At 60.7% G+C, this 115343-nt stretch carries 91 protein-coding genes, 1 other RNA gene and 1 pseudogene (2 of these 93 cut by a window edge); 51 read left to right on the forward strand and 42 right to left on the reverse strand.

Annotated features, from left to right (window positions below; translation table 11 throughout):
• The 3 genes in view from IFT98_RS03550 to IFT98_RS03560 are tightly spaced (at most 28 nt apart) and all read left to right on the forward strand, a layout consistent with a single transcriptional unit that may run on beyond the window.
• Positions 1-332, forward strand: partial view of a lipopolysaccharide biosynthesis protein gene (locus tag IFT98_RS03550; protein WP_192047286.1) — the end only. It extends 1027 nt beyond the left edge of the window; 332 of the gene's 1359 nt are visible here — the last part of the coding sequence; its start codon lies off the left edge, out of view; its stop codon occupies positions 330-332.
• Positions 329-1276, forward strand: a complete 948-nt coding sequence (locus IFT98_RS03555) for a glycosyltransferase family 2 protein (RefSeq protein ID WP_192047285.1) — start codon at positions 329-331, stop codon at positions 1274-1276. The genes IFT98_RS03550 and IFT98_RS03555 overlap by 4 nt, the downstream gene beginning before the upstream one ends.
• 28 nt (positions 1277-1304) lie before the next feature.
• Positions 1305-2588: a hypothetical protein gene (locus IFT98_RS03560; protein WP_192047284.1), complete on the forward strand. Its 1284-nt coding sequence runs from the start codon at positions 1305-1307 to the stop codon at positions 2586-2588.
• On the opposite strand, the gene IFT98_RS03565 is transcribed toward IFT98_RS03560, so the two are convergent.
• Entirely contained in the window at positions 2572-3615 is a 1044-nt protein-coding gene (locus tag IFT98_RS03565; protein WP_342214119.1) for a glycoside hydrolase family 5 protein, read from the reverse strand. The two genes, IFT98_RS03560 and IFT98_RS03565, sit on opposite strands and share 17 nt — an antisense overlap.
• Before the next feature lie 226 nt (positions 3616-3841).
• Here IFT98_RS03565 and IFT98_RS03570 point away from each other — a divergent pair, with 226 nt between their 5' ends.
• Complete coding sequence (locus IFT98_RS03570) at positions 3842-4531, forward strand: WecB/TagA/CpsF family glycosyltransferase (protein WP_244650804.1); 690 nt, start codon at positions 3842-3844, stop codon at positions 4529-4531.
• A gap of 68 nt (positions 4532-4599) precedes the next feature.
• Here IFT98_RS03570 and IFT98_RS03575 read toward each other — a convergent pair whose 3' ends face one another.
• The 3 genes from IFT98_RS03575 to IFT98_RS03585 form a co-directional block, all read right to left on the reverse strand.
• A complete protein-coding gene (locus IFT98_RS03575; RefSeq protein WP_122478501.1) occupies positions 4600-4812 on the reverse strand; it encodes a hypothetical protein in 213 nt (70 codons plus the stop codon).
• Between the two features lie 93 nt (positions 4813-4905).
• On the reverse strand, positions 4906-5580 hold the full coding sequence (locus tag IFT98_RS03580) for a histidine phosphatase family protein (RefSeq protein WP_122795600.1): 675 nt from the start codon (positions 5578-5580) through the stop codon (positions 4906-4908).
• A gap of 184 nt (positions 5581-5764) precedes the next feature.
• Positions 5765-6541 carry an IclR family transcriptional regulator gene (locus IFT98_RS03585; RefSeq protein ID WP_192047281.1) on the reverse strand — a complete coding sequence of 259 codons (777 nt, stop codon included), beginning with the start codon at positions 6539-6541 and terminating at the stop codon, positions 5765-5767.
• 130 nt (positions 6542-6671) lie between these two features.
• Between IFT98_RS03585 and IFT98_RS03590 the strand changes: the two genes are divergently transcribed.
• From IFT98_RS03590 to dld, 5 genes are all read left to right on the forward strand, one after another.
• On the forward strand, positions 6672-8195 hold the full coding sequence (locus IFT98_RS03590) for an MFS transporter (protein WP_342214120.1): 1524 nt from the start codon (positions 6672-6674) through the stop codon (positions 8193-8195).
• 8 nt (positions 8196-8203) lie between these two features.
• Complete coding sequence (locus IFT98_RS03595; RefSeq protein WP_192047280.1) at positions 8204-9232, forward strand: HlyD family secretion protein; 1029 nt, start codon at positions 8204-8206, stop codon at positions 9230-9232.
• A 1-nt stretch (position 9233) separates the two neighbouring features.
• A complete protein-coding gene (locus IFT98_RS03600) occupies positions 9234-10640 on the forward strand; it encodes an efflux transporter outer membrane subunit (RefSeq protein WP_192047279.1) in 1407 nt (468 codons plus the stop codon).
• A 65-nt stretch (positions 10641-10705) separates the two neighbouring features.
• Positions 10706-11122, forward strand: coding sequence for a RidA family protein (locus tag IFT98_RS03605; RefSeq protein WP_122795604.1), 417 nt, complete (start codon positions 10706-10708; stop codon positions 11120-11122).
• Positions 11119-12801 carry a D-lactate dehydrogenase gene (dld, locus tag IFT98_RS03610; protein WP_192047278.1) on the forward strand — a complete coding sequence of 561 codons (1683 nt, stop codon included), beginning with the start codon at positions 11119-11121 and terminating at the stop codon, positions 12799-12801. Before IFT98_RS03605 ends, dld begins: the two co-directional genes overlap by 4 nt.
• A gap of 574 nt (positions 12802-13375) precedes the next feature.
• Here the strand turns inward: dld and IFT98_RS03615 are convergent.
• From IFT98_RS03615 to IFT98_RS03635, 5 genes are all read right to left on the reverse strand, one after another.
• Positions 13376-13786, reverse strand: coding sequence for a PPC domain-containing DNA-binding protein (locus tag IFT98_RS03615; RefSeq protein ID WP_192047277.1), 411 nt, complete (start codon positions 13784-13786; stop codon positions 13376-13378).
• Positions 13783-14334, reverse strand: a complete 552-nt coding sequence (locus tag IFT98_RS03620) for a hypothetical protein (RefSeq protein ID WP_122714217.1) — start codon at positions 14332-14334, stop codon at positions 13783-13785. The genes IFT98_RS03615 and IFT98_RS03620 overlap by 4 nt, the downstream gene beginning before the upstream one ends.
• Entirely contained in the window at positions 14334-15911 is a 1578-nt protein-coding gene (locus IFT98_RS03625) for an acyl-CoA synthetase (protein ID WP_197976538.1), read from the reverse strand. The genes IFT98_RS03620 and IFT98_RS03625 overlap by 1 nt, the downstream gene beginning before the upstream one ends.
• Positions 15908-17077 (reverse strand): acetyl-CoA acetyltransferase, encoded by a 1170-nt coding sequence (locus IFT98_RS03630; protein ID WP_122795607.1) that lies wholly within the window; start codon positions 17075-17077, stop codon positions 15908-15910. The genes IFT98_RS03625 and IFT98_RS03630 overlap by 4 nt, the downstream gene beginning before the upstream one ends.
• Before the next feature lie 181 nt (positions 17078-17258).
• Positions 17259-17450, reverse strand: coding sequence for a hypothetical protein (locus IFT98_RS03635; RefSeq protein ID WP_192047276.1), 192 nt, complete (start codon positions 17448-17450; stop codon positions 17259-17261).
• Positions 17451-17489: 39 nt separating this feature from the next.
• Here IFT98_RS03635 and IFT98_RS03640 point away from each other — a divergent pair, with 39 nt between their 5' ends.
• Genes IFT98_RS03640 through IFT98_RS03650 form a run of 3 tightly spaced genes read left to right on the forward strand, consistent with a single transcriptional unit; the run spans position 17490 to position 21209 of the window.
• Positions 17490-18521, forward strand: coding sequence for a TRAP transporter substrate-binding protein (locus IFT98_RS03640; RefSeq protein WP_192047275.1), 1032 nt, complete (start codon positions 17490-17492; stop codon positions 18519-18521).
• On the forward strand, positions 18518-20401 hold the full coding sequence (locus IFT98_RS03645) for a TRAP transporter large permease (RefSeq protein ID WP_197976537.1): 1884 nt from the start codon (positions 18518-18520) through the stop codon (positions 20399-20401). The genes IFT98_RS03640 and IFT98_RS03645 overlap by 4 nt, the downstream gene beginning before the upstream one ends.
• Before the next feature lie 13 nt (positions 20402-20414).
• Positions 20415-21209 carry an SDR family NAD(P)-dependent oxidoreductase gene (locus IFT98_RS03650; RefSeq protein WP_244650802.1) on the forward strand — a complete coding sequence of 265 codons (795 nt, stop codon included), beginning with the start codon at positions 20415-20417 and terminating at the stop codon, positions 21207-21209.
• A 151-nt stretch (positions 21210-21360) separates the two neighbouring features.
• On the opposite strand, the gene IFT98_RS03655 is transcribed toward IFT98_RS03650, so the two are convergent.
• On the reverse strand, positions 21361-22263 hold the full coding sequence (locus IFT98_RS03655; protein ID WP_122714213.1) for a LysR family transcriptional regulator: 903 nt from the start codon (positions 22261-22263) through the stop codon (positions 21361-21363).
• A 155-nt stretch (positions 22264-22418) separates the two neighbouring features.
• Here IFT98_RS03655 and IFT98_RS03660 point away from each other — a divergent pair, with 155 nt between their 5' ends.
• Complete coding sequence (locus IFT98_RS03660) at positions 22419-23486, forward strand: sigma-54-dependent Fis family transcriptional regulator (RefSeq protein WP_192047274.1); 1068 nt, start codon at positions 22419-22421, stop codon at positions 23484-23486.
• A gap of 45 nt (positions 23487-23531) precedes the next feature.
• Positions 23532-24299 carry an SDR family NAD(P)-dependent oxidoreductase gene (locus IFT98_RS03665; RefSeq protein WP_122714211.1) on the forward strand — a complete coding sequence of 256 codons (768 nt, stop codon included), beginning with the start codon at positions 23532-23534 and terminating at the stop codon, positions 24297-24299.
• Here the strand turns inward: IFT98_RS03665 and IFT98_RS03670 are convergent.
• Positions 24296-25243: an AEC family transporter gene (locus IFT98_RS03670; RefSeq protein ID WP_192047273.1), complete on the reverse strand. Its 948-nt coding sequence runs from the start codon at positions 25241-25243 to the stop codon at positions 24296-24298. The two genes, IFT98_RS03665 and IFT98_RS03670, sit on opposite strands and share 4 nt — an antisense overlap.
• A gap of 212 nt (positions 25244-25455) precedes the next feature.
• Between IFT98_RS03670 and IFT98_RS03675 the strand changes: the two genes are divergently transcribed.
• Positions 25456-26649, forward strand: coding sequence for a sensor domain-containing phosphodiesterase (locus tag IFT98_RS03675; RefSeq protein ID WP_192047272.1), 1194 nt, complete (start codon positions 25456-25458; stop codon positions 26647-26649).
• Positions 26650-27191: 542 nt separating this feature from the next.
• Here IFT98_RS03675 and IFT98_RS03680 read toward each other — a convergent pair.
• From IFT98_RS03680 to potE, 3 genes are all read right to left on the reverse strand, one after another.
• Positions 27192-28778, reverse strand: coding sequence for an ABC-F family ATPase (locus IFT98_RS03680; RefSeq protein WP_192047271.1), 1587 nt, complete (start codon positions 28776-28778; stop codon positions 27192-27194).
• Positions 28779-28932: 154 nt separating this feature from the next.
• Positions 28933-31218 carry an Orn/Lys/Arg family decarboxylase gene (locus IFT98_RS03685; protein WP_192047270.1) on the reverse strand — a complete coding sequence of 762 codons (2286 nt, stop codon included), beginning with the start codon at positions 31216-31218 and terminating at the stop codon, positions 28933-28935.
• Between the two features lie 2 nt (positions 31219-31220).
• Positions 31221-32639, reverse strand: coding sequence for a putrescine-ornithine antiporter (gene potE / locus IFT98_RS03690; RefSeq protein WP_192047269.1), 1419 nt, complete (start codon positions 32637-32639; stop codon positions 31221-31223).
• A 176-nt stretch (positions 32640-32815) separates the two neighbouring features.
• On the opposite strand from potE, the gene IFT98_RS03695 reads away from it, so the two are divergent.
• Entirely contained in the window at positions 32816-33034 is a 219-nt protein-coding gene (locus tag IFT98_RS03695; RefSeq protein WP_192047268.1) for a hypothetical protein, read from the forward strand.
• Between the two features lie 70 nt (positions 33035-33104).
• Here IFT98_RS03695 and IFT98_RS03700 read toward each other — a convergent pair whose 3' ends face one another.
• A complete protein-coding gene (locus IFT98_RS03700; protein ID WP_192047267.1) occupies positions 33105-33437 on the reverse strand; it encodes a DUF6388 family protein in 333 nt (110 codons plus the stop codon).
• Here IFT98_RS03700 and IFT98_RS03705 point away from each other — a divergent pair.
• The 3 genes from IFT98_RS03705 (at position 33436) to IFT98_RS03715 (ending at position 34510) form a co-directional block, all read left to right on the forward strand.
• A complete protein-coding gene (locus tag IFT98_RS03705) occupies positions 33436-33786 on the forward strand; it encodes a hypothetical protein (protein ID WP_192047266.1) in 351 nt (116 codons plus the stop codon). The two genes, IFT98_RS03700 and IFT98_RS03705, sit on opposite strands and share 2 nt — an antisense overlap.
• 60 nt (positions 33787-33846) lie before the next feature.
• A complete protein-coding gene (locus IFT98_RS03710) occupies positions 33847-34200 on the forward strand; it encodes a hypothetical protein (protein ID WP_244650800.1) in 354 nt (117 codons plus the stop codon).
• Positions 34201-34291: 91 nt separating this feature from the next.
• Positions 34292-34510, forward strand: a complete 219-nt coding sequence (locus tag IFT98_RS03715; RefSeq protein ID WP_192047265.1) for a hypothetical protein — start codon at positions 34292-34294, stop codon at positions 34508-34510.
• A gap of 2 nt (positions 34511-34512) precedes the next feature.
• On the opposite strand, the gene IFT98_RS03720 is transcribed toward IFT98_RS03715, so the two are convergent.
• Positions 34513-37308 carry an autotransporter outer membrane beta-barrel domain-containing protein gene (locus IFT98_RS03720; protein ID WP_192047264.1) on the reverse strand — a complete coding sequence of 932 codons (2796 nt, stop codon included), beginning with the start codon at positions 37306-37308 and terminating at the stop codon, positions 34513-34515.
• Between the two features lie 213 nt (positions 37309-37521).
• Entirely contained in the window at positions 37522-38400 is an 879-nt protein-coding gene (ku, locus tag IFT98_RS03725; protein WP_192047263.1) for a non-homologous end joining protein Ku, read from the reverse strand.
• Between the two features lie 253 nt (positions 38401-38653).
• Between ku and IFT98_RS03730 the strand changes: the two genes are divergently transcribed.
• Positions 38654-38911 (forward strand): DUF1652 domain-containing protein, encoded by a 258-nt coding sequence (locus IFT98_RS03730; RefSeq protein ID WP_122714198.1) that lies wholly within the window; start codon positions 38654-38656, stop codon positions 38909-38911.
• A 186-nt stretch (positions 38912-39097) separates the two neighbouring features.
• Here IFT98_RS03730 and IFT98_RS03735 read toward each other — a convergent pair whose 3' ends face one another.
• Positions 39098-39373, reverse strand: coding sequence for a peptidylprolyl isomerase (locus tag IFT98_RS03735; protein WP_043189034.1), 276 nt, complete (start codon positions 39371-39373; stop codon positions 39098-39100).
• A gap of 42 nt (positions 39374-39415) precedes the next feature.
• Positions 39416-41557, reverse strand: coding sequence for a PAS domain-containing hybrid sensor histidine kinase/response regulator (locus IFT98_RS03740; RefSeq protein WP_192047262.1), 2142 nt, complete (start codon positions 41555-41557; stop codon positions 39416-39418).
• 88 nt (positions 41558-41645) lie between these two features.
• On the opposite strand from IFT98_RS03740, the gene IFT98_RS03745 reads away from it, so the two are divergent.
• Positions 41646-42809: a PilT/PilU family type 4a pilus ATPase gene (locus tag IFT98_RS03745; protein ID WP_192047261.1), complete on the forward strand. Its 1164-nt coding sequence runs from the start codon at positions 41646-41648 to the stop codon at positions 42807-42809.
• Between the two features lie 91 nt (positions 42810-42900).
• On the opposite strand, the gene IFT98_RS03750 is transcribed toward IFT98_RS03745, so the two are convergent.
• The 11 genes from IFT98_RS03750 to xdhA form a co-directional block, all read right to left on the reverse strand.
• A complete protein-coding gene (locus IFT98_RS03750) occupies positions 42901-43695 on the reverse strand; it encodes an endonuclease/exonuclease/phosphatase family protein (protein WP_122714227.1) in 795 nt (264 codons plus the stop codon).
• 70 nt (positions 43696-43765) lie between these two features.
• On the reverse strand, positions 43766-44536 hold the full coding sequence (gene hbdH, locus IFT98_RS03755; protein WP_192047556.1) for a 3-hydroxybutyrate dehydrogenase: 771 nt from the start codon (positions 44534-44536) through the stop codon (positions 43766-43768).
• 39 nt (positions 44537-44575) lie between these two features.
• A complete protein-coding gene (locus IFT98_RS03760) occupies positions 44576-46153 on the reverse strand; it encodes an ABC transporter ATP-binding protein (RefSeq protein WP_192047260.1) in 1578 nt (525 codons plus the stop codon).
• Positions 46154-46305: 152 nt separating this feature from the next.
• Entirely contained in the window at positions 46306-47328 is a 1023-nt protein-coding gene (locus tag IFT98_RS03765; RefSeq protein WP_122479667.1) for an ABC transporter permease, read from the reverse strand.
• Complete coding sequence (locus IFT98_RS03770; RefSeq protein WP_192047259.1) at positions 47325-48386, reverse strand: microcin C ABC transporter permease YejB; 1062 nt, start codon at positions 48384-48386, stop codon at positions 47325-47327. The genes IFT98_RS03765 and IFT98_RS03770 overlap by 4 nt, the downstream gene beginning before the upstream one ends.
• Positions 48386-50233 carry an extracellular solute-binding protein gene (locus IFT98_RS03775; RefSeq protein WP_192047258.1) on the reverse strand — a complete coding sequence of 616 codons (1848 nt, stop codon included), beginning with the start codon at positions 50231-50233 and terminating at the stop codon, positions 48386-48388. Before IFT98_RS03775 ends, IFT98_RS03770 begins: the two co-directional genes overlap by 1 nt.
• 118 nt (positions 50234-50351) lie before the next feature.
• Positions 50352-50633 (reverse strand): peptidylprolyl isomerase, encoded by a 282-nt coding sequence (locus tag IFT98_RS03780; RefSeq protein WP_122795683.1) that lies wholly within the window; start codon positions 50631-50633, stop codon positions 50352-50354.
• An 88-nt stretch (positions 50634-50721) separates the two neighbouring features.
• Positions 50722-52029, reverse strand: coding sequence for a guanine deaminase (gene guaD, locus IFT98_RS03785; RefSeq protein ID WP_192047257.1), 1308 nt, complete (start codon positions 52027-52029; stop codon positions 50722-50724).
• On the reverse strand, positions 52026-52892 hold the full coding sequence (xdhC, locus tag IFT98_RS03790) for a xanthine dehydrogenase accessory protein XdhC (protein WP_192047256.1): 867 nt from the start codon (positions 52890-52892) through the stop codon (positions 52026-52028). Before xdhC ends, guaD begins: the two co-directional genes overlap by 4 nt.
• A complete protein-coding gene (gene xdhB / locus IFT98_RS03795) occupies positions 52885-55260 on the reverse strand; it encodes a xanthine dehydrogenase molybdopterin binding subunit (RefSeq protein ID WP_192047255.1) in 2376 nt (791 codons plus the stop codon). The genes xdhC and xdhB overlap by 8 nt, the downstream gene beginning before the upstream one ends.
• Positions 55253-56707 carry a xanthine dehydrogenase small subunit gene (xdhA, locus tag IFT98_RS03800; protein WP_192047254.1) on the reverse strand — a complete coding sequence of 485 codons (1455 nt, stop codon included), beginning with the start codon at positions 56705-56707 and terminating at the stop codon, positions 55253-55255. The genes xdhB and xdhA overlap by 8 nt, the downstream gene beginning before the upstream one ends.
• Positions 56708-56953: 246 nt before the next feature.
• Here xdhA and IFT98_RS03805 point away from each other — a divergent pair, with 246 nt between their 5' ends.
• The 6 genes and pseudogenes from IFT98_RS03805 to IFT98_RS03825 all read left to right on the forward strand — a co-directional run bounded on the left by IFT98_RS03805 (position 56954) and on the right by IFT98_RS03825 (position 66421).
• Positions 56954-57613, forward strand: coding sequence for a GntR family transcriptional regulator (locus IFT98_RS03805; protein ID WP_192047253.1), 660 nt, complete (start codon positions 56954-56956; stop codon positions 57611-57613).
• A gap of 2 nt (positions 57614-57615) precedes the next feature.
• Positions 57616-58708, forward strand: a 1093-nt coding sequence (locus tag IFT98_RS20975; protein WP_244652821.1) for a chromosome segregation SMC family protein, incomplete at its 3' end; no start/stop codon positions are given.
• Position 58709: 1 nt separating this feature from the next.
• Positions 58710-61047 (forward strand): annotated as a pseudogene (smc, locus tag IFT98_RS03810) (chromosome segregation protein SMC); the annotation flags it as partial.
• Positions 61048-61239: 192 nt separating this feature from the next.
• Complete coding sequence (zipA, locus tag IFT98_RS03815) at positions 61240-62163, forward strand: cell division protein ZipA (RefSeq protein ID WP_192047252.1); 924 nt, start codon at positions 61240-61242, stop codon at positions 62161-62163.
• A 127-nt stretch (positions 62164-62290) separates the two neighbouring features.
• Complete coding sequence (gene ligA, locus IFT98_RS03820) at positions 62291-64633, forward strand: NAD-dependent DNA ligase LigA (protein ID WP_192047251.1); 2343 nt, start codon at positions 62291-62293, stop codon at positions 64631-64633.
• A gap of 621 nt (positions 64634-65254) precedes the next feature.
• Positions 65255-66421, forward strand: a complete 1167-nt coding sequence (locus IFT98_RS03825; RefSeq protein ID WP_192047250.1) for a zinc-binding metallopeptidase family protein — start codon at positions 65255-65257, stop codon at positions 66419-66421.
• Between the two features lie 353 nt (positions 66422-66774).
• Here the strand turns inward: IFT98_RS03825 and IFT98_RS03830 are convergent, their stop codons facing one another.
• Positions 66775-67281, reverse strand: coding sequence for an N-acetyltransferase family protein (locus IFT98_RS03830; protein WP_446730804.1), 507 nt, complete (start codon positions 67279-67281; stop codon positions 66775-66777).
• A 202-nt stretch (positions 67282-67483) separates the two neighbouring features.
• On the opposite strand from IFT98_RS03830, the gene ffs reads away from it, so the two are divergent.
• The 7 genes from ffs (at position 67484) to IFT98_RS03865 (ending at position 75414) form a co-directional block, all read left to right on the forward strand.
• Positions 67484-67580, forward strand: an RNA gene (gene ffs / locus IFT98_RS03835) — signal recognition particle sRNA small type.
• 324 nt (positions 67581-67904) lie between these two features.
• A complete protein-coding gene (locus tag IFT98_RS03840) occupies positions 67905-68882 on the forward strand; it encodes a trypsin-like serine peptidase (protein WP_192047249.1) in 978 nt (325 codons plus the stop codon).
• 184 nt (positions 68883-69066) lie between these two features.
• Entirely contained in the window at positions 69067-71409 is a 2343-nt protein-coding gene (dnaX, locus tag IFT98_RS03845) for a DNA polymerase III subunit gamma/tau (protein ID WP_192047248.1), read from the forward strand.
• Between the two features lie 75 nt (positions 71410-71484).
• Positions 71485-71811 carry a YbaB/EbfC family nucleoid-associated protein gene (locus IFT98_RS03850; RefSeq protein WP_192047247.1) on the forward strand — a complete coding sequence of 109 codons (327 nt, stop codon included), beginning with the start codon at positions 71485-71487 and terminating at the stop codon, positions 71809-71811.
• A gap of 387 nt (positions 71812-72198) precedes the next feature.
• Positions 72199-73233, forward strand: coding sequence for an NADP-dependent oxidoreductase (locus IFT98_RS03855; RefSeq protein WP_192047246.1), 1035 nt, complete (start codon positions 72199-72201; stop codon positions 73231-73233).
• A gap of 65 nt (positions 73234-73298) precedes the next feature.
• Positions 73299-73901 (forward strand): recombination mediator RecR, encoded by a 603-nt coding sequence (gene recR, locus IFT98_RS03860; protein WP_192047245.1) that lies wholly within the window; start codon positions 73299-73301, stop codon positions 73899-73901.
• 634 nt (positions 73902-74535) lie between these two features.
• Positions 74536-75414: a PhzF family phenazine biosynthesis protein gene (locus IFT98_RS03865; protein WP_192047244.1), complete on the forward strand. Its 879-nt coding sequence runs from the start codon at positions 74536-74538 to the stop codon at positions 75412-75414.
• A gap of 16 nt (positions 75415-75430) precedes the next feature.
• Here the strand turns inward: IFT98_RS03865 and IFT98_RS03870 are convergent, their stop codons facing one another.
• A complete protein-coding gene (locus IFT98_RS03870; protein WP_192047243.1) occupies positions 75431-75760 on the reverse strand; it encodes a YceK/YidQ family lipoprotein in 330 nt (109 codons plus the stop codon).
• Between the two features lie 372 nt (positions 75761-76132).
• On the opposite strand from IFT98_RS03870, the gene rfbB reads away from it, so the two are divergent.
• The 11 genes from rfbB to IFT98_RS03925 all read left to right on the forward strand — a co-directional run bounded on the left by rfbB (position 76133) and on the right by IFT98_RS03925 (position 90322).
• The gene (gene rfbB / locus IFT98_RS03875) at positions 76133-77203 is read left to right on the forward strand and encodes a dTDP-glucose 4,6-dehydratase (protein ID WP_122714224.1); all 1071 of its coding nucleotides are present in this window, start codon (positions 76133-76135) and stop codon (positions 77201-77203) included.
• Positions 77200-78099: a dTDP-4-dehydrorhamnose reductase gene (gene rfbD, locus IFT98_RS03880; protein WP_192047242.1), complete on the forward strand. Its 900-nt coding sequence runs from the start codon at positions 77200-77202 to the stop codon at positions 78097-78099. Before rfbB ends, rfbD begins: the two co-directional genes overlap by 4 nt.
• Before the next feature lie 257 nt (positions 78100-78356).
• On the forward strand, positions 78357-79802 hold the full coding sequence (locus tag IFT98_RS03885) for a mannose-1-phosphate guanylyltransferase/mannose-6-phosphate isomerase (protein WP_122478398.1): 1446 nt from the start codon (positions 78357-78359) through the stop codon (positions 79800-79802).
• Between the two features lie 141 nt (positions 79803-79943).
• Positions 79944-81305 carry a phosphomannomutase gene (locus IFT98_RS03890; protein ID WP_192047241.1) on the forward strand — a complete coding sequence of 454 codons (1362 nt, stop codon included), beginning with the start codon at positions 79944-79946 and terminating at the stop codon, positions 81303-81305.
• A 2-nt stretch (positions 81306-81307) separates the two neighbouring features.
• On the forward strand, positions 81308-82102 hold the full coding sequence (locus tag IFT98_RS03895; protein WP_122795700.1) for an ABC transporter permease: 795 nt from the start codon (positions 81308-81310) through the stop codon (positions 82100-82102).
• Entirely contained in the window at positions 82099-83313 is a 1215-nt protein-coding gene (locus IFT98_RS03900; RefSeq protein ID WP_192047240.1) for an ABC transporter ATP-binding protein, read from the forward strand. The genes IFT98_RS03895 and IFT98_RS03900 overlap by 4 nt, the downstream gene beginning before the upstream one ends.
• Positions 83313-84779 carry a class I SAM-dependent methyltransferase gene (locus tag IFT98_RS03905; protein WP_192047239.1) on the forward strand — a complete coding sequence of 489 codons (1467 nt, stop codon included), beginning with the start codon at positions 83313-83315 and terminating at the stop codon, positions 84777-84779. The genes IFT98_RS03900 and IFT98_RS03905 overlap by 1 nt, the downstream gene beginning before the upstream one ends.
• Positions 84779-87304 carry a glycosyltransferase family 4 protein gene (locus IFT98_RS03910; protein ID WP_192047238.1) on the forward strand — a complete coding sequence of 842 codons (2526 nt, stop codon included), beginning with the start codon at positions 84779-84781 and terminating at the stop codon, positions 87302-87304. Before IFT98_RS03905 ends, IFT98_RS03910 begins: the two co-directional genes overlap by 1 nt.
• 85 nt (positions 87305-87389) lie before the next feature.
• Positions 87390-88988, forward strand: coding sequence for a DUF6311 domain-containing protein (locus IFT98_RS03915; RefSeq protein ID WP_342214122.1), 1599 nt, complete (start codon positions 87390-87392; stop codon positions 88986-88988).
• Complete coding sequence (locus IFT98_RS03920; RefSeq protein ID WP_192047237.1) at positions 88985-89929, forward strand: glycosyltransferase family 2 protein; 945 nt, start codon at positions 88985-88987, stop codon at positions 89927-89929. The genes IFT98_RS03915 and IFT98_RS03920 overlap by 4 nt, the downstream gene beginning before the upstream one ends.
• Positions 89930-90322: a GtrA family protein gene (locus IFT98_RS03925; protein WP_192047236.1), complete on the forward strand. Its 393-nt coding sequence runs from the start codon at positions 89930-89932 to the stop codon at positions 90320-90322.
• A 12-nt stretch (positions 90323-90334) separates the two neighbouring features.
• Here IFT98_RS03925 and IFT98_RS03930 read toward each other — a convergent pair whose 3' ends face one another.
• The 10 genes from IFT98_RS03930 to IFT98_RS03975 form a co-directional block, all read right to left on the reverse strand.
• Entirely contained in the window at positions 90335-91138 is an 804-nt protein-coding gene (locus tag IFT98_RS03930) for an acyltransferase (RefSeq protein ID WP_192047235.1), read from the reverse strand.
• A 310-nt stretch (positions 91139-91448) separates the two neighbouring features.
• A complete protein-coding gene (locus IFT98_RS03935) occupies positions 91449-92546 on the reverse strand; it encodes an FkbM family methyltransferase (RefSeq protein ID WP_192047234.1) in 1098 nt (365 codons plus the stop codon).
• Between the two features lie 307 nt (positions 92547-92853).
• Positions 92854-94635 (reverse strand): hypothetical protein, encoded by a 1782-nt coding sequence (locus tag IFT98_RS03940; RefSeq protein WP_192047233.1) that lies wholly within the window; start codon positions 94633-94635, stop codon positions 92854-92856.
• Positions 94636-94700: 65 nt separating this feature from the next.
• Positions 94701-96476, reverse strand: a complete 1776-nt coding sequence (locus IFT98_RS03945; protein WP_192047232.1) for a LicD family protein — start codon at positions 96474-96476, stop codon at positions 94701-94703.
• A gap of 86 nt (positions 96477-96562) precedes the next feature.
• Positions 96563-96970 carry a pantoate--beta-alanine ligase gene (locus IFT98_RS03950; RefSeq protein ID WP_192047231.1) on the reverse strand — a complete coding sequence of 136 codons (408 nt, stop codon included), beginning with the start codon at positions 96968-96970 and terminating at the stop codon, positions 96563-96565.
• Entirely contained in the window at positions 96967-99876 is a 2910-nt protein-coding gene (locus IFT98_RS03955) for a hypothetical protein (protein WP_192047230.1), read from the reverse strand. Before IFT98_RS03955 ends, IFT98_RS03950 begins: the two co-directional genes overlap by 4 nt.
• Positions 99877-100026: 150 nt before the next feature.
• On the reverse strand, positions 100027-102405 hold the full coding sequence (locus IFT98_RS03960; RefSeq protein ID WP_192047229.1) for a glycosyltransferase family 2 protein: 2379 nt from the start codon (positions 102403-102405) through the stop codon (positions 100027-100029).
• On the reverse strand, positions 102402-104759 hold the full coding sequence (locus IFT98_RS03965) for a glycosyltransferase family 2 protein (protein WP_192047553.1): 2358 nt from the start codon (positions 104757-104759) through the stop codon (positions 102402-102404). Before IFT98_RS03965 ends, IFT98_RS03960 begins: the two co-directional genes overlap by 4 nt.
• A 151-nt stretch (positions 104760-104910) precedes the next feature.
• Positions 104911-106395, reverse strand: coding sequence for a DUF4214 domain-containing protein (locus tag IFT98_RS03970; RefSeq protein ID WP_192047228.1), 1485 nt, complete (start codon positions 106393-106395; stop codon positions 104911-104913).
• A 17-nt stretch (positions 106396-106412) separates the two neighbouring features.
• The gene (locus IFT98_RS03975) at positions 106413-107231 is read right to left on the reverse strand and encodes a hypothetical protein (protein ID WP_163007613.1); all 819 of its coding nucleotides are present in this window, start codon (positions 107229-107231) and stop codon (positions 106413-106415) included.
• 727 nt (positions 107232-107958) lie between these two features.
• Between IFT98_RS03975 and IFT98_RS03980 the strand changes: the two genes are divergently transcribed.
• From IFT98_RS03980 to IFT98_RS04005, 6 genes are all read left to right on the forward strand, one after another.
• Positions 107959-109722: a type I secretion system permease/ATPase gene (locus tag IFT98_RS03980; RefSeq protein WP_192047227.1), complete on the forward strand. Its 1764-nt coding sequence runs from the start codon at positions 107959-107961 to the stop codon at positions 109720-109722.
• A 58-nt stretch (positions 109723-109780) separates the two neighbouring features.
• Complete coding sequence (locus tag IFT98_RS03985) at positions 109781-111061, forward strand: HlyD family type I secretion periplasmic adaptor subunit (protein ID WP_197976557.1); 1281 nt, start codon at positions 109781-109783, stop codon at positions 111059-111061.
• Positions 111058-112476, forward strand: a complete 1419-nt coding sequence (locus tag IFT98_RS03990) for a TolC family outer membrane protein (RefSeq protein ID WP_192047226.1) — start codon at positions 111058-111060, stop codon at positions 112474-112476. Before IFT98_RS03985 ends, IFT98_RS03990 begins: the two co-directional genes overlap by 4 nt.
• Before the next feature lie 327 nt (positions 112477-112803).
• Complete coding sequence (gene gmd, locus IFT98_RS03995) at positions 112804-113835, forward strand: GDP-mannose 4,6-dehydratase (RefSeq protein ID WP_122714154.1); 1032 nt, start codon at positions 112804-112806, stop codon at positions 113833-113835.
• Positions 113835-114731, forward strand: coding sequence for a GDP-mannose 4,6-dehydratase (locus tag IFT98_RS04000; protein ID WP_192047225.1), 897 nt, complete (start codon positions 113835-113837; stop codon positions 114729-114731). The genes gmd and IFT98_RS04000 overlap by 1 nt, the downstream gene beginning before the upstream one ends.
• Positions 114732-115343 carry the 5' portion of a glycosyltransferase family 4 protein gene (locus IFT98_RS04005; RefSeq protein WP_192047224.1) on the forward strand. Its footprint extends 534 nt past the window's final position, so the window shows 612 of its 1146 coding nt (coding positions 1-612); the start codon lies at positions 114732-114734; its stop codon lies beyond the right edge, outside the window.

Here is a 115343-nt window from a genome sequence, read left to right on the forward strand (position 1 = left end):
TGGCCTTCGGTGCCCAGTGGCACGAAGCGGGCGAATACGCGCGCTGGCTGGCCCTGGCGGAATTGGCACGGTTCGCGGCGATGCCATGCGAAGTCGCCATCCCGGCCTTGCGCCTGCAGGCCTACTTCCTCGGCTTCGAAGTCTTCGCGACTTCGCTGCGCTTCGGCGCGGTGGCCCTGGGCGCCCTCTGGGGCGGCTCGGCCCTGGCAGTGGTGATGGCTATCGCTGCGGCAAACATTTTCATCTATCTGGCGATGCTGTCGATCGTCGTATTCAAGGCGCGTGCCTGGCAGAACCGCCAGCGTGGCACTCTACAGGAGGCTGAAGCATGACCAGATCCAATAATGACGTATGCGCGATCATCCTCAACTGGAATGGCGCCGATACCACAATCGACTGCATCCGTGCTCTGGACGCGCACTGCCGCGTTCCAGTCGTGGTGATCGACAACGATTCCAAGGACGACAGCGTGTCGCGCCTGAAGCAGTTCCTCAATGACTCGACCGGCCCGGACGTACGGGTGATCGACGAGCGCGCCGCCGGCAGCTATGACACACCGCACGAGCGCGTACTGATCGTCAACGAAGGCAACCACGGCTACGCCGGCGGCAACAACGTGGGCATCGACTACGCGATACGCGCAGGCTATCGCTACATCTGGCTGCTCAACAACGACGTGACCGTCGAGGCCGGTGCGCTGGAAGCGCTGCGCGATACCCTGGAACAGTCGCCCAAGTGCGGTTTCTCGGCGTCCGTGCTGGTGTATTCGGACCGGCCACAGGTGGTCCAGTGCGTGGGTGGCGGAATGCTCTTCCCCTGGCTGGGCAAGACCAAGCTGATGGGCAAGAACCTCGACCGCGGGCAGTTGCCGACGGCCGGGCTGCCCGAGCCCGACTACCTGATGGGCGCCAGCCTGATGGTGCGCCGCGAGGTGATCGAAGAGGTTGGCATGATGGACCACCGCTACTTCATGTACTCCGAAGAAGTGGATTGGGAGCGTCGCGCTGCCGCCGTGGGCTGGCATGGTCGTGTCGCTCTGAACAGCTTCGCTCGTCATGGCGACAGCGGCAGCACCCGTGGGCGCAGCCACATGTTCCACTTCTATCGCAACCGCGCGGCCATCATGTACAACAAGCGCTTTCATTCGACCGCGTGCACCTTCGTCTCGGCGATTGCGCTGGGCGCGATCACCGTGCTGCAGAACCGCGGCAGTGCCAAGAACATCAAGTTCGGCATCAAGGGCATCACCGAGGGCTTGGCGTTCAAATGGCGCTGAGTGATCTATCGTCCACGAGGTAACGGACATGCTCCAGGCTTTGTTCAATCCGCGCACGTTGCTGTGCCTGCTGGTGGTGGTCAACTCCGGCTTCGTTTTTCTGACCGACAACAAGCTGGCGGGGCTGCCGTACCTGCGTGAGCTGTACCTGGCCGGTGTGGTGGGCGCAGCGGTGTTGTTGCTGGCCATGTGGCAACGCCCGTGGCAGTCGCGGGCCAGTATGTGGATCCTGTTCATGGGCGTGGCCCTGCCGGTGATGTCCGCACTGTTCTCCTGGTATCACTTCGAGCAGCCGCTGTTCTACGGCCTGCTCGAAGAGCGCCGCAACTTCCTCTACCTGCTGTTCTTCCCGGCCTTGTACCTGATGTTGAAGGCGCAACCGACCCAGGAGCAGCTCGAGCGCTATTTCCTGATCGGTGGCCTGGCGTGCGTAGCAGTGGGCTTTCTCTACTACTTCAAGATCGTTCCGGAAAACGCCGCTGTGGCGTTCAACGTCGACGAGAAGGACTACGGCCTGAATCCGCTGCGTCCAGACCGCTTCAGCATTGGCGGGTCGTATGTGTCGCTGTGCGCGATGATGCTGATGTACCGCCTGCGCCGTCGTATCGAACTGGTCCCGGTGCTGTTGCTCGGCCTGTTCGCCGCCTACCTGTGGCTGGTCCTGCAGACACGTAACACGATGCTGGTGTGGACCCTGGCGGCGTTGTGGATCTTCCGTGCGCACCTGCATGTGCTGGTCAAGCTGGGCCTGGCAATGATCGTGGTGGGCGGAATCGCCTACATGGTGATGCCGGCGCCGTTCGAAGCGCAGTACGAGCGACTGATGGCCCTGGTGCAGGAAGCGACCGAGCCGGGCGGGGTGCGTGCCGATACCACGGCGATCATTCTGCGTGATACCGCGGCTAACTGGTATGTCGGGATGGGGGCGTTGTCGCTGCAGTGGCAGGGGGGCTTTTCGCGCCTGTACAGCTCGTACTTCTACCTGTCTGACGTGGGCTTGCTGGGCGTGCTGTACCGCTACGGCTTCATCATGCCGCTGATCATTCTGGTGTACTTCGTCGGATTCTGGAGAATCAGCCGTCAGTGCCGGAACAAAGGTGACCTGCTCGCTGCCTTTGTCCTGGACATGTGTTTCAACCTGATCAATCTGTTCCTGTCGCCGGCCATGATGTACGACGGCAACATTGCAGCGCTCGCGGTTGCGGCATTCGTCTATTACGGTCAGGTGCGGGTGCCGGCATCGCAACCGGCCGATCGTCCGATGGGACGACCGGCCGGCCCTGTGGGGCTGCCGATCAGGTCGGGCCGATAGCCTTGCACTTCGGCTCTTTCAGGTACCTGCCCATGACCGACCATTGAGGACGAGCCTTGCCGTTGATCGGCTCGACCGCCATGAAGTAGCCACCCCAGTAAGGGCCGCTCGACCAGTAGGTGAGCGGCATGCACTGCAGGGCCAGGTACTTGTGCAGCCGCTCGGCCGCGTCCAGCCAGCGCGGGTCATTGTCAGGGACGCCGAACTCGCCGATGTGGCCTTTCTTGCCATTGCGCTTGAGCCACTCGACGAAGGGTTTTGCCCGGTTTACCCCGATATCCGGATCCCATTTGCCGGAAATTCGATTCTTGTAGTTACCACTGCCGTCGGGATCGATGTAGATATGCGCGGAAAAGATCAGCTTGTTCGACGGGTCCTTGAGTTTGAGCAGCTCGTCGTTATAGTGCGGCCAGCGTTCGGCACTGGCCCACGAGCGGCCCTCGACGTAGATCGGACGAGTCTTGTCGATGCTGCGTATGGCGTCGATCCCAGCCTGCGCTGCGGTCGGCCAGATGGCGTCGGATTCGTCGTGCGGCTCGTTCATCAGGTCGTAGCCGGCCAGCGCACTGTAGGGGCTCCAGCGGCGGGCCATCTGGGTCATGAGGTTCTTGTAGTGAGCCACGGTGACTTCCCGGGTGCCGATGATCTTGCCGCGGTAGCGCCCGTAGTTGTGCACGTCCAGGATCACTTGCATGTTCGCCTGTGCAGCCTGCACCAGCATCTTGTCGATCAACTTGGCGTAGGTCGGGTCGAATGCCCCACCCAGCGTGGGTTGCAGGCGCTCCCACTTGAGCGGGAAACGCACGCTTTGAATGCCGCGACGCTTCCAGTTGGCAAAGAAACCTTCGCGCGGAAAGAAATAGTGCGTACCTTCCACGCCCGGAAACGCATTCTCGGAGAACTCTGCCCCCGATACGTTGATCTGAACCATCGGCACATCCGCGAATGCGGCGCCCGAGCCCAGCACCAGCGCCATCGCCACACTCAACAGTGCACGACGAGGACGAGATGGGTGGAGTTGAGGCACGAAAGGTACTGCGCGCCCGGAATCTGCACGTGAATACAACCTTTTGCTGTTCATTGGCTCAGCCTATGGATGGAAACCAGTCAATTACCATGCTTCAGACGAATAAGCCGAATCGTCCAAGCTCCCGCAGCCTTTCTATGGCGCTGCATTAACGCATTCTAGAACTGATAGGACGGCCTGGATGAAAGTTTTTGGAATAGATTTTTACAAAGGTGACCAAACGCACTTGATCCGTGCCATCAAGGGCGACGTGAACAAGCCGTTTGGCTACGTGGTTACCGCCAACGTGAACCACGTTGTGCTGCTTGAAAACGACTCGGTTTTTCGCAACGCCTACGACGCGGCGGCCTACCGGGTCTGCGACAGCCGGGTACTGATGCCCGTGCTGCGCAAGTTCGACGCCGGTGTACCGGAGGCCATTCCCGGCAGCACCCTGACCGTGTCGGTGATGGACGAAGCCCAGCGTGAAGGCTGGACCGTGACGGTCGTCGGCTCGACCACCGATGTGCTGCAGGTGCTGGCCCAGCGCTACCCGGCGGTGACGTTCCTGCACTACAACCCGCCGATGGGCTTCATCGACAACCCTGCAGAAGTGGAAGCCACCCTGCAGTTCGTCGAACAGCATCGGGCGCAGTTGGTGATCATGTCGGTCGGTTCGCCGCGCCAGGAACTGCTGTGCAAGATGATCGCCGACCGCGGGCTTGCCCACGGCGTGGGCCTGTGCACGGGCGCTGCGCTGAACTTCCTGTCGGGCAAGGTGCAGCGCGCGCCGATGTGGGTGCAGAAGCTGTCACTGGAGTGGCTGCACCGCATTCTCAGCGAGCCGCGTCGCCTGGCAGGGCGCTATTGGCACGACGGACGGCGTATCGTGCCGATCATCGCGCGGCAGTATTCCCAGCAGCGCCACAAGCCCTGAAAATCACAAAGCCACCCTAGGGTGGCTTTGTGGTTCTGCATTACGGCGTTTTGCTTGCGGCGGGCGCTTCAGCGCTTGCCCATCGAACGGCGGGTACCGTTCGGCGCGCGGCCTGGGGTCTTGTCGTGGTTCGACTTGCCGGCGCCAGGGTAGCGCGCCGCTTCCTTGGCTGCGAAGGCACCGGGCTTGAACGGAAAGGTGAACGCCGGGACCGCTGCCTGGCTGTCGAGCTCGGCGTCCTGGACGATCGGATCGGCATCGGGATGTTGACTGACAGGCATGGTGACTCCGGGGCAAGCACGTTGAAAGGGAGGGGCAGTATACCCGAGCCTCCCTCGCAACGCTTGGTGCCGCTCACACGACCCTGGCAGCGGTCAGGCCGGGCAGGCCGTATGGCCGTTGTCCAGGCCTTGCTTGACGTTGCGCGAGAGCAGGCTGGCCTTGCCGTCGTGCCAGGTCAGGGTCAGCACGTAGAGTGAGTCGAAATCGCCGGATTCCCAGTCGTCGGTGATGTTCATCTTCTGACCTACGGCGCGGCCGGCCACCTCGTTGATCAACTCCGGCAGGTACCCATGCGACCAGGCCGTATAGATGACTGCATTGTGGTACTTGTCGCGCATCAGCTCCTTGGCCAGATCCTGGGTATCGTTGGCGCCGTACTCGATGTTCACCGGCAGGCCGAGCTTGATGGCGCTGGGGCTGATGGTCATCAGCGGGCGCAGGTAGCTGTAGGATTCGTCGTTCTCGCCTTCCTCCACGTGCCGACCAGGGTCGGCGGCAAACACGAAATCGGCATTGCCGAACCGCTGCGGCAGGACTTCAGCCAGGTTCAGCGCACGGTTGAGGCCCTGGCAATTGAGCTGGCCGAGGCCGCCGGCGGGTTTCTCGGCGTGGCGCAGGAACACCAGGGTCTGCGTGCCATCCACTGGAGCCGCACGGCTGTCGCTGATTTCGAAGGCAAGGAAAGAACAGGTACCGGCCAGCAGCACGGCGGGCAATGCGTAGTAGTAGCGTTTCAACTGCCGGGCACAGTTGCTCAAAGTCTTCATAGGATGGGTCTTGAACTCTCTTTGGGTTAGCTGACACACCCGGCCAATGCGTGCTGCGTGCAGCCGCCTGGGTCTCCCTGTCTTTGTTTTTCCTGCCCGTTATCCTGTGGCAGGGGCGACTCTCTGAGTGTCATGTTGCCTTTAGGTTCGGCACTTGCGCCAATCAAGATAGTGGCATTTTGTTTCAAATTGACGACGTCTCGCCTGTGCGCAGGCCTGCGCCCAAGGCGCGCGTCAAAGCCTGGCGGGTCTCGAACAACGCCTGGCGAAACGCCTCATGCTGCGCCTCGACCCGCCATACCGGCCCTACCAGCGCCAAGGCGTACTGACCTTGCGAGGTCTGCAGGGCCACGGCCATGGCACCAACGCCCATCATGTGCTCATTGGCGTCGCAGGCATAGTCGCGCGCGCGGACCTCAGCCAGTTGTTCAAGCAGGTGCGGCAGGTCCGGCGTGCTCGGCGTGAGCGGCTCGAGCACCGGGCCGAGCAGTTGCACTACGGCTTCGTCGCTCATCTTGGCCAGCAGCGCCTTGCCTCCCGACGTCGCATAGACGCTGAGAAAGCTGCCGGAGGAGGGCGCCACACGCAGCGGCTGCGGCGACACCACCGAGTGCAGCAGCATTAGATGGGTGCCGTTGCGGTTGACCAGCACCGAGGTTTCTCCGGTGCGCTCGGTGATTGCCTCCATATAAGGGCGTACCTGCTGGATGATGTCGACATGGCTGTTGGAGGCCAGACGCATCAAGGCCGGGCCCAGGCATACGCCACCGGCGCCATGCACCTTGAGCAGCTCTTCGTGGGCCAGGGCGTCGACCAGCCGCTGCACCGTGGAGCGGGGCAGGTCGATGCGCCTGGCGATCGCCCCCAGGCTCAGACCGTCCGGTTCGCTTTCGAGGCAGCGCAGGATAGCCGCTGCCCGGGAGATCACTTGAATGCCGTTGCGATCATTGTCGCTGCTCATGTAATTTGCCTTTTGTATCGCTGTTCGGTACAGTGTACCGCAATAGTTAGCAAGCCAATAGGCTACCAGGCCAACAGGTTAACCAGCCAACAGTCAGTCTGTCGTTGGTTGCCGCCAGCAGGATTTCTTTGTGTCCCCACCTTCACCTCCGGCCCCGGCCCCTTTCGGCGGGCGTCTGGCACTTGGTCTGATCGGCGTATTGATCGCCGCGCTGACGTCCGGCATCAATGACCGTGTCACCGACATCACCTTGGCCGACCTGCTGGGCATCTACGGCTTTGGCCACGATGAAGGCAGCTGGATCAGTTCCGCCTACGCGGCAGCCGAGGTCTCGGCGATGCTGCTGGCGCCCTGGCTGGCGGTGACGTTTTCGCTGCGCCGCTTTGCCATCGTGGTCACCGTGGCCTTCGCCGGTTTCGGCGCACTGTGCCCGTTCGCGCCCAACCTGGAAAGCCTGCTGCTGTTGCGCGTGCTTCAGGGCCTCGCCGGCGGGGCGCTGCCGCCGCTGCTGATGACCGCCGCGCTGCGTTTCCTGCCGTGGCACATCAAGTTGTACGGGCTGTCGGCCTACGCGCTTACCGCCACCTTCGGGCCGAACCTGGCGATGCCGCTCGCCGCAATGTGGACCGAGGGCGGTGACTGGCGCATGGTGTTCTGGCAGATCATCCCGGCCTGCCTCATCGGCGCCGCTTGCATTGCCTATGGCCTGCCCCAGGATCCGTTGCGCCTGGAGCGATTCAAGCAGGCCGACTGGCGCGGTGCCTTGCTCGGCACCGCTGGCATCAGCATGCTGATCATCGGCCTGACTCAGGGCGAACGGCTGGACTGGCTCGAGTCGCCCTTGATCGCTTTGCTGCTGATCGGCGCCAGCGTCTGCCTGCCGCTGTTTCTGCTCAACGAATGGTTTCACCCACTGCCACTGTTCAAGCTGCAGTTGCTGGCGCGGCGCAACTTCGCTTTCGGCATCACCACGCTGTGCTTGTTTCTGTTCGTCGGCATGGCCGGCAGTGCGATTCCAGCAGGCTACCTGACCCACATCCAGGGCTACCGGCCGCTGCAGACCATGCCCACCGCGCTGTGCATCGCCTTGCCGCAACTGCTCATCGCGCCACTGGTGGCGTTCGTCATCAACCGCAACTGGGTGGATTCGCGCTATGTGATGGCGGCCGGTTTCGGCCTGCTGACCCTGGCCCTGCTCGGCGGCTCGCAGATCACCGCGGAATGGATCCGCGACGACTTCTATCTGTTGCAGGCCCTGCACACGTTCGGCCAGCCGATGGTGGTGGTGCCGTTGCTGATGATCGCCACCGGCGTGATTCATCCGCTGGAGGGCCCGTTCGCCTCGTCCATGGTCAACACCCTGCGCGGGCTGTCTTCGGTGGTGGCCGGCGTGGTGCTGGAAAATTTCGTCACCGCCCGCGAGCACCTGCACTCCAACACCTTGCTCGACCAGCTCGGCAACAGCTACCAGAGCCTGCTGCCGCTCTATGGTGAACCGGCCGCCGAGATGGCCGGTCGCGTGCGCGCGCAGGCGTTCGTGCTCAGCTACAGCGACGCGTTCCTGGCGCTGCTGGCCTTCATCGCCGTGCTGCTGGTGGTGTTGGTGACCCTGCCCAGACGCGCCTATCCACCGCAACCCCCGGTACCGTCATGAAATCCGCTATGAACAACCGAACCGCTGTATCCCTCATTGTCGCCGCCATTCTCGTTTGCGCCGCCTATGGCCTTTATCACGTGCTGCACAGCGATGGTGTGCAGCGCACCGACGATGCCTACATCCGCGCCGACTCGGTGCTGGTGGCGCCACGGGTGGCCGGGGTGGTCACCGAGGTGCTGGTGCAGGACAACCAATCGGTCCAGGCCGGGCAGTTGCTCGCGCGGCTGGACGAGCGCGACTACGCGGCCTCGGTCGCGGCTGCCCACGCCAATGTCAGCGCCGCACAGGCGCAGGTGAAGAATCTGCGCGCCAGCATCGAGCGGCAGGCGGCCGTGATCGACCAGGCCAGTGCCGCGACCCGTGCCACTGCCGCTTCGCTGAAGTTTGCCCAGGCCAACGCCCAGCGCTACCGCAACCTGTCCCAGGCCGGCGCCGGTACCCAGGAAGAGCGGCAGAAGGCCGAGGCCGAACTGCAGGGCTGGGAAGCCTCGCGCGACCGCGATGCGGCGTCGCGGGTCGCGGCCCAGCGCACCCTGGACGTACTCAAGGCCGAGCTGGAAGTGGCCGAGGCAGCAGTGGACAAGGACCGCTCGGCGTTGCAGCAGGCCGAGCTGAACCTGTCCTACACGCAGATTCTGGCGCCCGCCGATGGCATGATCGGCCAGCGCTCGGTGCGCGTCGGCGCCTACGTCGCGCCCGGCCGCCCCCTGCTGGCCCTGGTGCCCCTGCACCAGGCGTTCGTGATCGCCAACTTCCGCGAAACCCAGTTGGCGCACATGCACGCCAGGCAGCGTGTGGAGATTCGTGTCGACAGCATCCCCGACCAGGTTTTCCGCGGCCATATCGACAGCGTGGCACCGGCCACCGGCCTGTCGTTCGCGCCGATCAGCCCGGACAACGCTACCGGCAACTTCACCAAGGTGGTGCAGCGCATCCCGGTCAAGGTGGTGTTCGAGGCCGACCAACCGCACCTTGACCGTCTGCGCGTGGGTCTGTCGGTGGTCGCGTCGGTCGATACCACCCAGGAGCCCTGAAATGAAACGTGCATTGCTGGTTTTAGCCCTGAGCAGCCTGGGCGCCTGCAGCGTCGGCCCGGACTTCCAGCGTCCCCAGGCAGCGTTGCCAACCCAGTGGCAGGACAGCGCCGGGACGCGCGCCGATGCGGCGCTGGACGCCGCCTGGTGGCAGCAGCTGGGTGACCCGCAACTGACCGCGCTGGTCACTCGCGCGGCCAAGGCCAACCTGGACATCCGCTCGGCGGGCAACCGCGTGCAGCAGAGCGAGGCCCTGCGCCAGGTCAGTGGCAGCCAGCAATTGCCCGGGCTCAGCGCGCGCGGCGGCTACCAGCGCGAGCGCAACAGCGGCGAAGGGTTGAACGACCCGTCGGGGCTGAACGGCAGGGCGCCATTCGAACTGTGGAGCGGGGCGCTCGACGCCAGCTGGGAAGTGGACCTGTGGGGCCATGTCCAGCGCAGCGTGGAGATGGCCGAGGCCGACGTCCAGTTCAGCCAGGCCGAGCGCGATGCGGTCGGCTTGAGTATCGCAGCGCGCACCGCCACCGATTACATCCGCCTGCGCGGCGTGCAGGCGCGCCTGGCAGTGGCGCGGCAGAACCTGGAAATCGCCCGGCAAAGCCAGCGCCTTACGCAGACCCGGTACGACAACGGCGTCACTACCAACCTGGACACCGCCAACGCCGCCGCACTGGTGGCAACCATCGAAGCCTCGCTGCCGATGCTGCAGGCGCAACAGGACCGCTTGATCAACGCCCTGAGCTACCTGCTGGCGGAACCGCCCCGGGCTTTGGCCGACGAACTGCGCACCCCGCAAGCCATTCCCAACCCCGCCCCGGACGTGCCCATGGGGGTGCCCTCGGAGCTGGCGCGGCGGCGGCCCGACATCCAGCGCAGCGAAGCCGCGCTGCACCGGGCCACGGCGGCCATCGGCGTGGCCAAGGCGGATTTCTATCCGCGGGTCAGCCTGGGCGCCAGCTTCGGTTTTCAGGCGCTGGCCGGCTCGGACCTGGGCGGCTGGGATTCACGCAGCTGGTCGCTCGGCCCCAGCCTGTACCTGCCGATCTTCCAGGGTGGGCGACTGACCGGCACCCTCGAGCTGCGCGAGCACCAGCAGCAGCAAGCGGCGCTGGACTACCAACGGGTGGTGCTGGCGGCCTGGCACGAGGTCGACGATGCCATGAGCGACTATGCCGCCGAACAGCAGCACCACGCGGCGCTGGGCGAGGCAGTGCGGCAGAACACCGTGGCCCTGGGCACTGCCCGCGACCGCTACAATCAGGGCGCCACCGACTTCATCAACGTGCTGGGTGTACAGCGCGCGCTGCTGGCCACGCAAACCCAGTTGGTCGACAGTGCCACCGCGGCGGCGATCGACCGTGTGCGTCTGTATCGGGCTCTCGGTGGGGGCTGGCCGAAAGACGCCTGAAGAAGCCGCGATGTGCCCGGCCAGCCGTGCTAGGGTAAGGTCTGTCAGCCAACAGGAGCCTGCCCATGCCCGACCTCGCCCCGCTCACGCTCAGCAACCCGCCCGGCCTTTTCGATCCGGCTCCCTATGGTTACTCCCATGTAGCCCAGGTCGCCGCTGGCAGCAAGTTGCTGTTCATCGCAGGCCAGGGCGGTGAAAGCCTGGACAGCAGCATTTCCCCGGACTTCGAGCTGCAGGCCGGGCAGGCCCTGGCCAACCTGCGCACCGCGCTGGCTTCGGTCGGTGCCGATTATTGCCACGTCGCCAAGCTGACCGTGCTGGTGGTCGACCACGACCACGAGCGCCTGGCCATCTGGAGCGACACCCTGCGCGAGGCGTGGGGCGGCGAGATGACCCCCGCCTGCACGTTGATCCCGGTGCCGCGCCTGGCCCTGGACGGCATGCTCATCGAAGTCGATGCCGTCGCGGTGGTGCCGCAATGAGCGAGTTGATCAGCGCACTGCGCGGCATCGTCGGCGCCACCCACGTGCTGACCGAGTCGGCCGAGACCGAACGCTTCCGCCAGGGCTTTCGCTTCGGCAGCGGCAACGCGCTGGCCGTGGTCCGCCCCGGCTCGCTGCTGGAGCAGTGGCAGGTGGTCAAGGCCTGCGTGGCGGCGGACGTGATCGTCATCATGCAGGCGGCCAACACCGGCCTGACCGGGGGCTCCACCCCCGATGGCGGCTACGACCGCGAAGTGGTGATCATCAGTACCCTGCGCATGCGCACGGTGCATGTGATCGAAGAAGGCCGCCAGGTCATCTGTTTTCCCGGTTCCACCCTCGATCAGCTGGAAAAGGTCCTCAAGCCGTTGGGTCGCGAGCCCCATTCGGTGATTGGTTCTTCGTGCATCGGGGCGTCGGTGTTTGGTGGAGTCTGCAACAATTCCGGCGGCTCGCTGGTGCGTCGCGGCCCGGCCTATACGCAGATGGCTGTGTACGCCCAGCTCGGCGCTGACGGCACCTTGCAGTTGGTCAACCACCTGGGCGTGGAGCTGGGCGATACGCCCGAGCAGATCCTCGGCAACCTCGACGCCCAGCGCTACACCGCCGCCGACATCAAGGCCGATGCCGGGCTCGGCTCCGACCATGGCTATGCCGCGTATGTGCGCGAGGTCGACGCGCCCACCCCGGCGCGCTTCAACGCCGACCACCAGCGCCTGCACGAGGCCAGCGGCAGTGCCGGCAAGCTGGCGGTGTTCGCCGTGCGCCTGGACACCTTCGCCGCCGAGCGCGACACCGCCGTGTTCTACATCGGCAGCAACGACACCGCCGACCTCACGCAGATTCGCCGGCACATGCTCGAGCAGTTCGACGAACTGCCGATTGCCGGCGAGTACATGCACCGCGACGCCTACGACGTGGCTGCCGAGTACGGCAAGGACACCTTCCTGATGATCCATCACCTGGGCACGCAGCGCCTGCCCAGGATGTTTGCCCTCAAGAGCCGCGCCGACACCTTTCTCAAACGCTTTCCCTGGCTGCGCGCCAACCTCGCCGACCGGGTCCTGCAGGTCGCCGCGCGCTGCTTCCCCGATCACCTGCCACCGCGCATCCGCGATTTTCGGCAGCGTTACGAGCATTACCTGATGCTCAAGGTGTCAGCGGGTTCGGTGGCGCCCACCCAGAAGATGCTGGATGAACTGTTTGTCGGGCGCGAGGGGGATTTCTTCCGCTGTACTGCAGAGGAGGGCAGCAAGGCCTTTCTGCATCGGTTCGCCGCTGCCGGTGCGGCGGTCCGCTACCGCGCAGTGCATGACCGCGAGGTGGAGGACATCGTGGCCCTGGACATCGCCTTGGCACGCAACGATCGGCAGTGGTTCGAGACGCTGCCCGACGACATCGAGCAGCAGATGATCGTCAAGCTGTACTACGGGCATTTCTTCTGCCACGTGTTCCACCAGGACTACATCCTGCGCAAGGGCAGCGACTGCCTGGCGGTGGAACATCGCATGTGGGCACTGCTCGACGAACGCGGCGCCGAGTACCCGGCAGAGCACAACGTCGGCCATCTGTACCCGGCCAAGCCGGCGCTCAAGGCCTTCTACCAGCAGCTGGATCCGTGCAACGCCTTCAATCCGGGCGTCGGTCAGACGTCCAAGTGTCGCCACTGGCGGGAGTGACAGCACGGCAAACCCGAGCGTGCGCAGAACCCTGTAGGAGCGGTCCGTGGCCGCGAAAGGTTGACGCGGTATGCCTGATACACCGCGATGGCCTTTTCGCGGCCGATGACCGCTCCCACAGTGACCCGAGCGTGCGCAGAACCCTGTGGGAGCGGTCCGTGGCCGCGAAAGGTTGACGCGGTCGACCTGACCCACCGCGATGGCCTCTTCGCGGCCGATGACCGCTCCCACAGTGACCCGAGCGTGCGCAGAGCCCTGTGGGAGCGGTCCGTGGCCGCGAAAGGTTGACGCGGTATGCCTGGCACACCGCAGTGGCCTTTTCGCGGCCGATGACCGCTCCCACAGCGACCCGAGCGTGCGCAGAACCCTGTGGGAGCGGTCCGTGGCCGCGAAAAGTTGACGCGGTATGCCTGGCACACCGCGGCCGATGACCGCTCCTACGGGGAACCGAAAACCGCGCAGAACCCTGTGGGAGCGGTCCGTGGCCGCGAAAGGTTGACGCGGTACGCCTGGCACACCGCAGTGGCCTTTTCGCGGCCGATGACCGCTCCTACGTGAGGGCCACGGGGGGGCGTCAGTCCGGCAGCCACTCCTGCAGGGTCAGCTCGACGGTGATGAACGACAGGTTGCGACCGCGCTCCAGCCGTCCGCCGAAGATGTTGCCGTCGGCGTCCGCAACCACTGCCTGCAGGCGGCTTTCGCCGATGACGACCTCGCCACTGATGCTCAGAATCTCCACCCCCGGTCCCGGCACGTTCAGGGTCTTCATGCCGTGCCGGCCCAGATAGCCCAGCTGTGCATCGATCAAGCTGCCCAGCCCGCCACGAATCACGGCCAGGGCGATCCCGTGACTGGCGCACAGCGCCTCGGCGCTTTCAACGATGTCTTCGTTGGGTTTGAGCCGGGCGATCACGAGCCGGCCCAGGCGGCCGGTCTGGATGCTGGAAGCGGACAGGTCGGGTTCGAGTACGGCGCTGGCGTTCATGAAGCCTCCTGGTCGATCGGGTGCAAGAGATTGAAGTGGGTTTCGGCGTCAGGCTGCGCCTGGTAGGCGACCTGATCGAACAGGCACAGGCGGATCACCAGGTTTTCGCTGCCGACCACCAGTTTGTCGAGCACCAGATGGCCACCGTGCTGCTGGCCGTCGCGATCCAGGAACCCGGCGTGGCAATGCAGCAGGGGCATGTTCTGTGCATCGCGGCCCACGGTGATCGCACCGCTGATGAACGTGATGTAGCCGTCCAGTACCACCGGCGCACCGTAGTCGTAGGGGCGCTCGGCCTTGTCGGTGACCACCATGCGGTGGTAGCTCAGGTGCGCCGCGCCGCCACAGAGGATCCTCCCCACCGCACTGCCATAACGCCGCCCGTGCAGGGCCGCGAGCAAACCTTCGGCGACGTTGCACGCCAAGGGCAACACAATGCGCAACTCTTCACCCTGGGCCACGCTGCGGTCAAGCCGCCGAGGCTGCTGGGCTGGCCCGCCGTGGACGAACACCCGTACGCCGTCGCGCTGTTCGAAATGGGGGTTCATCAGGCCACCTCCTCGCGTTCCTGCAGCAATGCGCGAATCTGCTTCTTGACGATCTTGCCGTAGCCGGACTTGGGCATGTCGTCCCAGCGCACGAATTGCTTGGGCCATTTGTAGCGAGCCAGGCGCGGCTCCAGATGGGCCAGCAACTGCTCGTCACTGACCGGGCCAGTGGTGACGATCACCGCGCAGCCGCATTCACCCCATTTCGCGTCCGGCATGCCCAGCACGGCCACCTCGTTGACTGCCGGGTGGGTCAGCAGAGCTTCCTCGACCTCGCGCGGGTAGACGTTGGAACCGCCGGAAATGTACATGTCCGAGGCCCGGCCGGTGATGAACAGGTAGCCGTGCTCGTCGACGTGGCCCAGGTCGCCGGTGTGGAACCAGCCGTGCTTGAAGCAGCTGGCGTTGGCCTCCGGGTTGTTGTAGTAGCCGCTGAACACCGCCGGGCCGCGTACGCAGATCTCGCCGTCCTCGCCGGTCGCCAGTTCCTTGCCCGACTCGTCGAGAATCGCCACCTGCATGCCGGTGCGTGGATAGCCGCAACTGCCGACCTTGGCGGCCGGCGAATCCTCGGCATCGTGGCAATCGGCAGGCAGCACGGTGATGTTGCCGGTGACTTCGCCCAGGCCGTAATACTGCACCAGCACCTTGCCCAGCTTGCGCAGGGCATGGCATTGATCGGCGCGGTACATCGGCGCGCCGGCATAGATCACCTGGCGCAGGCTGCTGTGATCGTAGCGGTCGACGGCTGGGTCTTCGGTGAGCATCTTGACGATGGTCGGCACAGCGAACAGATTGTCGACCCGATGTTCCTGCACCAGGCGCCAGGCTTCGTCGCAGTCCAGTCGGTCGCCGGCCGGCAACACGCAGGCGGCGCCGCGTGCGACGTTGACCAGCGCATGGATGCCGGCGCCATGGGACAACGGCGCCAGCACCAGGGAGCGCGAGTGCTGGGTCAGGCTGGGCATCAGGTCGGCGATGTGGTTGTTGATGACGAAGGCCATCTGCCCGTGAGTGAGCACCCCGGCCTTGGGGTGGCCGGTGGTGCCGGAGGTGTAGAAGAACCACAGCGGGTCGTGGTAGTTGACGTCGGCCGGGCGGAAACCGCTGGCGTGCGGCGCGCCTTCGTCCAGCAACTGACCGTAGCTGAGTTCACCTTCGCGGGGTTCACCAAGGGCAATCACATGCACCAGGGCCGGCGACTGGACGCGCACGGCATCCACGTAATGGGCCAGCCCTTCGTCGTAGAGCATGGCCACCGCGCCGCTGGAACTGCCCAGATACGCCGCCTCGGGCGGGGTGATGCGCACGTTGGTCGGCACCCATACCGCGCCCAGGCGGAACGCCACCCAGGCGCTCTCGAACAGCGGCAGGTTGTTGCGCGAATGCACCAGCAACTTGTCGCCCTTGCCCAGCCCGCGCGCGCGCAGTGCGGCGGCGACGCTGTCGACCCGCTGCGAAATGCTGCTCCAGGTGTGCACCTGGTCACCGCGAATAAACCCCGGTGCATCGGGATAGCGGCGGGCAATCTGGTTGAGCAGTTCGCCCAGATTCATCACATTGTCGATGCCGGTCATTGCACGCGCTCCAGAATGCTCACGTAGTTGGTCACCGCAGCGCCGCCCATATTGAACACGCCAGCGCGGTCGGCCTTGGCCAGTTGCATGTCGCCGGCCTGACCGCTGAGCTGCATGGCCGCCATCACGTGCATCGACACGCCGGTGGCGCCGATCGGGTGGCCCTTGGACTTGAGCCCGCCAGAAGGATTGATCGGCAGCCGGCCGTCCTTGCGGCTGATGCCCTCGGCGATCACCCGCGCGCCCTGGCCGCGTTCGGCGAGGCCCATGGCTTCGTATTCGAGCAGTTCGGCAATGGTGAAGCAGTCGTGGGTTTCCACCAGCGACAGGTCGGCCAGGCTCAGGCCAGCCGTGCCCAGCGCCTGCTGCCAGGCGCGCGCTGCGCCTTCGAAGAAGGTCGGGTCGCGACGCGACAGCGGCAGGTAGTCGTTGACCTGCACTGCGGCGCGGAAGCTCACCGCCTGGCCACGGCCAGGCGCATGGTCGTCGCGACTGATGACCAGGGCGGCGGCGCCGTCGGTGATCAGCGAGCAGTCGGTGCGCTTGAGCGGCCCGGCCACGAACGGATTCTTTGCCGACGGCTCGCGGCAGAATTCATAGCCCAGGTCGCGACGCATGTGTGCATAGGGGTTCAACGCGCCGTTGGCGTGGTTCTTCGCAGCGATCATCGCCAGCGCGTCCGACTGGTCGCCGTAGCGGTCGAAATAGGTCTGGGCGATGGTGCCGAACACTCCGGCGAAGCCACCTTCGATCTGTGCTTCTTCCTTGGCGTAGCAGCATTTGAGCAGGATCTTGCCGACTTCGTCCGTGGGCAGCGTGTTCATCTTCTCGAAGCCCACCACCAGTGCGTGGCGCGCCTGGCCGGAAAGCACCGCCTGCAACGCCGAATGGATCGCCGCCGAGCCGGTGGAGCAGGCGTTCTCCACGCGCACCGACGGGGTGAAGCGCAGGGCCGGGATGTGGTTGGCGAGCAGGGCGGAGGGGAAATCCTGATAGAGAAAGCCGGCGTTGAAATGGCCGACGTGGACCGAATCGATCTGTTCGGCGTCCAGCCCGGCATGCTCGAGCGCGGCCACGGCCGCATCGGCCATCATCTGCTCGGGGTCGAGCTGGTCGAATTTGCCGAAGGGGGAGTGGTACCAACCGCTGATGACTGGCGAACCCATGAGGTCTTTCCTCGAATGAAATCTGGATTGATGTTGTTTGCCAAGGTCGATAGCAAGAGCGGTGCCAAGGGCCTGAAACGCCGGCCCGTGGCGGGCTGGCTGTTACCGCGGCGAGGTGTCGTGTCGCCACAGGTGTCGCTTCGTTCGCGGCAGGCGACACCTGCGGGAGACACCTGTTACATCAGGCTGGACTGCGCTTGAGGCGTGAAACGTGCGGATACATTCGAGTCGGTACAGATTTGTTCAGGCAAAACAGCAGCTTGTGCACTGCCGGTCGCTTGAAGATGCGGTTTTTAAGCAGGGCGGGCAGGGGTGGCACCCGATTTGCTTTCTCACCCTGCATCCCCAGCGCCAGCCACGGCAGCCCGGTCATGAAACCGGTCAATAAAAACAAGAAGGTCAGGAGAGCTACATGAGTGATTTCTCGCGCCGCAGTTTCATCAAGACCGCCACCCTCGCATCGGCGGCGGTTGCAGCCACTGGCCTGGGCTTGTACAGCTCGAAAAGCCAGGCGGCAGACTTCAAGCTCAAGTTCGCCAACAACCTGCCCATGATTCACCCGATGAACGTCCGGGCGCGGGAGATGGCCAAGGCGATCAAGGAAGAGACCGACGGTGCGGTGCAGATCCAGGTGTTCCCCAGCAGCCAGTTGGGCAGCGACACCGACACCCTGGCCCAGGTGCGCTCCGGCGCGGTGGACATGTTCGCCCTGTCGCCAGTGATCCTCGGCACCCTGGTGCCTTCGGTACAGATCAGCGCCGTAGGCTTTGCTTTCAAGGACTACGACCAGGTCTGGAGTGCGATGGACGGCGAGCTGGGCGCCCATGTCCGCAGCGAGATCGCCAAGACCGAGACCCTGTTCGCCTTCGACAAGATCTGGGACAACGGCTTTCGCGTCACCACCACCAGTACCCGTCCGGTGCTCAAGCCTGAAGACCTGGTCGGCATGAAGCTGCGTGTGCCGCCCAGCCCGATCATCATGTCGATCTTCAAAGCGTTCGATGCGGCGCCCACCAGCATCAACTTCGCCGAAGTGTATTCGGCCCTGCAGACTCGCATCGTCGAAGGTCAGGAAAACCCGCTGACCCTGGTGTCGTCGGCCAAGCTCTATGAAGTGCAGAAGTATTGCTCGCTGACCAATCACGTGTGGGACGGCTTCTGGATGCTCGGCAACAGCAAGTCGTTCGCCCGCCTGCCGGCAGACATGCAGGCGGTGGTGCGCAAGCACGTCGATGCCGCGGTGATGAACCAGCGCGCCGACCTGGCGGCCTTGCAGGGGAGCATCCGCGACACCCTCAAGGAAAAGGGCCTGGAACTGGCCGACACCGAACCGCAAGCGTTCCGCGAGAAGCTGCGCAGCGCCAACTACTACGCCGACTGGCATGAGAAGTTCGGCGAAGCGGCCTGGTCCATCCTCGAAAAATACTCCGGGAAGCTGGCATGATGAGCGCCGAGGCGATGCCGGTCGAAAACGCTGCCATGCCCCTGCCGGCCCGGGCGCTCACCTGCCTCAACCGCGGCGCCATGCGCGTGGTCGAGGTGCTTGCCGTAGCCTTGATGCTGGTCGAAACCTGTGTGCTGCTGGCCGGCGTGGTCTCGCGCTACGTGTTTCACAACCCGCTGGTGTGGACCGATGAGCTGGCCTCGTCGCTGTTCATCTGGCTGGCCATGTTCGGCGCGGTGCTGGCCCTGGACCGCGGCGAGCACATGCGCATGTCGGCGCTGGTGAACAAGCTGCCGCCGGCCTGGCGGGGTTTCAGCGAAACCCTGTCGGCGCTGATCGTGGTGCTGTTCGTGGCCATGATCATCACCCCGGCGATGGTCCACTCCCACGAGCAGATGGCGATCACCACCCCGGCGCTGGGCATCCCCGACGGGGTGCGCGCGGCAGCGCTGCCGGTCGGCGCCATGCTCATGCTGCTGGCAGCGGTGTCACGCATGGCGCGCTACTCCACGCTGCGCCAGTTCGTTGCCGGCGTCGCCGTGGTCGCGGTCGTCGGCGGCACGCTGTGGCTGTCCCAGCCGCTGCTGGCGGAAATCGGCAACTACAACCTGGTGGTGTTCTTCCTGGTGCTGCTGGGCGCCTGCGTGTTCGGTGGTATCCCGATCGCGTTCGCCTTCGGCACCGCGACCATGGCCTATCTGGCGTTGGCCACCCATGCACCTTTGTCCATCGTGGTCGGGCGCATGGACGAGGGCATGTCGCACATGGTCCTGCTCGCCGTACCGCTGTTCGTCCTGCTGGGGGTGGTGCTGCAGCTGTCGGGCATGGCCCGCACCCTGATCGATTTCATGGCCTCGCTGCTGGGGCACGTTCGCGGTGGCCTGCAATACGTGCTGCTCGGCGCGATGTTCCTGGTGTCGGGAATCTCCGGCTCCAAGGTGGCCGACATGGCTGCGGTAGCACCGGCGCTGTTCCCGGAAATGAAGAAGCGTGGCTCCGAGCCGGAAGAACTGGCCGCCTTGCTGGCTGCCACCGGCGCCATGACCGAGACCATTCCGCCCAGCCTGGTGCTGATCACCATCGGTGCGGTGTGCAGTGTCTCGATTACCGCGTTGTTCATCGGTGGGCTGATGCCGGCGGTGGTGGCCACCGTGGTCATCGCCATCGTCTGCTGGTGGCGCTCGCGCAAGGAAGCCATGCCCACCGTCAAGCGTGCACCGATGTCGATGGTCGCCAAGACGTTCATGATCGCCTTGCCGGCCCTGGCGTTGCCGCTGCTGATCCGCGTGGCCGTGCTCGAGGGTGCGGCGACTGCCACCGAGGTGTCGACCATCGGCGTGGCCTACGTGGTGCTGGTGGGGCTGGTGATGCACCTGTTCATGCGCCACATCGAGTTCCGCAAGGTCTACCCGATGATGATCGAAGCTGCGGCGCTGTCCGGGGCAATCCTGTTGATCATCGGCATGGCTTCGGCCATGGCCTGGGCACTGACCCAGTCGGGCTTCTCGGCCAACCTGGTCGACCTGATCAGCGAGATACCGGGCGGGGCGATCGGCTTCATGTTCGTCACCATCGTGACTTTCCTGATCCTGGGCAGCGTGCTCGAAGGCATTCCGGCCATCGTGCTGTTCGGCCCCTTGATGTTCCCGTTAGCCGAAATGCTCGGCATCCACCCGGTGCACTACGCCATGGTGGTGATCCTGGCCATGGGTATCGGCCTGTTCGCGCCGCCGTTGGGGGTAGGTTTCTACGCTGCCTGTGCCATCAGCAAGACGCCGTCCGACCACGTCATTCGGCGTGTCTGGGGGTACTTGGCGGCACTGGTGGTGGCCTTGGTCATCGTTGCCTGTTTCCCGTGGATTTCCATCGGTTTCCTTTAAGAGAGTCCTGGTCATGAGCCAAGCAGTCAGACAGCTTCCAAGCACCACCGGCGTGAAGAGCATGGGCGAAGGCCGGGTAGCCTTCATCACCGGCGCGGCCATGGGCATCGGCGCGGCAATCGCCCAGCGCCTCGGCGAGGACGGCCACCGCGTGGTGGTCGCCGACATCAACCGCGGCGCCGCCGAGGAAATGGTTGCCGGCCTGCGCGCGCAGGGCATCGAAGCCGAGGCGGCGATGATCGACATCGGTGATGCCGCGTCGATCGCCGAGGTGTTCGCGAGCCTGCCGCGCTGCGACGTCCTGGTGAACAATGCCGGCATCGCCAGGACGCAAGCTTTTCTGGACTGCGACCTGGCCGATTGGCAGCGGGTACTCAACATCAATGTGACCGGCGCACTGTTGTGCGGTCAGCACGCGGCACGCTTGATGAAGGCGCAGGGCTGGGGGCGGATCATCAACGTCGCCTCCATCAGCGGCATGCGTGCGAGTGCGGGGCGCACTGCGTACGGCACGTCGAAGGCAGCGGTCATTGGCCTCACCCGGCAAATGGCGATCGAACTGGCCGAGTACGGGATCACTGTCAACGGCATCGCGCCGGGTCCGGTGGACACGCCGCTGACCCAACGCCTGCACTCGAGTGCCACCCGCGAGTCCTACGCCCGCGCCGTGCCCATGCGTCGCTACGGCACCCCGGCGGAGATGGCTGGCGCAGTGGCCTTCCTGGCATCCGACGACGCCTCCTACATCAGCGGCCACGTGATCCCGGTGGACGGCGGCTACATGGCCTCCGGCATTCTCGAAATCTGACCCTCGCGAAAGTGGCGCCGCGGTGTGTCAGCCATACCGCATCAACCCTTCGCGGCCACTGACCGCTCCTACAAAGGATCTGCACAATCGCAAAGCTCCCCTGTAGGAGCGGTCATCGGCCGCGAAAGGGGCGCCGCGACACCTCAGGGGTTCACTGGTCCTGCAGCGTCGCCTCTTCCCCGGCGCGCATGGCGCTTTCCACGAACGTGGCGATGCAGGGGTTGTGGTTGTCGGCCTTCCACACCGCGACCACCTCGATCACCGGCGGTGCCACAAGCGGCCTAAAGGTAGTGGTGGTCAGGCGCATGTTGCGCATAGAACGCGGAACGATGGCGATCCCCAGGCCTTCACCCACCAGGTTGACGATGGTCTGCTGCATGTTGATTTCCAGCCCCACATTCGGCGTCACGCCGTGCTGCAGGCAGTAATTGACGATCATGTCATGCAGCGCCGGGGCGATGCGTCGCGGCACGATGATGAAAGTCTCTGCGGCCAGATCCCGCGGATCGATCAACGGCTGCTCCAGCAACCGATGCCCAGGCGGCAGGACCACCGTCATCTCCTCGCGGTAGATCGTCACCGTTTCCAACCCACTGCAATCCTGCGGGCGGTACATGATCGCCACATCCTTGTGGCCGCTGCTGATGTCCTGGGCCAGGTCCATGGGCAGGGTTTCCGTCAGTTTCAGATTCACCTGCGGATACTGCGCCGCGTAACGCCGAGTGATCGCGGGTGTCACGCTGTAGGCCGTCGACATCATGAAACCCACCGACAATTCCCCGGCTGCCCCGCGAGCCGCCGCCAGCGCATTGCGCTTGGCCTGCTCGAACGCCGCAAACACCGTGCCGGTGTCCAGATAGAAGCGCTGGCCAGCATCGGTCAGCTCCACCTGCCGCCGCGAGCGGTCGAACAGCTTCACGCCCAGCTCGTCTTCCAGCAAGGCGATCTGCCGCGACAACGGCGGCTGAGAGATGTGCAGCCGTTCAGCTGCGCGGCCGAAGTGCAGGGTTTCGGCCAGTGCACGAAAATACTGTAAATGCCTGAGCTCGATCATTGATGCTCGCAAAGGTATCAGTGGGTGCCTGATTATGGATTGGAAAACATAACTCCGCCTGCCGTATTGTGAAATGGCCAAAGCGTCGAGGCTTGCGTCACGAGCGCCAGACCTCGAGATAGTCACAAGCTATAGAACAATAAAAGGTGACGCCGATGTCTTCTGTATGCGAACACACCGCACGTGCTTCGACCTCTTCGCCCGCACTTTCTTCGCCCGCCGCGTGCGATTCCGATATTGCCAACGACAGCGACCCGCAGGTCCGCCAGGCCTTCCGCCGCGCCCTGCGCCTGATGGAGCGCGGCATTGCCGTGCTCATCCAGGGCGAAACCGGCACCGGCAAGGAAGTGCTGGCCCGCGCCCTGCACGCCCACAGCCAACGCCATCAGGCGCAGTGCGTGGCGCTCAATTGCGCTTCCATTCCGCAAAGCCTGATCGAAAGCGAACTGTTCGGCTACTCGCGTGGCGCCTTCTCCGGGGCGCTGCCCTGCGGCAAGAAAGGCAAGGTCCAGCAGGCCGACGGCGGCACCTTGTTCCTCGATGAAATCGGCGACATGCCCTTCGAACAGCAGACGCGCCTGTTGCGGGTGATCGCCGAACGCGAAGTCACACCCCTGGGCGCCGAACGCAGCGTCAAGGTCGACTTCGCCCTGATCTGCGCGACCCACCAGAATCTGACTGGATTGGTTCAACAAGGCACGTTTCGCGAAGACCTGTTCTATCGCATCGCCACCGGTGTTGTGCAATTGCCGCCGCTGCGCGAACGCACTGACCGCGCCGAATTGGTATGCCGCATGGTGGCCAGCGAATTGCCCGGCTGCGACCCTCGGCAACTCATCGCCTCGGATGTCTGGCCACTGCTGCTCAATCATCCTTGGCCAGGCAACCTGCGGCAGATGCGTGCGGTGATTCGCTACGCCTGCGCGGTGATGGAAGGTACCCGCATCCAGCGCGCCGACCTGCCGGTGGACTTCCTCGCCCAGGGCAGTGCGCCCACCGTGTCGCCTGCTAACGTGACGCCGATCCGTCGTCCGGTCGTTCTGGCCGTACCGGTGGACGAGCGTGCCGACGTGCTCGATGTGCTCAACGCCTGCCGCTGGAACATGTCGGCGGCGGCGCGTGCCCTGGGCATCTGTCGGCCGTCGCTGTACCGCGTCCTGCGCCGCCTGGGCATCCCGCCGCTCAAGGACCAACTCGCCCAGGGCGCCTACCTGCCAGCCTGACGCCGCATCTGTATTGCCTGATCTTCAACCAAGGGAACAACAATAATGAATGCCCCTATCAGTCTTGCCATCACCGGCCAGGTGGCGGTGGTGACCGGTGCCGCGCGCGGTATCGGCCTTGCCATCGCCCAGGCGCTGGGTCAGTGCGGTGCCCGGGTGGCGATTGCCGACCTCGACGGCGCGGCCGCGCGCGCCGCTGCCGGGCAGTTGTGCGAACTGGGAATCGACGCTATCGGTGTGGCGGTGGATGTGTCCGACGAAGCCCAGGTGCAAGCGATGGTCGACAGCGTCGAGCAGGCGCTGGGAGGCGTCGACATTCTGGTCAACAATGCCGGGATCGTTTCCACCGGACCGCTGCTCGAAGTCAGCGCCGCCGAATGGAACCGGGTCATGGCTATTGACCTCACCAGCGTGTTCTTCTGCGCCAAGGCTGTGTTGCCGGGCATGATGGCCCGGCGCGCCGGACGCATCATCAATATCGCGTCAGTGGCAGGCAAGCGCGGTGGCGGCCTGCTGGGCAACAGCTGCTATGCCGCGGCCAAGGGCGGGGTGATCGCCTTGACCAAGGGCCTGGCCCGTGAAGCCGGGCCGTTCAATATCACCGCCAATGCCATTACCCCGGCCTTGACCGACACCGACATGACCCGCGCCCTGAGCCCCGAGGCACGCGCCAAGGTGCTCGCCGACATGCCGCTCGGCCGTGCCGGCTCGCCACGCGACATCGCTGCAGCGGTGTGCTTCCTGGCCAGTGGCGCGGCCAGCTTCGTCACTGGCGAGATCATGGACGTCGACGGCGGCTACATGCGCGACTAGCGCTGCACCGCAGCTGGTATCAAGGCCAGGATCAGCGACACCGTGACCAGCGACAACAGGGTCGAGACCAGGATCGCCCGCGACATGGTGTCGGCCTCGCGGCCATACAGCGCAGCCAGCATGAACGGCCCGTTACCGATGGGCAGGGCGCTCACCAGCAGTGCCGCCCAGGCCCACATCGCCGGTATGTCGAACACCCAGAATGCCAGCCAGGCAGTCAGCGCCGGCTGCACCAGCAGCTTCATCGCCACCAGCATGGCCAAGGTCTTGCCATCGGCCTTGTGCGATTTTTCCGCCGCCAGGAACAGACCGATCGACACCAGCGCACAGGGTCCGGCGGCTGCGCCGAGAAACTGGAACAGCTGACGCACGCCCACCGGCAGCACCAGCCCGCTGTAGGCGACCAGCGAACCCAGCACGGGGGCGACCATGATCGGATTGCGCAGCAGCGATTTGCCGACCTTGAGAAGGGTACGCCCCAGGCGTTTCTCGGTTTGCTGGAAGGTCTCGATCATGATGATGGCGACAGCGAAGAGCAGGCAGGCGGTCATCACCGCGCCGATCACCGCTGGGGCGATGCCGGGATCGCCGAAGGTCAGCAGGCACAGCGGGATGCCGAGAAACCCCGAGTTCGGATAACCCGCCCCGAGGGCATCGATGGTGGCATCGAGAAAGTGCGCCCGGGCCCGCACGCGCAGCCATAGTGTCACCAGAAAAACGATGCCCATGCCCAGGCCGAACGCCACCACGAAGCCCATGTCCAGCCCGTGCAGTGTACCCAGCCGCGCCATGGCTTCGAACAACAGGGCAGGCAGCCCCAGATAGATCACGAAACGGTTGAGTTCGATCGAGGCATTGGGCCCCAGGACGTTGCGCCGACGGCAGACGAAACCTACCAGAATCAACCCGAACACTGGAAAGGCGACGTTGAAGATTGCGAGCATCGGGCGCTGTGTCCTGTGGACTGTTGGAAGCCCCAGTGTAGCAGCGTCGCCACCGGTGGCACGGCTAGTTGCCACGGGCTCGCGCAATCGGCCATCGCCCCAGCCATCGCCTCGGACCTACCGTTTGGCAACTCGTCGTTTTTTACTTGAATACAGGGGGGGCGCTGCATCTACACTGATGGCACTATCACATTAGGAGGCGATAGTGTGTCATGACAGCCAATAACCTGATGGACCTGGTTGCGCTGAAGCCGCTGTCTGCCAATGAGGCGGGCTGCGTGGATCGCGTGTTGCGCGCCATGCGCACGCACTTGGGCATGGATGTAGCGTTCGTTTCCCATTTTCGCCAGACCGACCGCGTGTTCACCCACGTCGACGCGGCGGCACTGATACCCTTGAGCCCCGGCGATGTGCTGGAGATGAGCGCCGGCTACTGTCGCGGCGTGGTCAGTGGTGAGCTGCCCGGACTCATCCGCGATACCGGGCGATTGCCGGCCGCGATGGCCATACCGCAGACCCCGGGCCTGCCGATCGGTGCGCACATGAGCGTGCCCATTCATTTGAGCGATGGGCGCTTGTACGGAACGTTCTGCTGCTTCAGTCACGCACCGGATCCGGGCTTGACCGAACGCGACCTGAAGATGATGAAGGTGTTCGCCGAGCTGATTGCCGAGCGTCTGGAGTCCGACCTGCAAATGGTGCGCGATCACGACGACAAGGCGCTGCGGGTGTTGGAAGCCATCGAGTCGGATCAGCCACGCGTGGTCTATCAACCGATCTACGACCTGCACACCATGCACGTGGCAGGCTGGGAATGCCTGTCGCGCTTCAACGGCCAACCGGCGCGCACCCCGGACGTCTGGTTCAAGGAGGCCGCCGAAGTCGGCTTGGGCAAGGAACTGGAATGCCTGGCCATCGCTGTGGCCCTGGCCGGTCTGGCCCAGCTGGCGCCGGGCACCTACCTGAGCATCAACTGCTCACCCGAGCTTGTGCTCAGCGGACGATTGCTGGGTCTGTTCGAGAATTACCCGGCCGAGCGCCTGGTGCTGGAGATCACCGAGCATGCGGTGGTGCAGGACTATGCGTCGTTGCAAGTGGCCCTGCAGCCACTGCGCCTGCGGGGTGTGCGCGTGGCCATCGACGATGCCGGCGCCGGCTATGCCAGCATGCGGCACATCCTGCAGGTGCGTCCGGACATCATCAAGCTCGACATGAGCCTGACCCGTGGCATCGACCAGGATTTTCAGCGACGCGCGATGGCGTCGGCCTTGATCGCGTTCGCCCGCGAGACGGGGAGTGTGATCATCGCTGAAGGCGTGGAAACCGAAGCCGAGTTGGCACAACTCAAGCGCCTGGGCGCCGCCAACGCCCAAGGCTTCCTCCTCGGCCGCCCGGAACCCCTGTAGCAGCGGCGCAAGCCGCGGCTGCGGCACATGCGGTGGGTTAGGATATCTGCGATGCCCCCTGACGCGGCTTGCGCCGCTGCTACAAAGATCGCGGAAACCCGCGTCGGCGATACATGCGGTACGTCAGGATCTAAGCGGTGCCCCCAGACGCGGCTCGCGCCGCTGCTACAGCAAGCGCGCAACCCCTGTAGCAGCGGCGCAAGCCGCGTCGGCGGCACATGCGGTGGGTCAGCATATACGCGACGCCCCCTGACGCGGCTCGCGCCGCTGCTACAGAGATCGCGCAAGCCGCGTCGGCGGTACGTGCGCTGGGTCAGGATATCTGCGATGCCCCCTGACGCGGCTTGCGCCGCTGCTACAGAGATCGCGCAAGCCGCGTCGGCGACACATGCCGTGGGTCAGGATATACGCGGTACCCCCGGACGCGGCTCGCGCCGCTGCTACAGAGATCGCGCAAGCCGCGTCGGCGACACATGCGGTGGGTCAGGATATACGCGGTACCCCCTGACGCGGCTCGCGCCGCTGCTACATGGCCTTCGGGTTTAGAACACCACACCCTGGCTGCGCAGGTAATCATCGTAGGTGCCGCTGAAATCGATCACGCCATCGGCGCTCAGCTCGATGATGCGGGTGGCCAGCGACGACACGAACTCGCGGTCGTGGCTGACGAAAACCAGCGTGCCCGGATAGTTCTCCAGCGCCAGGTTCAGTGCCTCGATCGACTCCATGTCCAGGTGGTTGGTCGGTTCGTCCATGAGCAGCACGTTGGGCTTCTGCAAGGTCAGCTTGCCGAACAGCATGCGGCCCTGTTCACCACCGGAAATCACCTTCACCGACTTGAGAATCTCGTCGTTGGAGAACAGCATCCGGCCCAGAGTGCCACGCACCATCTGCTCGCCCTGGGTCCACTGGCCCATCCAGTCGAACAGGTTCATGTCGTCTTCGAAGTCGTGTGCGTGGTCCTGGGCGTAGTAGCCCAGCTCGGCGCTCTCGGTCCACTTCACCGCGCCCGCGTCCGGGCTCAGCTCGCCGACCAGGGTGCGCAGCAGGGTGGTCTTGCCGATCCCGTTCGGGCCGATGATCGCCACACGCTCGCCCGCTTCGACCACGAAGCTGAAATTCTCGAACAGCGGCTTGCCGTCGAAGCCCTTGGACATCCGCTCGACGGTGACCGCCTGGCGGTGCAGCTTCTTGTTTTGCTCGAAACGAATGAACGGGCTGACGCGGCTCGAGGGCTTGACCTCGGCCAGCTGGATCTTGTCGATCTGCTTGGCGCGCGAGGTCGCCTGCTTGGCCTTGGAGGCGTTCGCCGAGAAGCGCGAAACGAAGGTCTGCAGTTCGGCGATCTGGGCTTTCTTCTTGGCGTTGTCCGACAGCAACTGCTCGCGCGACTGGGTCGCAGCGGTCATGTATTCGTCGTAGTTGCCGGGGAACAGGCGCAACTCGCCGTAATCCAGGTCGGCCATGTGGGTACAGACACTGTTGAGGAAGTGCCGGTCGTGGGAAATGATGATCATGGTGCTGTTACGCGCCGTAAGAATGTTTTCCAGCCAGCGAATGGTGTTGATGTCCAGGTGGTTGGTCGGCTCGTCGAGCAGCAACACTTCCGGATCCGAGAACAACGCCTGCGCCAGCAGCACCCGCAGCTTCCAGCCCGGCGCCACTTCGGTCATCGGGCCAAAATGCTGTTCCAGTGGAATGCCCAGGCCCAGCAACAGCTCGCCGGCACGGGACTCGGCGGTGTAGCCGTCCATTTCGGCGAACTCGGTTTCCAGCTCGGCGACGGCCATGCCGTCTGCCTCGCTCATTTCCGGCAGCGAGTAGATGCGATCACGCTCGGCCTTGACCTTCCACAGCTCCTCGTGGCCCATGATGACCGTGTCGATCACCGAGAAATGTTCGTAGGCGAACTGGTCCTGGCGCAGCTTGCCCAGGCGTACGTTCGGCTCGAGCATGACCTGCCCACCCGAAGGCTCCAGATCGCCGCCCAGGATCTTCATGAACGTCGACTTGCCACAGCCGTTGGCGCCGATCAGGCCGTAGCGGTTGCCGTTGCCGAATTTCACGGAAACGTTCTCGAACAGCGGCTTGGCGCCAAACTGCATGGTGATGTTAGCGGTGGAGATCAAGGAGCTTACCTATCAATAACTGGGGGAGCGATGGTTTCGGTGGCCGAACTGCTGGGCGATACGCGGGGAATTCAAACCGGACATTGCGCGTATTGTCGCATAGGTATGGCAGCAGTTGTACGGCGCCCCATAGTGAATTCCCCCAGCATACCCCTCACTTGAGCACCAACAACCGATACACCCCCCCATCGCTCTCGATCCCATGGGTGTCATGGGTAAACCCCGGGAATGACCGGTCGAAGCTCTCCAGGGCCCGCAGGTAGGCCAGCAGCGGACCGTCGGCGGCGCCGGCGTTTTCTCCAGGCATCAGCAACGGGATGCCGGGCGGGTAGGGCACGATGCCTGTGGCCGCGATGCGTCCGGCTGCGTTTTCCAGGGTGACCTGTTCGACCTCGTTCCTGACCAGTTTTTCGTAGGCTTCCACCGGGCTGAATTCCGCCGTGGGCAGCGTGCCGAAGGCCGCTGCCATGGCCGCGGTGGTGCGGGTTTCCTTCATCGCGGCGAAGATCTCCCTGGCCAGGTCGCGCAGGCCCATGCCGCTATAGCGCTGTTGCGTGGCGGCGAGCAGGTCGGGCAGGCACAGCTCGAGCTCCAGGTTGGCATCGTAGTCGCGCTTGAAGTCCAGCAGCGCATTCACCAAGGTGCCCCACTTGCCTTTGGTGATACCTATGGAGAACAGGAAAAGCAGGGTGAAGTCGGTGGTCTTCTCGACCACGATTCCCTGCCGGCCCAGATAAGCGCTGATCACACACGCCGGTATGCCGAAGTCCAGAAGCTCGCCGTCGTCGCCCATGCCCGGGCTCAGGATCGACACCTTGATCGGGTCGAGCATGCAGTAGCCGTCTTCGATGTCGCCGAACCCGTGCCACACCTCGTTGGGATGCAGCACCCAGCAGTTGGGATCGGATTTGAGCTTGAGCGGGTCGACTTCATGGAACGCTATGGCCGCACCGCCGATCGCTACCGACGGCGGCTGCCAGCAGGACACGAACCAATCGTCGTTGGCGAGCATGTCGGCGTGCATTCGCGAGATCACCTGGCGAAAGGAGATGGCTTCCTCGATGGATTCGTTGGTCAGGATCTGCCCGCTCGGCGCCTCCATCATCGCCGAGCTGACGTCGCAGGACGCCATGATGGCGTAGTTGGGCGAGGTCGAGGCGTGCATCATGTACGACTCGTTGAAGCGTCCATGGGGGATCGAATTGCGCCCGTTGCGCACATGGATCATCGACGCCTGGGACAGTGCTGCAAGCAACTTGTGGGTCGATTGCGTGGCGAACACCGTGGGCTTGGACGCGTCGTGATCGTCCGGGCTGCCGTGCATCGCGAAGCGGTCCTTGTACAACGGATTGAACCGCGCGTAGCCATACCAGGCCTCGTCGAAATGCAGACGGTCGACGCTTTGCCCGAGCAATTCTTCCACCCGTGTGACGTTGTAGGTCAGGCCGTCGTAGGTGGAGTTGGTGACGATGGCGTGCACGGGCGCAGGGTCGATGTGACTCTTGACCAGCGGGTTGCTGGCAATTGCCGCTCGCACGCCCTCGGCGCTCAAAGTCTGCGGCAGAATCGGGCCGATGATGCCGAAGCGGTTGCGCGTCGGCACCAGGTAGGTGGGAATTGCCCCGGAAAGCGTCATCGCATGTTCGGCGGACTTGTGGCAATTGCGGTCGCACAGCGCGATCTGGTCGCGGGTGACGCTGGCCATCAGGATCACCCGGTTGGACATCGACGAGCCGTTGGTGACGTAGTAGGTGCGATGCGCGCCGAACACCTTGGCCGCGTAGCGCTCGCCCTGGCCGATGGGGCCGCTGTGGTCGAGCAGGGAGCCCAGTTCGCCCACCGAAATGGAGAGGTCGGAGCGCAGCAGGTTTTCCCCGAAAAACTCGTAGAACGCCCGGCCCGCGGTGCTTTTCAGAAACGCGGTGCCGCCGGCATGGCCTGGAGTGTGCCAGGAGTATTCGTAACCGCGGGCAAACTTGAGCAGTGCGCCGAACATCGGCGGCAGCACCGCCTGCCGATAGCGCTCGATGGCGGCCATGATCCGTCCACTGAGGAAGCGGCTGGTGTCTTCGGGCAGCCAGATGAAATCGTCGGCGTGCTGCATGACGATCAGCGGCACGTTGGCGGCGGTGCTGCGATCGCTGATCAGGAATACCGGGACCCGGGTGTTGCGCTCGCGCAGGGTGACCAGCAGGTCTATGCAGCGCTGATGGTCGTCGCTCTGATCCATCTCCCAACTGAGCAACACGCATTGGATCGCCGGGTCGGTATTGAGGATCGACTTGGCGTCCTGCAGGCTTTCCGAGGTGATCACGCTGATGGAGCGGGCTTCCACATCGGCGATCAGCTGGATCAGCGCGCGGCCGAACACGGTACGTTTGTCGGGCTGGTCGCTGATCAGCAACGCCAGCATGCCGAGCAGGTTTCGATGTTCCGTCATGGTCAAGCCTCCGGTGCAAGGGGGGTCGATGTCGAATGGGGCAAGCCGTTCACCGGAAGCGGCGCGCCGACGATGTGCTGCGCCGCGACGGTTTGGGTCGGGGCGCTGTTGTTGACCGCTTCCAGGCGGATCAGGCGGTTGTTGACGAAGCCGAACAACGTATAGCCGACGATGGTCGCCACACCGCCAAGCATCAGCGCCTGGGCGCCCGAGCTATACAGCGCCAGGTAGCTGTAGGCCGCCGCGATCCAGGCGACGATGTTGGTCACCAGGGCTTTGTTGGCCGGCACGTTCGAGACCTTCTGCAAGGTCATCAAGGTGGCCATCGACAGGATGTAGGGCACCAGGTTGGTGACCACCGCTAGGTTCACCAGGGTATCGAACTGCTTGGCCAGGTCGGGACTGATGGTCAGCAAGGCCAGGGCTGTCTGGATCGCCAGCAGGATCAGCATGCTGATGATCGGCACACCGTGCTGGTTGACCTTGGCGAAGATCGGCAGAAAGTAACCGGTGTCGGCCGAGCTCTTGAACACCTGGGCCACGGTGAACTGCCAGCCCAGCAGCGAGCCGATGCAGGCCAGGACCATCAGGCCCATGACCAGGTTGCCGATCATCGGCGTGAACATGGTGGCGAACACCAGGCCGAAGGGGGCGGTAGAAGACACCAGCTCGGCATTGCCGACGATGCCCGCGATGACGTTGGTGGAGACGATGTAGATCACTGCCGCCCCCAGCGTCCCGCCGAGCACGGCGATGGGCACGTTCTTTTCCGGGTTCTCCACGGCATCGCCGTTGGCACACGCCGACTCCAGGCCCAGGAACGCCCACAGCGTGATTGCCACCGAGGCACCGGCCGCTTCGTACCAAGGCATGTCGTGGGGGTTCCAGCCCGCCGCATAGGTGCTGCTGTCGAACCAGAACCAGCCGACCGTCGACACCAGTACGACCGGGGCAATGACGCCCCACACCGTGATCGCACCGATCTTGCCGGTGATGTTGGCTCCGCCGAAATTGGCGAAGGTGGTGATCCACAGCAGCGCGATGGTCGCCAGGCCCACTTGCAGCGAATCGAGTTTGATACCGAACAACGTCTGGATATAACCAACCGCCGTGATACTGATCGCCACGTTGGCGATCAGCAGCGACAGCCCGTAGGTATAGTTGGTGATGTAGTTGCCGGACTTGCCGAAGGTATATTCCGCATAGCCGCCCATGCCCCCGGTTTTACGGCTGAGCATGCCACAGCGGGCGAAGGCATAGGCCAGCGCCAGCGAGCCGGTGGCCGTGATCAGCCAGGAGAGAATCGAGATGCCGCCCACTTCGGCGAGTTTGGTGGGTAACAGAACGATGCCAGACCCCAGCATGTTGACGGCTGTCAGCATGGTCAGCTGACTCACACTCATCTTTTTCATGACGGCCACTCCCTTGCCTTGATGATCAGCGAGGCCTTTAGCTATAGCAAAGAATCACCAGAAGACAAGGCGGTGTGGGGTTTGTCGCCGTGGGATGCCGCTCGTCAAGCCAACGGCACTTCCAGGCCGGCAGCGACCTCCCACTATCAGGCACGGATGAACCGTGCCAAGAAAGGAGACATATCATGGTCCAAGACAACAACCACCCGCAGAATCCCTATCCAGGGCCGGCCGAGCCCGGCAGCGGGGAAGAGGGTTACCCTGATATTCACGAGAAGGACGAGAAGCACGACGAGCACGACGATGACCATGAAGGCTCGCCGGGCAACAAGGCGGTAGATGAACCAGGCCGTAACTCGCCTGTCGATGAAGACGAAGAACATTCCCTCGGCAACAGCCTGTAAGCCACACGTTTGACCACCAGGCACACCTGCACCCTGCCGAGTGCGGGGTGCTCTTGTGCGGCGTGATTCGTCAGCTCTCTTTCAGCCCGTTGAGCTGCATGTATTCGTCCCACGGCATGCCCGCCATTTCGGCCACTTCCTTGTGCACTTCCAGACGCTGGGTTTCGAACTCCTGCGGTGTGGCTGCAGTGAGTTGCAGGGTCAATTCCCAGGCAAAGATGCCTTGCGCATCGGCGGCTTCCTCGAACGCCTCGTGCAGACGTTCCGCACGGTATTCCTTGACGCTGAACCCGGCCGCGCGTGCGGCCAGCGGGTTGAGACTGTCCAGTTCGGACTGCAGTTCGGGACGCGCTTCGAGAAAGCGGTCCAGCGCGGCCTGGTGACGCGAATCGGGTTCTGCCATGGGGCCTTCGATCGGTAGTGGGGGAGCCGAGATTGTGCAGGCGCGCAGGCATGCAGGCAATGCCGCCGATGCGCGCTTTTGTGACGAAGCGCACGCAACGCTTTGGAACGCGCACCGCGGGCGGGGCACTAAGGCCTATCTTCATTCATCACCCCGAGACCTTTCGATGGCCTATGTGTTGTTGCTGTTGGCAGGCGCCGTTTTAGCGACTTCGGCCGCTATGTGGCCGCAATTTTACGGTGCGTACAGCTCACCCCGACGCTCACGGGTGGGCGCCTGGCTGCTGAGCCATTTTGAAGTGGTGGGCGCGTTCATCCTCTTTCTCACCGCCATGCACCTGTGCCAGTGATGTGTCGATGATGCCGGGCAACCGCGGCAGTGATACATTCGCGCTTTACCTGGAATGGAAATGACGATGCGGATCATCGCTGCAGCACTGGGCTTGTGCGTACTGACCGGTTGCACAGGCCTGAACATGAAACAGGCGCGCAGCACAGCGCCAGTGCAAACCATGAACTCGGAAAAAACTGCGCAGAAAATCGCTCAGTGCGTTCAGTTCAGTTGGCAGGACGAAGCCATGTTCGGCGTCATGACCGATGCCTCTTCCGAAGCCAGCGACGGCGGCTACACCGTGTTCACACCTGCAGCGACCTACTTCGCCGACATCCGCCCACGAGGTGCTGGCAGCGTGGTTAGCTTCTATGCCCGCGAGCAGGGCGAGGTCGCCACGCGCCGCCTGGCCTCTCTGGCCACCTGCCTGTGAGCGCAAGGCATTGCGCTGCAAAGTAATTTGCACCTCGGCGCGGCGGCGGCGTCATATGCGCTGAACCCCATGTGCTTTCAGCGAGGATGATATGGCACCCAGCAGTTCGACGCAGATTCCCGACCCTTTGGATCGTCCGAACGATCCGATCGAACCCGAGCCGTTTGCCGAGGGCAAACCCGGCGAGGATGCGCGTCCCGGCGATGAAAGCCTTTCGCCCGTACCTCTGGACCGCGACCCGGAGGTGGATCCCCGCCAGGTCCGCACCCAGACCGGGGACGCTGACACGAGCCCTGACGATCCCGCCTGAGGCTACCAGCTGATGCGCAATCCCAGGCTGCCTTGCAGGCTTTCCTGGGGTTGCGAGTCCAGGCTGCGAGCGTAGTCGGCGTTGAGGTAGACGCTGACATCGTTGCTCAGCCGAGCGGCCATGCCCAACCCCAGCTGAGCCTGCGTAGTGCGATGCTGGGTGCGCAAAGTGTCGCTGTCGTCGAACGTCACCGCGTCTTCACCTTTGAGGGTATGCCAGAGGTTAGCCCGAACGTAGGGCTCCACCGGTGTGCCGCTGAGGCGGTACTCGCCTTTCAATCGCGCGCCCAATCTGGCCCGCCAATAGTCCTCGCTGTCGAAGTCCACCTTGGATACCGGGTCGCGTGCCGTGTCCAGCGTGATCCTCTGGCCGATCAGTTGCACCTGTGGCTCCAGTGTCCAGTCATCTGAGAGCGCAAGCGGATAGCCGCCTTCCACGGAGAGGGTGATGCCGTGCCCATCGAGATCGAGGGTGTAAGCGCGTTCGGAGCGGCTGCGTCCGGCGAACCGGGTGCCCATCGCCACCATATCCACGTAGCCGCCGGCCGTGCCCAACAGGGTCCAATAGGCGCCGATGTTGTCGGCGCGCAGGCGAATGTCGCCTGAAGAGGTGTCATCGAACCCCAGGGCGAAACCGCGCACGTTGCCGTCAAGGCGCGAGTGCCCGGCGAACAGTCCGGCATGCTGGCGATAGCCGCCGTCGCCAAGGGTGGCGAACACGTCGTGACCGACCTGATAGCCGCGGGTGTTGCCTTTGAGGCTTGGCGCTGCGGCCCCGGCCCATTTCTGCCGCCCGTGGCTGCCGAATGTGCGTGCCCAGCCGGCGCCCAGGGCGCCGCGCTCACCGAGCAGGCTTTGGTCGCCCTGACGCTCGTGGAAGCTGCCCAGGCTGTCCAGCGCCAGCGAGGCGGCAGCCGGAAGTGCAACGCTGTAGGCAGGTACCTCGATCCGGTACAGCACAATGGCTTGGCCAGGGCTGGCCTGAGGCAGGGGCGGCGTGCCGACCGCTGCGATGGGCGCCTGGGTGGCCGGAGCGGGCTCTGGCAGCGCCGGTTCGGCAACCGGTGTTTCCGGTTGCACTGGCGCAGGCGGCACGAATGGCTCGACCGGGGTTTCTTCGGGCAGCCCGGCGTCCGGAGGCGTGACCGGTGGCGGTTCATCGACCGGGGGTTGGGTGACCGGGGGCTCGACTGGCGGTGGTTCGACAATCGGTGGTTGCACTATCGGCGGTTCAACCACAGGGGGCTCGATGATCGGAGGTTCGACCACGGGCGGTGTCACGGGCGGCGCTGCCACCACCGAAGAGCGCAGGAACCAGCTGTTCTCGCTGCCCGCCGTCACCCCGCCCTTGAACAGGTAATACTGATAGGCCCCGACCGACAGGTTGTTGGCCAGGGTGAAAGCGCCGTCGGTGCTGATCGCGCCCTGCGTGGCTTCGACCAGCGCAATGCCGTTGGCTGTCGTTAGTGCGCCCTGGCCATCGAGGTTGTCGACGCTGATCGTCGTGTTCCCGCTCAACGTGCCCCGGGCGACGATCAGCCGGTCGGAAGGGGCGTCGTCGGCAGCCAGCACGCTCTGCAGTTTCAGGCGCGCGTCATTCCCGACGTAGTTGCCGATGACGGCCAGCCGATCGCTTGCGTCGGCACCGCTGCGGGTCAGGTCGATCGATCCGGCATTGTTCACTGTGATGGTCTGCCCGCCGACTCGTGCGCCCACCGAACCTTGCGTGGCGCCCAGGGTGCTGCTGCGGTCGATGGTGAGCAGGCCGCTGTCGGCAGGCGCCGAGTCATCGGCCAGGCTCAGGCGATCGGGCAGGTCGAGCACCGAGCCGTTGCTGAGGTTGATGGTTTCCCAGTGGCTGTAGCGCGCGCCGCTGGCGCTGCGGCTGTTGTCGAACGTCAGCGTATCGATGCCGACGTCGCCGAACACCAGGCTGGGGGAGGCCAGATACGATTCATCGAGGTTGCTCAGCAGCGCCGTGTCGTTGCCTGCGCCCGTGCTGATGGTGCCGTGGACCAGGCCGGCGTCGCGCCAGATGAAGCGGTCGTCGCCAAAGCTGAGCAAAACGTTGCCGCCGATATCACCACCGCTCACCGTCACCTGGTCGGTGCCGCCACTGACGCTGATGTTGCCACCGATGCTGCCTGCGGAGACGGCGATGGTGTCATTGCCGAAGCCGGCAACCAGGTTGCCGTTGATGCGGCCGCCGGACAGTTCGAACAGGTTGTTGTCGAGCTTCATGTCGACCCGGCCGATGGTGCCGCCGCTCATCCGTGCGATGTCGCCGTCCTCGAAGGCGCCGACGATGGTGCCATCGGTCATGAGAAAGGTGTCCAGCCCGTCACCCTGGCCCAGTGCCTGGATCTGCCCGCCGCGCATGATGAAGTTGTCGATGCCGCTGCCCTGGTTGACCGTACCGCTGACGGTACCGCCGACGACTTCGAGCGTATCGGCGCCATCGCCCTGGGTCAGGGAAAACAAGCGCCCGGCGCTGATGAACACGGTGTCGGCGCCCGCGCCTGTGCTCATCGCGCCGGCCACAGTACCTGAGCGCATCAACACGCTGTCCTGGCCAGGGCCGAACTCGACCGCGCCGGTGATGGTGCCCGTGCCGTCGGCGGGCAGGGTGAGGCTGTTGTTGCCCAGCAGGTCGGAAAGCCCCGGTGCCGTTCCGCTGTCGCACACGTAGGCGTCATTGCCCAGGCCTGGGCTGAACGTGCAATCAGCCCGGGCGTATTCACACGGTAGCGCAAGGGCGGTCAATAGACTGGTGCGTATCAACAACTCGTTGGTATTCATTGGCAACTTCCACAGCCACGCGCGCGAACAAGCCGGGCGCAATGAGCGATCAGGTGGTCAATGCAGACATGCAATGCAACGAGTGTAGTCGAGGGTTCTTAGAAGTTGATATAAAAGGTAACTTTGTACCAAGTTATTTAATAACGGTATTGATGAAAAAACCTGTTCATCAATACCGTTGATCGCGAGCGGGTTAAAGTTGGTTAGTTACGTTCAGGATGCCTTGCGCGGGCTGCGCCGTGCAGGTGCCTTTTTCGTGGCGGATTTTTCCTTGGCAGGCTTGGCCTTCGATGGAGCGGACGATTTGCCCGCGAGGCTGCGCTTGAGCAGCTCGGTCAGGTCGATGACATCGGCAGTCTTGCGCGACTCCTGGCCAGCCTCGGTTTCCACGTCTTCGATCTCGCCCTTGTTGGCCTTTTTCTCGACCAGCGCCATGATCTTCTGCTCGAACTTGTCGACATACTCTTCAGGCTGCCAGTCGCCGCTCATGTCTTCGACCAAGCGTTTGGCCATGTCCAGTTCCTTCTTGGTCAGTTCGGGTTTCTTCACCTCTTTGCCCAGCTCGAGTATGTCCAGGTCGCGAACTTCCGACGGCCAGCGCAACTTGACCATTACCAGCGCGCCGTCCAATGGCATGAGTGCCGCCAAGTACTGGCGGGTGTGCAATACCACCAACGCAAGTGCAACTTTCTTGGTGCTGATCAGGGTTTCGCGCAACAGCGCGTAGACTTTCTCGCCACGACGGTCAGGTGCCAGGAAGTAGGGTGTGTCGATGTTGGGCAGGGGAATCTGGTTGCGGTCGACGAAGGAGAAAATATCGATGGTCTGGGTCGAGACAGGATGCGCGGCGCGGATCTCGTCTTCACTCAACACTACGTAGCGACCTTTTTCGTACTGGACACCTTTGACGATGTTTTCCTTGTCCATCTCCTTGCCGGTCTTCTTGTTGATGCGCTTGTAGCCGACCGGGTCCATGCTGCGTTTGTCCAGCCAGTCGAAGTCAACGCCCTGGGAGGCAGTGGCCGAAACCAGCGCTACAGGAATATGAACCAACCCGAAGCTGATCGCGCCTTTCCAGATTGCTCGTGCCATGGTGAAGGGTGCTCCTGCGCGGTGTGTTAGCAGGTGACCCTGGCGTCGCTCGCTAAGTTTCAACGAACGCGATGCTGTGCAATTTGCAACGCCGCTACACCGGTATCTTGCACAATGCACGATAGGCTCAGGCGCTTTACGAGGTAACTGCTTGATTTCCATAGCAAGTGCATGGTGGGGCGCGAGGCATGGAACGTGCACCGTATTCGGGCAAGCCCGACATCAGGGATAAGACCAAGAATGGAGTGTCATCATGTTGTCCACCCTTGAACTGCGCAACATCATTGAAAGCAGTTTTCTGCCGCAACGCTGCCAATGTACCCAAGCCCATGACCGTTCGCTGACCGTGCGCGTGTTCGACCGTACTTCGCACAAGGTGGATTACATGCTCAGCGGCATTCGTACCGAGCAGTTGACCAGCAGCCGCGCGATTTCGAACCTGATCGCCGGCATGCGCACCGACCTCAAATTGCAACACCAAAGGCCCAAGGCGGTTGGCGAGTATCTCTGACCCTGCCTGCGCCACCGCCCGACGCCGCTACAGGCACTGCATTCCCCTGTAGCAGCGGCGCAAGCCGCGTCCGGCCTCACTGCGTTCATCTAGATATACCGCAACACTCGCCGACGCGGCTCGCGCCGCTGCTACAGGTATTGCATTCCCCTGTAGCAGCGGCGCAAGCCGCGTCCGGCCTCACCGTCAATCGCGATAGAACACCTGCACCAGGTGATAACCGAACTTGCTTTTCACCGGTCCGTGCACCGTACGCAGCGGTTTCTTGAAAATGATCTGGTCGATGGCGCCGACCATCTGCCCCGGTCGCACTTCACCCAGGTCACCGCCGCGTTTGCCTGACGGGCATGTCGAATACTTCTTCGCCAGCACATCGAACGCTTCACCTTTGGCGATCCGCAGGCGCAGTGCTTCCGCCTCTTCGGCGGTCTTGACCAGAATGTGCCTTGCTTGTGCCTTCATTGCCCGATGCTCGCTGTAAAAAGCTGCGGATTATGCCGCAAATCACGCCAGGTTGATCATGTCGCGGATCTTGCTGCCCAGGCGTTCGATGGAAAACGGCTTGGTGATCATGTCCATGCCTTCGGCGAGAAAACCGTAGCGCTCGGCGGCCTTCTCGGCATAGCCGGTGATGAACAGCACCTTCAAGCCTGGCCGCTGCTGCCGCGCGATCTCCGCCAACTGCCGGCCATTGAGCCCTGGCAGGCCCACGTCGGTCACCAGCAGGTCGATGTCCAGGCCTGCGTCGAGCAAGGCTAGCGCCGCACTGGCCTCGCCGGCGGAATGGGCGGCATAGCCCAGCTCGTCGAGCACATCGAGCACCAGCATCCGCACCGCCGGATCGTCCTCCACCACCAGCACGCTTTCTCCGTCGCGGGCCATCGGCGGCACCGCCGGAGCGCGCTGCTCGGCAGGGTCGGCGGATGCTTCGCTGTGCCGCGGCAGGTAGAGCCGCACACACGTGCCCTCGCCGGGACGGCTCTGCAGTGTCACCTGACCGCCCGACTGCTGGGCGAAGCCATAGATCATCGACAACCCCAGCCCGGTGCCCTGGCCGATGGGTTTGGTGGTGAAGAACGGATCGAATGCCTTGGCCAGCACCGGGGCACTCATGCCGCTGCCGTTGTCGCTGACCCGGAACATCACGTAGGCACCCGGCTTGACCGGTTCCAGCGTAGCGCCTTCAGGGGTGGCGTCGAGCTCGCAGTTGGCGGTTTCGATGGTCAGCACACCGCTGTCGGGCATCGCGTCGCGGGCATTGATCACCAGATTGAGCAGGGCGTTCTCCAGCTGGCTGGCATCGGTGTTCACCGGCCAGACGTCGGGCGCCAGTTGCAGCTGCAGCTGCAGATGTTCGCCGAGCGTGCGGCTGAACAGCTCTTCGAGCGAATGCACCAGCGCGTTGGGTGCCAGGCGCTTGCGGTCCAGCGACTGCCGTCGCGAAAACGCCAGCAGCCGGTGGGTCAGGCCGGCAGCGCGATGGGCGGAGCTGACCGCCGCCTCGCTGAAGCGCTTGATTTCGCTGCTGCGCCCGGCGTCGATGTACCGCTGCATCAGATCGAGGCTGCCGATGATGCCGGTGAGCATGTTGTTGAAGTCATGGGCGATGCCGCCGGTCAACTGGCCCAGGGCTTCCATCTTCTGCGCGTGGCGCAAAGCCTCCTCGGCGCGTTCGCGCTCGTGCATTTCGTTCTGCAGGCGCAGGTTGACCTCGGCCAGGGCCTGGGTCCGTTCGCTGACGCGGGTTTCCAGGTGCTCGTTGAGCTCGCGCAGCGCCTGCTCCACCTGACGCCGATTCTGCACGTCTTCGGTCATGCCGAACCATTGCCGGATCACGCCGTCGGCATCCAGCTGAGGCAGCGCCCGAGCGTGCATCCAGTGGTAGCTGCCGTCGGCCATGCGCAAACGGTACTCGGCATCGTAGGGACGGCCAGTGCTCACCGCCAGATGCCAGGCGTCGAGGGTCGGCAGGTGGTCGTCCGGATGCACCAGCTGCGCCCAGTCGTCGTCCGGTCGCAGGCTGCGCATGCCGGTCAGCTGTCGCCAGCGCTCGGTCTGGCTTTCGCCGTCGGTGCGACCATTGGCATCGGCGGTCCAGTGCACCGCCGGGGACAACTCGATGGCCATGCGGAAATGCGCCTCGCTGTCGCGCAGCTCCTGCTCGGTGCGTTTACCCACCGCGCTCACTTCACGGCGCTCGTTGGCTTCGATGGCCGTCACCAGAATGCCGGCGACGCGCTCGTTTTCGTCGCGAATCGGGCTGTAGGTGAGGTCCAGCCAGACCCGCGCCGAATGCCCGTCACGCGGCAGGTTGAAGCCCTTCTCGGTAAAGGCACGCACTTCGCCGCGCATCACCGCGTCGTAGATGGGGTCGGAAAAAGGCTTGAGCTCGGGCCAGATGCGGTCTACCGGCTGGCCCAGGGCACGGGGGTGATTGCTGCCCACCAGCAGGGCAAAGGCGTCGTTGTACAGCTGGCACAGTTGCGTGCCCCACAGCAGCAGCATCGGCATGGGCGAGTGGATGACGATGTCCACGGCCGTGCGCAGGCTCTGCGGCCAGGCATCGGGGCGGGGCAGGGGGCTGTCGGTCCAGTCCATGCTGGCGATCAATGTCGCGACCTTGCCGCCCACAGGTGAGGCATTCATTGCGTTATCCTTTGATTTACCGCGGCTGCTTATCCAGCCAAGCTATAGCTTACTTTCTATCGACCGCCTTTACAGGACCCCCAAGCCTATGGAAATCCAGGCATTGCTAAAGCTCCTGGCCAGTCAGGACGGCTCCGACCTCTACCTGTCCACTGGCGCGCCACCCTGCGCCAAGTTCAACGGCGTGCTCAAGCCGCTCAGCGCCGAAGCCCTGAAGCCAGGCGACATTGCCGAGATCGCCGCCGGCATCATGGACGCCGAGCAGCGTATCGACTTCGAGCGCGAGCTGGAAATGAATCTGGCGTTGTCGATCCACGGGGTAGGGCGCTTTCGCGTCAATATCTTCAAGCAGCGCAACGAAGTGTCGATTGTCGCACGCAACATCAAGCTCGACATTCCCAGCTTCGAAGACCTCAAGCTGCCGCGCAAGCTGCTCGACGTGATCATGGAGAAACGCGGCCTGGTGCTGTTCGTCGGCGCTACCGGTTCCGGCAAGTCGACGTCGCTGGCGGCATTGATCGACTACCGCAACCGCAACAGCAGCGGGCACATCATCACCATCGAGGACCCGGTGGAGTTCATCCATCGGCACAAGAAGTCGATCATCAACCAGCGCGAAGTGGGCGTCGACACGCGCAGCTTCCAGGCCGCCCTGAAGAACACCCTGCGCCAGGCGCCGGACGTGATCCTGATCGGCGAGATCCGCGACCGCGAAACCATGGAACACGCATTGGCATTCGCCGACACCGGTCACCTGGCGATTTCCACCCTGCATGCCAACAACGCCAACCAGGCGCTGGACCGCATCATCAATTTCTTCCCCGAAGACCGCCGCCCGCAGTTGCTCAACGATCTGGGCAACAACCTGCAGGCGTTCGTCTCGCAGCGGCTGGTACGCACCACCGACGGCAAGCGCCGCGCGGCGGTCGAGGTGATGCTGGGCACGCCGACGATTCGCGACTTCATTCACCGCAACGAGTTTTCCGAGCTCAAGGGCATCATGGAAAAATCCGTGAACCTGGGCATGCAGACGTTCGACCATGCTTTGTACGAGCTGGCCATCGAAGGGGCGATCAGCGAGGAGGAGGCGTTGAAGAATGCCGATTCGGTGAACAACCTGCGCCTGCGCTTGAAGCTGCATGGCGAGGAAGGCGTGCAGCACACCTCGGCGCCTGCCCCGCCAACGCCTGCGCTCGACCGTAAAAGCGCGGATTGGGGCCTGGTGAGCGACGACCCTGAAAGCCAGCAGTGACCGCGAAGCAGACGCCGCGGAGCGTCAGATGATACGCGGAGCGCTTTTCGCGGCCGCTGACCGCTCCCACGATAGACCGCGTTTCAGTGGATCACAGGTGGATCTCAACCGCCAACGGCAAGTGATCCGACAGGTGCGTCCACGGCTTGTTGCCCAGAATGATCGGCCCGTGGCTGGTCGCGTTCCTGACATAGATCCGGTCCAGGCGCAGCAGTGGAAAGCGCGCCGGGTAGGTCTTGGCCAACTGCCCGTTGTGCCGCTCGAATGCCTCGTGCAGATCCTTGCGCTTGGCCAGGGTCGCATTGCCGCGCAACTGCCAGTCGTTGAAATCGCCGGCAATGATCACCGGCGCGTCCTCGGGCAATGAATCGAGCAGTTGGCTCAACAGCGCCAATTGCTGTTGCCGGTGGCTTTCCAGCAGCGACAAGTGCACGCAGATCGCATGCACCTCGTCGTGCCCCGGTACCTGCAACACGCAATGCAACAAGCCGCGGCGCTCAGGTCCGGTGATCGAGATGTCGAGGTTGCTGTAGCGCAGGATCGGGTACTTGGACAGCACCGCGTTGCCATGGTGGCCGTCCGGGTACACCGCGTTGCGCCCGTAGGCGAAATCGCTCCACATGCTGTCGGCGAGAAACTCGTACTGTGACATCTGCGGCCAGTTGGAGAACTTCGACGCATGGCCGTCGTGGCCGCCCAGCACTTCCTGCAGGAACACCAGGTCGGCGCTGGTGCTGCGCACCGCCTCACGCAATTCGGGCAGGATGAAACGGCGGTTGAATGCGGTAAAACCCTTGTGTGTATTCACCGTCAGCACCCGCAGGCGATGCACTTCACGGGTCTGGTCCGGCGCTTGCGGGCCGAGCGGTTCGCTGGGGGGAGCGATGGTCACAGAAGCTCCTTGCACATGGTAATGTCCTTACTCCGACTTTGCCGGCACAGCGCGGTTCCCCGCGTCATTGCGCCAGCCAGCCACCGTCGATGTTCCACGCCGCACCGCGCACCTGGCTACCGGCCTCGCTGCACAGAAACATCACCAGTTCGCCCAGATGCTCGGGCGTGACGAATGCCAGCGAGGGCTGTTTTTCCGCGAGCAATTCGCGCTGGGCGTCGGCCGGGTCACCTCCCTTGGCCGCACGATCATCGATCTGCTTCTGCACCAGCGGGGTCAGCACGAAGCCAGGGCAGATGGCGTTGCAGGTGATCTGCGTGGTCGCGGTTTCCAGGCCGACCACCTTGGTCAGGCCGATCACGCCATGCTTGGCGGCGACATAGGCGGCCTTGCCCACCGAGCCCACCTGGCCGTGCACCGAGGCGATATTGACGATCCGCCCCCAGCCTTTTTCCCGCATGCCCGGCAGCGCCAGGCGAGTGGCGTGGAACACCGAGGACAGGTTGATCGCGATGATCGCGTCCCAGCGCTCCACCGGAAACGCCTCGACCGCCGCCACGTGCTGGATGCCGGCGTTATTGACCAGGATATCGACACCGCCGAACGTCGCTTGCACGTACTCGAACAGCGCGGCCAGCTGCGTCGGGTCACTCACGTCGGCACCGTGGTGGGCGACCTGGGTGCCGTGCCGGCGCACTTCGGCCAGCGCCGCGGCCGGGTCGCCGAAACCGTTGAGTACCACATTGGCGCCGTGACGGGCCAGCACCGAAGCAATGCCCAGGCCGATGCCGCTGGTGGAGCCGGTAACCAAAGCCGTCTTGCCGTCGAGTGCCATATGCATTGCCTCTGGGGTTGTCCTGCAATCTATACCACGCTACACCAGCGCTGCCTGCAGCAATTCCTGGGTGTAGGGGTGCCGAGGGTCGGTGAACAGCCGGTCGGTAGGGCCGCGCTCCACCACCTGACCGTCCTTGACCACGATCACATCATGGGCCAGCGCCCGCACCACCGCCAGGTCATGGCTGATGAACAGGTAGGTCAGGCCGTGGCGCTCTTGCAACTGACGCAGCAACTGCACCACCTGCTTCTGCACCGTGCGGTCGAGGGCCGAGGTCGGCTCGTCCAGCAGAATCAGCGCCGGGCGCAGCACCAGTGCGCGCGCGATGGCGATACGCTGACGCTGGCCGCCGGAAAATTCGTGGGGGTAACGGTGCCGCGCAGCGGGGTCCAGGCCTACTTCGCGCAGCACCTGGATGACCTGCTCGTCGCACGCCCGGCCGTTGGCGCCGCTGTGCACTTCCAGACCTTCACTGATGATCTGCGCCACCGACATGCGCGGGCTGAGGCTGCCGAAGGGGTCCTGGAAGACCACCTGCATCTGCTTGCGCCACGGTCGCATCTGCTTCTGATCCAGGCCATCGAGTGCCTGGCCCTGGAAGCGAATGCCGCCCTGGGAATCGAGCAGGCGCAGGATCGCCTGGCCGAGGGTCGACTTGCCCGAGCCGGACTCGCCGACGATGCCCAAAGTCTTGCCCTGCTGCACGCTCAGGCTGATGCCGTCCACGGCCTTGACGAACTCGCGCGGCTTGCGGAACAGGCCGCCGTCCAACGGGTACCAGACCTTTAGCCCGTCCACCTGCAACAGTTCCGGCCGGGTTTCCTCGGACAGCACCGCGCCGGCCGGTTCGGCGTCCAGCAACAGTTGGCTGTAGGGGTGCTGCGGTGCGCTGAACAGTTGCTCGCAAGCGGCCTGCTCGACGATTTCGCCGGCACGCATCACGCAGACGTGCTGGGCGATGCTGCGCACCAGGTTGAGGTCGTGGCTGATCAGCAGCAGCGACATGCCCAGGCGCGTCTGCAGTGACTGCAGCAACAGCAGGATGCGCCGCTGCACCGTGACGTCGAGGGCGGTGGTGGGTTCGTCGGCGATCAACAGCTGTGGCTCGCAGGCCAATGCCATGGCGATCATCACACGCTGGCGCTGGCCACCGGACAACTGGTGCGGGTAGGCCTTGAGGCGCTTGCGCGGGTTCTGGATGCCGACCATCTCGAGCAATTCCAGGATGCGTGCCTCGGCCTGCTTGCCACCCATGCCCTTGTGCACCAGCAGGGTTTCACCGATCTGCTTGTGCACGGTGTGCAAGGGATTGAGCGAGGTCATGGGCTCCTGGAAAATCATCGCGATGCGATCGCCGCGCATGCGGCGCAGGGTCGCTGCATCGGCGCCCATCAGTTCCTGCCCCTGGTAGCGCACGCTGCCGCTGCTCGTGCAAGCGGTGTTGGGCAACAGTTGCAGGATGGAATGGGCAGTCACCGACTTGCCCGAACCCGATTCCCCGACCAAGGCCACGCACTGGCCGACGGGAATGTCGAAGCTCACGTCCTTGACTACCGAATGGCCATTGAACGCCACGCTCAGGTCGCGGATCTCGATGAGGTTTTCAGCGGTCATGGGCAGGTGCCTTTTGGGGTGACAGGGAGGGCCTCTTCGCGGGCAGAGGGCTCGGCCGCCCGCCCCGCTCCCACAGATTCAGCTTCCAACAGGTCCTTGTGGGAGCGGGCTCTGCCCGCGAAGAGGCCCGCAAACCCACCACAAAACCCACCTCAAGCACGCGGATCGAACGCATCGCGCAGCCCCTCTCCAATGAACACCAGCAGCGACAGGATCAGCGCCAGGGTGAAAAAAGCGGTAAACCCCAGCCAGGGCGCCTGCAGGTTCTGCTTGCCCTGGGCAATCAATTCCCCCAGCGAAGCGCTGCCGGCCGGCATGCCGAAGCCGAGGAAATCCAGCGCCGTGAGGGTCGAGATCGCCCCGGTCAGAATGAACGGCAGAAAGCTCAGGGTCGCGTTCATGGCGTTGGGCAGAATGTGCCGCAGAATGATCTTGCGGTCCGATAGCCCCAGCGCCCGCGCTGCCTTGACGTATTCCAGGTTGCGGCCGCGCAGGAACTCGGCGCGCACCACGTCCACCAGCGCCAGCCAGGAGAACAGCGCCATGATCCCCAGCAACCACCAGAAATTGGGTTCGACGAAGCCCGACAGGATGATCAGCAGGTAAAGCACCGGCAGCCCCGACCAGACCTCCAACAGGCGCTGGCCGAACAGGTCCACCCAACCGCCGTAGTAACCTTGCAGAGCACCGGCGCCGATGCCGATCAGCGAGCTGATCAAGGTCAGCGCCAGGGCGAACAGGATCGACACCCGCGCACCGAAGATGACCCGCGCCAGCACATCGCGCGACTGGTCGTCGGTGCCCAGCCAGTTGGTGGTCGACGGCGGGCTGGGCGCCGGTTGGGTCAGGTCGTAGTTGGGCGTGTCGGCGCTGAACGGAATCGGCGGAAACAGCATCCAGCCGCCGCGCCCCTCGATCAGCTGGCGTACATAGTCGCTGCGGTAGTCCGCCTGGAACGGCAGCTGGCCGCCGAATTCCTGCTCGGTATGGCGCTTGAACACCGGGAAATACAGCTCGCCGTCGTACTTGAGCACCAGCGGTTTGTCATTGGCCACCAGTTCGCCGCCCAGGGTCAGGGCGAACAGGGCCAGGAACAGCCACAGCGACCACCAGCCGCGGCGGTTCTGCTTGAAGCGGTCCAGGCGACGACGGGCCAGGGGCGACAGGCGCATCAGGCATTCCTCGCGCTGAAGTCGATGCGTGGATCGACCAGGGTGTAGCACAGGTCGCCGATCAGTTTGATCAGCAGCCCCAGCAGGGTAAAGATGAACAGCGAGCCGAACACCACCGGATAATCCCGCGCCACGGCGGCCTCATAGCTCAGGCGACCGAGCCCGTCGAGCGAGAAGATCACCTCGATCAGCAACGAGCCGGCGAAGAACACGCTGATGAACGCCTGGGGCAGGCCGGCCACCACCAGCAGCATGGCGTTGCGGAACACATGGCCGTACAGCACCCGTCGCTCGCTCAGGCCCTTGGCCCGCGCCGTCACCACGTACTGCCGGGTGACCTCGTTGAGGAAGGAGTTCTTGGTGAGAATGGTCAAGGTGGCGAAACCGCCGATCACCAGCGAGGTGACCGGCAGCACCAGGTGCCAGAAGTAGTCGGCGACCTTGCCCAGCAGGCTGAGCTCGGCGAAATTGTCCGAGACCAGCCCGCGCACCGGAAACCAGTTCAGCGAAGTGCCGCCGGCGAACACCACGATCAGCAGCATGGCGAACAGGAACGCCGGCATGGCATAGCCGATGATGATCAGGCTGCTGCTCCAGATGTCGAAGCGGCTGCCATGCTGCACCGCCTTGCGGATGCCCAGCGGGATCGACACCAGGTAGGTGATCAAGGTGGCCCAGAAGCCCAGCGAGAGGGTCACCGGCATCTTGTCCAGGATCAGGTCGGTGACCTTGGCGCCGCGAAAGAAGCTGCTGCCGAAATCCAGCACCGCGTAGCTCTTGATCATCAGCCACAGGCGCTCATGGGCCGGTTTGTCGAAACCGTACTGGCGCTCGATGTCCTTGATCAGTTTCGGGTCCAGGCCACGGCTGGCCCGCGAGCCGCCCTGCAGGGTGTCGCCGCCGCCACCGGTGACGCTGGCGCCGCCCACGCCCTGCAGGCGCGCAATGGCTTGCTCCACCGGCCCCCCCGGCGCGGCCTGGACGATGGCGAAATTAACCAGCAGGATCGCCAGCAAGGTCGGCACGATCAGCAGCAGGCGACGTAGCGTGTAACCCAGCATCAGTGAGTCTTCCCTGTCAGGCGGTCGCGCATCTGTTCGGTGGTCAGCGCCGTCGGGCTGACCTCCCACCAGGTTTCGATGGCCGGGTCATTGGGCGCTGGTGAGGCGGGCATGCCGAAGCGGTTCCACCACACGGTGGAGGTGCCTGGCGGGTAATAGTTGGGCACCCAGTAGTAGTTCCACTGCAGCACCCGGTCGAGGGCGTGCGCGTAGTCACGCATCTGCGGTTGCGTGCTGGCCGCGCCAAGGCCGTTGATCAACTGGTCCACGGCCGGGTCCTTGAGCACCATCAGGTTGTTCGAGCCGGGGTCGGTGGCCACGCTCGAGCCGAAGAAATTGTACAGCTCGATGCCCGGCGTCGGGGTCACCGGGTAGCCGCTGATGATCATGTCGTAGTCGCGCGCCATCAAGCGGTTGACGTACTGCGAGGAATCGATGCGACGAATTTCCATGGTGATGCCGATCTGCGCCAGGTTGCGCTTCCACGGCAACAGCAAGCGCTCCAGACCGTTCTGGGTATTGAGAAAGGTGAAGCTCAGCGGCTGGCCTTCGGCGTTCACCAGGCGGTCACCGTCGGCGTGCCAGCCGGCCAGTTGCAGCAGGCGCAAGGCCTGCAACTGCTTGTCGCGGATCAAGCCCGAGCCGTCGCTGACGGGCGCATGAAAGACTTTGCTGAACACTTCATCCGGCACCTGGCCACGCAGTTTTTCCAGAATCTGCAATTCGCCGTCGCTGGGCAATTCACGCGCGGCCAGCGGGCTGTTGGAGAAGAAGCTCTGCTGCCGGATGTACATGCCGCGCATCATCTGCCGATTGCTCCATTCGAAATCCCACAGCATGGCCAGCGCCTGGCGCACGCGGCGGTCCTGGAACACCGGTCGCTGCAGATTGAAAATGAAGCCCTGGGCCGATTGCAGGCCCTGCTTGGCCAGGTGCGCGCGTTGCAGGCGGCCATCGTCGAGCGCCGGGCCGTTGTAGCCGATGGTGTAGGCGGTGGCGGAGAACTCGCGGTTGTAGTCATAGCCGCCGCCGCGCAGCACCTGGCGGGCCACGTCGGTGTCGCCGAAGTACTCGATGCTGAAGCGGTCGAAATTGTACATGCCACGCGCTTCGGGCAGGTCCTTGCCCCACCAGTCGGGGTTGCGCTGGAAGGTGATACTACGGCCGTTGTCGATCTTGTCGATACGGTACGGGCCGCTGCCCAGCGGCGCCTCGAAGCCACCACCGTTGGCGAAGTCGCGGGTTTTCCACCAGTGTTCAGGCAGTACCGGCAGCGTCGCGAGGTCCAGCGGCAGGGTGCGGCTGTCGGCGTTCTTGAAGTTGAAGCGCACCTGCCGTGGGCCCTCGACCTGCACGTCCGCGACATTGGCGAACTGCGTGCGGTAGCCCAGGCTGCCTTCGCGCATCAGCAGTTCGAAGGTGTAGCGCACGTCCTGCGCGGTGATCGGCTGGCCGTCGGCGAACACCGCCTTGGGGTTGAGGTAGAAGCGCAGCCACAGGCCGTCTTCAGCGCGCTCCATGCGCTCGGCCACCAGCCCGTACACGGTGTACGGCTCGTCCAGCGAGCGTACCGCCAAAGGGGCGTAGAGCAGGCCGTCGACCTGGCTGACGCCGATGCCCTTGTCGATGTACGGCAGAATGTGGTCGTACTGGCCGATCTCGACCGCCGAGCGGCGCAGGCTGCCGCCCTTGGGCGCGTCGGGATTCACATAGTCGAAATGCTGGAAGTCGGCGGGGTAACGCGGCGCTTCGCCGTAGACGGTCAATGCATGCTGCGCCGCAGCCTGGGCATCGGCCACCGTGGTGAACAGGGCACAAAGAACGAATGAGAGGAAAACTGCGCGCATTGTCTGCCTGGGTCGAAGAGCGAAGGGTGCAGCCTAACATCATGGCCCGGTGGCATTGCAAATGCAGAACGGCCCGCGATAGACGGGCCGTTCGGGTGTAACGCAGACCGTGGACCGATCAGTCCTGACGGCTGGTGACTTCCAGCAGGTGGTAACCGAACTGGGTCTTCACCGGGCCCTGCACGACGTTGATCGGCGCGCTGAATACGACGGTGTCGAATTCCTTGACCATCTGGCCTGGGCCGAACGAACCCAGGTCGCCACCTTGGCGGCTCGATGGGCAGGTGGAGTTGGCCTTGGCGATCTCTGCGAAATCGGCGCCGCCTTCGATCTGGGACTTGAGGTCGTTGCACTTGGCTTCGTCGGCGACCAGGATGTGGCGGGCAGTGGCTTTAGCCATGGTGATTCTCCTTTCTGAAAAAGTGGGCAGGGTACCCGATTGAGGGGGCATTTTCCTGCAAAAGTTCCATGCGAATGTGTACGGACGCTCAGTCGCGGCAATGCACCTGGCGCCCTGCGGCGTAGGTCTGCAGCACCGCGCGGTCGTCGCCCAGGGTCATCAGCACGAACAGCACTTCCTCGAAGGTCTTGGCCTGGCTGATGCGATAACTCAGCAGCGGCGTGGCATGGTAGTCGAGCACCACGAAGTCGGCGTCGGTGCCTGGTTGCAGCGTGCCGACGCGGTCTTCCAGGCGCAGTGCGCGAGCGCCGCCCAGGGTTGCCAGGTACAGCGACTTGAACGGGTTGAGCTTTTCGCCCTGCAACTGCATGACCTTGTACGCCTCGTTCAGGGTCTGCAACAGCGAGAAGCTGGTGCCGCCGCCGACGTCGGTGCCCAGGCCGACATTGACCTTGAAACGCTCGGCCTGGGGCAGGTTGAACAGGCCGCTGCCCAGGAACAGGTTCGACGTCGGGCAAAAGGCGATGGCCGAGCCGGTTTCGGCCAGGCGCTGGCATTCCTCGTCGCACAGGTGCACGCCGTGGGCCAGCACCGAGCGCTCGCCGAGCAACTGGTAGTGGTCGTACACGTCCAGGTAGTTGCGCCGCTCGGGGAACAGCGCCTTGACCCACTCGATTTCCTTGAGGTTCTCGCTGATGTGGGTCTGCAGGTAGACGTCCGGGTATTCGCGCAGCAACTGACCGGCCAGGGTCAACTGCGCCTCGCTGCTGGTCGGCGCGAAGCGTGGCGTCACCGCGTAGTGCAGGCGGCCCTTGCCGTGCCAGCGCTCGATCAGCGCCTTGCTCTGGGCGTAGCTGCTGTCGGCAGTGTCGGTCAGGTAGTCCGGCGCGTTGCGGTCCATCATCACCTTGCCGGCGATCAGCCGCAGGTCCAGGGCCTCGGCGGCCTCGAACAGGGCGTCGACCGATTCGGGGTGAACGCTGCCGAACACCAGCGCGGTGGTGGTGCCGTTGCGCAGCAGTTCCTTGAGGAAAATATCGGCCACTTGGTCGGCGTGGGCCTTGTCGCTGAACTGGCCTTCGCACGGGAAGGTGTACTCGTTCAGCCAGTCCAGCAGTTGCTCGCCGTAGGAGCCGACCATGCCGGTCTGCGGAAAATGAATGTGGGTGTCGATGAAACCGGGGGTGATCAAGGCATCCGGGTAATGGGTGACCTCGACGGTGTCCGCCAGGGTCGGCAGCACCTCGTCAGCCGCGCCCAGCGCCAGGATGCGACCGTCCTCCACCACCAGCACGCCATCGGCGAAATATTGGTAGGAGGCCTGGACACCGACCAGGGCAGGGTCGTCGAGGCTGTGCAGGATCGCGGCGCGATAGGCTTTGCGGGTAAGGCTCATGGTGCATCTCTCAAAGGAACGGGGCTGCGGCGCGAGCGCGGCAGCAGTTGGGCGACCCCCGGCGAGCTGGCTGTCCCCGGCTCGGCGCAGGCGCCAAAATGCGCATTGTAGGTGGCGATGATCTCGGCGGCGATGGAAACGGCGATTTCCATGGGCAGCTTGCCTTTCACTGCCGCCAGACCCATGGGGCAGCGCATGCGCTGCACCACACTGGGTGCGATGCCACGGTCGCGCAGGCGGTGCTCGAAGCGGGCGCGCTTGGTGGCCGAACCGATCAGGCCGAACCAGGTGAAATCGTTGCGTTCGAGAATGGCCCGGGTCAACTCCAGATCGAGCGAGTGGTCGTGGGTCATGACGATGCAGTAGCTGCCCGCCGGCAGGCTCGCCACTTCATCCACCGGCTCGTCGGTGATCACCTGGCAGACCCCGTCGGGCAGGCTCGGCGGAAACTCGTCGGCCCGCGAATCGACCCAGCGCACCCGGCACGGCAGGCTCGCCAGCAGGGGCACCAGCGCGCGGCCGACGTGGCCGGCGCCGAACACCACCACCTGAGCCTGCGCCTGCAGCATGGGCTCGAACAGCAGCACCGTGGCCCCGCCGCAGCATTGGCCCAGGCTGGCGCCCAGGCTGAAGCGTTCCAGACGCGTGGCGCGGGTGCCTTCGGCGAGCATCTGTCGAGCGATGTGCAGGCACTTGTACTCCAGATGGCCGCCGCCGATGGTGTCGTACAGGGCGGTGGCGCTGACCACCATCTTGGCCCCGGCGTTGCGCGGCGTGGAGCCCTTTTCTTCGATGATGGTCACCAGCACGCAGGCTTCGCCGCGGGCCTGATGCTCGGCCAGTGCGCCGATCCAGTCAGTCATGGTTCGTGCTCCCCTCGGTGGCCTGGCGCATCTGCTCGCAGCCCCAGAGCACCCGTTCAGGGGTGGCGGGGGCGTCAATGTTCGGTTGCAGGCGGTAATCAGCCAGGCTCGCCACGGCGTCCTTGATCGCGCACCAGGCGGCGATTCCCAACATGAACGGCGGCTCGCCCACGGCCTTGGAATGGAACACCGTGTCCTCCGGGTTCTTGCGGTTCTCCACCAGATGCACGCGCAGATCCTGCGGCATGTCGGCCACCGCCGGAATCTTGTACGAGGCCGGCCCGCTGGTCAGCAGCTTGCCCTGGTCGCTCCACACCAGTTCTTCGCAGGTCAGCCAGCCCACTCCTTGCAGGAAGCCGCCTTCCACCTGGCCGAGGTCGATGGCCGGGTTCAACGAGGCGCCGACGTCATGCAGGATATCGGTACGCAACAGCTTGTACTCGCCGGTCAGGGTGTCGATCAGCACTTCGCAGCACGCCGCGCCGTAGGCGAAATAGTAGAACGGTCGGCCCCGCGCCAGGCTGCGGTCGTAGTGGATTTTCGGCGTCTTGTAGTAGCCGGTGCTGGACAGCGACACCTGGCCCATCCACGCCTGCTGCACCAGGCTTTGGAAGGTCAGCAACTGGTCGCGTACGCGCACGTGGCCGTTGCTGAACGCCACGTCTTCTTCACTGACCCGATAATGCCGGGCGGCGAACTCGACCAGCCGCTGCTTGAGAATCAGCGCCGCGTTCTGCGCCGCCTTGCCGTTCAGGTCGGCACCGCTGGAAGCCGCCGTGGGCGAGGTGTTGGGCACCTTGTCGGTATTGGTCGCGGTGATCTGGATGCGCGCGATGTCGACCTGAAACACCTCGGCCACCACCTGCGCGACCTTGACGTTCAAGCCCTGGCCCATCTCGGTGCCGCCGTGGTTCAGGTGAATGCTGCCGTCGGTGTAGATATGGATCAGCGCCCCGGCCTGGTTGAGAAAGCTGGCGGTGAACGAGATCCCGAACTTCACCGGGGTCAGCGCCAGGCCTTTCTTCAATACCGGGCTGTCGGCGTTGAACGCGCGGATTGCCTCGCGGCGCTGGCCATAATCGCAACTGGCCTCGAGCTCGGCGGTGATCTCTTCGAGCAGGTTGTGCTCCACCGTCTGATAGTAGTGGGTGACGTTGCGCTCGGTCTTGCCGTAGTAGTTGGCCTTGCGCACCGCCAGCGGGTCGAGGGCCAGGTGGCGGGCGATGCGGTCCATCACTTCCTCGATGGCGACCATGCCCTGGGGGCCGCCGAAGCCGCGGTAGGCGGTGTTCGACGCGGTGTGGGTCTTGCAGCGGTGGCCATTGATCGTCGCGTCGCCCAGGTAATAGGCGTTGTCGGCATGGAACATCGCCCGGTCGACGATGGATGCCGACAGGTCGGGTGAGTAGCCACAGTTGCCGGCCAGGTCCAGATTGATTCCGTGCAGGCGCCCGCTGTCGTCGAAACCGACGTCGTACTCGATGTAGAAGGGGTGGCGCTTGCCGGTCATGTGCATGTCCTCGACCCGCGGCAGGCGCATCTTGGTCGGCTGCCCGGTCAGATGCGCCACCACCGCGCACAGACAGGCCGGGCTGGCCGCCTGGGTTTCCTTGCCGCCGAAGCCGCCTCCCATGCGGCGCATGTCCACCACCACTTGGCTCATCGACACGCCCAGCACTTCGGCCACCAGCTTCTGCACCTCGGTGGGGTTCTGCGTCGAGCAGTAGACGATCATCCCACCGTCCTCTGTGGGCATCACCGAGCTGATCTGCGTCTCCAGGTAGAAATGCTCCTGGCCACCGATGTGCAGGCTGCCCTGCAGACGATGGGTGGCGCTGGCCAGGGCGGTCGCCGAATCACCGCGCTGGTGGGTGTGGCTGTCGAGCACGAAATGCTTCTGCCGCAGCGCCTCCACCACATCCAGCACCGGCGGCAGATCTTCGTACTCGATCACGGCGGCCATCGCCCCGCGGCGGGCACTGTCCAGATCGCGCGCCGCCACCGCCAGCACCGGCTGGCCGACGAACTCGACCTTGTCGATCGCCAGCAGCGGGTCGCCTGGCAGCAGCGGACCGATGTCCTTGAGGCCGGGAATGTCCTCGTGGGTGATCGCCAGGCGCACGCCGGGAATGGTGTAGCAGGCCGACGTATCGATGCGCACGATGCGCGCGTGGGCACGGTCGGAAAGCCGGGCGTACACGTGCAACTGGTTGGGGAATTCCAGGCGGTCGTCGATGTACACCGCCTCACCGCTGACGTGCTTGTCGGCGCTGTCATGCTTGACGCCCCGGCCAACGCCGGTGGTCAGGCCCTGGGCGAACAGTTCAGCCATACGTGCCTGGCTGTCGGGCGCTGGATGCTCAGACATGGGCGCTCACCCGCGTTTGAATGTGCGGCGACTGCAACTCGATGAAGCATTTGCGCAGCAGGTTCTGCGCGGTCAGCAGGCGGTACTGCTTGCTCGCACGAAAATCCGATAGCGGCGTGAAGTCCTCGGCCAGGGCGGCGCAGGCAGCCTCGACGCTGGTCTTGTTCCAGGGCTTGCCGAGCAGCGCCGATTCACAGGCCGCAGCGCGCTTTGGAATCGCCGCCATGCCGCCGAAGGCTGCGCGCACATCGCGCACAACACCGTCTTCGATCAGCAGGTCGAACGCCGCACAGACTGCGGAAATGTCATCGTCCAGGCGTTTCGACACCTTGTAGGCGCGGAAAGCCCGCCGCGGGTCGGCGCGCGGCACGATGACCTTCTCGATGAACTCGCCGTCTTCGCGAGCGGTGACACGGTAGTCGATGAAATAGTCCTGCAGGGGCAGGGTGCGGCTGCGCGAGCCCTTGCGCAGTACCACCTGCGCGCCCAGGGCCAGCAGCAGCGGCGGGGTGTCACCGATCGGCGACGCATTGCCGATGTTGCCGCCCAGGGTGGCCTGGTTGCGGATCTGCAACGAAGCGAAGCGGTGCAGCAGGTGGCCAAAATCCGCGTACTCGTTCGCCAGTGCCTGATAGCAGTCGGTCAGCGGCGTGGCCGCGCCGATCTCCAGGCGGTCGTCGAACGTCTCGATGCGCTTCATCTCGGCCACGTGGCCCACGTAGATCATCACCGGCAGCACCCGGTGCGCCTGGGTGACCTTCAGTGCCAGGTCGGTGCCGCCGGCCAGCAGTCGTGCTTCGGGCTGCTCGCTGTACAGCTCGGCCAGGTCGGCCACGGTCAAGGGCACCAGACAGCGGTTGTTGCCGCCGTGGAGTTCGTCGGTGTGCGCCGGTGCAATGGTTTTCAGCCTGGCGATGGTCTGCGCCTGTTGGCTGTCGAACTGATCGGGCAGCGCGGGTCCGCCGCAGGCCTGGGCCGCAGCGTCGAGAATCGGCCGGTAGCCGGTGCAGCGGCACAGGTTGCCGGCCAGTGCTTCGCAGGCCTGCTCGCGGCTGGCTTGGGGTTGGTTCTTCTGCAGGGCGAACAGCGACATGACGAAGCCCGGGGTGCAGAACCCGCACTGCGAGCCATGGCAATCGACCATGGCCTGCTGCACGCTGTGCAGACGGCCCTGATGCTTGAGGTCCTCGACACTGAGCAGCTGCTTGCCGTGAAGGCTGGCGACGAAGGTCAGGCACGCGTTGCTGCTGCGATAGCGGATATGCGTCTGCGCACCGTCTTCCACCAGTTCGCCGATCACCACCGTGCACGCACCGCAATCGCCGCTGGCGCAGCCCTCTTTGGTGCCTGGCCGCGCCAGATCGGTGCGCAGGTAGTCGAGCACGGTCAGGTTCGGGTCCAGGGCGTGCTCGGTATGCAGCTGTTGATTCAAGAGAAACTGGATCACGGATGGCCTCACGACACCTGATTCTTGGGTCTGCCTTGAGCAGAATCTATGCGGCGGCCGGGAAGGGGTCAACGATTAGCTGACCTGCGGGTCAGGAAGTTTCGCGAACCCGTTGCCTGCGCCCCGGCAGTCCTGCTTTTGCCAAGCCACATCCGTGCCAACTGCCGCCTTTGCCGTTCAATTGGAGTACACTGCGCCGCATGCTTTGATCACAGCTTGCCGATTACCGATTGTCGAAGGAAACCCATGACGTTCAAGGCGCCGGACAGCCTCGCCGAGCAAATTGCCCATCATCTGGCCGAGCGCATCATCAACGGTGAGCTCAAGCCGGCCGAGCGCATTCAGGAACTCAAGGTCACCCAGGCGCTGAACGTCAGTCGTGGCTCGGTGCGCGAAGCCTTGTTGATTCTCGAGCGCCGCCACCTGGTCGAGATTCTGCCGCGGCGCGGCGCCCAGGTCAGCGAACTCACCGAACACAAGGTGCGCAGCCTGTGCGCCCTGATGGGCGAGATGTACATCATGCTCGGCGACGCCGTGGCCCAGCGCTGGCAGAGCGAGGCCGATCTCGCACCGTTCCTGGTCATCCAGCAACGCTTGCAGACCAGCTACGAGCGCCAGGACATCACCGCCTTCGTCGAGGACAGTTTCAACGTCATGCGCGCCGCCTACCCGTTCGCCAACAACCCGTACCTGCAAGAAACCATCGAGAACCTCCAGCCGGCCATGAACCGCACCTATTATCTGGCGCTGGAGCAGCGCAAGGCCTCGATGAGCGAATACCTGGCGTTGTTCGGGCGGCTGCTGCAGGCGGTTTCCGCGCGCGATCCGCAGCTCATCCGCAAGGTCCTCGGCGAATACTGCCAGCGCAGCTGCGAACTGGTGCTCAGCGCCCTGGCGGCGCGCTGAGCATGCGCCTCAAGTGCATTCGCCTGGCCGGCTTCAAGTCGTTCGTCGACCCGACCACAGTCAACTTCCCCAGCAACATGGCTGCCGTCGTCGGGCCCAACGGTTGCGGCAAGTCCAACATCATCGACGCCGTGCGCTGGGTCATGGGCGAAAGCTCGGCGAAGAACCTGCGCGGCGAGTCGATGACCGACGTCATCTTCAATGGCTCCACCAGCCGCAAGCCGGTCAGCCAGGCCAGCATCGAACTGGTGTTCGACAACAGCGACAGCACGCTGGTGGGCGAGTACGCGGCCTACGCGGAAATCTCGATCCGGCGCAAAGTCACCCGTGAAAGCCAGAACACCTATTACCTGAACGGCACCAAGTGCCGGCGCCGCGACATCACCGACATCTTCCTCGGCACCGGCCTGGGCCCGCGCAGCTACTCGATCATCGAACAGGGCATGATCTCCAAGCTGATCGAGGCCAAGCCCGAAGACCTGCGCAACTTCATCGAGGAGGCCGCCGGCATCTCCAAGTACAAGGAGCGCCGCCGCGAGACCGAGAGTCGCATTCGCCGTACCCACGAGAACCTGGCGCGCCTGACCGACCTGCGCGAAGAGCTGGAACGCCAGCTCGAACGCCTGCACCGCCAGGCCCAGGCGGCCGAGAAATACCAGCAGTACAAAGCCGAGGAACGCCAGCTCAAGGCGCAGCTGTCGGCCCTGCGCTGGCAGACCTTGAACGAGCAGGTGGGTCAGCGCGAGGCGGTCATCGCCGATCAGGAAGTGGCCTTCGAAGCGTTGGTGGCGGAACAGCGCAACGCCGATGCCAGCATCGAGCGCCTGCGCGATGGCCATCACGAGCTGTCCGAACGGTTCAATACCGTGCAGGCGCGCTTCTATTCCGTGGGCGGTGACATCGCCCGGGTCGAGCAGAACATCCAGCACGGCCAGCAGCGCCTGCGCCAACTGCAGGACGATTTCAAGGAAGCCGAGCGCGCCCGCCTGGAAACCGCATCGCACCTGGGCCACGACCAGACCCTGCTGGCGACCCTCGGCGAAGAGCTGGACATGCTCGAGCCCGAGCAGGCAATCAGCAGCGCCGCCGCCGAAGNGGACCGGTTCAACACTGACTCGGCCGAGCCACGGCGCCTGGCCGAAGTTCAGCAGGCGCGCATCGCCCAGCTCGAACTGTCGATGCAGCGCCTGGCCGAGCGGCAGCGGCGCCACAGCGAAGAGCGCGAACTGCTGGCGGCCGACCCGGAAGACGCGGCCATCCTCGAACTGGCCGAACAGCTGGCCAGCAGCGAAATGCTCATCGAAGAGTGGGCCGCCGAGGAACAGCAACACACCGAACAACTGGAGGCGACCCGGCAGCAACTGCAACAAGCGACCCAGGCCCAGCAGCAGGCCCAGGGCGAGCTGCAGCGGCTCAACGGCCGCCTGGCCTCCCTCGAGGCCTTGCAGCAGGCCGCGCTGGATCCGGGAACGGGCACCGCGCAGTGGCTGGATCAACAGGGGCTGGCCGACCATCCGCGTCTGGCCGAAGGGCTGCGCGTCGAGCCCGGCTGGGAGCTGGCGGTGGAAACCGTGCTGGGCGCCGATCTCCAGGCGGTGCTGGTCGATGATTTGCAAGGCCTCGACCTGGCCGGCTTCGACCAGGGCGAACTGCGCCTGATCAGCGAAGCTGCGGGCACCGTAGCCTTGCCGGACAGTCTGCTGCACAAGGTCCACAGCCAGGTCGACCTGAGCCCCTGGCTCGCTGGGGTGCGAACGGTCACCGACCTCGACAGCGCGCTGGTCCTGCGCAGCCAACTGGCCGCCGGCGAAAGCCTGGTCAGCCAGGACGGCTATTGGCTGGGTCGGCACTTTCTACGCGTCAGCCGTGGCAACGACGCCAGCCGCGGGGTTCTGGCCCGCGGGCAGGAGCTGCAGGCGCTGCAGCTGGACGTCGAGTCTCGTGAAGCGACCCTGGCGCAACTGCAGGACCAGCTGTTGGCCTGCCGTGAACAGCAGGATGCCCAGGAACAGCTGCGCGAACAGCTGCGCCGCCGCATCCAGGATGAAAACCGCCAGCAGGGCGAACTCAAGGCCAGGCTTTCGGCCAGCCGCGCCCGGGCCGAGCAGTTGGCGCTGCGTCGCCGTCGCCTCGACGAAGAACTCGGCGAGTTGGCCGAACAGCGCGCCCTGGAACACGAGCAGCTCGGCGAGTCGCGCCTGCAGTTGCAGGACGCGCTCGACGCCATGGCCACCGACACCGAACAGCGCGAACAGCTCATGGCGCAGCGCGACAGCCTGCGCGAAGGCCTGGAGCGCATTCGCCAGGACGCCCGCCAGCACAAGGATCGCGCGCACCAGTTGGCGGTTCGCCTGGGTTCGCTGCGCGCCCAGCACGACTCCACTGGCCAGGCGCTCGAACGCCTGCAGTTGCAGGCCGAGCGTTTGGGCGAGAAACGCGAACAATTGAGTCTGGGCCTGGAGGAGGGCGAAGCCCCGCTCGAAGAACTGCGCCTGGCCCTCGAAGGCCTGCTCGAGCAACGCATGGCCGTCGACGAAGAAATGCGCCACGCGCGGCTGGCGCTGGACGATGCCGATCGCGAGCTGCGCGAGGTCGAGAAACGTCGCACCCAGGCCGAGCAGCAGAGCCAGCTGTTGCGCGGCCAGCTGGAACAGCACCGCCTCGAGTGGCAGGGGCTCAGCGTGCGGCGCAAGACCCTGCAGGAGCAATTGCAGGCCGACGGCTACGACCTGCACGGCGTACTGGCCACCATCGACGTGCTGGCCAGCGAGCAGGAGGCCGAGGAAGAACTGCAACGTATAGACGGGCGCGTTCAGCGTCTGGGCGCGATCAACCTTGCGGCCATCGACGAATACCAGCAGCAATCCGAGCGCAAGCGCTATCTGGACGCGCAAAACGCCGACCTGGCCGAAGCGCTGGACACCCTGGAAAACGTCATCCGCAAGATCGACAAGGAAACCCGCAGCCGCTTCAAGGACACCTTCGACCAGATCAATGCCGGTTTGCAGGCACTTTTTCCAAAAGTTTTCGGTGGTGGCAGTGCTTATCTGGAACTGACGGGCGAAGATTTACTCGATACAGGGGTAACGATCATGGCGCGTCCGCCCGGCAAGAAGAACAGCACCATTCATTTGCTCTCCGGTGGCGAGAAAGCCTTGACCGCATTGGCCCTGGTTTTTGCCATCTTCAAACTGAATCCGGCGCCGTTCTGCATGCTCGACGAAGTCGATGCACCGCTGGACGATGCCAACGTCGGTCGTTACGCGCGGTTGGTGAAAGAGATGTCGCAGACGGTGCAGTTCATCTATATCACCCATAACAAGATCGCCATGGAGATGGCCGATCAGTTGATGGGGGTGACCATGCACGAACCCGGTTGCTCGCGACTGGTGGCCGTGGACGTGGAAGAGGCATTGGCCATGGTCGAGGCCTGAAAAACCCTTATCATGGCGTTAAAATCGAGCCAAATGCGACAGACGGTGTAAAGTTGTTTCTGGTCGTGCTAGTTTTACCAAAGTCTTGTTTACGCGTGGGAAAACGCCTGTCAGAACATACAGTTGGCGCCACGTCTTAAAGAGGGTTCACACCCTTTATTTTTCAGCATTTTTATAGAGGCACGGGATTACATGGAAATCGGTCTGCGCGAGTGGCTGATCCTCATCGGCATCATTGTCATTGCCGGCATTCTTTTCGACGGCTGGCGCCGGATGCGTGGCGGCAAGGGCAAGCTCAAGTTTCGCCTGGATCGCAACATCAACAACCTTCCCGAGGAAGACACCGGCGCCGAAGTGCTCGGGCCGCCTCGGGTGCTCGACGCTCACAAGGAGCCGCAGCTGGATGAGCATGACCTGCCGTCCATGAGCGCACAGCGCGATGGTGGCGGTCAGCGCGCCAAGCGCGAGCCGTCGGCTGATCACGCCGATTTGAACCTGGCCGTTGAGCCAGATGAGATCAAGGAGCCTCGCCAGGCCCGGCCGCCCAAGCCTGCACGCGAGCCCAAGCCGGCCAAACCGCAGCCTGCGATGAAAGCGGCGCGTGACGCCCACGACGATTTCGCCAATGACGGCAAGGGCTTCTCCAGCACGGGTGCACCGGCCGTAGAGAAAGACCTGCCACCGGTTGAAGAGGTGCTGGTGATCAGCGTCATCTCGCGCAGCGAGAGCGGCTTCCGCGGCCCTGCGTTGCTGCAGAACATCCTGGAAAGCGGCCTGCGCTTCGGTGAAATGGACATTTTCCATCGTCACGAAAGCATGGCCGGCAATGGCGAAGTGCTGTTCTCCATGGCCAATGCGGTCAAGCCGGGTATCTTCGATCTGGACGATATCGACCATTTCAGCACCCGTGCCGTGAGTTTTTTTCTCGGTCTGCCAGGCCCGCGTCATCCCAAGCAAGCCTTCGATGTCATGGTGGCTGCAGCGCGCAAACTGGCCCATGAACTGGACGGCGAATTGAAGGACGACCAGCGCAGCGTACTGACCGCGCAGACCATCGAGCACTACCGCCAGCGCATCGTCGAGTTCGAACGCCGCGCCATGACTCACAAGCGCTAAGTCCGATACTGCCGCAGCCCGTGCCCTTGTAGGAGCGGGCAGTGCCCGCGAACGGAGCGCCGCCGAACCCCCAGATCCAACCCGAGAGCAGCCCAGGCTGCTCTTTTGCTTCAAGCGAGAACCGATCATGACCGACGCCACCCGTATCCTCGAACTGCGTGCCGAACTCGACCAGCACAACTACCGCTACCACGTGCTCGACGAACCCAGCATTCCCGACGCTGAATACGACCGTCTGTTCCATGAACTGAAAGCGCTCGAAGCCGCCCATCCCGAGTTGGTCACCCCCGATTCGCCCACGCAGCGCGTCGGCAACGCTGCACTGACCGCGTTTTCCCAGGTACGCCACGAAATCCCCATGCTCAGCCTGGGCAACGCCTTCGAAGAAGTCGACCTGCGTGAATTCGACCGCCGCGTCACCGAAGGCCTCGACCTGCCCACCGGCGACCTGTTCGGCAGCGGCGCGGCCATCCACTACAGTTGCGAACCCAAGCTCGACGGCCTGGCCGTCTCCCTGCTGTACCAGGACGGCGCCCTGGTTCGCGGCGCCACCCGCGGTGACGGCACCACCGGTGAAGACATCAGCGTCAACGTGCGCACCATCCGCAACATCCCGCTCAAGCTGCACGGCAGCGGCTGGCCACCGGTGCTGGAGGTGCGCGGCGAGGTGTACATGTCCAAGGCCGGCTTCGAGCGGCTCAACGCCAGCCAGATGGAAGTCGGCGGCAAGACCTTCGCCAACCCGCGCAACGCTGCGGCCGGCAGCCTGCGTCAGCTCGACTCGAAGATCACCGCCAGCCGTCCCCTGGAATTCTGCTGCTACGGCATCGGTCAGGTGACAGAAGACATTGCCACCACCCACACCGGCAACCTCGAACAGCTCAAACAGTGGGGCATGCCGATCAGTCGCGAGCTCAAGGTCGCGGAAAACATCGAGCAGTGCCTGGAGTACTACCACGACATCGGCGCCCGCCGGACCCAGTTGCCCTATGAAATCGACGGTGTGGTGTTCAAGGTCAACAGCGTGGCCTCCCAGCGCGAGCTGGGCTTTCGCGCGCGCGAGCCACGCTGGGCCATTGCCCACAAGTTTCCGGCAATGGAAGAGCTCACCGAATTGCTCGACGTAGAATTCCAGGTCGGCCGCACTGGCGCCGTCACGCCCGTGGCGCGGCTCAAGCCGGTCAAGGTGGCGGGCGTCACGGTGGCCAACGCTACCTTGCACAACATGGACGAAGTGGCGCGCCTGGGCCTGATGATCGGCGATACCGTGATCATCCGTCGTGCCGGTGACGTCATCCCCCAGGTCATGCAGGTGGTGGTCGAGCGCCGGCCGGACAACGCCCGTGCGGTTCAGGTACCGGAAACCTGTCCGGTGTGTGGTTCCCATGTCGAGCGTACTCAGCTGGTCAAACGCAGCAAGGGCAAGCAGACCGTCAGCGAAGGCGCGGTCTATCGCTGCGTCGGGCGGCTGGCCTGTGGAGCGCAACTCAAGCAGGCGATCATTCACTTCGTCTCGCGGCGGGCGATGGACATCGACGGGCTCGGTGAGAAGAGCGTGGAGCAGTTGGTCGACGAAGGCCTGGTCAGTTCGCCCGCCGACCTCTACACGCTGCAGTTCGACGACGTGGTCAAGCTGGACGGCTTCGCCGAGGTGTCCAGCAACAAACTGCTCGAGGCCATCGCCGACAGCAAGCAGCCGAGCCTGGCACGCTTCATCTATGCCTTGGGCATCCCTGATGTGGGCGAGGAGACGGCCAAGGTGCTGGCGCGCTCACTGGGCTCGCTACAGCGCGTCAGCGAAGCGCTGCCGCAGGTGCTGACTTATCTGCCGGACGTCGGCCTGGAAGTGGCCTTCGAGATCCACAGCTTCTTCGAAGATCCGCACAACCGCAGCGTCATCCAGCAATTGCTCGAGCGCGGCCTGCAGTTGCAGGAGGAGGGCGACGTACACCCCGAGTACGCCGCCAGCACCACCCTGGCCGGGATGATCGCCAAGCTGGAGATCAATTCGGTAGGGCCGACCGGTGCCGAGAAGCTGGTGGCCAAGCTGGGCAGCCTGGACCAAATCATCGCCGCCGACGGCATCGACCTGCGCCAGGCGCTCAACGCCCGGCAAGCGGAAGCGGTGCGCGAGTACTTCAAGGAGTCTCGCAACGCCGAGATGGCCAAGGCTGTGGAAGCGCAGTTGCAAGCCTTCGGCATGCACTGGGCAAGCGAGAAAAAGGTCGTCGAAGGCCTGCCGCTGGCAGGGCAGACGTGGGTACTGACCGGCTCGCTGGAGCAGATGAGCCGCGACGAAGCCAAACAGAAGCTCGAAACCCTGGGCGCCAAGGTCTCCGGCTCGGTTTCCGCCAAGACCCACACCGTCGTGGCAGGCCCCGGCGCCGGCTCCAAACTGGCCAAGGCCAGCGAACTGGGCATAAAAGTCCTCGACGAAGAGCAGTTCCTGAAGTTTCTCGCCGACATGTAACATCATGACGTGGAGCACCCCTGGTTCCCCCCCAAACTGCGGTGCACCCTAGCAATCAAAGCTCAAGGTCCACCCCCTGCCATAGGAGTTCCCCCTGTGGGAGCGGTCCTCGGCCGCGAAAAGAACACCGCGGTCCATCAGACAAACCGCATATCACCCTTCGCGGCCACCGACCGCTCCCACAGCCCATCCGATCCTCCCCCTCCTGTGGGAGCGGTCCTCGGCCGCGAAAAGAACACCGCGGTCCATCAGACAAACCGCACCGCACCCTTCGCGGCCATCGACCGCTCCCACAGCCCATCCGATCCCACCCCTCCTGTGGGAGCGGTCATCGGCCGCGAAAAGAACACCGCGGGCCATCAGACAAGCCGCATATCATCCTTCGCGGCTACCGACCGCTCCTAAAGCCCATGCGATCCTCGTCCCCTGTAGCAGCGGCGCGAGCCGCGTCCGGGTCTACCGCGTTCATTCAGACGGACTGCAGCCACCCCCGACGCGGCTCGCACCGCTGCTACACGACCTTCTTCAACCTCCCATCCGCATTTCCACCCAACCTCCACCGCAAATGAAACCTTTGCCACACCCGCAAGCTCTAGTCATGGCAGGCCACCGGAGATCGCCATGTATCGTTTTTTCGAACAACTCAGCACCCGAATCACCGCCCCATTCGCCAAACCGGAAAATCGTCACAGCAAGGTCTGGGAATGCACCTGCGGACAGTCGATCTTCTTCCGCAACAGTCAGTGCCTGGCGTGCAATGCCTTGCTCGGTTTCTGGCCGGCCAAGAATGTCTTGTCCACCCTCGACGCCGGTCCCGAAGCAGGCAGCTGGCGCCTGCATGCCGTGCCCGACGCAGGCCTGTTCCGCCGCTGCGCCAACCTCGACACCCCCGCAGCGTGCAACTGGCTGGTGCCGGCAGAGAAGGGGCCCGCAGCCCTGTGCACCGCCTGCAACCTGAACCGGACCATCCCCGACCTGAGCGTTCCGGAAAACCCGGAGCATTGGCGCAAGGTCGAAACGGCCAAGCGCCGCCTGGTCGCACAACTGATCAACCTCGGCCTGCCGGTCATCGCCAAGACCGAAGACGAAGCCACCGGCCTGGCGTTCGACTTCATCGGCACCGACCTCAACGGCAACGCGCCGACCACTGGCCACGCCAATGGCCTGGTCACCCTGGATATCAAGGAAGCCGACGACGCCCATCGGGAAAAGGTCCGCGTGCAGATGCGCGAACCGTACCGCACGCTGCTCGGACACTTCCGGCACGAAGTAGGGCACTACTACTGGGACCGGCTGATCGCCGACACCCACTGGGTGGCCGACTACCGCCGCCTGTTCGGCGATGAAAGCCAAAGCTACGCCGACGCGCTGCAGCGCCATTACGACCAGGGCGCACCGGCCGATTGGCAGCAGAACTTCGTCAGTGCCTACGCCACCATGCACCCATGGGAAGACTGGGCGGAAACCTGGGCCCACTACCTGCACATGATGGACGCGGTGGACACTGCGCTGGGCTTCGGCATGAGCGCCAAGGAAATGGACCTCGACTACACGCCGTTCCCCCTGGCCACCCTGTACGATCCGGACCACACCAGCGGCCCGGCATTCCTCGCGTTCGTCAACGCCTGGATCGAACTGGCCGGCATGCTCAACGAACTCTCACGCGCCATGGGCCAGCCCGACTTCTACCCCTTCGTGCTGCCACCGGCCGTGATCGCCAAACTGCACTTCATCCACGTCGTCGTCCAGGAAGCCGGCGGCCGCGCCGACGACGTCCTGCAGGTGTGACGCAACTGCCGATGCCCGCCACCCCTTGTGGGAGCGGGCTCTGCCCGCGAAGAGGCCCGCACATTCACCACCTGATCTGGAATATGCATCGCCCATTCAGACGCCTTCGCGGGCAGAGCCCGCTCCCACAATTGCCTGCGACACTACGCTCCCAGGCATCACCCATGATCCCCTGTGGGAGCGGGCTCTGCCCGCGAAGAGGCCCGAACATTCACCACCTGATCCGAAAAGTGCATCGCCCATTCATACGCCTTCGCGGGCAGAGCCCGCTCCCACAATGTTCTGCGACAGCCACACTGGCCTGCGACACCCATCCTAGGGGCGCGGCGCTGTCACCAGGAAATCCGCTGCCTCTACAGCGCCAGCACATACCTGCGCTCATAACCAATCCGCCCACGGTACGCTTGACCGCGATCCACCCATCCCAGCGCCTTGTACAACCCAATGCCCGCCGCATTGTCAGCATCCACTGACAACTCCAGTTGCTGCACCCCAGGCCACGCCGCGCGCGCAGCAGCGGGCAAGCCTTCCAGGCAGGCCCGCCCCAATCCACGTCCCTGCATCCGCCGATCCACCTGCAATGCATGCAAGGTCGCCGCCTTCGGGTGCGCCCATTCCGGCACGAATCGCCCGTGTTTGAGCAGCAGAAACCCTTTCGGCACCTCATTCACCAGCAGCGCGAAACCTCGGATCTCACCGTCGGTGCAACCCAGCAGCGTATAAAGCGCCATGTCCACATCCCCGGAATACTGCTTCTGCTCCGGACGAATCTCGATCTCTATCAATTGCTCCAACTGAACAGACGATAACTCGGGGTAGGGCGTCAGAACCTTCATCGCAAGCAACCAGGCAGGGGACATGTCGCGACGTTATCAATTCACATCGCGGCTGTCGCTTGTCTTGCGCGCAAGCGATCTGCGCCTGCCCTGGAGTGTACAAAGCCGCCCACGCCAAGTCCCTGACAGCCCTCGAAATTTTATCTCGCGCAACGGGTTGTAACTTCCGTCAGGACCGGTACAATGGCCCCCGCTCGCTACCAAGCGAGTGTCGTTATGGTGACCCTGCCGGTCCCCCCGCAACGATTACCCGTGAACCTGGTCAGAGCCGGAAGGCAGCAGCCACAGCGGGAACATTGTGTGCCGGGGTGTGGCTGGTAGGGTTGCCACCTGTTTTCGCATCATCCCCTCGATTCATCCGCGACATCGCAATGCACCCTTCAGCCGTAACCCAATCGCTCCCGCACTCATTTTTCAAACCCTGAATTCTTGCTTCTGCACGCCGTTCATCTGAACGGAAATATACTTGTTCGGGTCCGTGAAAGGTCGTATTCAACTCACCCTCGCAATGCATTCCATATCAGGCGCTTAGCGTGATTCGAGGGCGCCAATCTGCCACCGACCGGCGACTTCATGCTTCGTGTGGTCCATTCGTTTTCCGATACAGCTTCTACCCTAGCTGAAAGTCATCATGGGGGAGTTGCATCATGATTTTGCTTCGTTCGCTCGATCTTCCATCGCGCAAAAGCGCTTTGCTATTGCTGATATTGGCCAGTAGTTCCTGTGCCAACACAAGCTTCATAGTCGAGTTGCCCGCCGTGGGCAGCACCAAACAGGACCCCGAACAGGTACTGCGTTATTGGACGCCTGAGCGCATGCGCAATGCCGCGCACATCCAGGATCCTGCCGATCTCACTCCTTTCGAGCCGCCGCTGGGGGGAGATGACAAGGGTTACCTCAAGATGGGCAGTCCTTATGTCAACAATATGGAGTCGCGGGTAACGGGCATTTTGTTCTATCACAATGCCAGGATGAACGCGGATACGCATTGCTCGGCGTCCGTCCTTCAATCCAGTACGCGTAGCCTCATCATAACGGCGGCCCACTGCACGATTTTTCCGAACCCCGGAGGAGAAACCTTCTCGCGGCATATGCTGTTCGTGCCGGCCTACGATGGGTCGCCAGGTCGAAATATTGCTGAGATGGCCCCTTACGGATTTTGGCCCGTCAGTCGCGCCTACGTGAGCGAGAATGTGGCGCAAAACCCGATAATCATCATCGGTTCGCAGTTCGACTTGTCAGTGGCGTCTGTGCATCCCAATGGGGAGGGTCGCCGACTGCAGGAAGTGGTGGGCAGCGCGCTGCAACCTGTCATCTCCGAGAGCGAGAGTTTTCCGAACGCTTTGACGGTCGGCTATCCCTCGGCGGACTACGGAGGGCAGAGCCAGTACTATTGCAAGACCGCGCTAAACAACCTGCCCTATGGAGTCGGTGGGAGGAATGCTGAAGCTGGTAGCTTGGGCGCCTCCAATTGCGGAGTGACGGGTGGCCATAGCGGTGGGCCAATCATCGTGGAGCAGGGCGTGGTCGGGGTGGTGCATGGGGGCGACCATACCAGGCTTCGTCCAAGCACTTACCCTGCCCAGGTCGCCGCTGCGGAAGCTGACTTTCCCTTGCCTCGATGAAAGTTTGCGTAGCAGATTTCAACGTTAGCTGCCTTGGTAGGTACGGTCTGCAACGATGCCAGCGCAGGCATGCACAGCGCCCGGTTTTCCAGTGAAGCATGTAATAGAGCAGGGCACGGATGCAATTTCGGCCCTGCTCCATTAGCATTGGCGGTCTTCCGCTTTCATGTCGCGACGGTTTTCGATGAGTTATCAGGTTCTTGCACGTAAATGGCGTCCGCGCTCGTTCCGCGAAATGGTCGGCCAGACCCATGTGCTCAAGGCATTGATCAATGCGCTGGACAACCAGCGCCTGCATCATGCCTACCTGTTTACCGGTACCCGAGGGGTGGGCAAGACCACCATCGCGCGGATCATTGCCAAGTGTCTCAACTGCGAGACGGGCATCACGTCAACGCCGTGCGGTGAATGCTCGGTCTGCCGCGAGATCGACGAAGGTCGCTTCGTCGATCTGATCGAGATCGATGCCGCCAGCCGTACCAAGGTCGAAGACACGCGCGAGCTGCTCGACAACGTGCAGTACGCACCCAGCCGCGGGCGCTTCAAGGTTTACCTGATCGACGAAGTGCACATGCTGTCCACGCACTCGTTCAACGCGTTGCTGAAGACGCTGGAAGAGCCGCCGCCCTACGTCAAGTTCATTCTGGCCACCACCGATCCGCAGAAGTTGCCGGCGACCATTCTGTCGCGCTGTCTGCAATTCTCGTTGAAGAACATGACGCCGGGGCGGGTGGTCGAGCACTTGAGCCATGTGCTGGGTGTCGAGAACGTACCCTTCGAGGACGACGCGCTGTGGTTGCTCGGCCGCGCCGCCGATGGCTCGATGCGCGACGCCATGAGCCTGACCGACCAGGCCATCGCGTTCGGTGAAGGGAAGGTGCTGGCAGCCGATGTTCGGGCGATGTTGGGTACCTTGGATCATGGCCAGGTATATGGCGTGTTGGAAGCGTTGCTCGAAGGTGACGCCCGCGGGGTGCTCGAGGCTGTGCGCCATCTGGCGGAGCAGGGCCCGGACTGGAATGGCGTGCTGGCTGAAATACTCAACGTGCTGCACCGCGTAGCCATCGCCCAGGCGCTGCCCGAGGCGGTGGACAACGGCCAGGGTGACCGCGACCGGGTGTTGGCGCTGGCGCAGGCGCTGCCGGCCGAAGATGTGCAGTTCTATTATCAGATGGGCCTGATCGGCCGTCGTGACCTGCCATTGGCTCCGGAGCTGCGTGGGGGTTTCGAGATGGTGCTGCTGCGCATGCTCGCGTTTCGCCCCGCAGGCAGCAGCGACGGACCCAGTAACCCGCTAAAGACAGTGGGGATCAGCCCAGCCACAGTTGATTCCACCCAACCCGTGGCAGCTCCAACCCCCGTAGGCGCGGTCAGCGGCCGCGAAGGCCCCACCGCAGATACCCAGACAGACCGCGCCGCGCCCTTCGCGGCCACGGACCGCTCCCACGAGATGCCCGCCGCCGTGAGCCCACCCGTGGGAGCGGTCATCGGCCGCGAAGGCCACACCGCAGATACCCAGACAGACCGCGCCGCGCCCTTCGCGGCCACGGACCGCTCCCACGAGATGCCCGCCGCCGTGAGCCCACCCGTGGGAGCGGTCATCGGCCGCGAAAGCCCCACTGCAGATACCCAGACAGACCGCGTCGTGCCCTTCGCGGCCACGGACCGCTCCCGCGAGGTGCCCGCAGCCGTGAGCCCGCCCGTGGGAGCGGTCAGCGGCCGCGAAGAATCCCCCGCGCATTCCCAGACAACCCCCGATCCCGTTATCGATCTACCCTGGAACGACCCGGTAGAGCCCGCGACTGCGCCTACCCAGGAACCGATCCTGGATGTCGTCGCCGAGCAGCCCGCATTGACTCGTATGCCGGCGCCCACGCCCGCCACCGCCGTGCCGGACGCGCCGGAAACCCAGCCAGCCCCGCCTGCCGACGATGCCGAGCCCGCCGATTACACACCAGCCGGCATGGATCGCGACGACGAGCCACCGCTGGACGAGGACTATTACGCCCCGGAAACCGACGGTGCCGCCTACAGCTACCTCGACGAACTGGCCAGTGAAACCGTCCACGACACGCCTGTCGAAGCCGAGCCCGAAGTGCTGCCTGCCGCACAGCCAGCGAGCGGTCTGGCCCTGCAATGGCTCGAGCTGTTTCCGAAGTTGCCGATCTCGGGCATGACCGGCAGCATCGCCGCCAACTGCACCTTGATCGCGGTGGAGGGCGACGACTGGCTGCTGCACCTGGACCCTGCGCACAGCGCACTGTTCAACAGCACCCAGCAGCGCCGCCTGAACGACGCGCTGAACCAGTACCATCAGCGCACGCTCAACCTGACCATCGAGCTGATCCGTCCGGAACAGGAAACCCCGGCCCAGGCCGCCGCGCGCTGGCGTGCGAATCGCCAGGCCGATGCCGAGCAGTCGATTCAGCAAGACCCGTACATTCAACAAATGCTGCAACAGTTTGGTGCCATCATTCGCGACGATACGATTGAACCAGTCGAAGCGGTGACCAGCCCAACGCGTTAAGCGCTCTTACCCAAGCCCGCGCAGGATGCCTTTGGCACTGCGCGGTCATACCCATTGACCTTTGAGGTGAACCCCATGATGAAAGGTGGCATGGCTGGTCTGATGAAGCAGGCCCAGCAGATGCAGGAAAAAATGGCCCAGATGCAGGAAGAGCTGGCAAAGGCCGAAGTGACTGGCCAATCGGGCGCAGGCCTGGTGAGTGTGGTGATGACCGGTCGCCATGACGTCAAGCGCGTGAGCCTGGACGACAGCCTGATGCAGGAAGACAAGGACGTGCTGGAAGATCTGATTGCCGCCGCCGTCAACGACGCCGTGCGAAAGATCGAGGCCAGCAGCCAGGACAAGATGTCCGGCATGACCTCCGGCATGCAACTGCCCCCCGGCTTCAAGATGCCGTTCTAAACCCCAAATGCCAGGCCCTCAGCCTGGCATTTTTGTATCTGAGTAACCCCCTTGTGGGAGCGGTCATCGGCCGCGAAAGCCACACCGCGGTCTACCAGACACACCGCGTGCCCCTTTCGCGGCCACAGACCGCTCCCACAGTTCGCCCGCGCAATCCAATTGCCCTTGTGGGAGCGGTCATCGGCCGCGAAAGCCACACCGCGGTCTACCAGACACACCGCGTGCGCCCTTCGCGGCCACAGGCCGCTCCCACAGGTTGCCCGCGTAATCCAGGTGCCCTGTGGGCCGCGAAAGCCATCGCCGTCTGTTAGCCGAGCACCCAGTTGAACATCCCGCCACCCCATGCTGTCCTTTTCCTATAGCCACTTGCTGAAGGAATACCCCGCAATGTCCCAAGACCTGACCCTCAACCAGCGCTTCGTTCTTGCTTCCCGCCCGACCGGGGCGCCGACGCCGGAGAATTTCCGCCTCGAGCGCGAGGCGTTGCCGGATCTCGAAGACGGGCAAGTCCTGCTGCGTACGCTGTACCTGTCCTTGGACCCCTACATGCGCGGCCGCATGAGCGACGCGCCGTCCTACGCCGCACCGGTGGAAATCGACGAAGTCATGACCGGCGGCACCGTCAGCCGCGTGGAGACCTCCAAGCACCCCAAATTCCGCGAAGGCGATCTGGTCGTCGGCATGACCGGCTGGCAGACCCACTGCATCTCCGACGGCAGCAACCTCACCCCGCTGCCTGCCGGTATCCCCAGCCCCTCCATGGCACTCGGTGTTCTGGGCATGCCCGGCATGACTGCCTACATGGGCCTGACCCACATCGGCCAGCCCAAGGAAGGTGAAACCCTGGTCGTCGCAGCAGCTTCCGGCGCAGTCGGATCGGTAGTAGGGCAGGTGGGCAAGATCAAAGGCCTGAAAGTCGTCGGCATTGCTGGCGGACCGGAAAAATGCCGCTACGTCGTCGAAGAGCTAGGCTTCGATGCCTGCGTCGACCACAAAAGCGAAACCTTCGCCGACGATTTGGCCAAAGCTTGCGACAAGGGCATCGACATCTACTTCGAAAACGTCGGTGGCAAGGTCTTCGACGCCGTCATGCCGTTGCTCAACGCCCGCGCACGCATCCCGGTGTGCGGCCTGATCGCCGGCTACAACGCCACCGATCTGCCCGAAGGCCCAGACCGCTTCGCGCTGTTGCCGCGCACCTTGCTTACCAAGCGCATCCGCATGCAGGGCTTCATCGTGTTCGACGACTTCGGCGATCGCCATGCTGAATTCTTCTCCGCCATGGTGCCGTGGGTCCGTGACGGCAAGATCAAGTTCCGCGAGGACGTGGTCGACGGGCTGGAGCATGCGCCGGAGGCGTTCATCGGCCTGCTGCAAGGGCATAACTTCGGCAAGCTGGTGGTCAAGGTTTCCGACGTCTGAGCATTTGACGTGGTCCGGAGGCGCGGGTATAAACCGCGTCTCGTCGTTACGTCAGGCCGCCTTCCATGAGCTTCAGCCCACTGATCCGTCAACTGATCGACAGCCTGCGCACCTTGCCCGGCGTCGGTCAGAAATCCGCCCAGCGCATGGCCCTGCAGCTGCTCGAGCGCGACCGCAGCGGCGGCAGTCGCCTCGCCCAGGCTCTGAGTCAGGCCATGGAAGGCGTAGGCCATTGCCGCCAGTGCCGCACCCTCACCGAAGAAGAACTTTGCCCGCAATGCGGTGATCCGCGTCGCGACGATACGCTGCTGTGCGTGGTGGAAGGGCCGATGGACGTCTATGCTGTTGAACAGACCGGATATCGTGGGCGGTATTTTGTGCTCAAGGGGCACTTGTCGCCTCTCGATGGCCTGGGTCCAGAGGCGATCGGCATTCCGCAATTGATGACCCGTATAGACGAGCAGGGCTCCTTCGTAGAAGTCATCCTGGCCACCAACCCGACCGTCGAAGGCGAAGCCACTGCCCATTACATCGCCCAGTTGTTGGCGAAGAAAGGCCTGGTGGCTTCACGCATCGCCCACGGTGTGCCCTTGGGTGGCGAGCTGGAGCTGGTCGACGGCGGCACCTTGGCCCATTCCTTCGCCGGCCGCAGACCTATCACCCTATAACCAACCCACACACCCCTGTAGCAGCGGCGCAAGCCGCGTCGGCGGCACACGCAGTAGGCCGGAAAAATCGCGGTGCCCCCGGACGCGGCTCGCGCCGCTGCTACAGAAAACATGCGAACCTGTGCCCCAAATCCCTGTAGCAGTGGCGCAAGCCGCGTCGGCGGTACACGCAGTAGGTCGGAAGAATCACGGTGCCCCCGGACGCGGCTCGCGCCGCTGCTACAGAAAACATGCGAACCTGTGCCACACACCCCTGTAGCAGCGGCGCAAGCCGCGTCGGCGGCACACCCGGGGGGTCGGAACAAACGCGGCGCTGCCGGACGCGGCTCGCGCCGCTGCTACAGAAAACATGCGAACCTGCGCCATACACCCCTGTAGCAGCGGCGCAAGCCGCGTCGGCGGTACACGCAGCAGGCCGGAAAAATTGCGGTGCCCCCGGACGCGGCTCGCGCCGCTGCTACAGAAAACATGCGAACCTGTGCCACAAATCCCTGTAGCAGCGGCGCAAGCCGCGTCGGCGGTACACGCAGCAGGCCGGAAAAATTGCGGTGCCCCCGGACGCGGCTCGCGCCGCTGCTACAGAAAACATGCGAACCTGTGCTACGTCTCCATACATCCATTTCCAGGGCCGACCATGCACCGCCTAGCGTTCAAGCAAGTCGATGTCTTCACCACCCAGCGCTTCAAGGGTAATCCGCTGGCGGTCATCCTGCAGGCCGAAAGCCTGACGCGCGAACAGATGCAAGAAATCGCCCACTGGAACAACCTCTCCGAAACCACCTTCGTGCTGCCCGCCACTCGCCCTGAAGCGGACTACCGCGTACGCATCTTTACCCCCAATTCGGAACTGCCGTTCGCCGGCCACGCCACCATCGGCAGCGCCCACGCCTTGATCGAAGCCGGGCTGATCGAGCCGCGCAACGGCCGACTGGTGCAGGAGTGCCCCTCGGGCCTGATCGACCTCGACGTCGTCCGCCAGCCCGATGGTTCACGACTGATCACCTTCGAATTGCCGCCTGCGACCATCCAGCCGGTCAACGACAGCGATCATCGCGAACTGCAGGCCGTGTTGGGAGTGAGCGTTGTACGCGACCGCCGGCCGTGCTTCGTGACCGTCGGCCCGCGCTGGCTGGTGGTGCAACTGCGCGACGCACAAACCGTGCTGGCGGTCATCCCCGACCTCGCACGCATGGCCATAAACGACCATCGCACCAGCACTACCGGCGTGGTGATCTTCGGCCCGCACCCCGAGGGCAGCAACGAGCACATAGAAGTCCGCACCTTCGCGCCCACCTGCGGCATTACAGAAGATGCAGCCTGCGGCAGCGGTGGCGGGGCGGTTGCTGCGTTCATTCGCGCCACCGGCCAGACTGCCTCGCTGGGGTCGCAGCTGCGAGTGGCCCAGGGTGCTGCGCTGGGTCGCGCCGGCAAGATGCAGCTGTCGATCACCGACCACTCGATCAAGGTCACCGGCGCCTCAGTCACCTGCCTCGACGGCTTCCTTAACCCATAGCCCGCCAGGGCGGCCGTCAGCGACCCACGACCTCGATCCCGCCATCGTTGTGTTGCCGGTACAGCGTGTAGGGCAGCATCAGCGTGTCGAAGATGGCCGAAATGCCGATGTCCACTGCCACGAAACCCATCTGCGGCCCGGGTCTCGACCGACCGGGAGGCGGCTCCTTGCCGTGCAGCAGGCAAAAGTCATAGACCACGCCGCTGTACACCCGCGGCACAGCGCCGCAGAACGACTCGGCCTCCTTCAGATTGTCGCTGGTCACTGCATCGTCGCGGAACACCGTATTGATGGTGCCGCAACCGGCGAGCAATCCCGCAACCACCAGGCCTATCAACGCTTTCATGTCTGCCACTCCGTGTGTGAGGTCGGCACTATAAACGCTTCTGCCCATGAAATTGGCCATGCGCCAGGTGTGCCTTTCGTCAGATGAAAGGAACTGTCATTTACGAAAATGCGAAATGCGTTGTCCATTGCCTCGCTGAAGCAGATGAGCACAGCTGGATCTGTGCTGCGGGAGGCTATGGTTACCTCTCGTAACATCTTTTTTTGCAGTGTGTTCAACGGGCGTTACAACCCTGGCTATTGGGCTGTATGTCCCGTAGGGACAGGCGTTGGGTGGTTTGGTATCATCCGGCCTTTGAACATTCTGCATGCGTCACGCGCGCCCTGAATCGATCCAGCGCGTCTCTTCTTTAACTCGATGGTGTTGTTTAACGTGAAAATCCTCGTAACCGGTGGTGCAGGTTTCATTGGCTCGGCAGTCATTCGTCATATCCTCGCGAATACCGACGATGCCGTGGTCAATGTCGACAAATTGACCTACGCCGGTAATCTGGATTCGCTCATGGGCAGCGAGCGCACACCGCGCTACGCCTTCGAGCACGTCGACATCTGCGACCGCGCGCAAATGGATCGGGTGTTCGCCGAGCATCGGCCGGATCTGGTCATGCACCTGGCTGCCGAGTCTCATGTCGATCGTTCGATCACCGGGCCTGCCGCGTTCGTCGAAACCAACGTGATCGGTACCTACACCTTGCTCGAAGCCGCGCGCCAATACTGGTCGCAACTCGACGCCGAGCCCCAGGCCGCCTTCCGCTTCCACCACATCTCCACCGATGAAGTGTATGGCGACCTCGAAGGCCCCGAAGACCTGTTCACCGAAACCACGCCTTACCAGCCCAGCTCGCCGTATTCCGCGAGCAAGGCCAGCTCCGATCACCTGGTCCGCGCCTGGCAGCGCACCTACGGCCTGCCGACGTTGATCACCAATTGTTCGAACAACTATGGGCCGTGCCATTTCCCGGAAAAACTCATTCCGCTGATCATCCTCAATGCCCTGGAAGGCAAGGCCTTGCCCATATATGGCAAAGGTAATCAAATTCGCGACTGGCTGTATGTCGAAGACCACGCACGTGCGCTGTATCAAGTGGTGACCGAAGGTGAGGTAGGGGAGACCTACAACATCGGCGGTCACAACGAGAAACAGAACATCGAAGTCGTGCACACGGTCTGCGCCTTGCTCGACGAGCTCTGCCCGCAGTCACCCCATCGTCCTCATGCGCATTTGATCACCCACGTACAAGATCGCCCCGGCCATGACGTTCGCTACGCCATCGACGCCAGCAAGATCCAGCGCGAGCTGGGCTGGACGCCGGTGGAAACGTTCGAGTCCGGTATTCGCAAGACCGTGCAGTGGTATCTGGATAATCCCGAATGGGTGAACCGCGTGAAGAGCGGCGCCTACCAGCAATGGATCGATACGAATTATCAAGGGCGTGAACTGTGAAAATATTGCTCCTGGGCAAGAACGGTCAGGTGGGTTGGGAGCTGCAGCGTGCCTTGGCGCCGCTGGGCAAGGTAGTCGCACTGGGCAGGAACATCGATGAAGCCGGTCTCTGCGGAGACCTGGCATCGCTTGAAGGCTTGGCCGAAACGGTGCGGCGCATCGCGCCGAACGTCATCGTCAACGCTGCGGCCTATACCGCCGTGGACAAGGCCGAGAGCGAGAAGGACACCGCCGACCTGATCAATCACCGGGCCAGCGCCGTGCTTGCCCGTGAAGCGCTCGATCTGGACGCCTGGCTGGTGCATTACTCCACCGACTACGTGTTCGACGGCACGGGCGAGAAGCCCTGGCAGGAGAGCGACACCACAGTCCCCGTCAACTACTACGGCGCGAGCAAGCTGGCGGGCGAGGAGGCCATTCGCCAGTCCGGCTGCAAGCACCTGATTTTTCGTACCAGCTGGGTCTACGCAGCCCGTGGCAACAATTTCGCCAAGACGATGCTGCGCCTGGCCAAGGACCGCAAGAGCCTGAGCGTCATCAGCGACCAGATCGGCGCGCCGACCGGCGCCGAGCTGCTGGCCGACGTCGTCGCCCACGCCATTCCCATGGCCGTGGCGAACCCCGACCTGGCCGGCACCTACCACCTCGCCGCCACGGGTGAAACGTCCTGGCACGCCTTCGCCAAGCTGGTCATCGAAAACGCCCGCCGCCAAGGCACCAAGCTGGCCGTGGAAACCATTGAAGCCATCCCCACCAGTGCCTACCCGACACCCGCCCTGCGCCCGCTGAATTCGCGTCTGAACACCACCAAACTGACCGAGCGTTTCGGCCTGACATTGCCGCATTGGGAAGTGGGCGTGAAGCGGATGCTGGCCGAGATCAGCACCAAGCAATGATCGCTGAACTACTGGCCCGGACCGGGTGTCCAAGCGCGAACGATTTGCGCTTGGCCCCGGATTTCCTGATATTCTAGCCGCCACTTCCTTGACTCATCAGCAGCGAGCGGTTTCAGGGGTTTGACGTATATGTTGTCTGCGGCGCAGGGAGCCGCCAGATCTTCGATGCGCAGCGGTGGTTTCCACCCCATGTACAGCTGGTCTACAGATCGATTTTCACAGTGCCGCTACACCGGCAAACAAAGGATCCAATACGCATGAACCTGATCCCCGTTATTCTTTCCGGCGGCGTTGGCAGCCGGTTGTGGCCCGTTTCCCGCGAGGCCCATCCCAAGCCATTCATGGCACTGCCTGACGGCCAGAACCTGATCCAGAAGACCTTCCTGCGCGCCTCCAAGCTCGAAGGCGTGTCCGAAGTGCTGACCGTCACCAACCGCGAACTGCTGTTCAAGACCGAAGACGAATACCGCACCGTCAACAAGACCGGCCACGCCCAGGGCTTCATCCTCGAGCCGTTCGGCCGCAACACCGCCGCCGCCGTCGCCATGGCCGCGCTGCAACTGAACGATTCCCACGGTCCCGACGCGCACATGCTGGTGCTGGCGGCCGACCACCTGATCCAGAACGAAGCCGCGTTCTCCGCCGCCGTCGCCAAGGCTGTCAAGCTGTCGGCCGAAGGCTGGCTGGTCACGTTCGGTATTCAGCCGCAGTACCCTGAAACCGGCTTTGGCTACATCGAAGCCGGCGTCGGCACCGGCCTGGAAGGCACCCTGAAAGTCGCCCGCTTCGTCGAGAAGCCAGACCTGGAAACCGCCAAGGGTTACGTCGCTGCCGGCAACTACTTCTGGAACTCGGGCATGTTCTGCTTCCAGGTCCGCAGCGTCCTCGAAGAACTGAAGAAGCACGCGCCGGACGTTCTTGCCGCCGCTGTTGCCGTGAAGGAAGCCTCGCGCCTGACCGAAGCACCGAACTACCGCTGCCTGGCACTGGACGCTGACGCGTTCGCGCAGGTCCCGGATATTTCGGTCGACTACGCCCTGATGGAGCGCTCGGACAAAGTCGCCACCGTGCCGTGCGACATCGGCTGGAGCGACATCGGTTCGTGGAACGCCGTCAGTGAACTGACCGGCGCCGACGAAAACGGCAACCGTTTCGAAGGCGAAGTGCTTTCGCACAATGCCCGCAACAACTTCGTCCACAGCGAAGACCGCCTGACCGCACTGGTCGGCGTCGAAGACCTGCTGGTCATCGACACCCCGGACGCGCTGATGATCAGCCACAAGGATCACGGCCAGGACGTCAAGCACATCGTCGGCCAGCTCAAGGCCAGCGGCCACCACCTGCACAAGCTGCACCGCACCGTGCACCGTCCGTGGGGCACCTACACCACCCTGGAAGAGGGTGAGCGCTTCAAGATCAAGCGCATCGTGGTCAAGCCCCAGGCGTCGCTGTCGCTGCAGATGCACCATCACCGCAGCGAACACTGGATCGTCGTCAGCGGCATGGCCGTGGTGGTCAACGATGACCGCGAGCTGATGCTCAACACCAACGAGTCGACCTTCATTCGTGCCGGCCACCAGCATCGCCTGAAGAACCCGGGCGTGATCGACCTGGTGCTGATCGAAGTGCAAAGCGGCGACTACCTCGGTGAGGACGACATCGTCCGTTTCGAAGACGTCTACGGCCGCGTTGACAAGGCCTGACCGATAAACCCCGCTTCGGCCTCTGCGCGTGCCTCCAATGCATGCGCAGGGGCCGAACTGCGCTGGTCGTTCGTCAGCGACCGTCCAATCTACCGACGTCCGCGCTCATCGCGCGTCGGCCACATAGAGCGAGCGATTGCCATGTATCCCCCTCTCCAGACCCGTTGCTTCAAGGCCTACGACATTCGTGGCCAAGTCCCTGCCGACCTCAATGACGACATCGCCTACCGGATCGGTCGCGCGCTGGTGTCCGAACTGCACGGCAAGGCCTATGTCGTCGGGCGCGACATGCGCCTGGAAAGCCCAGGCCTGGCCGCGGCTCTCATCAAGGGCCTGACCGAAGCCGGCGCCGACGTGCTCGACCTGGGCCTGTGCGGCACCGAAGAAGTCTACTTCGCCACCAGCCACCTCAAGGCCGATGGCGGCATCATGATCACCGCCAGCCATAACCCCAAGGGTTACAACGGCATGAAGCTAGTGCGCGAGCACTCCAAGCCGATCAGCGGCGACACCGGCCTTGACGCCATTCGTGCCCGCGTTGAAGCCGGCAACTTCGACGACAAGGCCGCCACCGCTGGCCACGTGCGCGAAGTGTTCGACAAGAGCGCCTACATCGAGCACCTGCTGACCTACATCGACGTCAAGTCGCTCAAGCCCCTCAAGGTGCTGGCCGACCCCGGCAACGGCGCCGTCGGCCCGACCATCGAACTGCTCAAGGCCAAGCTGCCGCTGGAACTGATCGTCATCAACGGCGAACCAGACGGCAACTTCCCCAACGGCGTGCCCAACCCGCTGCTCCCGGAAAACCGCGAGCTGACCCGCAAGGCCTTGCTGGAAAACGGCGCCGACATGGGTATCGCCTGGGACGGCGACTTCGACCGCTGCTTCTTCTTCGACGACAAGGGCCGTTTCATCGAGGGCTACTACCTGGTCGGCCTGCTGGCTGAAATGCTGCTGAAGAAGCACCCCGGCAGCAAGATCATCCATGACCCGCGCCTGACCTGGAACACCATCGAACAGGTCGAAGCCGCCGGTGGCGTCGCCATCCAGAGCAAGACCGGCCATGCCTTCATCAAGGAGCGCATGCGCGCCGAAGACGCCGTCTACGGCGGCGAGATGAGCGCCCACCACTATTTCCGCGACTTCGCCTACTGCGACAGCGGCAATATCCCGTGGCTGCTGGTCGCCGAGCTGATGAGCGTCACCGGCAAGACCCTGGCCCAACTGGTGGACGAGCGCATCCAGGCGTTCCCGTGCAGCGGCGAGATCAACTACGAAGTCGCCGACGTCAAAGGCTCGATCGAGAAGATCCTCGCGTTCTACAGCGCGCAGAACCCCAGCGTCGACCGCACCGACGGCATCAGCGTCGAGTTCGCCGACTGGCGCTTCAGCCTGCGGGGCTCGAACACCGAGCCACTGCTGCGCCTGAACGTGGAAAGCCGCGGCAGCGAAGAATTGGTGGCTCAGCGTGTTGCTGAGATTGAGCGTTTGATCAAAGGATAATTATGTTTGGCATGTTGAGAGGCATCTGGGACTACAGAGGCTTCATTGTAACTTCCATCAAGAACGAGTTCGTTGCGCGCTTTGCGCGCAGCAAACTGGGTGGCCTCTGGATGATCATTCATCCGCTGGCCCAGGTCGCCATCTACGCGCTCATCCTGTCCAACGTGCTCGGCGCCCGCTTGCCGGGCATCGACAACAAGTACGCCTACGCGCTGTACCTGATTGCCGGCATCCTGGCCTGGAACCTGTTCGCGGAAATCGTCGGGCGCTGCCTGACGGTGTTCATCGAGCAGGGCAACCTGATGAAGAAGATGCGCTTTCCGCGCATTGCGTTGCCGGTGATCGTGGTGGGCTCATGCCTGCTGAACAACCTGCTGCTGTTCGTGGCCGTGCTGATCATCTTCACGGTGCTGGGGCACTCGCCGAACATTCAAATGCTCTGGCTCATCCCCCTGACCCTGGCCGTGGTCGCTCTGGCGGTCGGTATCGGCCTGGTGCTGGGTGTGCTGAACGTGTTCCTGCGCGACATCGGCCAAGTGGTGCCGATCATCCTGCAGGTGTGGTTCTGGTTCACCCCCATCGTCTATTCGGTCAACATCGTGCCTGACTACCTCAAAGGCACGCTGGACATCAATCCGATGTACCCCATCGTCACCGCCTACCACAACGTGCTGGTCTACAAGGTCTCGCCTGACCTTGAACAGATCGGCGTGACGTTCCTGATTGCTGTCGGCTTGATGCTGCTGGGGCTGTTCCTGTTCCGCCGGGCATCTGCAGAAATGGTGGACTCGCTATGACCCTTCTTGCAGTCACCAACGTTGGCAAAGCCTACCGCGCCTACCGCTCGGAATGGCAGCGCATGGCGCGCTGGTTCTACTTGCCGGTCAAGGCCAGCCAGGAACACTGGGTGCTCAAGCACATCAGCTTCAACATCGAAGCGGGTGAGGCGATCGGTATCGTCGGCCAGAACGGCGCGGGTAAGTCCACGCTGCTGAAGATGATCACCGGTACCCTGCAGCCCACCGAAGGCACGGTGCAGGTCAACGGGCGCATCGCGGCGATTCTGGAACTGGGCATGGGCTTCAACGCCGAACTGACCGGTCGCCAGAACGTCTACCACGCTGCCGGCCTGATGGGTTTCAACACTGCCCAGATCGACGGCGTAATCGGCGACATCGAGGCCTTCGCCGAGATTGGCGAATACTTCGACCAGGCCGTGCGCATGTATTCCAGCGGCATGCAGATGCGCGTGGCTTTCTCCGTCGCCACTGCCTTCCGCCCCGAGATCCTGATCATCGACGAAGCGCTGTCGGTAGGCGACAGCTACTTCCAGCACAAGAGCTTCGGCCGCATCAAGGAATTCCAGAAAGCCGGCACGACTTTGCTGATCGTCTCGCACGATCGCGGCGCCATCCAGGCGCTGTGCAACCGCGCAATCCTTCTGGAGGGCGGCACCGTCATCAAGGACGGCTCGCCGGAGGAGGTGATGGACTACTACAACGCCATCATCGCCCAGAAGGAAAACTCGACGGTCGAAGTGCACACGCTTGCCGATGGTGGGGTACAGACGCGTTCGGGTAGTGGCAAGGCTACCGTGCGCAGCGTCAGCCTGCACAGTTCCACCGGTGAGCCCGTCCAGTACATAGACGTCGGGGATGAAGTGAAACTAACCATCGACGTCGATGTTCACGAGTCTCTCGACGAACTGGTGGTCGGCTACGTAATTAAGGATCGACTGGGCCAGGACATATTTGGCACCAATACCCATCACCTTGATTGCAAACTAGTAGCTCCCGAAGCGGGCGGGCTGGTGAGCTATACGTTCCAGTTTGCCGCCAACCTGGGTGTAGGGTCGTACTCCGTAGCCGTAGCGCTCCACACATCTGACACGCATATCGCCGAGAATTTCGAGTGGCGCGATCTTGCACTCGTCTTCAACGTCACGAACATTTCCAGAAAACCTTTTGTAGGCTCAGCTTGGCTGCCGCCTAGAGTGGAGTACCGCTGATGTCTGGTGGATTTTATCGGGCCTTCGAAGACAAGCATCGCGGCTCGCGTGAACTGATTGCGGAGCGTCTGCGGGTCTACTTGCCGTTTCTTCAGGTCTTTCTAAAGGATTCAGCCCAGGCACCTATTCTCGACTTAGGCTGCGGGCGCGGTGAATGGCTCGAGTTATTGACCAATGAAGGCTACACAGCTGTTGGAGTCGATCTGGACGAAGGAATGCTGCAAGCTTGCCGACAGCTGTCACTGCCTGCCGAGCATGGTGATGCACTGAGCGCGCTGCGTGCCCGGCCCGATGCAAGCCTCTCAGCTGTCACCGGCTTTCACATCGCCGAACATATACCATTCGATGATTTACAGACTCTTGTCGACGAGGCCCTGCGTAAGCTGCGTCCTGGCGGTTTGCTTATACTCGAAACTCCGAATGCGGAAAACATCTCGGTTGGTACTACGGGGTTCTACCTGGACCCTACTCATGAGCGACCCATACCTCAGCTGCTGATGTCGTTCCTGGTCGAGCATTCTGGCTTCCACCGTTGCAAGATCTTGCGCCTGCAGGAGCCGCCTGAGTTGCACAGCGCTGAAAGAGCTATCGACCTCATGTCAGTACTTGGCGGGGTGAGCCCAGACTTTTCCATCGTCGGTCAGAAAACCGCAGCTGTTGAAGTGTTGCAACAGTTCGACCAGCTGTTCGACGGCGATTATGGCTTGTCGTTGCCAGAGCTGGCGCAACGGTACGACTCTGGTGTAGACAAGCGCATAGCTCAAAGTCGAAATGAGATAGAGAGTAATCTTCAGCACCAGTTTGAAACTCATATACAGCATTTGCTTCATCAGTTCGAGACCAGGCTTGCCCAGACACTCACTCATGAGCAACTGCTCGAAGCACTGAATATCCAGTCAGAGCGTCAGAATATTGATAGCGCTCAATCCCAGGCTGACCTGTTGGATCGTCTCAAACCTCTGTACACGCAGAATCACGATCTGCAAACCCATGTACATGGATTACAAAGCCAACTTGCCACGGTGCAGCGCGAGCTCGATCAGTCATTGGCCAATGCGCACAGCTGGTATCTGCGAGCTACAGCCCATGGTGCCGAAGCCGAGGCGCTCAAGAACAGCACCTCGTGGCGTGCGACAGCGCCCCTGCGGCTGGTCATCCGCATCGTTCGTTGGCCCCTTACGAGCTCCCGTTCGACGATGCGGAGCCAGCTAACCCGGGCCCTGCCTCACGCCAAGCTATGGTTGGCCCGCCGTCCGTCAATCGAACGTCGGTGCATGGCTTTGGCCAGACGTAGCCCTTGGCTGCATGCAAAGTTGCGTAGCCTGCATCAAGCCAGTCAACAACACGTTGCCACAGAAAATAGACACGATCCGCTTCACGGCGTAATTGATCGCGCACCCCTCACGGCCAGAGGCCGTGCGATAGAAAGCGCACTGCGAGCTGCTATAACGAAGGACCAGAATTGATGCGTATCGTAATTGACATGCAAGGTGCTCAGACCGAAAGCCGTTTCCGAGGCATTGGTCGCTACAGCTTGTCGCTGGCCCAGGGCATCGCCCGTAATCGCGGCGAGCACGAAGTCTATCTAGTGCTCAACGGTATGCTGAGTGAAAGTGTCGATAGTATCCGCACAGCCTTCATCGGCCTGCTCGCCCAAAGCCACATCCGCGTCTGGTATGCACAAGGTCCGGTAAGCGACAGCGATCCTAGTAATCAGGCCCGTCGCGACGCTGCGCAGCTGATTCGTCAGGCCTGCATCGATGAATTGCAGCCAGACGTCGTACATATAACCAGTTCGGTAGAAGGATATATTGACGATGCGGTGATTGGCGCCCCGGTGTCGGTTGGCCAGGTAGTGAACTGCGCTACTCTCTACGACCTGATTCCGCTCGTCAATCCAGGGCAATACCTGGATCCGAATCCGCTATACAAAGCCCACTACCTGAAAAAGGTTGACGCGTTCAGGGACTACGATCTTCTACTTTCCATCTCCAATTTTGCCCGCGATGAAGCGCTGGGCTTGCTGGCTCTGGACAGTGACAAGGTCGTAAACGTTTCCACTGCCGCCGACGATGTTTTTGGGCCCATGCCGCTAAGCCAGGAAGAGCGCTTGGCACTTGAGAACAAGTTTGGGCTTCGCGAACGTTTCGTCCTGTACTCAGGTGGGGCGGATGAGCGGAAGAATCTAGCGTCGTTGATCAAGGCGTTTGCCAGTATCAAGGCTGATGTAGGCACTACCCAACTGGTCTTCGCCGGCAAGATGCCGCAATTCCACGTGGATACCTATACGGCCTTGGCCAAAGCCCAGGGCCTGAGTCCGTCGGATCTGATATTCACCGGTTATATCACTGATTACGATCTGGTCGCTTTGTATGGGCTATGTCGCCTCTACGTATTCCCTTCTCGCCATGAAGGTTTTGGGCTTCCGCCACTTGAAGCCATGAAGTGCGGTGCGGCGGTAATCGGGTCCAACACGTCTAGCGTTCCCGAAGTTATCGGTTGGGATGAAGCGATGTTCGATCCCGCCGACGTTGAGGCAATCGCCCACAAGATAAGCCGGGCTCTCAATGACGACGAGTTCCGTACTGAGCTTGTCGAACATGGTATTCGCCAGGCACGCGAGTTTTCGTGGGATCGCACTGGTAAGGCGGCTATCAGCGCATTCGAATCCGCAGTTGCGAAAGCCAGTTCGTTACCAGTTTCCGAGCTTCAAAGCAAAGATCGGGTTCAGCTGCTAGTCGAGACGCTGGCAGCCTCGGGGGCACTCGCGCCGGGAGTACTCGATATACCGCTGTTGGCAAAGGCCATTGACTATTCGGTACAAGGCTTGGCTGATAAGCCCACACTGTTCGTGGACATCTCCGAGTTGTGCAAGCACGACGGCAAGAGCGGTATTCAGCGCGTGGTGCGCAGCATTCTGCTTGAGTGGTTGAAGAACGCGCCTGATGGCTACATTGTCAAACCTGTCTATACCAAGTCTGGAGAGCCGTTCTATCGCTATGCAGCTCAGTTTACGACACTATTTCTAGGCAAGGACGTCAGCGAGGCAGAACATGACGAAGCGATAAGCTACAAGGCCGGAGACGTATACCTGTGCTTGGATCTATTGATGGACGTGTTGCCCCACAAGCAAGCGTACCTAGATACGATGCGCGCGCACGGCGTCAATATCTTCTTCGTTGTGTATGACCTGCTCATCCTGCAACTGCCCCATTGTTTCGTGGACAGCCTCCAAGAGCACTACATCAAGTGGATAAACACGGTTGCACTGTACGATGGTGCCCTGTGTATTTCTCATGCTGTTGCGGAAGAACTCAAGAGCTGGCTGGCGGCTAACATGTCGAAGCGCGACCGGCCTTTCCGTATCGGAGCGTTCCATTTGGGGGCAGACATCGATCAGTCGATGCCGTCTACGGGTTTTCCCGAGAATCCCGCGTTACGGATAGAATCGCTTGACCCACATCCAAATTTTCTGATGGTTGGTACGCTAGAGCCCCGAAAAGGCCATGCGCAAGCGCTTGACGCCTTCGAGTTGCTTTGGGCCGCAGACGTAGAAGCCAACCTGATCATCGTGGGTAAGCACGGCTGGCTGGTCGATGAACTAGCTGCTCGACTTATAGGCCATGAGCAGCTTGGAAAGCGCCTGCTGTGGCTTGAAGGAGCTAGCGATGAATATCTCGAGCATCTCTACAACCACTCCGATTGCCTAGTCGCCGCCTCATACGGAGAAGGTTTCGGCTTGCCCCTTATCGAAGCTGCGCAATACGCGCTGCCGATCGTTGCCAGAGACCTGCCGGTTTTCCGCGAAGTCGCGGGTGAGCATGCTTACTACTTTGCCGGCGCCAGCGCTCAGGACATCGCTGACAGTTTGACGCGGTGGTTGGAATTACATGAGCAGGGTCTGCATCCTCGGTCAGATTCGATGCCATGGCTAACATGGAAAGGTAGTGCTCAACAGCTCATTGGCGAGATTGATAAGTGCGCGTTCTAACGCGCCAGCCAAAACACACAGCAATTTTCGGGGCGTTTTGATGATAGGTTTCAAGCTTGACTCTACAGGGAGAGCCGGTTTCGCAGTGGCTTTGGCCATTGGCGTGCTGTTCGTTTGGCGCTATTTTCCGCCAGGCTTCGTGGCAGGTACGTCTTCGTACTGGTTGACGGAGGTTGATGACGTCACACAGTATTTCGCCGGCTTCAATGCCTTCTTTCAAGCTCCCTTCAGCTATCCGCTGTTGGCGTTCGACAGTATCAACTATCCGCAGGGGACCCGCGCGACGTTTGTCGACGCGATCCCTTTGTATGCGTTGCTGCTGAAATTGTTCGTACCATCCAGCTTCGCCCCGTTCAACCCATTTGGTGCATGGGTGGCACTATCATTCGTAGGCCAAGCGATCTGCGGGTGGTGGATCTTGCGCGAACTGCAGGTGAAATCGTGGATGGCGTTGCTGGCGGTTACTGTCTGCCTGCTGACCTTTCCAGCCTTGACGACTCGCTTGGGCCATATCTCGCTGATGTCACATTGGATACTGCTTTCGTCGCTGGCGCTGTATATACGATCGCGCAGATGCAACGATCCACAGCGACTGGGTTGGTCGCTGCTGCTGGTTTCAGCCTTCTACGTCAACATCTACCTATGCGTGATGGCCAGCGCGGTCTATGTCGTGTCCTGCTTATATGCGCCTAGCAGGCTAAAACTCACGGAAATTGCGCGAGCGATGATCCCATTCTTCATCATCGGTGCCAGCCTGTTCATCACTATATTTCCAATGGAGCGCGTTGCAGTTGCCTCTGAATCCGGCTTCGGCATCTACTCAATGAACCTCCTCTCACCCTTCAGCGGAGGCAAATTCGTCGCCTTTCCATCCCCGGAGATGCCTGGCCAATACGAAGGCTTCAATTACCTGGGTCTAGGGGTGCTGATAACTTTCATTGCCGCGCTTGCTTTCAATGCGCAGTCCGGAACCCGTTTGTTCAGCCATCATGCGGGTCTGACGTGGTTGATGGTGCTATTCACCGCCTATGCGTTATCGAACAGCATCTACTACGGTACTCATCAGGTAATGACGATCAACTACCCGTCCTTCATGGACGGCATCACTTCGCAATTCCGGGCATCAGGACGTTTCTTCTGGCCGGTCGGCTATTGCGTCGTTATTTTTGCCATAGCTATGCTGTACAAGAAACTAGGTACTTGGACGTTTGCAGCATGCATGGTGGCCTTGATCGCCTTCCAGGTCTATGACCTGTCGAACCTGCGCCATCGGCTGGTCGACACCGCAAAACGACCAGCCGCCGCCGTAGTGAACCAAAGTGCGTGGGACCAACAGCTCGACAAGAGCACTGAGTATTTATACTTTTTTCCGAAATTCCGCTGTGGCCGTGCCGACTTGGTCTTGAATACGCTGATGCCAACAATGCGCTACGCTGCGGTTCATGGCCTCAAGATCAACACAGGATATGTGGCTCGCGCAAACTCGGTCTGCGATATCGAAAGCACACAATCCGAAATTGCAAAGTCGCCTCTGGCAAAGTCATTGTACGTGTTCGTCAAAGGAGATTTTCCTCAGGTTGAGCAGGTCAACGCATTGTTTCCTGCTGACAAGCAACCAGTGTGCACCGATGTCGACTTTGCCCATATCTGCCGTCTAAACCAACCGGGGCGTGAATCAGAATGACCACTCAACCCAAACGCAAAATTTCGCTGGTATCCCCTTTCTACAATGAAGAGAAAGGGGTCCATGCATTTTTCGAGCGCATCAATGAGGTGTTCGCTCCATTGGCCGATCGTTATGAGCTGGAGGTTGTGGCAATCAACGACGGCAGTCGTGACCAGACCTATCTAGAGTTGGTCAAGGCCAAGGCTGCGAACGACTACCTAACCGTGGTTGACCTATCGCGAAATTTCGGCAAGGAAGCCGCCATTTCTGCGGGTCTGGACTTCGCCACGGGTGACGCGATCATTCCCATAGATTCCGATCTGCAGCACCCGCCTGAGCTCGTTGTTGAGCTGCTACAGAAGTGGGAGGAGGGCGCAGAAGTGGTGTTGGCCAAACGCGTAAGTCGTGAGACCGACCGACCCATTCAGAAGCTCACTGCCAACTACTTCTATAAATTGCACAATCGCATCTCGGATATAGATATCCCAGCAGATGTCGGCGACTTTCGGCTGATGGATCGCAAGGTCGTAGAGGCGCTCAAAACACTGCCTGAGACGCGTCGCTTCATGAAGGGCTTGTTCGCATGGGTAGGCTTTCGAACAACCACCGTGGAGTACAAGGTTGCGCCACGTGAGCACGGTACGACTAGCTTCAATACCTGGAAGCTGTGGAACTTTGCCCTCGAAGGGATCACCAGCTTCAGTTCCGCTCCTTTGCGTATATGGACATACTTGGGCTGCGTCATCTCAGCGCTTTCTTTCATCTACGCCGCGTACCTGTTGGTAAAGACCTTGTTCTTCGGTGCGGATACACCTGGGTATGCTTCGATCATGATCACCGTGCTGTTTGCCAGCGGCGTGCAGTTGATCGGTATCGGTGTATTAGGTGAGTATGTAGGGCGAATTTTCGCGGAGTCGAAGAAGCGTCCTGTGTACATTGTGCGTGACGTGATCAAATAAGTGCTAACTATCATACCTACAAAGTACCATGAGTTTATCCGCTTCGGTCTCGTGGGCGTGGCTAATACAGCGGTGCATGCAGGCATTGTCATTGCCCTCATGGAGACGGTCGTTCCGCCCGCGTATGTGGCCAACGGCGTCGCTTTCTTCTTCGCAAATCTAATGTCTTATTGCCTGAATAGTCTGTTCACATTCCGGACAGCTATTACCCTGAAGGGATATCGAAAATTCCTGTTGGTGTCCTTAGTATCATTGGGACTTACGCTTGCTATCACCACGCTTGCAGAGCATTTAGGTTTGCACTATGGAATCGGACTGGTACTGGTGATATTTGTGGTGCCAGTGCTGAATTACTTTGTGATGAAAATGTGGGCGTTCGCGCCCACATCATGATCTTGCGGCGAGTTAACCAGGCACGATCCCTCGTAGGTAGGGTATGCGCGCCAGCAGCATGGTTAGCATAGTGCTCCCGGCGAGTACGGCAACGACGGTAACTGGAATAGCAAGCCATGCATTGATGAAGTTATAATTCAGACCATTAAGATCGAACCAGAATATAACCAGTACGTGTATCAGATAGATGCCGAAGCTACTCTTAGACAACGCGATGGTAAGCCGACTTAAACTTGGTGACATCTGCATCAAACGCACGAAAAACACGCGGATGAAGCAGAATGCACCTATAGCTGCCGTGATAACGAAAGGACTTGAATACGCATAGAACGTTTCATCGGCGCGGCCGACAGCCAGAGAATGAGACCACGTGAGGTAGGCTATCGCTGCGCTGCTGATGCCCCAGAGCGCGGCGGCTGGAGCTAATCGAAGCCAAGTCGAAGGCAATTTATGAAAGAGCAGCGCGCCTACCACCACATAGCCGCCGTAAAGAGGCAGGAAACTCCAATCCAAGCCAACATGCACGCGGCCCGTAAATACATACATTAGTGGCGCTACGCTGCTGCCTAGAAACCAGCAAAGCACCGTTAACAACTGTGCACCTGTGTTCTGAATCTGAAAGAACCCCGCGAGGACTGGAAGAAACAAGTAAATACCCAATAGCGTATACAGGTACCAAAGATGTGGAACAACTGGGGCTTGTAGAATAGCGGCTGGCCAGTTATCAAAGTGGGTTCCGGTGTATTCAAACCAGCATAGGTTGAGTACCGACCACGCCACGAGTGGCACGCCAACTCGTCGGGGAAGTTGCAGCATCTAGCTGGCTGTTGATGTGCGTGGGAGTAGGAGGGCGCCTGTCACAATCACGAAAAGAAGCACGCCGACCCTTGAGACACTTTCGTAGAAATTGACTGCCCACCAATGCTCTTGCATGGTCGAGAACCTTTAGCGCTGATGTGGATCGCTATGACTATGATGATAGCAATCACCGTAATTCCGTCTAGCGAGATATCGCGTTCGCTCAATCCAATGCTTACCTCTGACGCAGTATCTTTCATGCTCTTTCCTTGATATTTATTAGGTCCTTGACCATCGGAATTACGCGCTAAAGTTAATTCGTTAGCTTCTATGGCTTAATCAGATGCTCTTTAACCCATCTCAAGGGTGCAGTCAAACGCCAGCTGGTCGACTGGTAAACCGCTTCGAGACTGGCTTGGTGTTGCGCCCGTAGGTCTTCTAGCTCGGTTGACCGAGGCGGCGGGTTGGCGGACTTGCCAAAATCTGTGTTAACCCAGACTTGGGTTCCGTCCAAATAAGTAAGGGCGCTTAAATCAACAGCGCTACCTGGCCGAAATTTGCATGGTTTTTCATAGAGAAGCTTCCAACCATTATCGTGCAGCAGATCGATGATGCCGCCTTCAAGAGCCCTGCTGTGAGTCGCCACTAGCAGCACTTTGACCTTGCGCTGCAGTGCATCCAAGGAAGCACGTATGGACCTCAGTTCGAATCCTTGGATATCCATATGCATGAAATCGACTGACTCCAGGTCGATCAGTACGGAATCAATAGTGTAGGTATCAATCTCCTGGGCATCGACTGTTATCCCCCGGTAATCTTTGCTACTCCCATCCTCTATAGGCGACGCCCCCCAGTCGAGGACGCTCTGAGATCCAAAAGAAACCTTTCCTACGGTGTCGGAGATGGCGCCGTGAATGCACCGCACGTCTACGTAGCTATCTTGATCGCCTGCCGCTCCCGCAGAAGCCTCACCAGGAAGGGGAAGGCCATTGTCCGCAAGGTTCGTATGCAGCAGCGTGTGACGCTGCAGGTCAGCCTCCACAGCCAAAAGACAAATCTTCCTGATGCCATCCCGTGAGGCAGCCTTTGCACCAAAAACAAGCCAGGGCCCGTAGCCAGCTCCCAGTTCCACGATAGTGAACGAATCCGTCGCTCGTTCCAAAGCGTAGATAACTGCTAGGTACTCGATAGCCTCGGCATGCAGGGCATCGTCTGGAAACGGTATAGCCCCCAGCGCATGTTCTACCGGATGGCTCTCGATACCGAAATAGGAAAGGCGTGTGCGAACGCCGGAAAAGTCAGTGTAGAAGCCTGCGCAAGGGACGGCGTCAGGGGTACGATATTTTTCAAACGCCTGCAGGTCACTCAGTGGCACGCCCAGGTAGACCTGATTGTCCGAGATAGCGTCGCGTAAAGATTTTTCCATGTGAAGTCCGCCTGTAATGAATGATCCTATTCATCCACTCGCATTGACGCGAGAAAGCTGGCATGAGAAATCCTCAAGCAAGTTGCGGTAAATCACAACACTTTTTCGTAAATCTACACTCAAATTTAATCTCAAGGCGCAGGCGATGAGCCACCATGAGATCATTGACAAACGCGCAAGCGCTTACGGCGGAATTTTTAATTTTTCAGTTCGAAAAATATGGTTACGCATCATTTTTTGGCCTTCATTAGAGTTGGACAGTATAAAGCACTGAGTCGCTTATTTAGGCAGAGAATCTAGTATGCTGTCAGGCACCACTTTTTTGATAGTCGGAATGTGCGCTAATGCACTCTAGGATTTGGAGGTAGATCCGATGGTAAACCATTCGTGTAAAGTGGGTGACGTCAACGTAGTTTGAATCTTCATAAATGCTTTCCATGACGTCAATGGTAGATACCAATGGGCGTTCGCGGGTAATATTTTTTATGTCAGTTCTCGCGAAGGTGTGAGATTGAGAGTTTATCACGAAGCCTTTAGAGTCACGTATTCTGTCGCTAGGTAATAAGATTATTACATGAACACCTGCCGGTATTCGATCAAGCAGGTACGCTAGGTATTCAATCAGGACAGGACGATCGTAAAAAGAACTGGTGTACTGATCACGCATTATTTTGCAGCGGTTTTGAAAATCGTACTTTTGATTGCTAGAGAGCCCAAGTTCCCCGGAAATTTTCTCTATATCTTCAGCGCGGGAATTGACATAGTCAAGACTCCTAGAGCGCAGTTGCATCAAAATGTGCGTACCATACAACTTATGTTTGTAGCTGTGGAGCATTAGCTCTGCCCAGAAACTGAGTATTACCACATCACCAGCAGTAGAGTCTTCTATAAAGCGGCATTGGAAATCATCTGTCGCCAGTCCAAGATTATTGATTTCTGTGATTTCGCCCATGGAGAATTTACTTAAGCTTGTTCTAGCATTTACCAAGCTGTCCTTCCTGATGAACTGCCCGTCTCTAATGAAATTAGTTTCAGATATAAGGGTGTTGCAATGATATCGTAGATAGTGCGCTACAGCATCAAGGTCGCATCCACCTCTTAAGAATATTTTCGGTACAGCTCTAGCGGTTGCCGCGGCTTTAGATTCTCCTGAACTAGGGACTAAAGATATCCAATCTACAACTGCAGAATCCAGTACGTCGAGTACGACCTCACCGCTTACCGATAGCTCTGGCTTCCCAAGACGATCGTAGATCCATTTCTCAACGCCCATACCTAGTGTGCGGCACGAAAAGCAGAAATGGATAAGTTTATAGCTAGTATGGAATTGCTCGCAGAGGTAGAATCCGGAAAACCCATAATCTCCATATTTATCAGCGACCTGTATTAGCCCAGCCGTCCGAGCATAGGGTATCTCCGTGAGCATTTTTAAAAGCTCAGCTTCTGCTTGTTTGGCGTCTTCAGATAGTCTCAACTTTGTGAAATTTAATTGGTTGGTGCGATTGATGAGCTCAACTGCTCGGCTTAAATGATTTTCCACGTCATGTACGATACTTACACGTATATCGCTGGCGCGTAGGAAATCAATATTGTTCTCTGGGTGATGGGTAAAATCCGCTACACGGCGCTCTAACGTTTTATAGTGACTTAGCCGCGTTAGATTGACATCATCTTTGCCTCTAAATAGTGGGTGATCTAAAATATTTGGAATGAAAGCTTCGTTAATTACGTTTATGAATGGGATAAGACTTTTAACTTCGGCTAAATTACTGGGATTATCATCTATAAATAAGACTGAGGCAGGGCGTAGTTTTGTGCTGCTTATAATCCCTTGTACTCTGCACGCTTTTGATGACCAGTCAATAGACGGAAAAACAATATAGTCTAAAATCCCCTTATCGGCTAAGATCGGCAGAATGATAGTCGCATCATTTTTTGAGCATATCGAACTAATTATTCCGCGGCGTGCTAGCTCTATGATCAGGTTGTGATTAAATTCACTATACCCTGTAATCCCGCCTTCTGAAACAGTTCCAGCCCAAAATGTATCATCCAGATCCCAGATGATAAGCCTGATTGGTTCTTCCATAACACGTTCCTTGTTTGTCCGATGTTAGCAGATATAAAAAAATGTCAAATCTAGAGGACATAATTTCAGATTTCAAAAAATGGATCAGGAATCTGCCAGTTTGAACCGTATCTGAGCTCGAGAAAAGCTTCTGGATCTTTGGGTGCTGAAAGCTTTATACCTTTGATTGAAACTTCAGAGGTGTCGGCAGCGTGCCCGATCATGGATACCGGTACGGACCTGATATCCATTAGTTCCATGTACATATTGTAGCTTTGCTCGTCAGACTCATTGGGCCATATCGGAAAAATTTCTACCCAATATGGTATGGACGAGTCGCGAAGCGCTACAGAGAAAGTAAGGTATGGGTGTCCGTCCAGCGGCGCTACATCAAACCCCAGTTCGATAAAACGCTCGATTATACGGGTACGCTCGCTGAAAAGCGCTTGGATGGAATATTCCGCACTAAAATAACCAATGTCAACATCATCGTCATGGCTTATGAAGTTGTGATCCCTCACCGCGCCCAGCAGCGTTCCGTAGAGTACTACTGAGCCAAAACCAAACTGTTGCAGCGCAGCCATTGTGGCTTCGAGCGAAGATAGATACTCTGAAAGATCACGATTCCCAAGCTCGGTCGTGAAAGAATGTCGCCCAAAGCTTAGTCGCGACGATGGTTTCTCGTATCTCGTAGCAGAATTGACAATAGCTACCACGTTATTTTTGTATTCAGTTGTTTTGCCGTGAAGGTTGAGCCGGCACCAGTAGTATGCTTCGTTCAACGATTCGAGTGTTCGTCGGGTCATAAGTTTAGACTTGGCAATTAATCCGATGCACCGGGAGCTGTCATTGCCGAGTAGATAAGCAGCCCATGCCAGATCGCCGCATAAATCCACTATGAACGCATGATCATAGATAGTAACCCAGTGCCCATCCGCATTGCTATCTAGCGACACGGGGTTGAGGACGCTTAGCGAGAAACAACTGGCCGAGTGAGAGTCCTCACTGTCTGGGAATGCAATACTAAGTTTAAGCACATAGACACTATCTGAAAATCTAATCTCGAAGCTATTACAGGTGATTTTCTGAAGTATTCCTGAGTCATCGATATAATCTACCGATAGCACAGGTATTCGAGCAAGATCTGGCGCGCCGGTTACAGCAATACTGCAAACTTGAGGGATGTCTCTGAAGCAATAACTCTGGCCTGCCGGTGATAGTATCGCTGGGAAAAAGACTTCAGCTAGATCTAACAGACTTTCTGAAGTATGCTGGGGTATATTTTGAGTATCAAAAACTTCTATAAATCGAAGGTTGGTTCGACAGATGTTTAATATGCGAATTTGCTCAAAAGACTTTGGTAGTAATCTTTCGATCAATAGTAATTTGTCTAGGACTTTTTTGAATTTTTCTGCTAAAACGTGGGTGGCAGATCTGTCGTAAATTAAAGACCAGTTACCACTAACCTGGTATTCGATGAGTAGTTTGGCGGAATGCTGGACATAGCCGGGAAGGCAGCAGTAGCTAACATGAATAGTTTCAATGTACACAATATTAGGAAATATTATTGTCCACGACGGAAACTCTTCATTATTAGTCTCTGTTCGGTTATATCCGGTTATTGAACCATTTATAGCGTTAAAAGGGCCATGACTTGGTGGGGCGCCGCTGATCTCTTTTGCCGGAACTTTATGTACTGAGCTTTGCTCCAGAGCTAAACCGGCTAACTGGCTGAGTTCAATAATCGGTCCATCCAACTCATTCCGACCGTAAATAACAACCTGCTCCAACGCCAGTATTCCTACCGAGTTCAAACATAAACGAACTTTAAGTGCCCCCACGCCGTCGGCATATATATCCATTCTATGCCCTATTATACCTCCGATGTAATTCAGTCTCGGAAATATCGATAGATAACTGTCTGCTGTATCGTGCGCAGGGTAATTCATCAGGTCCTCTCTGTTACAGTTATTTTTATCTCGGTTGAAGATATGTTGGGTGTTCTCGGCAGGTATATCACATCGCAAAACTGAGATAGCTCGTCAAATTTGCCTTCCCAGTCGTCACCCATTATCAATACATCAGCCTTGTACTCTAATATATAAGAGCTTTTAAGTTCCAAGCTTTCTTCAAAGAATGTAAAATCCACATCTCTTAAAGCGCTAACTATGCTCAATCTATCGTTTTCATTGTAGATTGGGTATGTATTTTTTTTGGCGAAATTGAGATTGTCGGTGGATATTCCCACAATCAAAGTATTGCATAGTTTTTTTGCTCTTGTAATAATATTTAAGTGCCCGATATGAAACAAGTCAAATGTGCCAAAAGTTATTATCCTATCGAATTTCTTGTTCATTGTGGCGCCCCTTCCACTAAGATCTGCCACGATTCTTTTCCGATCTGGATGCAGTCAATACCCTTGCGTACTATAGTTGCCGTATAGTTGCCATGAGGTAACTGGTGATTTCTAAGAGAAAATCCTAGATCTGCTTGAACAATGGGCATGGTATCTTTCTTTAACTGGTTCGCGACATCTTGACGTTGCACGTTGCTCATCTGTATAAAATGTGACTGGCCAATGAGATCAGTAAGCCTTATAAAAAATTTGCCTTCCATTTTTTTGAATTCAGGATCGATCATCCACCCAGACAGGCTTATGATACCGTCTTCCGATTTCAGTAAAACTTGCCCTTTCTCGAGCACAACTCCATTAAAACTTTCTATGAAACAATGTGCGGGCTTGACTACAGAATTCAGAGGTATTGACAAGTGTTCAACGTTTTGAAGCGTCGCACCGCCGTTTTCCACTATTTTTATCTCGCAGGCGATCTCAACACATAGAGTACCAGCCTCTTTTACTCCCAATTTCTTCAAATCTTTAATATAAAAAGCGCTGCCACTCTCTTTACCTTTCCATCCTGAACTATCGTACTGAACCATTCCTACGTTGATCGCAAAATCAGATTGGAATTCATCTCCTTCAAGGCGAAAGAATGTTGGAAGCCCGTCGATAGGCGTATGCGTAAAAGTAATAAAATCGACTTTAAGGTCGAAAGCTTTTGAGAGCGGTGTCCACCTAAGCATTATGTTCTCTTGATGTTCGATCAGAAACTTAAGATAAGTTTTACCAGAAGCGTTAGAGAAGATATGTTGATGAATTTTAGTCGAAAATTGGGGTGCTGTCGGCGTAGTTGTGGAGACCGATTCATAAGCTAGTTCGCTAGCGAGTGCTAAATCATTATCAAACGTAGACAATGGAAGATTATTGATAGACGCTAAAGCGAGGTGCTTCGCGCGGTTCGGATCTTGTAAAACTAATGCGCCAGCTGGCCAATACAATTCACCCATTGGCGTGTCCATAAACTGCTGCATAGTCATATATTTTATAAAACCGCGCGCACTCTCATTACCCAGTATCGGCATCACGCCGCCCGAAGCCAAGTTGTCATCATGCTGCCACTTGATAAATAATTGCGCTTCTTGCTGGGTAGGTGCGAGCATTGCTCGCCTCAGTATTGGACGATATTTATCAGCGAGTATGTTCAGAGTGCTTGCCGAAGTATCAATACTGACATGTCTCCGATAGACATTATTGAACGCCAATATTCCGTCTTGAATGTCTTCGATATCGGCACGTTGGAAAGCTGGAATCAAATCCGGTTTCAATATTGCTTGCCCCGTGATGGTGTCATGACGCAATACTGAGCCATGAGGTGGGGCGCATGACTGCTCAAATATCTCTAATGTTCTAGACAATGTGCTAAAGTCTTGCGCGGGATAACCTCCATCTACATAGAAACCTTTTGCATACACTCCTTCAAAAATCAGCTCATTAACACTGGGCGTAGTCATCATGTAAAGACCAATCACCTGTGTCTTAATTTTCTCTTCATCTAGTATCTTTTGCAGCAATCGTTGAATGGTCGCATTCCATCCCACATCTACTAATGCAATTTTCTTGGGGTATGAGCCATTTACAAATATGAGAGATTTCAGATGAGTAATTATGCCGGCACGAACTTCTGATGCTCTTGACTGTATTGTGGACATCATTGCGTGGGAAGTAGTTAAAAAATTAATTAGTTCATTGAATATGTTAGCATCGGAGATGCATTTTTTACGCATGATTTTTAACTCAGGCGCGTCGCTTGGGAATAGTCCAATAAGCTCTAGATACGCGCTAACTGAGGACTTAAGATTTCCGAACTTTAATCCTTCGAGCATGCCACGGTCTGCATTTACAAGTCCCGCTTGAAAGAGTACGCGCCGTGATAAGTATGCTGGTCGGCTGGTCGCATTGGGATATGTGTCGAGCAGTTTGTCGATCATATAGCCTTCTCGCATTAATGGAAGGACCACATCAACGTTTTCTTCGATTGATACAGAATTTACCCAATGTATAAAAGGAGCGAAAACAGGTCCGAGGATCTGCGCGCCATAACGGAACAGGGAGGTGGTATCAATGATATCTGAGCCGCGATGTAACATTACTTTACAGCGCAGAGCACTAATTCCTAGATCGCCATTTTCAGGACAGAGACGTTCACGGAGATGGGCGGATGCTTGGACTTCGCTATCAAAAGTTTTCCAATAAGAGCTCGAGCCATGAGGTACAAAACATGTCCGTATACCTTTTCTGCTTGGCACCTCTACATCTGAAACATAGTTATCACCTGTATGTACCAAACTAGACGGTTTGCATTTTATTTTTTTTAATACGATATCAAACAATTTGTCGTATTTGCCGAACTTATATTCAGATGACGCAAAAAAGGTTATCTCGACGTTTGGGGTTGAGTCACCCCAGAAATATCTGAGGTGCTCCGCACGAAGGTAGATATCCGAAACTACTATAATCCTCTTGCCGCGTTTATGTGCAAGATTTATCGCATCAACCATGTCGGAAGAAGGAAATAGAAACCTTTTCTCAATTTCAACCTCTATGCTGATTATTTGCTCAATTGTAGCATCAAAGAAGTCAACTGGGAATTCGCTATAAATTGCATTGATGTCAATTTCTTTAGCAGTACTGGCATCCCGTGCTTTTTGTTCAGCTTTAATTCGCAGAGCTTGAAATCTTTCGGGTGTAATATCGAACTTCAATAATTTCCGTTTTGTTAGCTCTTTACCTAGTATCCAGAAAATATCTTTGGGAAAAGGTACGCGACGCGACATCAGCGTATCAAAAAAGTCAAAGCTGACAACCTCGGTTTCTTTGTCTTTGATTTTGCTCTTTAGGATGTCAAGGTATGAAGTATTCATTTTGGGTTCGCTGTTCACTGACAGATGTGGTGGGATAATATGATTTTTTTTATAGCGATCTTGAAAATTATAGAGTACGACTGTAAATGTTGTTTATTTGCATAATGTCTGGTTACTCTTGATAAGCTTGCATGCGATTTTGAAATACATTCAACTAACGCTTTTCACAACTGCTCGCCAATTTTGAAGGTGTCGAATTTCCAAGTTTAGTTGCCCAAGCTTGAGCCCCATATACGGACCGGTAAGGTAGTCCGTTGAAAGTGCTGGATGGTAATGGGGATCTACCGCGCCTTCACAGGTCCAGCGGGCTATAAAATTATCTTGTTCTCGCTTTGCTCGGGCCCGGCGATCAGTGGATATATCTTTACCCCGGCTTGCTGACTCTGCATGTATCAACGTTGCAAACGCATCCCAAATCAACTTGCGTCCAGATGCCTGTATGCGTAGGCACAAATCTACGTCATTGAAAGCGATAGGGAAGGTTTTCTCCTCCATCCCGCAGTGCTCCAGGTACAGGCTGGTTGCCATGAGCATGCATGCGCCGGTTACACTGCTGGTCCGGTGAGTCAATTGGTTGAGCCCGAGATAGCCCCCATCTCCGGCGCTAAGGCAATTTCCTGAATGCGCAGCTAAACCATTTATTCCTATAATCACGCCTCCATGTTGCACCATTCCATTTGCCCATAGCAGTTTAGCCCCGGCCACATCTACGTCTGGGCGCATGACTTGGCTTACCAGTTCTTTTAGCCAGTCACCGCCAAGAATCTCAATATCATTGTTCAAAAGGCAGACAAATTCACCTGTTGCGATCTCGGCTGCGCGGTTGTTTACTGCAGGGTAGTTAAACGGAAACGGATGCGGAAGTATCACAACGCCTCGCGTCTTCAATTCCGCCAAATACGTCAAGGTTTCAGGTTCACTCGACTCGTTATCTATAATGATCACTTCTAGATTTGGATAATCGGTCTGCTTGAGTACCCCTTCGACGCAGGTTCGTAGCAACTTAACTTGATCCCGAGTGGGTATCATGATTGATACCTTGGGCAGTTGTTCCGGCAACGGCCAGCGCGCTCTCAGCATTCCCGGAAAGTCCGGAATTCTTTCGACAGTCGCGCCTTTTTTTAAGGAATTCACAAGCCACCCCATCGCAGCCTCTCGCAACTCGCAATGTGGAGCGTCCGCCGGTGTTCTTGGCCGAATAGCGTGCCGGTGGTATATCACCTTGGGGAGATGCACCACTTTTAGCGCTTCGCGCTCCGTGATCAACGCAACGCTGGCTAGCAACCTCTGCCAGCTCACCAGTTCGAGGGCCGAACCGCCGATGGCTATGTCTATAGCTCGTTCAACAAGCTCAGTGCTAAAGATCGCGCCATCGGAAAACAGGTCCGCTCCTATAAACAGGTCCAAGTCCCATACCGGTTTTAGCCAAGGAGCAGAACGCTCCCCAGCCGGGCCGTCGCAGTCGCAGTCGGCATATGCCCATGCAGCCCCAGCGTCCAATAATGGCTCGAGGACATCCAGCGCGTGCGATGCTAGCCGGTCACCCGCGCTGACTGGAATAATGGTTTCGCAGCCTTGATCTATCAGGCGCTTGAGTCCAGGTAGTAAATTTGTTACGGCAGCCACTTCGATGGCTTTGGCTGGGTGACGCTGTTGATTAACGCTTAATCGCGAGCGGTCTTCTAGTTGGGCATCCCCGTCGGTGATGATTAGTACGCCGCAGTTCTGCTTCGATGCGGCGCTTAATGGTTCTGGCTTCTGAAAAACTTCAAACCATTGCGGGTAGTGATTGAAACCAGCGCTCTTTGGCAGAATAAGCTCTTGGTGGCGAGCTACTTCCGTCAGCAACGTAAGTTTGGCCTCATCACTGAAAGCTGCCTGATTGCTTCGCAGCATAGCCTCTAAACCTTCTGGCCAGCAGCAAAATTTCACAGGGCTTCCAGAAAGAGGTTCACCTAAGTCGGTTTGTACGTGAAGGGTGTGTACTTTGCCATCGGCAAGGTACCAAGGTAGGTCTAGCTCGAAACCATGCTCACGGCTGGCTTTGTAAGCCAAGGCGTGGTGCAGCCGATCGGCCAGCGCTGTCGCAACTACGTCGGTGCCTTCACGGATCGTGATGGTGACTGCTCGGTTCGGTTCGTGCGCGTCGAATGCCCAGCCGCTAACCCTCAAACCGCCTGTATGCCAGACCTGAGAAGCAGCGGGAGCGGGCTCGGCAGGCAGAGGCGCGGGAAGCTGCACAGTGCCTGCCAGCCACTCTTCCTGATTGGCAACGCGCGCAGAAATCATTTTGCTACGGGTCAGCCAGCTCTCACGTAGTTGTACAGCAAAGCCATTGAATTGATCGCCGCCTGATGCATCCGGGTGAAATTCATTGGCCCGCACGAAGGCCACACTGCTGCCGTCGATATAGATTTCGATCACCAGGCGCAGATCTGGTTTGGCGGGATCCAGCGCCCATCCTTGCAATACATCACCGTAAAGACCGGTGATTCGCCCGTGAATAGTGGTTGTATTCTGATCGTTCATAGTTCTGTCAGGCTCGAAGCCTCTGTCCTTGATCTATCCAACTGCGCGGGCGCGCAGGAGGTGGATTCGCTGATGGCATTTGCTCGCATTGAGTGAAGCGGTATGTCATGCAAGGCAGCCATCCGTATGCAGTACGCATCGGGGAGTAGGCCAGTATCCAGAGTGGCAAGCACTTTACATCCGCTCAACGTCACCCACGTTGCCCGCTCGAACCCAGGGGAAGGAGTCAAGCCTTGCACCGCTCCTGTGGCAAGTAGGGTTTTCAATGCTGGAGTATCGCCTTCTACACAGAAAATAGTGGACGAAGCGGCCCTGCGGAACTGTCTAGCCACTTGAATCCATCTCTCAAGCGTTGCTGGTTGTGACAGATCGTCTGCGATGAGCATCCGCTGTGCTGGCTTCTCGACTATGGAGGGTCTATGCGTGGGATTGCTGTTCGCCGCTCCAACGGACGCAGTGAGGCCAACCGCGTCGAACGTATGCTCCAGATCGGCGGGCAACACCGGGCCCCCTGCGTAAATGTAATTTGCTACCCCGTTTTTGATCAGGGAGGTTAGATGGCCAAACAGTACCTTGCCGTCTTTAGGCAGGCTGTAATCGATGACCAACGCCAAGGGCTTCATCGGAGCTGAGAGTGTCGCAACAATGCCGGTGTCCCCCTGTCTGTAGACGAGACTCAACGCAAAGTTTTGTGGCGAGTCCGGCTGCACATGAAGCGCGACTGCTGAACCGCAGATGATTGCTTCGCTTTTCAGCCAGTTGCACAGGCTGCCAAAGCGCGCACTTTGCAGAGCGTTTCGAGCCGGCCGCAATGGATCCCGTTTGCAGAACACGTCATAGTCCGCCTCGGCAGTGGGGAACCGTTTGCGCAATATGGCGTTGTTGTAGGCAACCCTTAGTTGTTTTTCTTCCTTGAAAGATACTCCGCCTTTATGGGCCACGAAGACGTTGGGCGCACCAAGATGGCGGAACCCATGCTGACGCGCTCGCAGACACCAGTCCGTTTCTTCGCCATAACCCCGGCTGAGGTGCACTTCGTCCAGGTAGCCCACCGCATCCAATGCGCTGCGTTTTATGTAGAGGCAGAAGCCGCATCCTGTCTCCAGCTCTACCGCTGGACTGTTGGCCGTGCGTGCCAGTTCATCAAGTTCGGCGTGTTCGGAGGGTGTCGGCATTGGCGCGCTGACCCGGCTGACTGGAAAGCTCATCAGTTCGCCGTTGTTGGTGAACGGCGTCACCGAAGCGATATCGGCTGCTGTATAGGCCTTGTCACGCAGGCGGTCCAGCCAGTTACCGTGTACGCGCGTGTCGGCATTTAGCCAGACCACATCTTGCAGGCCACTGAGTGCCATTCCGCGGTTCATGTTTCGGATGAAACCGAGATTCACCGGGTTCTGGATCAGCTTGATCTTGCCTTTACTTGCGAGAATCTTGAGCGCTTTATTCAATGCCGGAGCTGGGGTCGCGTCATCCAGTACCACGATTCTGTGGGGAGTGCGGTTCAATTTGCGAGCTGCAATCGCACTGTTGATGCACGCCAGGGTTTCCTCGAGGCCGTCATACACGGGAATCAATACATCGACTGGCTGCGTTGCGCCCGCTCCCTCAAGTGCCGGTGGGGGAACGAAGGCAGGCAGCGCCGAAACAGGGCTGCCCAGCAAGGCTGCCCCTGTCCCGAACCGTACCTGCACAGCTGGCGTAGGGTTGGGGACCTTGATTCGAATGCCGCCGTGAGTGGAAGGAAGGCCGACAGCTGTGAGCAACGGGTGGGCCAGATTCGCCGTAACGCTCATCGCCTGGCCATTGGCTTCAAGGTGCAGGGTAGGGGCCGTTTGCGGATCTCTCAGGTCGACTGCCCAGCCCTGGATTTCCCTGTCATCAGGATTGAAGCGAACTACCCCGACAGTGCACGCAGTATCGGGCTGGGCGAGCAGCAACTTGAGGACGAACGAGAGCTCGGCTGCTTCAGTGATATCAGGAAGGTGAGCAAGGATAGACGCGCGCAGATCCTGAGGTGATTCTGATTGGCTGCGAGCTTGCCACAGGGTCATCCGCAACGAGGCATCGTTGGGGTTTTTCTGCCAAGCCGCACTCAGGTATTTCTTCGCGGTTTCAGGTTGGTTCTGGAGCAGAATGCATCGGCCGACCAACGCATGTACGTCTGGTCGATGGGGCAGGAGATGAGCTGCGTTACTCAGAAAAATAAATGCCAGCTGAGGATCATGCGACAACGCATCGATACCTTTCCAGATCAGAGCCTCCGGTCGGTATTCGGACGTTTGCATGGCGCGTTCCAGCGCTGCAGCGGCGAGGTCATGCTCATTGGCTTGACGGTGGCGGTGAAAAATGTCCATGAGCGTTTCTCGCTCACGATCAAGGTTTCTGGACATGGGCTGTTCGATTCGCCATTCAAAATAAAAAGAAGGGCGACCCTAAAGTCGCCCCTTTTTTTCAGCATACGTCCAGCTTTTCAGCCGAGCGTATTTTCCAACTCAGCAGGGCTAGTTACACCGCGCCGTGCAGTACAACAACGTTGTCAATATTGGCGATGGCTTCTTGCGAACCAACGATGCCGATAGCAACGTCAGCCTGAGTGCCACCGTTATCCAACACTGCCAGCCAAGCTGCTTTACCAGCTTCGTCTGCCGGACGCTCGAGAGCGTTCTGGTACAGGCTATCGATGAAGTCAGCATTGATTTTCGCAGCACCTTCAGCCGAGCCAACGATGTTGGCAGCGACTTCGCCACGGCTGGTGCCGTTGAACAGCTGGGATACCCAAGCCTGCAGACCAGCTTCGTCAGCATCGCGACCCAGGATGTCCGAGTACAGCTCGCTTACGAAGGTTTTGTTGCTCTGGTCAAAAGCTTGTGCTTCGGCCGAACCAGCGATGCCAGCAGCGACATCGGCCAGCGAACCACCGTTGGACAGAACTGCAACCCAGCTATCCGAGCCAGCTTCATCAGCAGGACGGTTCAGCAACGTGGTGTACAGGGTGTTGATGTAGTCTTCGGTACGTGCACCACCAAACTCAGCCGAGTTGATGAAGTCGTTGGCGATGTCGGTCAGCGAGTTTCCAGCAGCTACCAAGCCAGTGAAAGCCTTGGCACCTTCCAGATCTGCGTCGCGACCCAGAACGCCTTGGTACAGACGCAGGGCAGCAGCTTCAGCTTCGTTTTGAGCCAGAGCAACGGTTTGAACGCCGTCGTCGCCTACGAAGGTCAGGAACTCGGCGCCAGTGATGGCAGCGGTTTGGCCAACGCCTGCACCCGAAGAGGTCAGGTTAACGTTGAAGTTGTTGCCAGCGGCGAAGTTGTAGTCGTCGCGAGCGCCGTCCAATTGGACCACGTCGTAGCCAGCACCGGCGTTGACCACGTCAGAGTGTTCGATGCCGCTCAGAACGATGGTGTCGTTGCCCGAACCAGTGGTGATGTTGTTGTTGCCAACACCAGCGATAACGGTGTTGTTACCGTTGCCAGTAACCACGGTATCGTTGCCAGCACCAACGTCGATGTAGCTGTTCTGGTCGCCGTTAACGGTGATGATGTCATCGCCGTTACCGGTTTTGACCAGGAACTGGACTTCAGCAGTTGCGTCAGCCTGGACCGAGATGTCAGCTACACGAGCGAAGGTGGAGAAGGTTTGAGCTTCAGCAGCCGGTGCTGGAGCAGCAGCAACTGGATTGAAGGTAGCAGTCAGGTTAGCCTGGCTGTCGAGCACGAATGCTTTGGCAGAAGCCAGCGAAGCAGGAACGTCCAGAATCACGGTGTCGCCGATCTGGCCAGGAACAACGCCAGTAACAACTTCAGCAGAGGCGGTTTGGCCAGTTGGGGTCAGTGGCGCGGAAACGCCGTCCCAGCTAGCCAGGTTGACGGTTGCTGCAGTGTCCAAGCTCAGCAGGGTGCTGATCGCGGCCGCAGTAGCGCTGGAAAAGTTGTTGTTGTCCAGAGAAGCCTGGAACGATTCGGACGAAATAGGGCTGTCGTATTGCATGTGTAATTCCTGTTACTTCAGGCCATCTGGCCCGTGCTGCTGATTTTCTGCTTCAATGCAGAGTTTTCCCACGGAGACTTATTGCGGGGAGCGTTCATCTTCGTGACGGGATCTATGGAGAGATGCAGCGCCACCAGAGGCTCAGTGCCTGTGGGGCCATACATCATCTGGTTGGCCACGACGAGTTGCGGCGAGGAGCCGGAGAACACGATGTGGCCAGACAATTCGTAGAGGCAGCGGTTGGGACCGACCAGGCTGAAGCCTGCCGAAATCAGCGGAGAGGCTTTGCCGCGTGTCCCGGTGAAGGTGCCAGCAGCCACGTTGGGGCTTGGGCCCGAACCAGCGACTGTTGAGGTGTAGACGAGATCCACGCCTTCTGGCTTGTTTTCCCAGATGACGCAAAAACCTTCCAGGCGTTTCGTGCCGTCATGCTCACCCACCCACCCTTTGGTGGATTCGACGTCGCCTGCGCCCTGGAGGTGCGCGATGAGCTTGAGGGTGGCGGGGGAGGCCGTTGCCGCGAGTGCCGGGCTGGGCTCTGGGGTCGCAACCACAGAGAAATTGCGCATGATGGCAGGAGAGGTGTCTATACGGTCGATGCGCAGATCTATTGGATCAATTTCAGCATCGAACATGTGATATTCGGTGATCAGAACAGTGGCTACACCACTTTTAACACGGGCAACTATGGTGTCGCCCAAGTGTGTAAGCATATTCTTGCTTACACCTTCAGCCGGGAAGAAGTCGATGGACCCTTTACCCAAAGGTGCCTGTTGTAGTGCGATGCAAACGGGCTTGTCTGCGGGGGGCTGCGAAGCATAGCGAAAGATGTACATTCCAGGCTCTAGCAGGGTGACCCGCGAGCTGATCTTCAATCCATCTAGTGCATGCGAAGGCAGTGACATGAAATTCCGATTTCCTGTTGGCTTGAACACACTGTGCCATTGAGAAATGACAATCCCGAAACAATAACGTGGCCAGTGGCGGCTTCCCTTCGAGCGAGAATGATTGAGCCAGAGAGGGTAGGTTGTCAATCGTCGAGTGAAAAAAATCTTACATTCCCGATCAAACCGGCCTTATAGGGGTTGGCCGGGGGCAGTAGCTTGGCGTAAGTGGTTTACGAATAGCCACATGGCCACAAGCTAGGCATCCGATCAATATCTAAAAAATCTATGTGCATCAGTGGCTTGCGATAACTAAGCATTTGTAATATTTAATTACGACAAATTTCAGTCACGGCTTTAGTGGCACTAAGCTATTACCTGCAGCGTGATCGGAATCTTCCACTTGACAGGTAAAAATCTGTCGGATGGGTGTCATCCGCTTAGATCTGGATTCGGTTTCGGTGCGCGAGGCGATCGGTGGGAAGCCTAATGTTTCATACGCAAACTGAATAAAAAATTAAGAAAAAAACCGTAGTGCTGCATCCTCCGGTTCCATATGCTGCCCATGTTTTGACCCGCACTACTAGCAGCTTAATGAGAGTCGCGGCAGAACCTCCTATCAAACGGACGCGAGTGGTACACTGCGTGCCGTTTTAGCCATTTCTTCAGTACGGATACTATGAGTCGGTCACACGAGAATAATCTGCAAGCGGCTTTAAAGGCCTGTAAAACCAGCTTCCTCTCGGTAGGGTTCTTCAGTTTCTTCGTCAATGCGTTGATGCTGGTTCCAACCTTCTACATGATCCAAGTGTCCGGCAGGGTGGTTCCTGCCAGCAGCAATTCAACGTTGTTGATGCTCACGCTGATCCTCACCATTCTCATGATCACCATGGGTTCGCTCGAGTGGGTACGCTCGAGAATCATGGTGCGCATCAGCAACCGGCTCGACGTGCTTCTGAGTCGGGATGTGTACCGGGCCAGTTTCAAGCGCGCACTGAATAGCGGGGGGATGGATGCCACTGCCCAGTCGTTGAATGACCTGACCTCGCTGCGGCAGTTTCTGACCGGGCCCGGTTTGTTTGCCTTCTTCGATGCTCCCTGGTTTCCGATCTACACCGCCGTGATGTTCCTTTTCCATCCGTGGTTCGGCTGGATGACCGTGGCGTCAGGTCTGGTCCTGGTCGTGCTAGCTTTCGTCAATCACCGCTATACGGCGAACACCCTTGCCGCCGCCAACAAGGAGAGCGTCAGCTCCAACGTCACTACTAACAAGACGTTGCGCAATGCGGAAGTCATCGAGTCCATGGGGATGCTTGAAACCCTCATGAACAGATGGGCGGTTCGTCAGCGCAAGGTGCTGATGCTGCAATCCGAAGCGAGTGACAAGGGCGGGGCCATTACCTCGATTTCCAAGACGTTCCGCAATTGGGCGCAATCGATCATGTTGGGCATCGGTGCCTATCTGGTGATCACCCATCAGGTGACACCGGGCCTGATGATGGCCGGCTCCCTGCTGCTGGGCCGTGCGCTGTCTCCCATCGACCAGATGATCGGCAGTTGGAAAGGGTTCATTGCTGCGAAGGTCCAGTACGGCCGTCTCAGCGACGTACTGAACAAGCTCAATGCAGAGCCCGAGCGCATGCCGCTTCCAGCGCCGCAAGGGCACATTCAGGTCGAGAATCTGGTTGTAGCGCCCCCGGGAGCCAAGGCTCCGGTGATCCGCAATATCAGCTTCGTTGCACCTGCCGGATCGATCGTCGGCATCGTCGGACCGAGTGCGGCGGGCAAGTCGACATTAGTGCGCGCCTTGATGGGCATCTGGCCCACGCAGCACGGTGTCGTTCGACTCGATGGTGCTGATATCAGCAGCTGGGACAAGCACGAGCTTGGGCCCTATGTGGGTTATCTGCCTCAGGACATCGAGCTTTTCGAGGGCACCATCAGCGACAACATCTCCCGTTTTGAAAAGATTATCCCCGAAAAGGTGGTACAGGCCGCGCAGACCGCTGGCGTCCACGAGATGGTGCTGATGCTCCCCGATGGGTATGACACCGTGATCGGTAGCGATGGCATCAACCTTTCGGGCGGTCAACGTCAGCGAATCGGTCTGGCCCGTGCCATCTACGGCAATCCGCGCCTTATCGTGCTCGATGAGCCTAACTCCAACCTCGACGAGGTGGGTGAGCGCGCACTCAGCGTTGCATTGCAGAAGATCAAGGAGACAGGGGCTACGGTCTTCATCGTCTCCCATCGGCCCAATATCCTTTCGCGGCTCGACCGCATATTGGTGATGTCCAACGGGACGATCTCGCTCTATGGCGAGCGTGACAAGGTCATTGCCGAGCTCGCAGCTCAGCAAGCAAAAGGTCAGGCCCGTGTTGCCCAGCCCGGCCCAGGCCCAGGCGTGCAGGCGCCCGCTGCTTCCGCACCTAACGGCGCTTGAAAGGAATTCATCAGTGACCAGCAAGGCTATTACGACGTTCGATCACAACTTCGATGACATGCCCACGTCCGATCGCGGCATTAGGCGCATTGGCATGACTATCGTGTTTGTCACCTTTGGCATCTTCGGTACATGGGCTGCGGTAGCACCGTTGGGAAACTCAGTGCACGGCGTGGGAAATGTCACCGTGCAGAGCTATCGCAAGACCGTTCAGCATCTGGAGGGCGGCATCGTCAAGGAGCTGCTCGCCCGCGACGGTGACATGGTCAAGCAAGGTGACCCGCTGATCGTGCTGGATGAAGGGCAGTTGAGCAGCGAGTACGAATCGACCCGCAATCAATTGATCGTGGCTCGCTACAAGGAAGCGCGTTTGCGTGCAGAGCGCGACGGCTTGCAAGCCATCCCGCCCGTGGTTCTGACGGGCACGGATTCGGAGCGGGCGCAGGAAGCGTTGGCCGGTGAGCAGCAGGTGTTCAGTGCTCGGCACGATTCGCGGTTGAGCGAAATCTCTGTTCAGCGCGAGCGTATCAGTCAGCTTAAACAGCAGATCTTGGGTCTGCAGGACATGATCAGGACGAAGCAGAACCTCGAGAAGTCCTATAGCGGCGAGATTGTCCAGCTCAAGGATCTGCTTTCCCAGGGTTTTGTAGACAATCAAAGGTTGCTGGAACAGCAGCGCCGTCTGGACATGCTCAAGACGGAAGTGGCCGACCACCAGTCTACTATCGTGAAAACCCGCCTGCAGATCAGCGAAACGGAAATGCAGATCGTGCAGTTGAACAAGAAATTCAGCTCGGACGTGGCCAATGAGTTGTCGGGCGTGCAGGCTCAGGTGTTCGACCTGCAAGAGAAGGAGAGCGCATTGAGCGATCGCCTGTCTCGTGTAGTCATCCGGGCGCCAGAGAGTGGCATGGTGCTGGACATGAAAGTGCACACGGTCGGCGGCGTTGTCAGTGCGGCCACTCCACTGCTGGATATCGTGCCTGCGTCTGCCGAACTCATCGTCGAGGCACACGTTGCACCGAACGATATCGATCGCCTATCGCTGGGCAAGAAAGCCGACATCCGCTTCAGTGCGTTCAACAACTCGACTACGCCTGTGATCGAGGGCGAGGTGACGCGTATTTCGGCTGACGCCCTGAAGGACGAACGCTCGGGTGAGCCCTACTACCTGGTGCGCGTGAAGGTTTCCGACGATGGCATGAAGAAGCTCGGCGATCGCAAGTTGCAACCGGGGATGCCTGCTGAGGTGCTGATCAATGCCGGTGACCGCACCATGCTCGAATATCTGCTCAAGCCCGCTCAGAACATGTTCGCCACGTCGATGATCGAGGAATGACTGTGTCGCGTTTGTTACCTGGTGTGATGTTTAGCATGTTGGCGTTGCAAGCCGTTGGCGCCGAACCGCTGGTTCCCAACGATGTCCCGCCCAAGCCACCGGTGTCGGCTTCGACCTACGCACTGGACCTGGCCGGGCTGTACCGTGAGGCGCGTCTGGAAGACCCGCGGGTGCTGGCGGCCTACGCGCGGGCGCGGTCTGCTTCCGAGCAGCAGCGCGAAGCCTTGGGCGGCTTGCTGCCGCAGTTGTCGGCGCAGAGCAATTTCAACCGGATTTTGCGCAAGGACGACGCGGCGCGTGAGATCTACGACAACAAGAGCTATTCCCTGAGCCTGACTCAGTACCTGTACAACAAGACCGCCTGGGAAGGCTGGCAGAAGGCCAAGAGCGTCACGGCGCAGAAGGGCGCCCAGGCCGAAGATTCCCACGCCGAGGCTACGGTGGATCTGGCCAAGCGATACTTCATCGCGTTGGCCGCCGATGACGAGCTGGAGCTGGTGCAGGCCGAGCGTCGGGCTACGCAGAAGAACCTTGATCGGATCAACATGCTCTACGAGCGGCAGATGGCCAAGATCACCGATCAGCTCGACCTCAAGGCGCGGGTCGATGCCCTGGCTGCGCAGGAAGTGGATGCGCGCAACCAGGTGCAGGTCAGTCGTGAGGCGTTGTCCGAGATCGTCGGTCGGCGAATCGACGAGCGGTTGAGTCGGGTGCGCAACGACGTGGCGTTGCAGGCGCCGACTGTGCCGCTGGCCAATTTTGTGTCCCAGGCCATGGATGCCAACCCCTTGCTCAAGGCCTACCAGAGTGGCGCCGAGGCCGCCGATGCGGCGGTGCGCGAAGGCAAGGGCGGGCATTATCCTCAACTGAGTGTGAGCCTGAGCGCTCAACAGAGCGACGTCGGCTACGACAATACCTTGACGCCTCGCAGCGACAGCTATGTGGCAACCCTGGGGGTGAGGGTGCCTATCTACAGCGGTGGTTCCACCTCGGCGCGGGTTCGGGGTTTGTACGATGACCAACTGGCTGCCGAGCAGGAACTTGAAGGTGTGCGCCGGCAGGTGGTGAAGGAAACGACTACTTCCTACCTGACCGCCCAGGCCAGTGTGGAAAAGATTCGCGCGAACAAGAATGCATTGTCTTCGGCGCAACAGTCGAGCGTGGCGGCGCAGAAGGCGTTTGCCTATGGCGTGGTGAATGCGGTGGACGTGTTGACCAGTGTGCAGAACGAGTTCAAGGCGCGCAGGGATTTGTTGAGGTCGCAGTACGACTTCATTACCAATCTGTTCATGTTGAATCGTTGGAGTGGCAAGTTGAACCAAGAGAGTGTCGACAGTGTCAACGTCTGGCTCAGCCCCGAGCCGGAACAAGGTTTGCCTGGTGGTGATGTTGCCAAGGTGAAAACCAAACCCTGATTGATGCTGTATCGCTGATGTAACAACTCTGTAGAAACTGTGTGGAAACCTTTGTGGGAGCGGTCAGTGGCCGCGAAAGAAACACCGCGGGGTATCGGTTAATCCGTGGTGTTCTTTTCGCGGCCACTGACCGCTCCCACTGGGTGTGCGGCGTGTGCGGCGTGACGGCGGGGGAATGGTGCCGGTGTTGGAGGCTGGGCTGAGCTTGCGGGTATATGTATACTCCGCGCTTTGTTAAGTCGAGCGCCGGTGCTTTGCGCGGCCGCAAGCGTTGTTCGGTTTCTCTTTCGCTGCCTTGTCGGCACTAAATGGAGTTGGTTAATTCGCATGAAAGCTATTGTCACTGGTATCACTGGTCAAGATGGCGCCTACCTGGCGGAACTGCTGCTGGAAAAGGGCTACACCGTATACGGCACCTACCGCCGTACCAGCTCCGTCAACTTCTGGCGTATCGAAGAGCTGGGTATCCAGAACAACCCTAACCTGCACTTGGTCGAGTACGACCTGACCGACCTGTCTGCCAGCATCCGTCTGCTGCAGACCACTGAAGCTACCGAGGTCTACAACCTCGCAGCGCAGAGCTTCGTCGGTGTTTCGTTCGAGCAGCCGCTGACCACCGCCGAAATCACCGGCCTGGGCGCTGTCAACCTGCTGGAAGCCATCCGCATCGTCAACCCGAAGGCGCGCTTCTACCAGGCTTCGACTTCCGAGATGTTCGGCAAGGTGCAGGCGATTCCTCAGATCGAGGAAACCCCGTTCTACCCGCGCAGCCCTTACGGCGTGGCCAAGCTGTACGCCCACTGGATGACCATCAACTACCGCGAGTCGTACGGCATCTTCGCTACCAGCGGCATCCTGTTCAACCACGAGTCGCCTTTGCGCGGCCGTGAGTTCGTGACCCGCAAGATCACCGACACCGTCGCCAAGATCAAGCTGGGCCTGCAGGAAACCCTGGAGCTGGGCAACATCGACGCCAAGCGCGATTGGGGTTTCGCCAAGGAGTACGTCGAAGGTATGTGGCGCATGCTGCAGGCCGACGAGCCGGACACTTTCGTGTTGGCCACCAACCGTACCGAAACCGTGCGTGACTTCGTCACCATGGCCTTCAAGGCCGTGGACATCGAGATCAAGTGGCAGGGCGAAGCTGAGTCCGAGCAGGGCCTGTGCGCCAAGACCGGCAAGGTGCTGGTGTCGGTCAATCCGAAGTTCTACCGCCCAACCGAAGTTGACCTGCTGATCGGCAACCCGGCCAAGGCCAAGGCCGTATTGGGTTGGGAGCCGAAAACCTCGCTGGAAGAGCTGTGCCGGATGATGGTCGAGGCTGACCTGCGCCGCAACGAGAAAGGGTTTTCGTTCTAATGGCTAATGTCGGCAAACGCGCATTGATCACTGGTATCCAGGGTTTCACCGGCCGCTACATGGCCGCCGAGTTGCAGGCCCATGGGTATGAAGTCATCGGTCTGGGCAGTCAGCCGTCGGAGGAGCCGGGTTACTACCAGGCCGATCTGAACGATGCGCCCAGGCTCAGCGCGTTGCTGGCAGAGCTGCAGCCCGATTACGTGGTTCACCTCGCCGCATTGGCGTTCGTGGGCCATGGCGTGGCTGATGCGTTCTATCAGGTCAACCTGATCGGCACGCGCAACCTGCTCGAAGCGGTCGCCGCTTCGGGCAAGGCGCCTGAATGTGTATTGCTGGCCAGTAGCGCCAATGTGTATGGCAATGCATCCGAAGGCATGCTGGACGAAGGCACGGCCCCCGCGCCGGCCAACGATTACGCCGTCAGCAAGCTGGCCATGGAATACATGGCCAGCTTGTGGCAAAACCGCTTGCCCATTGTCGTCACCCGGCCGTTCAACTACACCGGGGTGGGGCAGGCGGACAATTTTCTGTTGCCCAAGATCGTCTCGCACTTCCGCCGCAAGGCCGAAGTGATCGAGCTGGGCAACCTCGACGTGTGGCGCGATTTCAGCGACGTACGCGCGCTGGTCGCGGCCTACCGTGGGCTGCTGGAAAACAAGCCCTTGGGGCAGACCGTCAATGTCAGCTCGGGTGTCACCCATTCGCTGCGTGAAGTGATCGAGTTATGCGAAAGCATCACCGGCCATTCCATCCGTGTGGAAGTGAACCCCGCATTCGTGCGCGCCAACGAAGTGAAGACGCTGTGCGGTGACAACTCCCGCCTGCGTTCGCTGGTGGGCGACTGGCAGACCCCGCCGTTACGCGACACCCTGCAATGGATGTTGGCTGCCCAATAAATGAAGGTCGTCCTTTCCGTCGAGCCTGTGCGCTTTCCGCTGACGGGCATTGGGCGTTATACCTATGAGCTGGCGCGACGCCTGCAGAGCAGTCCGGAAATAACTGACCTGCAGTTCTTTGCCGGGCGCAGCTTCTTGCCGGTGCTGCCCAGTGCGGCGGACGCTTCCGGCAGCGGCTACAGCCTCAAGCGGGCAGTGCAGAAGAACTTTCTGGCCATCGAGGCCTATCGTCTGCTGATGCCATTGCTCAAGGCCCGAGCCCTGAAAGGGCATGGCGATTATCTGTATCACAGCCCCAATTATTACCTGCCGCCGTTCAAGGGGCCGCGCATCGCGACCTTTCACGACCTGTCGCCGTTTACCTGGTCCCAGTGTCACGCGCCGCAGCTGGCGCGCTACCTGCAGAAAGAGCTGCGGCTGACCTTGAAGCGTGCGGACCGCCTGATCACCGATTCCGAATTCACCCGGCGTGAACTGGCCGAGTACTTCGATTGGCCGCTCGAGCGGATCGATACCGTGCCGCTGGCCAGTTCGCCGGAGTTTCATCCGCGCAGCGCGGCGCAAACCGCTGCAGTGCTCGGGCGCTACGGGTTGAGCCACGAAGGCTACAGC

Origin of the sequence: Pseudomonas sp. CFBP 8770, from assembly GCF_014841705.1 — a bacterium.
In the GTDB taxonomy this organism is placed as follows: Bacteria; Pseudomonadota; Gammaproteobacteria; order Pseudomonadales; family Pseudomonadaceae; genus Aquipseudomonas.

Coding starts and splice junctions, on each gene's coding strand:
- IFT98_RS03660 (WP_192047274.1), top strand. CDS start 22,419: ATGTCTTCTGTATGCGAACACACCGCACGTGCTTCGACCTCTTCGCCC.
- dld (WP_192047278.1), top strand. CDS start 11,119: ATGAGCGAGTTGATCAGCGCACTGCGCGGCATCGTCGGCGCCACCCAC.
- IFT98_RS03615 (WP_192047277.1), bottom strand. CDS start 13,786: ATGAACGCCAGCGCCGTACTCGAACCCGACCTGTCCGCTTCCAGCATC.
- IFT98_RS03805 (WP_192047253.1), top strand. CDS start 56,954: ATGACGTTCAAGGCGCCGGACAGCCTCGCCGAGCAAATTGCCCATCAT.
- IFT98_RS03670 (WP_192047273.1), bottom strand. CDS start 25,243: ATGCTCGCAATCTTCAACGTCGCCTTTCCAGTGTTCGGGTTGATTCTG.
- IFT98_RS03985 (WP_197976557.1), top strand. CDS start 109,781: ATGCCCACGTCCGATCGCGGCATTAGGCGCATTGGCATGACTATCGTG.
- gmd (WP_122714154.1), top strand. CDS start 112,804: ATGAAAGCTATTGTCACTGGTATCACTGGTCAAGATGGCGCCTACCTG.
- IFT98_RS03575 (WP_122478501.1), bottom strand. CDS start 4,812: ATGCCTGTCAGTCAACATCCCGATGCCGATCCGATCGTCCAGGACGCC.
- IFT98_RS03630 (WP_122795607.1), bottom strand. CDS start 17,077: ATGGGTTCGCCAGTCATCAGCGGTTGGTACCACTCCCCCTTCGGCAAA.
- IFT98_RS03685 (WP_192047270.1), bottom strand. CDS start 31,218: ATGACGGAACATCGAAACCTGCTCGGCATGCTGGCGTTGCTGATCAGC.
- IFT98_RS03780 (WP_122795683.1), bottom strand. CDS start 50,633: ATGGCTAAAGCCACTGCCCGCCACATCCTGGTCGCCGACGAAGCCAAG.
- IFT98_RS03945 (WP_192047232.1), bottom strand. CDS start 96,476: ATGGATATATATGCCGACGGCGTGGGGGCACTTAAAGTTCGTTTATGT.
- IFT98_RS03885 (WP_122478398.1), top strand. CDS start 78,357: ATGAACCTGATCCCCGTTATTCTTTCCGGCGGCGTTGGCAGCCGGTTG.
- IFT98_RS03700 (WP_192047267.1), bottom strand. CDS start 33,437: ATGGCAGAACCCGATTCGCGTCACCAGGCCGCGCTGGACCGCTTTCTC.
- IFT98_RS03850 (WP_192047247.1), top strand. CDS start 71,485: ATGATGAAAGGTGGCATGGCTGGTCTGATGAAGCAGGCCCAGCAGATG.
- IFT98_RS03830 (WP_446730804.1), bottom strand. CDS start 67,281: ATGTCCCCTGCCTGGTTGCTTGCGATGAAGGTTCTGACGCCCTACCCC.
- IFT98_RS03595 (WP_192047280.1), top strand. CDS start 8,204: ATGAACAACCGAACCGCTGTATCCCTCATTGTCGCCGCCATTCTCGTT.
- IFT98_RS03980 (WP_192047227.1), top strand. CDS start 107,959: ATGAGTCGGTCACACGAGAATAATCTGCAAGCGGCTTTAAAGGCCTGT.
- xdhC (WP_192047256.1), bottom strand. CDS start 52,892: ATGACTGACTGGATCGGCGCACTGGCCGAGCATCAGGCCCGCGGCGAA.
- xdhB (WP_192047255.1), bottom strand. CDS start 55,260: ATGTCTGAGCATCCAGCGCCCGACAGCCAGGCACGTATGGCTGAACTG.
- IFT98_RS03635 (WP_192047276.1), bottom strand. CDS start 17,450: ATGACCGGGCTGCCGTGGCTGGCGCTGGGGATGCAGGGTGAGAAAGCA.
- IFT98_RS03890 (WP_192047241.1), top strand. CDS start 79,944: ATGTATCCCCCTCTCCAGACCCGTTGCTTCAAGGCCTACGACATTCGT.
- IFT98_RS03640 (WP_192047275.1), top strand. CDS start 17,490: ATGAGTGATTTCTCGCGCCGCAGTTTCATCAAGACCGCCACCCTCGCA.
- IFT98_RS03705 (WP_192047266.1), top strand. CDS start 33,436: ATGGGGCCTTCGATCGGTAGTGGGGGAGCCGAGATTGTGCAGGCGCGC.
- IFT98_RS03895 (WP_122795700.1), top strand. CDS start 81,308: ATGTTTGGCATGTTGAGAGGCATCTGGGACTACAGAGGCTTCATTGTA.
- IFT98_RS03825 (WP_192047250.1), top strand. CDS start 65,255: ATGTATCGTTTTTTCGAACAACTCAGCACCCGAATCACCGCCCCATTC.
- IFT98_RS03560 (WP_192047284.1), top strand. CDS start 1,305: ATGCTCCAGGCTTTGTTCAATCCGCGCACGTTGCTGTGCCTGCTGGTG.
- IFT98_RS03920 (WP_192047237.1), top strand. CDS start 88,985: ATGACCACTCAACCCAAACGCAAAATTTCGCTGGTATCCCCTTTCTAC.
- zipA (WP_192047252.1), top strand. CDS start 61,240: ATGGAAATCGGTCTGCGCGAGTGGCTGATCCTCATCGGCATCATTGTC.
- IFT98_RS03955 (WP_192047230.1), bottom strand. CDS start 99,876: ATGAATACTTCATACCTTGACATCCTAAAGAGCAAAATCAAAGACAAA.
- IFT98_RS04000 (WP_192047225.1), top strand. CDS start 113,835: ATGGCTAATGTCGGCAAACGCGCATTGATCACTGGTATCCAGGGTTTC.
- IFT98_RS03715 (WP_192047265.1), top strand. CDS start 34,292: ATGGCACCCAGCAGTTCGACGCAGATTCCCGACCCTTTGGATCGTCCG.
- IFT98_RS03900 (WP_192047240.1), top strand. CDS start 82,099: ATGACCCTTCTTGCAGTCACCAACGTTGGCAAAGCCTACCGCGCCTAC.
- IFT98_RS03745 (WP_192047261.1), top strand. CDS start 41,646: ATGGAAATCCAGGCATTGCTAAAGCTCCTGGCCAGTCAGGACGGCTCC.
- ligA (WP_192047251.1), top strand. CDS start 62,291: ATGACCGACGCCACCCGTATCCTCGAACTGCGTGCCGAACTCGACCAG.
- hbdH (WP_192047556.1), bottom strand. CDS start 44,536: ATGGCACTCGACGGCAAGACGGCTTTGGTTACCGGCTCCACCAGCGGC.
- IFT98_RS03935 (WP_192047234.1), bottom strand. CDS start 92,546: ATGGAAAAATCTTTACGCGACGCTATCTCGGACAATCAGGTCTACCTG.
- IFT98_RS03720 (WP_192047264.1), bottom strand. CDS start 37,308: ATGAATACCAACGAGTTGTTGATACGCACCAGTCTATTGACCGCCCTT.
- IFT98_RS03580 (WP_122795600.1), bottom strand. CDS start 5,580: ATGAAGACTTTGAGCAACTGTGCCCGGCAGTTGAAACGCTACTACTAC.
- IFT98_RS03975 (WP_163007613.1), bottom strand. CDS start 107,231: ATGTACATCTTTCGCTATGCTTCGCAGCCCCCCGCAGACAAGCCCGTT.
- IFT98_RS03555 (WP_192047285.1), top strand. CDS start 329: ATGACCAGATCCAATAATGACGTATGCGCGATCATCCTCAACTGGAAT.
- IFT98_RS03855 (WP_192047246.1), top strand. CDS start 72,199: ATGTCCCAAGACCTGACCCTCAACCAGCGCTTCGTTCTTGCTTCCCGC.
- IFT98_RS03735 (WP_043189034.1), bottom strand. CDS start 39,373: ATGAAGGCACAAGCAAGGCACATTCTGGTCAAGACCGCCGAAGAGGCG.
- IFT98_RS03675 (WP_192047272.1), top strand. CDS start 25,456: ATGACAGCCAATAACCTGATGGACCTGGTTGCGCTGAAGCCGCTGTCT.
- IFT98_RS03665 (WP_122714211.1), top strand. CDS start 23,532: ATGAATGCCCCTATCAGTCTTGCCATCACCGGCCAGGTGGCGGTGGTG.
- IFT98_RS03710 (WP_244650800.1), top strand. CDS start 33,847: ATGACGATGCGGATCATCGCTGCAGCACTGGGCTTGTGCGTACTGACC.
- IFT98_RS03970 (WP_192047228.1), bottom strand. CDS start 106,395: ATGCAATACGACAGCCCTATTTCGTCCGAATCGTTCCAGGCTTCTCTG.
- IFT98_RS03965 (WP_192047553.1), bottom strand. CDS start 104,759: ATGGACATTTTTCACCGCCACCGTCAAGCCAATGAGCATGACCTCGCC.
- IFT98_RS03600 (WP_192047279.1), top strand. CDS start 9,234: ATGAAACGTGCATTGCTGGTTTTAGCCCTGAGCAGCCTGGGCGCCTGC.
- IFT98_RS03910 (WP_192047238.1), top strand. CDS start 84,779: ATGCGTATCGTAATTGACATGCAAGGTGCTCAGACCGAAAGCCGTTTC.
- dnaX (WP_192047248.1), top strand. CDS start 69,067: ATGAGTTATCAGGTTCTTGCACGTAAATGGCGTCCGCGCTCGTTCCGC.
- ku (WP_192047263.1), bottom strand. CDS start 38,400: ATGGCACGAGCAATCTGGAAAGGCGCGATCAGCTTCGGGTTGGTTCAT.
- IFT98_RS03740 (WP_192047262.1), bottom strand. CDS start 41,557: ATGAATGCCTCACCTGTGGGCGGCAAGGTCGCGACATTGATCGCCAGC.
- IFT98_RS03865 (WP_192047244.1), top strand. CDS start 74,536: ATGCACCGCCTAGCGTTCAAGCAAGTCGATGTCTTCACCACCCAGCGC.
- IFT98_RS03645 (WP_197976537.1), top strand. CDS start 18,518: ATGATGAGCGCCGAGGCGATGCCGGTCGAAAACGCTGCCATGCCCCTG.
- IFT98_RS03605 (WP_122795604.1), top strand. CDS start 10,706: ATGCCCGACCTCGCCCCGCTCACGCTCAGCAACCCGCCCGGCCTTTTC.
- IFT98_RS03625 (WP_197976538.1), bottom strand. CDS start 15,911: ATGACCGGCATCGACAATGTGATGAATCTGGGCGAACTGCTCAACCAG.
- IFT98_RS03905 (WP_192047239.1), top strand. CDS start 83,313: ATGTCTGGTGGATTTTATCGGGCCTTCGAAGACAAGCATCGCGGCTCG.
- IFT98_RS03585 (WP_192047281.1), bottom strand. CDS start 6,541: ATGAGCAGCGACAATGATCGCAACGGCATTCAAGTGATCTCCCGGGCA.
- IFT98_RS03760 (WP_192047260.1), bottom strand. CDS start 46,153: ATGACCGCTGAAAACCTCATCGAGATCCGCGACCTGAGCGTGGCGTTC.
- IFT98_RS03730 (WP_122714198.1), top strand. CDS start 38,654: ATGTTGTCCACCCTTGAACTGCGCAACATCATTGAAAGCAGTTTTCTG.
- IFT98_RS03960 (WP_192047229.1), bottom strand. CDS start 102,405: ATGAACGATCAGAATACAACCACTATTCACGGGCGAATCACCGGTCTT.
- IFT98_RS03655 (WP_122714213.1), bottom strand. CDS start 22,263: ATGATCGAGCTCAGGCATTTACAGTATTTTCGTGCACTGGCCGAAACC.
- IFT98_RS03930 (WP_192047235.1), bottom strand. CDS start 91,138: ATGCTGCAACTTCCCCGACGAGTTGGCGTGCCACTCGTGGCGTGGTCG.
- IFT98_RS03775 (WP_192047258.1), bottom strand. CDS start 50,233: ATGCGCGCAGTTTTCCTCTCATTCGTTCTTTGTGCCCTGTTCACCACG.
- IFT98_RS03940 (WP_192047233.1), bottom strand. CDS start 94,635: ATGGAAGAACCAATCAGGCTTATCATCTGGGATCTGGATGATACATTT.
- recR (WP_192047245.1), top strand. CDS start 73,299: ATGAGCTTCAGCCCACTGATCCGTCAACTGATCGACAGCCTGCGCACC.
- IFT98_RS03650 (WP_244650802.1), top strand. CDS start 20,415: ATGAGCCAAGCAGTCAGACAGCTTCCAAGCACCACCGGCGTGAAGAGC.
- guaD (WP_192047257.1), bottom strand. CDS start 52,029: ATGAGCCTTACCCGCAAAGCCTATCGCGCCGCGATCCTGCACAGCCTC.
- IFT98_RS03620 (WP_122714217.1), bottom strand. CDS start 14,334: ATGAACCCCCATTTCGAACAGCGCGACGGCGTACGGGTGTTCGTCCAC.
- IFT98_RS03840 (WP_192047249.1), top strand. CDS start 67,905: ATGATTTTGCTTCGTTCGCTCGATCTTCCATCGCGCAAAAGCGCTTTG.
- IFT98_RS03870 (WP_192047243.1), bottom strand. CDS start 75,760: ATGAAAGCGTTGATAGGCCTGGTGGTTGCGGGATTGCTCGCCGGTTGC.
- IFT98_RS03695 (WP_192047268.1), top strand. CDS start 32,816: ATGGTCCAAGACAACAACCACCCGCAGAATCCCTATCCAGGGCCGGCC.
- IFT98_RS03950 (WP_192047231.1), bottom strand. CDS start 96,970: ATGAACAAGAAATTCGATAGGATAATAACTTTTGGCACATTTGACTTG.
- IFT98_RS03990 (WP_192047226.1), top strand. CDS start 111,058: ATGACTGTGTCGCGTTTGTTACCTGGTGTGATGTTTAGCATGTTGGCG.
- IFT98_RS03770 (WP_192047259.1), bottom strand. CDS start 48,386: ATGCTGGGTTACACGCTACGTCGCCTGCTGCTGATCGTGCCGACCTTG.